Below are 115,343 nucleotides of genomic sequence, written 5' to 3'. Positions count from 1 at the left end.
CCCGATTGTTATCGGGAAAGCCTCATTCGCAATTAACGGAAGAGCATTGGCATTGAGGGAAACCGAAGGCTTCGTCAAAATTGTCGCAGACCCAATTTCAGGAATCGTGATGGGTGCACAAATCGTTGGAGTGGAGGCATCCACACTCATATCGGAGCTTGCCCTTGCAATTGAGATGGGGGCAACCGTAGAAGACTTGGCGATGACGATTCATCCCCATCCTACATTGGGAGAAGTCATTATGGAGGCTGCTGAAAACGCGGTCAGAAAAATGATGTTGAAAAGTAAATAAGAACAGCAGATTTAACAGCATATAGAGAATGGAAATGGGAGAGATAGAACAATGAAGATAAAAGCAGGTTTTTATATGGGGATTGCGATTGTGCTAATCGCTGGAGGTGTACTTCTTGCTATGAAAGGAAAGGATGCTGTCAGTCAGGCGGAGAGCAGGAAGCAAGGTGTGCTTGAGGCAGAGCAAACGACCCTCTTATATCAGAAGAGTCCAGGGACGATTGTAAAGATTAGTGCGGCTGCAGGCGACTCTGTGAAACAGGGAGATGTGCTCCTTAAGGTTAAATCAGCTGACGAAGGGGAAATGGATGTACTGGCGCCGGATGACGGAGTGATTAACAAAATTACTGTAAAGCCGGGGGAACAGCTGGCGCAAGGAATGCCGATTGCGATTTTGCAAAAGAAAACCTTCTATACGGACTTCTACATTCAGGAAAGTGAAATAGACAAGCTTGAGGTGAATAAAAGGGTTGATGTTCATTTTCCATATTTGGCTCGTGAGGTTCAGATTGATGGTGTTGTGACTTCGATTGCAGCCGCCCCTCAATTTGCCAACCTACGTATGACACGTGAGAGAGGGCAAGCCGATTTAAGCATGTTCCTTGTTCGAATCTCTATGGAATCGAATGCGGATTTGCTTCCTGGCATGACAGCGGAGGTGAGACTTGATGAATTCGCTGATTGACGAGTGGAAGCATGTGGCCGCCAGCAAGTATGCTCGCTTGATCTTTATCGGACCGATTATCGCGGCCATCTTTTTTGGATTGATGTTCTCGCAGAACCAAATTAGCGAATCACCTGTTGTTGTCATTGATGAGGATCACAGCTCGTATTCCCGGGAGCTAATTTCCAAAATAAATGCTTCCCCTTACATGAATGTCACAAGCGTATATTCCAGCCGTATGGCCTCAGAAACATTGCTAGCAAATGAGCAGGCTGTAGCGGTTATTATGCTTCCGAAGCAGTTGGAGCAACGTCAACAGCAGGGATTATCAACGAATATTGGCATTTTAATGGATAACACGATGCCCTCGGGACTGACAGGCATTCGGACCGCGATTCAGGAGGTTATCGTAACGGAAAATACGACCCTTTCCATGACCCGTCTGCTTGAAAAAGGGATAGATGCCGAAGCATCCAAAGGGCTTGTTTCACCGTTGTCCCTTCAGCAGCGGATGCTGTTTAATCCGACCACAAGTTATGTCGGCTTTATGGTGCTTGGCTTTGTGAATATTGTGGTTTTGATGATTACAACAAGCGCAGCGGGCTCGATTGTACCTCGTCTGCGTCAGGAGGGGAAGCTATTTACCCACGAAAATTCGCCACTTCAGCTATGGATACGTAGTGTGCCTTACGCTGTTCTGAGCTCCCTTTCGCTGCTCCTGTGCTATGGATTATTAAAGCAGGTAGGTGCAATGCGGTTTGAAGCGGAGCCCTATGTTTTTATCATCCCATTGCTTGTTTATACCTTTGCCTTGTCCCTTATGGGAATGCTGATCGGCTATTCTGCCAAAGACCTATCCAAAGTCAACTTACGAACGAGCTTCGTATTGTACCCATCGTTTCTTGCTACGGGAATCCAACTGACTCCGCTTGCGTTTCCAGAGCCTTTTCAAATTTTTGCATGGGCCTTGCCTATGAACTGGCTTAACCGTCTCATTCGCGGGATGGCTTTTCGCGAGGGGACGCTAACTGCCTACAGTCAGGAATTGGGGGCTCTGCTCATCATTATTGGAGGGGTGTCCTTATTAATTGGATTATTAGTACTAAGGGAGGTTGGGAAGGCTGATTCCAGCCGGGAACCGATTGTTAATCCGGGTGTTCTGCCAAGCAGTAGTTAATTAAATAGGGAAGCATGGCTCTTGCTATTTTCTCAAGCACCTGATGAAATTGAATTGACTGGCTGGTATACATGGACAGACGATGAAGACCCGAAACAATCCGGCTATTACGATAAATGGTCATTTAGCAAAATAGAGCTTCTTGATACGCTAAGTAAGTTGATTGAGTTCGCGAAACAGGTCGAAGCAGAAGAATATAAGATTCTTTACTGTGGTATTTAACGGTTATGAATTTAGGCGTGGAAAATGTGGCGTTATACGCGCAGTGGAAGGTTGAGCCAGCAACTTCAAGCACTATGAAAAATAACCACTACCGCTGATTTGGATCAGTGGGAGTGGTTATTCGATGTCCGATCCTATTAATTGAAAGTAATGGAGTAATAAACGGAAGGAAAAGCAGTCGTCGATCCTGGAACGCGCTCTACTACTGTAATCAGAGTGCCAGGGCTGTAGTAGCCCGAGCCGCCATTGTAATTTGTGCTGTTAACGATGGATGTGCCAAGATCCTGTATTGTATTGTTGTAGCTCCAGTAGTAATGCAGTTGAATGGCATTTGCTGCCGTTGCCGTTACCTTAACGCTTGAACCAGACGTTTTAGCATTAGGGAGAATGTAGGTATAGCTTTGACCAGCTGTGAGCGTATAGGAATTGGTAATTCCATAGGCTACAATAGTAGGGTTGGCCGATGCCGTCATGCTGAACATAAGAGACATGGCCAAAACAAGTACGAATAATTTTGCGCTTCTTTTTTTCATAAATGATCCGTCCTCTCAAAAAATGGATTGTTAACTTATGCGATTAACTGAAAGTAATGGAGTAAGATACGGAAGGTAAAGGAGTCGTCGATCCTGGAACACGCTCTACTAGTGTAGTCAAAGTGCCAGGGCTGTAGTAGGCCGCACCGCCAGTGTAATTTGTGCTGTTTACGACGTATGTGCCAAGGTCCAATGTTGTATTGTTGTAGGTCCAGTAGTAATGCAGTTGAATGGTATTTGCCGCACTTGCCGTAACCTTAACGGTTGTACCAGTCGTTTTAGCATTAGAAAGAAAATAGGCGGAGGTTTGCCCAGCTGTGAGCGTATCGGAATAGGTAATTCCATAGGTTACTGTATGAGCACTGGCCGATGCCGTCATGCTGAACATAAGAGACATTGCCAAAACAAGTACGAATAATTTTGCGCTTAATTTTTTCATAAATAGTCCGTCCTCTCAAAAATGGATTTTTATAAAGCTAAACTAAATACAAACTAAAAGCCTTTCGAAACAGGCCGCATCATTCCCTTCTCACTAAATGTTAGCGCTAACATTTCTAACCATTTCAATATATCTTATTGAAATACAGTTGTAAATGGTAGAGAAGAAGGAGCAAATGACGAGTTTTGTCGAGTGATAGGAATGAAAATATCCAAATTTATGCTATGATAAATTTAGTTTGTCTACATTCATTAGGGACTTGCCCCAAGGAGGAGCGCTATGAATATTACAGAAGATTTTAGAGATGAACGATTCAAAACATATATTTTAGAAAATTATTGTGAAAATCGCGAATGGATTCAGACGAGCGATGTGGAACAAATCGTATCGTTGCAGCTAGCAAGCCAAAAATATTCAAGTTTGAAAGGCATTGAACATTTTACGTCACTTGAAGAGCTGGATTGCTCGTATAATAACCTGATGGAGCTAGATACAAGCCGCAATATAAACCTGAAAAAGCTTAACTGCAACAAAAACGAGATTCATGCCTTGAATTTGACGAACAATAGGAAGCTGGAAGCACTGGATTGCGGGTTCAACCGAATTCAGAAGCTGGATGTCAGTCACAACGCCATGCTCGTCAAGCTGGACTGCTATTGGAACATCCTTGCGGAATTGCAAGTGGAACACAACACGAATTTAGAGCAATTCAACTGCGGCTACAATGCCCTATTTAATTTAAATTTGGATCAAAATAAACAGCTTTCCCGTCTGGATTGCGGAAACAATTATTTAATAGCCTTGAACGTAAAGGAATGTTTGAGCCTGCTTGAAATTCGCTGCAACAACAATCATCTTACGGAATTGGACGTAACGCGCAATTCAGCCCTGCAAAGCTTAAGATGCTTCAATAATCATATTAAAGGCCTGGACATCAGCCATAATGTGTTTTTAGAAGAGCTTTATTGCTCAGAAAATAAAATTTCTAAGCTGGACATAAGCCATAATCCAAAGCTTGCGCAGGTAGATTATTCGAGCAATCTCATTGTCGAGCCTAATCATACGATCAAAGGGGTCGGAACCTTTGTATACGATGTCTCTCTTTCATCCTACTCCACCACGCTTCAATATAGGGAAAAAGAGCTTGCCGCAAGTGTGGCTGTCGCGACCAAAGCTGATATGAAACGGCTGTCGCCTATTATAAAAAAAATGTGGGAGCACTTTGACGAGCTATGCGAAAGCGCGCTGACTCTGATTAACAGCATACATCCTGATGAGGATGTAAACGAGCTCGTTTTGGCTGGGTTGGAGTTTTTCGGAGACCGCACTTTTCGATTAGGCTACGATGCTGGCGACAGTCCAGCGGGGCAGCTATACATTTACGCGGCTTTTAATCATAAGCTTGAAATGGACAGCGAGCTTATTTATGAAACGTATTAATGACTATATTCGGTATTCAATTTAAATTCCATACTGAAACCAAACCAGACGCTCCGGGACCTCAGCCTAGAGCGTCTTTATTTTGCCTATTCATGAGATTTTCAGATTAGGGTCTTATAATGCTTCTATACTGAGGCGGTAAGGAGGTTGTCCATGGTTAAGGGCATTCAAAAAATATTGTATGTGTTGCTTGCTGGCTTTATGGGGCTATTCATCGCGTCGTCATTTTTTGTGAGGGCGGAATATCATTTTTACGAATACGGCGATACCCCACACTTGGGAAAGCAGCAGCTGGTTTTATTTATTTTAATCGTAGGGACAGTCCTCGCGTTAAGCATCTTTCTATACAAGCTTTGCTTGAAGCTGAACAAATACAGCTGGAAAATCGTTATTCCGGCCACGCTGCTATTCTCGTGTGCGCTCCAAATCGCGCTTATTTTCCTGTTTCCCCGCCTGCCGACGGATGATTCCGAAACGGTGCTTTCTCTGGCGATGAATATGCTGTATCAAAAGGATTATTCCACCTTCCACACGGGCGGATATCTTTATATGTTTCCGTTTAACTTTTCCATCGTTCTATACTTAAAAACGCTGCTGCAGCTATTTCCCGATAATTATTTGGTCATCAAAATCTTCAATATTGTATTTACGCTCGTTACTACACTAATGATTTATTTGCTCTATAGAGAGCTGAATAGCAAGTCCAAGGAAAATGACTATGGCGTTTTAGTGTTTGGAGCAACCTATATTCCTGCGCTGTTTATGAGCAATTTTATTTATAACGATGTGATTGCTACCGCTTTTCTGACCAGTGCTTTATATTTCTCTCTGAGGTTTATCCGAACAAGATCGATTAAGATGATGATCCTCGCTGCGATTTTGCTGGCCATCGGCAACTATTTCAGAAGCATCGGCGTCATTTTTCTGATTGCTGTGCTGCTCAGCATTATTTTCAATATAAGGAAAATTGGAGTGAAAAAGGCCGTGGCCTCGTTAATCCTAATGGCGGCGTTGTTTAATGTTCCGGGCTGGACGCAGAACGAGGTTCTGCAGGCCACGAATGTCGTAGAGGAATCGGTCAATGATAATTCTGCGCCTGTCTATATGTGGCTGAATATGGGCATCAACCTGAATACGTTTGGGTTTTGGGACAGCAGGCAAAGCTACAATATTTATCAAAGAGATGCGGGCTATAATAAGGCGGACAGTGTAGAGCTGTTTAAGGAGTCGATCAGCAATAAGCTGTCTGAGGCGAGTGCAGGCGATTTAGCGGAAATGTATTTTAAAAAGCTCATCTGGACGTGGACGGAAGGAACGTATCAGGTGGAGAGGTACGGCATGGGTAACGATGGCTCCTCCGATACAGGGGGGAGAAGGAGCTTTAACCTGGAGCGGTACAGCTATACAACGTGGGCCACAGATTTATTCAAGGCCGATTCAAATTATAGAAGCGGACTGCTCTGGGTGCTGTATGTGATGAGCTTCCTGATGTATGTCGGCATTCTCATTCGTTTAATTAGTGGCATTAGAGCCAAACGATTCGAAGAAACCTCTTTAATTTTGGTCATTTTAGGTTTTATCGCCTTTTATCTGCTATGGGAAATCAAGTCCCGCTATATCTACCCGGTGTATCCATTGCTGATTGTGTTATCCTACATGGGCTTTAAGGATTTTTATGAGTGTGTATGGAAAAGAAAGAGGTGAGCTAAAGATGCGCAGTAAAAGATATGGCTTTATTTTAATTATCGTGATGCTCAGCTGCTCCTTGGTGCTTGCCTCATGTGAGGCCATTACCGCTCAAGCGATAACCCAGTCGGACGCCAGCTCAAGGGGAAATGGCGGAGCGGATATGAACAGAGGGCCGGGCAGTAGAAGATGAGTATATTGAGGTTAGAGTAGAGACATTATTTGAGGTCCTGGGAAGCGCCAATCATAAAATATCCCTCATTAAACAAAAACCGCGAAGGCTCAGTACTGTGCGGTTTTTTTAATTTTTTCCCTAAATTCCTTTATTAATCTTTTATTGGATATTAATATAATTCTATTAATAATGGCGGGATGAAGGCCTATATACCGACCAAGGTCAAGAAGAGTGAAGGAATGAATACAGAATACATAATATAGGGGATTAAGCCTATAATTTATCATGTTGTATTGTAATCGCTTACATTTTATAATTATCTAGAAAGGAGGCGGCAATCAGAAGCTCATGGATGATAAATATTTTCATACCTCTCAAGCCCCTAAAATGAGTTCTAAGTCTAGTTTACTTAACATAGTAACCTAGATGAAGAATGAATGGAGGGTTTTTTTTATGCAACGGAGACGAAATATCTTACTTTTATTCTGATTACATCAAACCGAATAAATGCGCTCTTAGATAGGGGTGAGGTTATGTGGAACGTACTTTTGGTTGATGATGAACCAGGGGTTCTAGAAGGGCTGAAAATGATGATTGATTGGGAAAGCCATGGCTTTCAAGTCTGCGGAGAAGCATTAAACGGTCCGGATGCGTTGAGGCTTATTAAGGAGCTGCGTCCCGAGTTGGTCTTTACGGATATCCGGATGCCGGTGATCAACGGTTTGGAGTTGATTGAGAAGACGAATCGGATGCTTTCCCATCCTCCTAAATTTATTATTTTAAGCGGCTATGATGATTTTCAATATGCCCTCACGGCAACACGTCAACGGGTAGCGGAGTATTTGCTTAAACCAATTGATGATGAGGAGATCGAGACATTATTGGTCAAGCTTAACCAACATTTACAGGAGAAGGAAGCAGATGAGAAAAATCGCATGAAACAGCATTATTTCGCCTTCAACCATATGGTTAACCGTCTCATTCAAGGTGAATATAATACGGATTTAGAGCAGCAGGTTCGTCTTTCGTTACAGCTTCAAGAAAAGCCTGGGGAGTTAAGGTGTATCTTGTTTGACACGCTCTCGTTCTCTGTCGATTTGAGACATCAGGTGGGAGATTTTTTTTCACAGGATATCGCTTGTTCCTTCCAAGACAGCATTGGAAGAACGGGGCTGCTCATTGAATCTTCTTCGAATGCAGACGGAAAGCTTCAGGAAAAGGCCCTTCTGCTGCAAACGAATTTGGTGATTAAGCTGGGGCAACCTGTCATTATAGCTATCAGTGATAGAGGGGAAGGGATCCGGGCAATACGAGCGTTATATTTGCAAGCGCTGCAAGTTTGGAAGCAGAAGCGAACCCAAGGCAAAAGCGGAGTGTTTTATTTTCACGAGGTTGAGAAGAGAAACCAGCAGCATGTCGTGTCCAAGCTCAAATTCAGACAGCTGCCGGAGATTGTGGCCGAGGGAAGCTTCGCAGCCATCGAAAGCTGCGTAGAAGAGGCATTCGATTCGATTGCTGCTGGCGATCTGCCGGATATCGAGGTGGCTAGGGCCTATGCAGCCGATCTGGAATTGACGATATGCAGGCTTCTGGCCGAAAAAAATGGAAACCCGGATACGTTTATGATGGGGATGGAAAGAGAACACGGCAGCCTGAGTGGCAAGGAGGATTATCCCGCTCTGAAGGGCTATGTTCGCTGCCTATGCTTGGAGACTGCTAACGTTCTGCATGCGTTAAACCAGCAAAATGAGAATAACACGATATTTCATATGATCCAGTATGTGGACCGTGAGTATCGAAACAAGCTGCAACTGCATGATTTGGCAAAGCATTTTCATATGAATTCAGCGTACTTAGGGCAATTGTTCAAAAAGCATACGGGGAAATCGTTCAACGTGTATTTGAATGAGAAGCGGATTGAGGAAGCTATGCGGCTATTAAAGCGAACCCAGATGAAAATATCCGATGTGGCGCAGCAGGTCGGATATCCAAAGGTGGATTATTTTATCAATAAATTTAAAATGCACACTGGGGTTTTGCCGTCGGTATTTAAAACGGATTTCGAAAACAGGAAGCGTTAGCGGCAGGGATGGTGTACAAATGAGGGGAAGAAGATTCAGATTCGGTACAATTGTGAACGATATTCCTTTAAATTACAAGTTTCTTCTTATTTTTTTCGTAGGCATTCTTCTGCCGATTATCGTCATTAATCTGCTGTTTATGGACCGGATGGCTGACTTGATCAAGTCGCGCGATGAGCAGAATGTTGAAATATCGCTGGAGCGGGCGAGAAAGGATATTGATGATTATATAAACGGCGGGGTGGCTGTCAGCCATGCCTTGTACACCGATAAGACGTTGTATGAAATGCTGGACCGTACCTATGAAAATCAGGCCGATTTCTATGAAGCGTTCGATGAACAGCTTCGAAACCGGGTGAATAGTTATATACCGGTCAATAATCAAATTTCACGCATCAGTATTTTTACAGACAATCAATCGGTTGTGTCGGGAGGCAACTACCACAAGATCAATGATAATGTGCTGAAAAGCGAATGGTACAAACAGTGGGAGAAGGCGACCGATCCGGTAATCGTTTCAGCATACCGCGCAGCTGGAGTGAATGATATGGTTTCAACTGTCCCCTATTTCAGCATCATCGAACGTATGAACTACTATGATTCCTACAATAAGTATGACAAGCTGCTTCGAATCGATATCGACCTTAGTAAAATTTACGATGTAATCATGCGGGAAGAAGATTATTTGAATTTGTTTTTGGTCAATGATCATAATCAAATTATTATGTCTGCCCAAAGCGGCTATCAGAGGGGGAATATCGAGGATGCTTATCCTGTATTTAAGCTGCCAGAGTCATACAAGCAAGAAAGTATCCATGAGATAGCAATCGGCAGGGCCAAATATGTGAAGGGATGGCGTTTGATCGGGCTTCCACAAGGGACTCAGGTTTCGAATGCTATGCTGGATATGCGGCTGTTTGTAGCGATTTCGGCTGCAGTGGTCAGCTTGATCGCATCCATATTCATCTATGTCATGCTCAGATCATACAATTACCGGGTGAAGCGGCTGTCCCGGCATATGCAGAAGGTGACGAACGAGAAGTTTGAACTCATTCATATGGATGAGGGCCACGATGAAATCGGCGGCTTGATTCAAAATTTCAACTTGATGACAGCTAGAATCAACTCGCTGATCAACAACGTGTATAAGCTGGAGATTCAGAAAAAAAGCTTGGAGATGGAGCGGGTACAGGCCGAGTTGAATTTTTTGCAAAGCCAGATGAATCCTCATTTTCTTTTTAATACGTTAAACGCTATTCTTGTTGCATGCACCAAGCACAACTACGCAGACGTGACGGATATTATTAAAAGCTTGTCCAAGCTGCTTCGACGATTATTGAGCTGGAAGGAGGATATCGTTTCGCTTCAGGAAGAAATGATGTTTATTGAGATGTACCTTAAAATCGAAAAATTTCGTTTTAGAGACAAGTTTGAATTCAAATTCGATATCGATAAGGAAGCGCTGCGCTATAAAATTCCAAAGATGAGCATACAGCCGCTTGTTGAAAATGCCTGCAAGCATGGCATACAAGCCTTATACGGGCTGGGAACGGTTAAAATCAGTGCTTCAGTTAATCATCAGCGGCTCCGGGTCGTGATCACTGATAATGGAATAGGTATTGAGCCTGACAAGCTAAAGGAAATAATGATAGCTATCCGCAATGAAAGCTCGCCCGATATGAGTATCGGCATTCGAAATGTGTATCGCAGACTGGAGCTTTATTATAACGAACTGGTGATTTTCAATATTGTGAGTGAGCCGAATGAGGAGACGAAAGTATCTTTTGAAATTCCAATAAAGCTGCTCCATCAGCTAGACAACTTTGACGAAGGAAAGAGCATAACACATGACCTATAAAGTACTGTTAATTGATGATGAGCCGGGAGCTCTGGAAGGCATGCAGCTGTGGATTGATTGGAATAAACTGGGATTTGAGGTTTGTGGAACGTGCAGCAACGGGTTAGAAGGCTTACAGCAAATCCAAGAGCAGCTGCCAGATTTGGTCGTGACGGATGTCAATATGCCGATAATGGACGGGCTTGAAATGATCGCCGCCTGGCGGCAGCGCCATTCGAAAAAAGTTAGTTTTATGATCGTGAGCGGGTACAGCGATTTTGAATATGCACAGCGGGCGATGCGGTATGGCATCAATCATTATTTGCTGAAGCCTATCATTCAGGAAGAGGCTGAAATAGAAATTGAAGGTATTCACCGAGAGCTGATGCAGGAGGGTGAAAAGCAAAGCTTTGACCAGATTGCTACATACGAAGAAACGGTTGCATTGATCAAAGAATTGTTGACGGAGCAGTCGATGTCGAAGGAGCCCGTCCTGTCAATGCCGCTCATAACGCTATCTGTCAAAAGGGAAAAATGGAATTTCTATCTCGTTCAAGCTGATGCTTTCATGATCGCTGAATTGAGAGAGACGGCCGTATCGCTGCTGGCCCCAGAGCCGTTTATGTTTCTGATTGACTTGGAGGAGAACAGCTTTGGCATCGTTTATGGATATACAATCGAAACGGTTGATGAGGACAGAGCTTGCCTTGTCATCGACGAGCTGATGCGTCGGTATGCGGGCCGGCGTTTATTTGTGGCAGCCGGTATGGAAGAGTCGTCCTTACTCAGCATAGGCAGATGCTTGCAAACAGCGAAGCAAGCGATCGCATATCTCTTTTACAGAACGGACTACAATGAAGTTGTTTATTATAGCGATATCCGGGATAAGCCCTTTCATTATCACTATGACATTCATCTCATGGACGGTATGCTGGGGGCGATTGAGCTGCTTCACAAATCAAGCTTTCAGGAAGCTGTGCATTCAGCAGCAAGCAGCTTCCGAGAGAGGCTTATTGCTCCCGATATCGTAAAAAAAATCGTCATTCACCTCTTGTATAGAATAATCGAGTATGTACGGGAGACTATCGATACTCCAGCCGAAGCCATGCTCGGAAAATACAGCATTCAGGAAATATCTGGATCTGTGCTTCATCTCAATGATCTTTTAAGTCGGCTCTTAGTATGCGGCGAAGAGAGCATAGAGCTCCTATTAAAGGAGCAGACGCGAAAATCGCAGGGTATTGTGCAGAAAATCAACGGCTATATACAAGAGCATTTTCGCGAAAATCTTACAATCAAGAAGCTAGGGGAAGTTTTTTATTTGAATCCGGTTTATTTGGGTCAGCTGCTGATGAAGAAGAATGGACTTGGCTTTAATGAATCGGTCCATGACCTTCGGATCGCTGAGGCGGTAAGTCTCCTTGAGCATAATAAGCTGAAAAACTGCGAAATCGCGGAGCTTGTTGGTTACAGCAATTACAGTCATTTTTTGAAGGAGTTTGAAAAAAGGCTGGGGATGTCTCCGAATAAGTATAAAAGCAATAAGTTATAAAGTTTTTAGGGTTAAAACTATAATTAAGCAATAGTTGAATAATGAAAGCGCTTTTATAATGTAGAGAGGTTACATGCAAGAATTGGTATTTCATGTAGCTAAAATTAGATGGAGGTGCTTTACATGGGGGGCAAGTCCAAACCGCTGTTTAGGCTCAGTATGGTTATGCTGTTGTCGCTTAGCGTGGTTCTGTCGGGATGCAGCGGAAATAATAATACAAACACCGGCAAAAACAACAACTCTTCAACATCGGCAGCAGGCGGAGATGGAACGGCAAAAGTGGAGCCGTTTGAAATTAGTTTCTATATCGGGGAAGCCGGCCAGCAGCCGACACCTGATAACAAGGTGTATAAGAAGATCAAAGATGAATTGGGAGCAACACTTAATTTTGAATTTCTCGCTGGTGATAGTGAGCAAAAACTCGGCGTAATGATTGCAGGCTCAGATTTTCCAGATGTAATGACCTCCAATACGAAGCTGGTTACGGCAGGTGCCCTTATTCCGCTTGAGGATCTCATCGAACAGCATGCTCCTAATCTTAAGGCGCATTATGCAGATTTCTGGAACATGATGAAGGATCCTACCGACGGACATATTTATACTTTGCCGAACTATGGCGTATATAACGGGAAAGTAAACAGTACATGGTACTCAGGGCCTGCATTCTGGATACAGAAGGAAGTATTGAAGGAATTCAATTATCCGAAGGTCAAAACACTGGACGAGTATTTCGATTTGATTGCCAAATATAAAGAGAAATACCCGACGATTGACGGCAGTCCGACCATCGGGTTCGAGATTTTGAACAGCGATTGGAGAAACTGGGGCTTGTTCAACGCTCCGCAGCATTTAATCGGGCACCCGAACGATGGCGGAGTTGTTGTAAAGGATGGAGTAGCGGAAATATTCTCGAATAAAGATTTTTCCAAAAAGTATTACCAAAAGCTTAATGAAATCAATAGCCTTGGACTTCTTGATAAAGAGACTTTCACACAAAACTATGATCAGTACATGGCTAAATTGTCAAGCGGCACGGTTCTGGGGATGTTTGATCAGCACTGGAATTTCCAAGCGGCAGAGGACTCCTTGACTACCCAAGGAAAAGACAATAGAACTTATGTAGGCTTGCCTTTGGTTTACGATGCGAGCATTAAAGATTATTATCGTGACCTTGGTCCGCTTAATTTAAACAATGGCTTCGGTATTACCGTTAATGCCAAGAATCCAGAAAGAATTATTAAATTCCTGGATGCTCTTATGACGGAGGATTGGCAAAAAACGCTCTCATGGGGCTTTGTCGAAGAAGACTACATCGTCAATGAGAATGGTCGATTCATGAAGACACAAGAGCAGCGTGATAAATTCTCAGATGCAACTTGGAAATTAGCAAATAAAGCGGATACCTTATTTAAGTTTTTGCCTAAGACTGAAGGCAGCTTCAGCGACGGCAACTCTACGGATGGGGCAGCTCAGCCTGAGGAATATCAAGCAGGTCTGAAGGACTTCGACAAAGAGGTACTAGCAGCTTACGGCTTTAACAGCTATGTGGACTTCTTCAGCGAGCCGCCAGCAAACCCGATTTATTATCCGGCTTGGAGCATCGATTTAGTGGATGGCTCAGATGCCAAAATCGCAAATACGAAGTTGAATGAACTATCTTCCAAATTCCTTCCAAAAGCTATTTTGGCAAAACCGGCCGATTTTGAGCAGGTCTGGAACGATTATACCGCTGAGATTGGTAACACCAATGTTAAGGCTTATGAAGATCGAATCAATACAATCATTCAGCAAAGAATTAAGGATTGGAGCAAATAAGACATTCGTTTGAGAATCAGCAAGAGGTAAGGCATTAATCATGCCTTCCTCTCTTTCTGAAATTAAGGCTTGTGGGGAGAGCGGGAATGAATGGATGAGACTTTATTGGAGAAGAAAGCCGTCCGGAATGCTAAAAAAGGAATAAAACAACGAATGAACTGGAACGTCATTAAAGGTCAGAAACAACTCATTTTTATGTCTGTTCCACTCATGCTTTATATCATTTTGTTTTCTTATGTTCCCATATGGGGTTGGACGATGGCTTTTCAAGACTATAAGCCAGCGCGTGATTTTAGCCAGCAGAAGTGGGTTGGCTTTAAGCATTTCGAATTTTTATTTAGCGATGATCGTTTTTGGCGCGTATTACGCAATACGCTCGGGATGAGTCTGATTAACCTGGTGCTTGGCTTTGCCACCGCTATTATATTGGCATTGCTATTAAACGAAATAAAAAAAGTATTGTGGAAAAGAATGGTCCAGACGATTTCTTATTTGCCTCACTTTTTGTCTTGGGTTATTGTGACCGGGATTGTAGCCACCTCGCTGGCATCCGACGGGATCATTAATGATGTGCTGATGAGGCTGCATTTGATTAATGAGCCGATCCTATGGCTAAGCAAGGGAGAGTATTTCTGGGGAGTCGTTGGTGCATCACATATATGGAAAGAGGTCGGCTGGAGCACGATTATTTATTTGGCCGCTCTGGCTTCAATTGATCCTGCGCTGTATGAAGCAGCTGAAATTGATGGCGCAAACCGCTACAGGAAGATGCTCAATGTGACCCTGCCGGGTATGAAATCGACCATTGTCATTTTGTTGATTATGTCGATCGGACATATTATGGATGCCGGATTTGAAGTGCAGTATTTGCTTGGAAACGGCCTAGTTGTCGACTGGTCAGAAACGATAGATATTTTTGTTTTAAAATACGGGATCGCTCAAGGCAATTACTCGCTCGCTACCGCTGGCGGCATTTTCAAAACAGTTGTTAGCATAACGATGCTGCTGCTCGCGAACTGGACAGCTAAACGACTCGGGGAAGAGAGGCTGTTATAGATATGGAAAATCAACCAATCAGTCGAAAAAAAGCTTCAGGCCGATCGCTGAGCAGAGGCTTGGGTACTTCCGGAATGGAACCGATTCTTTTTAACACATTTAATACCATTTTCATGCTGATTCTGGTAGTCGTTACGTTATATCCTTTTCTGAATACGATCGCCGTTTCCTTAAATGTAGGGAATGATACGATTCGCGGCGGTATCTATTTGTGGCCGAGGGAATGGACTTTGCAAAACTACAAGGCGGTTTTTGTTTCGGGGACGATATACAACGCCTTTTGGGTTTCGGTGGCGAGGACGGTTCTTTCTACCGTACTGAACATTTTTCTAACGACGATGCTCGCTTATACGTTAAGTCGACGGGAATTTGTTTTCCGCAAACCGATTACCCTTGTCTTTATTTTGACCATGTATTTCAGCGCTGGCTTGATCCCAGGATATTTTCTAATCAAGGACTTGCATTTGCTGAACAGCTTCTGGGTTTACATTATTCCTTCGATGCTTAGCGCGTTCAACATGATTGTAATAAGAACTTACATTGGAACGCTTCCTGAAAGTCTTGTAGAGTCCGCACGAATTGACGGGGCGGGAGATTTCAAAATCTTCATCCAAATTATTTTCCCGCTGTGTAAGCCAGTCTTGGCTACCATAGCTCTGTTTGTAGCTGTAGGGGCTTGGAATTCCTGGTTCGATGCGTTTCTATACACGTCCTCAAGACAAGAGCTAAGCACATTGCAATACGAGCTGATGAAGCTTTTATCCTCGACGATGAATTCCAATAGCAACCCTTCCGTGGCGAATGGAGCAGGGGCGACGAAGGATTCGATTTCAATGGTAACGCCATTATCGATTCGTGCTGCGGTTACAGTGGTCGCAGCGGTGCCGATTCTCCTTGTATATCCGTTCCTCCAGAAGTACTTTGTGGTGGGATTGAACGTAGGCAGTGTAAAGGAATAGTGCAATGAGTCGATAAGCGCCAATAATAAAATATTACTCCTTTAACAAAAACCGCGAAAGCCCAGTGCTCCGCGGTTTTTCGCATTTTATCCCTAAATTCTTTTATTATTCTTTTATTGGATCTTAGTATAATCATATTGATACGCTAAGGCGTCGCTATTAAGATGCTGATTCCTTGGCGTCCTTTAATAAGCAGGAGAAAGAAAGCAATCGGGGGGCCAAAATAATGGATAAAAAAGTGTGGAATAGAGCGACCGCTATGCTTATTGTCATCAGTATGATTGCAAGCATGTTCGCTGTGGGGATGCCCCAAGCGGCGCATGCGGCTGAAGATACGGTGAATTTCTCAGGGGGAGACGGTACGCTTGCGAATCCCTATAAAGTATCAAGCGCGGTGGAATTAAGCAACGTCAATATTCCGGGAGCGGGAGCTTATTTTCAGCAGACAGGTGATATTCACTTGACGGGCAATTGGACGCCGCTCGGGGCCTTTCGCGGTATTTATGACGGCAATGGTTTTGGCATTTATAATCTAAATATGGATTCAGCGGATTACTTTGTGGGCTTGTTTTCAGAATTAAGTGGCGGGGCTGTACTGAAAAATATGACGCTGGCTGATTTTAATATTACGGCTACAGGAAATACGGCGCATGTCGGAGGTTTGGTCGGCTACACCGCATCGAATGCAACCGTTACGGATAGCAAGGGCAACGGTCTCATTTCTTTCACGGACCCTACCTCGGTAGGGGGGCTGGTTGGTAATAACGCAGGGACGATCACCAATAGCTCAAGCAACAGCATAATTACGAGTGGCGCTGATAACTTTTATGCGGGCGGCCTGGTCGGTGTGAATGCTGGAACGATCATGGGCAGCAGCAGTGGCGGCTCTGTAAATACGAATAATGTTCAGGTTTATGCTGGCGGTCTTGCTGGCATGAACGAGGGAACCGTTAGCGATAGCGAAAGCAGCAGTACGGTGACGACGGGAGATGCATCATCAGCGGGCGGTCTGATTGGCTCCAATTCATCAAGCGGAACCATTAATAACAGCTTTGGTTCCGGTAATGCCAGTGGCAAAAATAGCTCGGTTGTCGGGGGGCTAGTCGGCAGAAATGCAGGCAATATCAACGAAAGCTACAGTACAGGCAATACAGACGCCGATACAGATGGAATGGCCGGTGGTTTGGTTGGCTATAAGTCAGGTGGATCGATTAACAATAGCTACAGCACAGGAAGTGCCAGCGGCGATAACTCTGTTTTTGTAGGCGGACTCATTGGGATGAATATGGGAGATGTCAGCAACAGCTACAGCACGGGTATTGCAAGTGGCGGAAGGGATGCCAATGGCGGTCTGATTGGCTACAATCCTAGCGGTAATGTCACAAACAGCTATTACTATCATTTAAGTGCTGCTGCATCGGCCGCAGGCTCAGCTAAAAATGACGCAGAGCTTATGCAGCAGGCGACCTACTCCACGTGGGACTTTAACAATGTATGGAGAGTTGTGGAAGGGTACACGTATCCTTCTCTCCAGTGGCAGTCCTATACGCCGAAAGAATCTACAGCTTTGGATTATATGAATTTAACCTGGGATTCGATCAAGGGAACGAACAGCTCAGAAAATGATGTAACGGCGGATCTAATTCTTCCGTCAAATGGCGCAGCAGGCTCAACCATAATATGGAGCGCATCGGTGAGCGGACTCATTAATCCAAGCACAGGCCAAGTGACAAGGGCAACTGATGATGATCATGCCGTTGCTTTGACAGCTACAATCAGCAAATCTGGAGGGCAAACCCGGACAAAGCTATTTAACTTGACGGTTATAGAAGCGCCTAACAACAAGCCTAATCGCAAGGCGGATGTAAATGCGACGGACACTGCCAAAGTAATGCTAAACACGCCTTATACGATTGATCTCTCCACAATCTTTGAAGATGCGGACAGCGACCCGCTAAGCTATAACGTAGCGGTGAACGGCGCAGCAGCAATAGCAGCAAGCACAGCTTACTCCTACACGCCAAATACGGTAGCTCCAGTAACGCTTGTTTTCACGGCTAGTGATGGGGAAGATATTTCGGACGATTCGTATACGATCGAGTTGACGGTGAATCAAACGCCTGTTCGGAAGGCGGCAGTAGCTGCAACGACAACTGCGACTGTATCGTTAAACACAGCGTACACGCTGGATCTAGCCACTATTTTTGAAGATGCAGACGCAGATGCATTAACCTACAAGGTATCCATAGATGGCGCTGCGGCAGCAGCAGCTTCAGAAAATTATACGTATACGCCTGCAGCAGCAGGCCATGCAACGTTCGTCTTTACCGCTAACGATGGAATGACCGATTCATCGGACACGTATACGGTAGAGCTTGCGGTGAACACGCTGCCTGTCCGCCAGCCGGATAAGGATGCGACAGTCGAAGCGACGGTGACGGTCAACACGCCGTATACGCTGGATCTAGCCACTATTTTTGCAGATGCAGACGGAAATGGCTTGACGTACAAGGTTTCCATAGATGGGGCAGCCGCTGTTGCTGCAACGGAAAGTTATACGTACACGCCGACAACAGCAGGCCAAGTAACGCTTCTCTTTACAGCGAACGATGGAACGATAGATTCGGCAGACACCTACACGGTGAAGCTCACGGCTAACACGGTGCCTGTCCGCCAAGCAGATGTGGATGCAACGACAGCCGCCATTGTGACGGTGAATACACCGTATACACTTGATCTTGCCAGCATTTTTGAAGATGCAGATGGCGATGGCTTGACGTACAAGGTGTCGGTAGATGGTGCGGCAGCAGTAGCTGCGACCGAAAATTACACGTACACGCCTACAGCGGCGGGCGAATACACGCTTGTTTTTACGGCGAACGACGGAGTGAAAGATTCAGTAGACACCTACACGGTGGAGCTTACAGCTAATACGATGCCAGTACGTCAGTCGAACGTAGGAGCGACGTCTAATGCTGTTATAACGCTGAACGAGTCCTATACGCTCGATCTAGCCGCTATATTCGAAGATGCGGACGGCGATGGACTAACGTACAAGGTTTCCATAGATGGGGCAGCCGCTGTTGCTGCAACGGAAAGTTATACGTACATGCCGACAACAGCAGGCCAAGCAACGCTTGTCTTTACAGCGAACGATGGAACGATAGATTCGGCAGACACCTACACGGTGAAGCTCACGGCTAACACGGTGCCTGTCCGCCAGGCAGATGTGGATGCAACGACAGCCGCCATTGTGACGGTGAATACACTGTATACACTTGATCTAGCCAGCATTTTTGAAGATACAGATGGCGATGGCTTGACGTATAAGGTGTCGGTGGATGGTGCGGTGGCAGTAGCTGCGACCGAGAATTACACGTACACACCAACATTGGCAGGGACTGTGACACTGGTCTTCACAGCCAACGATGGATTTACAGACTCAACGGACACTTACACCGTGACATTGACGGTAAACCAACCAAGCAATGGCGGTGGCGGTAATAGTGGCAATGGTAACAGCGGAGGAAGTGGGAGTGGTGGAAGCAGTACGGTTACACCGCAATACTCTGTAACCGTTACAGGAAGCGGGGGAACGACGCTTCCAACGCTGCCGGTCAAGGTTGATACAACAGCGGGGCGCGCAATCATTTCCATTGGCGAGCTGGCGGCAAAAATATTCACTGGCAGCGAGACAACGGTTATCACGGTACCTAATATCCCTGCTATACAATTCTACACGCTTGAAGTGCCAGCAGAATCGCTGTCTGGGGCGTCAGGAAGCAGTGAACTGATTTTCATTACCCGCGCAGGACGTATAGCCATTCCAGCTAACATGCTGCATGGCATCGCAGGAACGAATGGGAAAATCGCAAGCATTACGATTGGCGTAGGCGATAAGAAGGAACTGTCCGCTGAAACGTCTGAAGCAGTAGGCGGTCGCCCGCTGATTGAGCTTACACTGGGACTGAATGGCGTAACGGCGCCGTGGAACAATCCAGCTGCGCCAGTTAAAATCGCTATCCCTTACGTACCAACTGCTGAGGAACTGAAAAATCCAGAGCATATCGTCATTTGGTATATAGACGGCAGCGGCAGCGTCATCTCTGTTCCAAACGGACGTTATGATACAGTGAGCGGAACGGTGACCTTTGAAACGTCGCATTTCAGCTCCTACGCAGTGGCTTACGTGCACAAAACCTTTACAGATTTAGGCAGCGTAGAATGGGCTAGACCCGCTATTGAAGTGCTGGCCTCCAAAGGGATTATCAGCGGAAGCTCGGTGGAATCCTTCTCTCCGACAGCGCCAATCACACGTGCCGATTACCTTGTCCTGCTGGTGAAGACATTAGAACTGACAGCCGAGTTTAAAGAAAACTTCGCTGATGTGGATTCGGATGCCTACTATTATGAAGCACTGGGCATTGCCAAGCAGCTAGGTCTGGCAACAGGAACAGGCAGCAATGAATTCCATCCGAAGGAAAGCATCTCACGGCAGGAAATGATGGTATTGACGGCCCGTGCGCTGGATAAATTCAAAGGAATTGGCGCTGCACAAAATCTCACCGCACTGGAATCCTATAGTGACAAAGAGGATATCGCCGCTTATGCGGAATCGAGCCTCATGCTTCTTGTGGAGGAAGGTCTAATCTCCGGTTCTGGAAATAAGCTTAATCCCCGGGCGCTAACAACCCGAGCGGAAGCAGCCGTATTCTTGTATCGGATATATAGCCAGTACTAATGTGTGGCTTTAGCAATCCGCTTGGTTTATAGCAACTAAAAAATTTATTGAAAAGAACAAAAACCGTTAAAGCTAAATGCTTTGCGGTTTTTGTTCTTTAAGGAATAGTCTTTATGATGCATTAGCAGCTTTAACGTCAATACTGCATGCGCTGTTTATTGCTTCTTCAAATCAATTTTAAAGCTATCCCCGGCTTTACCGCCGAAAACGATCAGTCCGTCTGCTGGCAGCGTCACCGATTTTTCAAGGCTGGCAATCGAAAAGTTGATGATCATGCCCGCTGCATCATATACGGCAAAGCCGCCGCCTGCTGGCACATCAACGGTCAATCGTTTATTTGCCGATTTCTTATCAATTTTATACCATACGGCATGGCCGCTCGGTGGTATCGTGCTAACCGACGATTTTCCGCTGAAAAGAGGCTCGATTGCATCTTCACGGATAAAGGAGGAGCCGTCGATCATCAAATACTCTTTCTTTTTCAACGTGTAGAAATGGAGGTCAAAGGCATCTCTTCCGTCCATCACGGGAATTTCAGCAGCGTTGACTGCTGTATTTTCATCCACAATTTTAGTGCCTGATGCGTATCCATATTCGGTATTCACAGCTATCTTCTTTACAAAATACGGCTGCAATAAATAAAAAATAGAAGTGATTTTTTCATTCAAAGGGTAGTAGCTTTTGCCGTTTCTAGTTTCCCAAGCCTGTTTCGTTGCCTGTGTTAGAGGGTTAGGGTCCAGCTTTTGATAGCTATAACCAACCATGAGCGTTTGGCCGATGCCAGGGAATTCCAAATAGGAGCTAAGCTTTAAATAGGTTTTGCCATTGCTTTGCTCATCAAAGCTTACCGTTATGCTGCCTTTCTTGTTTTTAAATTGTCCATTGCCTGTATATACGTATTTTTGTTCAGGTACAAATCCTCCCAATAAATCGGGTAAAGCAAGCTCTCCGTCCTCAATCGCAATATCCATCGTTGATCCCACTGTGCCGTAAAATCCAGAATAAGCAAGCAGATCTGCTGGCATATCGACTTTCACGGAAGGCTCAAAGGTTTTATCTGGCAGGATGTCTGGAATGATGTTCTCTGCTTTTAAATATTCTAACAACACATTGGTTGCAAAAACGCTATTGAAAAGGGAGCTTCCTCCCGAGGACAGCACGGCGATGGAAATATGGTGCTCAGGCAGCGCAATAAGAGCAGCGTGATACATCATCGTATCTCCGCCTTTAGAAAGGGCTGTTATGCCATATTCATCAAAAGGGGCCAAGCTAACGGCATCCCAGCCTAGCCCATAGTTAGTGGTATTGGACTCTTCCGTTACCCAGACGCCTTTTCTATACTCATGGCTTTGCATGGCTTTGGCCGACTGTGCGGATAAAATATCGGGATGATCGCCGATTAATACTTCAGCAAACTTACTTAACTCTTCCGCCGTTGAGTAAATGCCTCCTGTCCCAATAACATTGGCGTTCTCGACGGGCATAGCTTGATCCATCGTAGGGAAATATGTTTTTGCCAGCCGCGTGCGATCGAAGGAATCGAGTGGTGTTTTCGTAGCGCTTAAATTCAAAGGCGTGGCTATACGCTGCTCAACGAATTCGGTATAGCTTAAACCGCTCACTCGTTCAACCAACTGCTCAAGCAGCTGAAAACTATCGTTGCTATATACCGAATATTCGCCGGGAGCAGATTTTAAACGCTCGGTTTGCAATCTGAGTAATAATTTATCATGACTGCTTGTATCATTGTCATCAAACAGCATGCTGCTCTCATAGTGGGAGCCATATAGTCCTGCTGAATGATTCATGAGCATGCGGGGTGTTATTTGCTTATAGCGCTCATCGGCCATTTTAAAATCCTTAATATATGTCGTGAGCGGCTTGTCGATATCGATTTGCTTAGCATCAGCGAGCATCATCGCTGCCGCCGTAACGTACATTTTGCTAACCGAGCCTATTCCGAGCATCGTGTCCTTCGTAATGGGCGCCTTGGTCGCTTTATCATATACCCCCGCGCTACCCGACAGGGCAACGGCCCCCTCATCCAGAATCGCATATTGCAGCCCGCTGACACCGTAATGGGATACGATCCCCGAAGCGAGCTGCTGCGCCTTTTCCTTAACCGTGTCTTGAGCCGCAACCTTATTTGCCTGAGCAAAGCTCTGGGTTACGGGGATAATGAACAGCGCAGCAGCCATTAATCCAGCAATCATTTTTTTCATTTTGTAAATCCTCCTCTTAAGTCCCTTGCCAAATTTTACTTCCTGTTTGTATGTTACAAGGAGGGAGGAGCTTATGGAGCGAATGACCCTGAAACGAAAAAAACAATCCCTAAACAACAAGATTGTTTAAGGATTGTTCATTCAAAAGGGCAGCATAACCATATTATGAAATCGCTTCGGCTTCGTCTCAATCGTCATATGACCACCATATTTATCGCATATTCTAGCGATGTTGGTTAAGCCAATGCCATGGTATTCCGGGTTCGGCTTCTGGCTGTGCAGCGAGGCGGCCTCCATTTCCATATCATTAAGGATATGGATGAACAGTGCGGATTCATTGGCATGGATGTGAATGAGAATGAAGCGATCCTCGGCGATTCGCACCTGTTTTGAAGCTTCGATTGCATTATCCAGCATATTTCCAAGGACGACACAGAGGTCATACCGGTCAATCGTTACTTCCTGGGCATTCAGATTAAGCTTCGTATCGATTCGTATGCCATTCGCCTGGCCAATCGTCAGCGTATTCGTAACAAGTGCATCGATGACGAGATTCCCGGTATTTACCCGCTGATAGGCGTCTTCGACTTTGTTTAACGTTGTCTTGATATGCTCTATCGCTGCTGCCAGCTCATTTCGTTTAATACATTCCTCGATGTACAAAAACTGCTGGTTCGTATCATGAATGATTCTTTTAATCGATTTGAAGCTATGAACGGTTTTTTCATAATTGGCATCCTGATAGTCCATCTGCTGCTGCAATTGGGCATTCTCATGCATAAATTGAAATTTTTCAATAATCATATCAAAAATATAAATGATCAACACATTGATGAAAAGAAACCCGATGACCGATATGAAATAATGAATGTTCTTTTCACTATAACTCGTCAGCACATGAAGCTGGTATAGGCTGATTACAGGGATGCTCATAATGAGTAAATAGTAGCGATAATGCAAGGAGAAGCTTCGGCGCTTGGCGAATAGCCGAATCATTTGAATGACGGCAAACATGATGATGCAGGTGAGTAGAGTAGCTTTCGTGTAAGCAAGCTGATCCTGATCATTGCTGCTATTAAAGCTGCTAAATTCGAAGGAACCCAGCGTATAAAAAATGTAAAGCGAGATTGGATTAACGATGGTCATTAACACGCTATAAAGGATTGTAAAAATGATTTTGGCTTTTAACTCGACTTGGTAAGCTTGGGCCAAGCTAAAGATGACAAGCAGCGCAAAAGCCGAGGATACAACAGGCGAAATATAAAAAAATAAATACAGAGAATCCAGTACGATAAACACAATGAAATAAAGGAGGCGACGAGGCTTCCTGGTAGACTTGCCAAAAACCGAGTCGAAGAAAAGAGAGACTTGGACGCACATCACAAGCGCAATGCTTAATACAATGAACAGGTTATCTTGAATCATATTCATTAACCCTCATAATCATAAATTTAGTATAAAAATCCTTCACTTCTTTAATTTTAGAACGTCCGATGGGCAGCTCCAAGCCACTAGACATGAGAACGATCCCGCTCGCAAACTTCTTCACATGGAGCAGATTAATAATAATGGATCGATGGATTTGCAAGAAGTTGCTGTCCTTCAAGGCTGAGGCATAATCGGCAAGAATGCCTTTGCTTTCATAAGTTCCATGTGTGGTCATAAAATTCAGCTTGCTCTTTACGCTTAAGCTTTTGGCCGCCTCGATGCCAATGATGTCATCATATTTTAAAACGACCTCATCATAGGCTGACTTGATGACCAGAAATTTTTTGTGAAGCGCTTGAAAGTATTGGCATAGCTTTATTATTTTTTCCTCAAGGATCGCAGGGGCTACCGGCTTTAATAAATATTGAAAGGTCATGACGTCAAAGCTTTCGACCATATATTCCGGGTAGCTTGTCAGAAAGACAATTTGCTCATCAAGGCGATTGAGCCCTCTTATTTTTCGAGCGGTTTGAATGCCGTTCAGTCCATTCATTTCAATATCCAGAATTAAAATATGGAAGGGCGTTTCTTCCCGCTCATAATGAGACAGGAGCTGCTCTCCCGAGCCAAATAATACGATTTCAAATTCGATATTGGACTTGATCGACAAAGCAATCAGCATGCTTCGGACGAGCTCTCTCTGCTGCTCCTCGTCCTCACAAATCGCTACTCTATACATAAAGGATACCTCCCCAAGTTCCATTTGCGTCATTGTACAACGATATCTAAACATCATACAATTTTTTGGCCTGAGATAAACAGCTTTTGGATGAAAGGCATATTTGAATCCTTCAAATGGCGTGAATAGGTAATATTCGTTAATTTGGGCAGCTTATAGTGTGATGTCCGCACATCGTTAAGAAAAAATTAAACCATTCATAAGTATTGAGGTCCTTGTTGTTAAACAGTTTCCTTCATAATGTAGGGAGGGTAAACTGTAGGGAACGAGGCAAGGGTGCTTTTGGAGGAAAGGGGAAACGTAATGGCTGCTGCAACGATATTAATGGTTGATGATGAAAAAGAAATATTGAAGCTGATTGAAATCTATTTGCTGAATGAAGGCTATCAGCTGCTGCAGGCGTCGAACGGATTGGAGGCGCTGGAGCTGCTAAGCAAAAATAGCGTTGATCTCATCATTCTTGATGTGATGATGCCGAAGATGGACGGGCTGGAAGCGTGCATGAAAATTCGAGAGGATCATAACATCCCGATTATTATGTTGTCAGCGAAGACGCAGGATATCGATAAAATTGCCGGTCTTAGCATCGGGGCCGACGAATATGTGTCCAAGCCGTTCAGTCCGCTTGTGCTCGTCGCACGTATTAAGTCCCATTTGCGCCGCTATAATCGGTTGAGTGCTCAGAAGTTGGAGCCGAGCAGCGACCAGCAAATTGTAATCGACGATCTGATCATTAATATTGATGCCCATACCGTTACCGTTGATCGGCAAGAGGTAAAGCTGACGCCACGTGAATTCGCTGTGCTGGAGCTGTTAGCTATTAATCGGGGAATTGTTCTGAGTACGGAGCGAATTTACGAGGTAGCTTGGAATGAGCCGTTCATGGAATCGAAAAATACGGTCATGGTGCATATCCGTAAAATCCGCGAGAAGATTGAGAAAGATCCACAGCATCCGAAGTTTATTAAAACGGTATGGGGCATCGGCTACAAAATGGAGGCGCTATGAGCAGTGAGCAAATGAAACGCCTTATCTTTACTACACTGGGCAGCTTCGTCATTACGTTAATCGGATTGTTTGTCGCCTATGGGCTCTCGGCTAATTTGCTCATGAATTTTGGGCCCTTCCGCGAAACCGTAAGAGGGCTGCAAAATATTGTAGGGACGTTACCGCTTGTTATATTTGCGGCTTTGCTTTTGTTTAGCCTCTGTTTAATCTTCTTCTACAGTCGGGAGACGAATACGGCAAAGGCTAGTTATCTTGGAAGCATTGCAGCCTTTGGAACGGGAAGCTGGCTGTTTCGAACGATTCGCTGGAAGCTCGTATTCGGGTTTATAATAAGCCTCGTGATCAGCTTTATTTTATTTGTTTTACTTTATTTTGTGGTCGTATTGCTTGCAGATATAGCACCGTTAGGAGAGCTCATAAGTGGCATTGTTAGAACGATAGGGCGTTTGCCGCTTATTATCGCCACCTGCTTTTTTCTCTTCTTGGTCGTGTTTTTCCTGATCAGCAATCAAACCATTCGGTATTTAAAGGAAATCACATTCGGTGTCCAGCAGATTGCGAATGGGAATCTGAGCTACGAGATTGCGGTGAAATCCTCGGATGAATTGGGGGAAGTGGCTTATAACATCAATCAAATGGGCCACAAGCTGAACATGTTAATGGAAGAGGAGCGCAGGGCGGAAAAGACGAAAAATGATTTAATTACAGGCGTATCTCATGATCTGCGCACGCCCTTGACCTCCATTCTCGGCTTTTTGGAGCTGATTGAAAATGATCGATATAAAGATGAGGTGGAGCTTCGGTATTACATTGGCATTGCTTACGAAAAGTCGTTAAGCTTAAAAAAGCTAATTGATGATTTATTCGAATTTACGCGAGTCAATAACGGCATGCCTTTGGAAAAGCTCGAATTAGATTTGAACGGTTTTATCCAGCAGCTGCTAGAGGAGTTCGTTCCGAATTTGGAAGCAGCGGGGATGAAGGGGCGTGTCTTCCCGTACGCTGCTCCGCTCAAAATTAAGGCCGATGGCGACCGGCTGGTCAGAGCGTTTGAAAATTTGGTCATGAATGCGATTCAATACGGACAGGATGGCGGGTATGTTGATGTCCGTTTGCGGCAGGAGCACGGTTATGCTGTAGTGGAGGTCGTCAATTATGGCGAGGCGATTCCGGAAAAATATTTGCCTTATTTATTTGAACGCTTCTATCGTGGAGACCAATCCAGATCACAGCAGACTGGCGGGACGGGACTTGGGCTTTCGATTGCGAAGAGCATAGTGGAGCTGCATGATGGAACAATTGCGGTAAAAAGTCGGCGAGGCGAGACGGTATTTGAAACGCGATTCCCTTTATATTAATAAAGAAAACACAATTTCCTAAAGCAAGAGGGATTGTGTTTTTTGTTTTTGCTAAACAAATGTTAAGAAAGGTTAAGAAATGATAAGCAAATGTTTTGATTCTACTAAGCTTACGGTTATAGGCTCATAAGAGAAGCCCACTATGATAGGTTCATACACCTGATAGGGGGATAAATGAGAAGATGAATAAAATACGAGTGGGCGTATTGTTCGGCGGCTGTTCTACGGAATATGAGGTGTCGTTATCCTCAGCGGCTGCTGTCTTGGAGCATTTGAATCAAGAAAAATATGAGGTCATCATGATCGGTATTACGAGAGACGGATGCTGGTATAGATATAACGGTGAAATAAAGGATATTCGTGAGAATCGCTGGAGTGGCCAGACCGCCAAGTGCATCCCGGCCCTTCTTTCACCGAGTAAAGAAACGAAAGGACTGATTGAGCTTATTCATACGGAATTTCACATCACAGCTTTAGATGTCGTCTTCCCGGTTTTGCATGGTAAAAATGGCGAGGATGGCACCGTGCAGGGGCTGCTGGAGCTTTCGGGTTTGCCATTCGTAGGCTGCGGAACATTGTCCTCTGCCATCTGTATGGATAAAGCGGTGGCCAAAAATGTAGTCCAAGCTGCTGGGATGGAGGTTCCACCTTCGATTACCGTCTTGGCTGGCGATTCCATTGCCGAAGCGGTGGGGGTGTCTGCGAAGATGGGCTTCCCGCTTTATGTGAAGCCCTCTAGATCGGGCTCCTCTATCGGGATAACGAAAGCTTATACGGAGCAAGAGCTGATAAGCGGCATCGAGGATGCCTTTACCCATGATGAGAAAATCGTAATCGAGCAGCATGTGAATGGCTTTGAGGTGGGCTGCGCTATACTTGGCGATGCCCTGCAGCCAATAATCGGCGAAATCGATGAAATTGCGCTGACGGGCGAGTTTTTTGACCATGAAGAAAAGTATTCGCTTGGCACAGCGGCTATTCATCTGCCTGCCCGCATCCATCAGGATATTGCGGACAAAGTGAAGGAAATGGCGCTGCGGATTTATAAAGTGCTGGGCTGCAAAGGACTCGCAAGAGTTGATTTATTTTATACGAGCGATGGGCGGCTTTTATTTAATGAAGTCAACACACTGCCTGGCTTCACGGCGCACAGCAGGTACCCGAATATGATGAAGTATGTGGGCATTTCCTTCCCTGAGCTGCTTGACCGTCTCATTGAGCTGGAGACAGCAAAGGTGGCATTATGATGGAAGTAATAAGCATAAACCGCAAGCCCAGTGGGTGGAAGCATGAAAGGCAGTTGGATAGACAGCATGAAAGCCGTATACAGGTGAGCAGAGACGACGTGCATAAAGGCAGCTTAATTCTAGTGAATCAGGAAAATCCGGTGAAACAGATTGTGCCCAGCCTCAGATCGTTGCCTGCAGGTATACGTCAGGCCAGCCATGTGGAGGAGCAGCGGATCATGCTGGATAAAATGTGCATTCAGCCATTGTCTGCGCTCTTGGAGGCGTGCCAGGGGGAGGACGATATTGCCGCAGTTAGCGGTTACCGTTCAAGAGAAGCGCAAGCGAAGATATATGCGGCTTCGCTAGAGGAGAGTGGGGCTGCTTTTACAGCAAGTTATGTGGCCATTCCGGGTGCAAGCGAGCACCAAACGGGGCTTGCTGTAGACGTAGGGCTGTGCAAGGGCGATATCGATTATATACGTCCATCGTTTCCTGATGATGGCGCCAGCCGCAGATTCAAAGCGCTTGCGGCAGAGTACGGTTTTATCCAAAGATATCAGGAAAGCAAGGAAGGGATTACGGGCATCGCTTGCGAGCCATGGCATTATCGTTACGTGGGCTATCCGCATTCCATGCTTATGAAGCAGCTAGATTTGTGCTTGGAGGAGTACACGGCGTATATTCAGAGCTTCTCCTATCACCATGAGCATCTTTATGTGGAGGCGCCTTCGGCCTTCGCCCAAATCTATTATGTGGAAGCGGAAGAACAGGTAACAACGGTGCCTATTATAAGTGGAGATAGCTATCAACTATCCGGCAATAATCAGGACGGTTTTGTAGTGACGGTATTTCATCGGAAAGGCGATGGGAGCTGTGAGTAAATTTGGCTATGGCGGTGTGGACTATTTCAAGCTAGCTGCCGCGACTCGGAAACCCGCCATGCATCGAGCATGGGCAGAAATAAATTTGGATCACTTAGAGCATAATCTCAAGCAATTTAAAAAGATTACACGAGCAGGCACCCAAATAATGGCGGTTGTCAAAGCAGATGCATACGGTCATGGGAGCGTCCCGATCTCAAGGAGGCTTAATGAGGCGGGCGTTCGTTCCTTCGCAGTCGCGGAGATTGATGAAGGCATAGCCTTGCGTAAAAAAGGAATCAAAGGCGACATCCTCATTTTAGGCTATACGCCCTTAAATCGACTTCAAGAGCTGCGCCGCTACAAGCTTGCCCAGACCGTTATTAATGCAGATGATGCGGAGCGCCTTCAAGCGTTTGGTAAAAAGATCAAGGTGCATATTAAAATCAATACGGGCATGAATCGACTAGGTGAACATTACAATGACATGGAGCGTATACGTTCGATGTATAAGCATAAAAATTTGCAGGTTATGGGCACATTCAGCCATCTCACGTCTGCGGAAAGCCATCGCAAGGAGGATGTGGATTTTACGAGGCTTCAGCTAGAGCGATTCGACAGCGTGGTCGATCAGCTTACCGCCGAAGGCATCGAGCCCGGGATAACCCATATCCAGAGCAGCTACGGCATTTTAAATTATCCGGAACAGCGTTATGGAAGCGTAAGGCCGGGCATCGCCCTATATGGCATACTGAGCCAGGATAACGACCATGTGCATGCTAACGTCGAGCTGCGTCCGGTGTTAGCTCTAAAAGCGACCGTCACATTGGTAAAGGACATTCATGCAGGCGAGCCCGTCGGATACAATGGCTGCTATACGCCATCACGAGATAGCAAAATTGCAACGGTATCAATTGGCTATGCAGACGGTATCCCGCGAGAGCTGTCCCAAAATGGAGGCTGCGTACTCATACACGGCCAGCGGGCTTTAATAGTAGGGAAGATCTGTATGGATCAGCTGATGGTCGATGTTACGGCAATTGCTGAGGTTCGTCAAGGAGATACGGCAACCCTGATCGGACAAGATGGCAATGAGAGTATTACAGCTGGAGAAATCGCCCAGCGAGTAGGAACGATTACGAATGAAGTGGTTAGCGCACTCGGCAGCAGAGTCGAAAATGTATATCTTACTCATGCAGCAGAAGCGGTAAGGGCTAGAGCATACGCGCAAATAAAGGGAAAAACAAAGCTGCTTTATTAAACGTTGAAGGACTGTTCACAAGGAGCAGTCTATTTTTTGTTTTTCCAAAATAGGGAATGATATAATCGTTATAAAATTCGGGGAAAGTCCGTGACTATAGAGGCTCCAATGCTATAATGATAGAAGATATTTACAATCTTCTAATTAGGCGTGCTTTTTATTTCAACAATTGAAAGAGAGGTTCAGTAATGATTAGAGCAACGGATAACAATGAATATTATGAGCTGACCAGTCCGACAAGCCTTCCTAAGGCATCGGGATTTCTCTGGAATGAAAAAATGATGATTCATATGAATTGCCGCGGTTATGCTGTCGCCCAATTTATGCAGCCCGAGCCGGCGAAATATTCGTATGCCCCGAATTTGGAGGCGAAAACGTTTATGCAGCCGGAGCAGCCGTATTATGCTCATCACCCTGGACGTTTTGTTTATATTAAAGATGAAGAGAGCGGGGAGATTTTCTCTGCTCCCTATGAGCCGGTACGGAAATTAGCGGATAGCTATACGTTTGCAGTGGGCAAGCACGATATTCGCTGGACCATTGAAAGCGATGAGCTTTCCATTGAGATGAGCCTGCGACTGCCTAAAGCCGATGCCTTGGAGCTATGGCGCATGAAGGTCACCAATCGGTCGCAAAAGCAACGCAAAATCAGCATCTACCCTTATTTTACGGTAGGCTATATGTCGTGGATGAATCAATCTGGTGCTTACGTAGAGGACCTGCAAGGCATTGTCTGCTCAGCGGTCACGCCGTATCAGAAGTATCAGGATTACAGTAAAATAAAAACCTACAGAGACAAGACCTTTTTGCTTGCTGATCACAAGCCTGCTGCTTGGGAAGTGAATCATGAAAGCTTTGAAGGCGAAGGCGGACTTCACTCGCCATCCGCGCTTCAAGGGGAAACCCTTTCGGGCGGAGATGCGCGTTATGAAACGCCAGTGTGCGCGCTTCAATACAGATTGGAGCTGGAAGCAGGGGCTGAGCAGGATTACCGGTTTATTTTTGGCCCGGCTTTTGATGAAGCGGAGATTGAACAATTCCGCCAGCATTATTTTGTAAAGCGCAATGCCGCAGGGCAGGATGGATTCACCGCCGCTGAACAGGAGTATGCAGCCTATGTCGCCGAAGGACAAGGCAATATTCAAATTCAGACACCGGATGCCGGATTGGACAACTTCGTCAATCACTGGCTGCCGCGCCAAATGTATTATCACGGCAAAACGAACCGTCTGACGACAGATCCACAGACACGCAATTATTTGCAGGATAATATGGGCATGAGCTATATTCAGCCGCAAATTGCCAGAGACGCCTTCTTGACGGCGCTGTCGCAGCAGCATGCAAGCGGAGCGATGCCGGACGGCATTATTTTGCACCCGGATGCTGAGCTTAAATATATTAACCAGGTGCCGCATACGGACCACTGCGTCTGGCTGCCCGTATGTATGAGCACTTATCTGGATGAAACGAATGATTACAGCATTTTGGAGGAGCAGGTTGCTTTCTCAGACGATGCAAGGACGGCATCTGTGCTGGAGCATATGAACCGCGCTATGAAGTGGCTCATGCATGACCGGGATGAGCGCGGGCTCAACTACATCAATCAAGGAGATTGGTGTGACCCGATGAACATGGTAGGCTATAAAGGCAAAGGCGTGTCGGGGTGGCTTACGATTGCGACCGCTTATGCGTTCAAAGTATGGGCCGACATTTGTGAGCAGGGCGGACATGCCGCCATTGCCGCAGAGTTCAGACAAGCAGCAGATACGACGAACGCTGTAGCAAATGAGTATTTGTGGGATGGCGATTGGTACGCCCGCGGCATTACAGATGACAATGTCGTGTTTGGGATCAGCGAAGATCAGGAAGGTCGGATTTTTATTAATCCTCAAGGCTGGGCCTTGATGAGCGGAGCTGCTGATGCGGACAAGCAGGAGCGTTTGATTCGGTCGGTTCAGGAACAGCTGGAGACGCCTTACGGCGTGGAGAAGCTGGCACCGTCCTTTACCGCGATGCGGGAAGATGTAGGCCGGGTTACGCAGAAGCATCCGGGCAGTGCCGAGAACGGCGCGGTGTATAACCATGCCGCTGCTTTTTACATCTACGCTTTGTATTTGGTGGGGGAGAAAGAGAATGCTTACCGACTGCTGCGAAAAATGATTCCTGGACCCGATTCCGAGGACATCCTCAGACGGGGCCAGCTGCCTGTCTTCATTCCAAATTATTATCGGGGTGCGTATAAACAGTTTCCGCGGACGGCAGGACGCTCGAGCCATCTGTTCAATACCGGGACGGTTCCGTGGGTATATCGCTGCTTAATTGACGGGCTATTCGGCTTACAAGGCCACGCGCAAGGGCTTCAGGTGCGTCCGCAATTGCCTGCCGATTGGAACGAGGCTAGTGTGACGAGGTTATTCCGCGGAGCGGAGCTGCAGGTAAGCATGAAGCGGGATGCATCCGTTAATGGCGTAGAGGTATATGTAAATGGTGACTTAATTGAAGGAGACGTCATTAAGGATGTGCAAGCCGGAGCGAAATACGAAGTGCTGGTGAAGCTGCCGCAACAGCCTTAAGCCGACGGTATGAAGGCGTCTATAGGCGTCTATATAGAATTAGATATTTTATCTTTGATTTAGATAGAGGGGATGCCATCTATGATGAGGACTTGTACAAAATGCAATGGCACTGGTAAAGTAAGAGGCTTTTTCGGCCAAAAAATGTGTATGAACTGCAAGGGGGCAGGGCGGATAGGAAACAGCATCTTCAGTCCAACTAGCTCCTCTTCAGATGAACAGGGACAAGCAAGCTCAGAAGAGATGGAAGATGAAATCTACGTTGAATATGGCTATCAAAGCCCTGTAAGCAACCAAGGCAACAACCATAACGGTAACCAAAGCAGCAACCACAGCAGCCATAGCAGTCATGTGGAGCCGACAACTCCAAGATCCTATACGAGCTCATACGAGGATAACCATACATCTTCAAGCAGTAGCAGTAATTATGAAGAGTCGGTACCGAGAAGGTCGTATGATAGTTCTGCCAGTTCGGATAGATCCGAATCCTACGATAACTCGAATGACAACTCCTCCTCAGGCAGTAGCAGCAGCGACGATTGATTAGGCCTTGTCTGAATCAACCATAATATCTGGCATCTTTAACAGCGAATCGGCGTTGTTGAAGATGCTTTTTTACTTTCTTTATCGGGCTTTCGCCATGAAGAGCTATCATTTCTAATGGCTAGCTCTGGCAAATCATGCGTTTCATTGTTATACTGAGTCTGCATCTGTCTATTCCATTGGTTGCACAGCAGGTCTGTCAATTAATACAGGCGTAGGAGATGTTTTTTCATTTTCAGCAGGATTAGACAGCAAGCAACGGTCTCGATTTTGAGCCAACCATAAAGGAGTGATTTTTTGAGCAAGGCGAAGGGCAAGGGTGGAACAGGCAGGGGAACGGACAAGAAGGGCTGGAATCGGTGGCAGGCTAGTGCCAATAAAGCCAAAAACGCGCCTAAGCCTTATAAAAGCAAAGGGACTAAAAATCAGGATGGAGCCGCTGCTTCAGGTACTCAAAAAAGCGAGAAACCCAGCGTTTAGTCCAAAAATAAAAAACTTAAACGTTCCATATATTAACGCATAGCATGAATAATGATATTATAGAAGTAACTGAAATCTTGGGCAGCATGAAGCAGCGCTTTCCAGAAGGTTTTTTTTGAAAATATAAGCCTTTATAGGTTTCACCCTTATAAATGGACTTATATTCCACCTGCGAAACGGAAGTCTTGCCGCCAAAGGATGGCTTCAGCCGTTTACGCTTGAATGTTTAAAAGGTTTTTAAAAAGATCAGACTCCATGTATAAGGAATTTGCATGGGCCTGGAGTCGATCGCACAAATTGAAGGAGTGGTAATCTGAGAAAGCAAAAACCAATGTCATTTGACGACCTGTTGAAGGAATTGCAGGGACAGAAAACAAACCAGGAAGATCCGAACGAGGTATCATTACAGGAGTTGTTTAATGATGCATTTATGAGCAAGCATTCCAGCAGCAGCAGCTTTGGGCAGTTTTTGGAGAAAGGCAACTTTCAAGCAGAGACGCATGAGGAGATCGACAACATTCCTGATGAGCTTTTTGATCGCCATGTTGCACGTGAGACCGAGTTTGCGGATTGGAAATCCATGCTCGATACAGCCACGAAAACTTACAAAGGCAAGGCATAAGCATCAATATGAAATAGGCTGCTAATGGATAGATGAGATGAACCCACACGCCATGCTTGGTGAGTTCGTCTCATTAATTTGGCCTATGCTATGGTGCAACAGAGCGGGCAAGGCGAAAGCCAAGATCGTCGATGCAAAAGGATGGATGACTGCGACGCCTGCACGTAGCCCCACACCCCCGGGCTTCTTCAGCCCAACTGCCACCACGAAAAATACGGTACGGTCCATAAACTTTCGCATCATATAAATCCCAGCACCATTCCCACGTATTTCCGAGCATATCGTAAAGTCCCCAAGCGTTAGGTACCTTCTGTCCAACCCTATGAGTGACACCATCTGAGTTTTCATTATACCAAGCAATTTGATCGAGCTCTCCATATCTATAGCCCGAAGTATCTGCTTTACAGGCGTATTGCCACTCTGCTTCTGAAGGCAGGCGATAGCCAGTGGCATTCCAGTCGCAGCTCACCTCATTGCCATCCTCACTGATCGAATAACATTCCTGTAGACCAGCTTGCTGAGACAGCAAATTACATATATAAATCGTTTCATTCCAGGAAATGCTTACAACCGGTTTTTGAGCATGGTCAATAGCAAGCAAAGACTTGCCTGTTATTTCACAGTACAGCTCCACCGTTACAGGATGAGCTGCGAGCAGGAATGGTTTTATTTCCGCTTTCCATTCCCTTTTCGTTCGATCATCCCTTAAATCGATATCACCCGCTTGTATTTGGACCATGGGATAATCCATAAAACGCTTTATTTTCTCAGGCACATTCCATCACTCCCCTCTAAATCCCCTGTATTTTCAATGCCTCAAGAAATGGTGCCCTTTCTGTAGGCACGAGGTGTACAGCCAATTTCCCGTTTAAACATGCTGCAAAATTGCGCATCATTGGCAAAGCCTGCATCGGCGGCAATTTCAGAAATGTGCATCTGCGTGCTTTTGAGCAGCGATTTTGCATATTCTAGACGTTTTAGCAAAATATATTGTAGAGGCGCGATGTTGTAGCGTTCCTTAAAAAGATGGCGGAAGCGGTCATAGCTGTAACCAGACATGCCAGCTAGCAGCTCAACGGTGAGCTTCTGTTTATAATGATCATCCATATATTGCAGGACATATTTGACCCGGTCTTCTGACGGATGGGGTGTTTTTCGGTTTCCAAAAATTTGCTGAAGTGGTGGAAGCAGCTCATTAAGGAGTACATTCAACGGTTCGCTGTCGGTTCTCGGGCGGATGAAAAACTCCTCTTTGATGCGCCATAAAAGCTTTAAAATCGTATGGTTTGCATCGTCGTCATAAATGCCGCTTAATCCTTTTAGCTCCGCTTCAGGCGCATTAAAACCAATAAACAGCACCTCACCCTCCAGCTCATGAATCTCGCTATGAATATGCCGAGGGGCGATGAGGGCAATCGTATGGTCTTTAAAGCGATATTTCCGTCCTGCAATTACGGCGGGACCCGTACCGCGAATATAATAAACAAGCTCATAGCATTCATGCTGATGAGGAGGGATGTTAGTATTTCTCTCATGTATGTCATTTGCCAAATACAATAATCGATTCATAACAGCCCTCCTTCGCGTGTTTGTAGCCGAATCGTATAAAAAGTTGACCGAATCGAGATAATTATTTGATTTCGAATTTGTTATGATCGTATCATCCCGAACAAGCTATTCGTAAAAGCGTACCTTTATTATAACCTATTTATTTTCTACATTACACTTGGGGTAAGCATTCTTTTCAGGACAGCAAGCGCGGGCGGCTGGTTTCAAAGTGAACACGTCTTTTAATCGACAGAGAGTGGGGGAACAGAGAATGAAGAAAAATGTGATGGCATTACTCATGGTTTCGGTTCTATTGGTGCTGGCAGCTTGTGGTGGAGGAAATACGGGTACAAGCAGCGGCAATTCAGCAGGCTCAGGTAATACAGGCGGGGATAAGAAGCTGAAGGTTGTTCTGCTCATACCGGGCACACTCGGCGACAAATCCTTCTTTGATGCAGCGAACAAGGGATTGACGCTTGTTAAATCCGAATTGGGCGCCGACACGAAAGTGATTGAAATGGGAACAGACAAAACGAAGTGGGAACCTACTTACCAAGATATAGCTGCACAGGACTGGGATATTGTTATCTCCGGCGGCTCTGAAATTACCGAGATATTTAATGCAACCGCAGAAACGTATCCGGACAAAAAATTCATCAACTACGACACGGATATTGAAGAAACACCAGCTAACGTGTATGCGATGTCTTACGCAACGAACGAGGTTTCCTTCCTTGCTGGCGCAGTAGCTGCGATTGCAACGAAATCCGATATTCCGAATGCGAACAAGGATAATGTGATTGGCTTTGTTGGCGGCATGGATATTCCCGGCATTAATGCATTCTTGGTTGGTTATATCCAAGGCGCACAATACGTCGATCCTGCCATTAAAGTAGCGGTTTCCTATGCGGGTGATTTCGTTAACCCGGCGAAAGGCAAGGAGCTGTCGCTGATCCAGTACAATTCCGGTGTTGACGTTATTTTCAACGTGGCTGGCGCTACGGGCCTAGGCATCTTCGATGCAGCGAAAGACAAGAAGCGTTACGCGATTGGTGTTGACTCTGACCAAGGTTCCCTGCTTAAGGAAACGGATAAAGAAAAAGCGGATCTGATCGTAACGTCTGCTATCAAAAAAATCGACACCGCTATTCTTGGCGCAGTGAAGAAAACACAAGATGGCACGCTCGAATATGGACAACGCCAAGTGCTCAGCTTTGATCAAGATGGCGTAGGCATTGCTGAAAATGACATATACAAATCCATCTTCACAGCGGATATGCAGAAGCAAGTGGAAGACATTAAGCAAAAGCTGGCTAAACAAGAAATTAAAGTAGACAATGCGATGGGCATGGAAACTTCGCAAATCGAAGCGATCCGCAATGCCGTTAAACCATAATAACGATAAGCAAGGTTTAGTGCAGTTGGTCATTCTTCTCTTTCCATCAGGAAGAAGGCCAGCTGCCTCTTTATAATGACCTCCGAAAGGTAAAGGGGTTTTACGATGATGCCGAATCAGCTGCTCGAAATGAAAAATATTACGAAGGTTTATCCGAACGGGGTTGTCGCCAACCAGAACGTACAGTTTTCGCTGGCTGAGGGCGAGATTCACGCGATTGTCGGTGAAAATGGTGCTGGCAAATCCACGCTGATGAAAATGATGTTCGGCATGGAAGAGCCGAGCGAAGGCGAAATCCTTCTTCGAGGCAAGCAGGTATTGCTCGCTTCGCCACAGGATGCGATAGACCATGGCATCGGCATGGTCCATCAGCATTTTATGCTGGTGCCTTCGTTCACCGTCGCGGAAAATATGGTGCTGGGCATGGAGCCGAAGAAAGGTGTCAGCATTAATTACAATGAAGCGGTGCGGATGACAGAAGAGATGAGTAAAAAGTATAATCTGCTCGTTAATCCGAAGGCGAAGGTCGAGGACCTCAGCGTCGGCATGAAGCAGAAGGTCGAAATTTTGAAGGCACTGCTGCGTGGCGCCGAAATTCTTATTCTCGATGAGCCAACCGCCGTATTGACACCGCAGGAAACCGAGGAGCTGTTTCGCGAGCTGACGCAGCTTAAGCAGCAGGGGCATACGATTGTGTTTATTTCCCATAAGCTGAAGGAAGTTAAAGCGATCTGTGACCGGATTACGATTATGCGCGCGGGCAAAAGCGAAGGTGTTTTTTGGACGAAGGATGTTACTGAGCAGGAAATTTCCAAGCTGATGGTCGGCCGTGACGTTGTGCTGAGGTATGACAAGGAGAAGAAGCCTTACGGGGCGCCGATTCTGTCTGTTACTGATTTTTCATTGGCGGATGAAACGGGCAAGGCGCTGCTGGACAAGGTAGCCTTCAAGGTGCGCGGCGGTGAAATCGTTGGCATCGCTGGAGTCGAGGGCAATGGGCAAACCCAACTCGTTGAAGCGTTAACGGGCAGTTTATCTGTGCGCGGCGGAAATGTGGCTGTTAAGGGCACGGATATTCAAGGCTATGATATTCGCAAAATTCGCTCGCTCGGCGTTTCCTATATTCCGGAGGATCGCATGCGTCAAGGCGCAGCCAAGGATGCGAGCATTTCTGATAATTTAATTTCTACGCAATACAATACGAAAGCGATGAACAATGGCCTCTTTTTGAAAAGTAAAAAAATAGCCAAGCTTGCGACCACTCTCATTGAAGAGTTCCGCGTGCGCTGCTCGGGCCCGAATCAGCCGATAGGCATGCTTTCAGGCGGCAATATGCAGAAGGTCGTCGTCGCTCGGGAATGCTCGACAGCGCCGGATTTGCTCATTGCCGAGCAGCCGACACGCGGCGTCGATATCGGGGCAGCCCAATTTATTCATCAGAAGCTGATTGAGCTTCGGGATGGCGGCAGCGGTGTGCTGCTTATTTCCGCAGATTTGAATGAAATATTGGAGCTGAGCGACAGCCTGCTCGTTATGTATGAAGGACAAATTGTCGCTTATTTGGAAGAGCCGTCAGCGGTAAGCGAGGAAGAGCTCGGACTGTACATGCTGGGCCTTAAGCGCCAGGACGAGCAGCAAATCAGGAGGGCCGTGGAAGCATGAAGGTAAAATATTTTGAAGTCATCCGTACAACAGCGGTCATTCTGATTGCGCTTGTTCTCGCTTTTATTATTATCTCTATTGTCAGCGAGCAGCCGCTGGAGAGCATTCGCATCTTCCTATGGGAGCCGCTGAATACGAAGGGGCATATCGGCAACATCATTGAAATGGCGATTCCGCTCATGTTCACAGGACTTGCGGTATCGCTGCTGTTTAAAGCGAATTTATTCAATCTCGGAGCGGAAGGGCTGTTTTATTTTTCCGGGGTAGTTGCAGCGTCGCTGGCGATTCATCTTAGTCTAAACAGCTTTGTGCATCCGATTGTGGCCATCCTTGCTGGGTCGCTCGTCGGTGCGGTGTTATCGGCTATTCCGGGTATTCTCAAGGCGAAATGGAATGTAAATGAGCTCGTCAGCTCGCTGATGTTCAACAATATTTTGTTTGGCATTGGGCTTTATATTTTGAACTATAAGCTGCGCGATGCCCAGGCCTTCGCAGCTGTATCCTTCAAGTTTGAGAAAACAGCCATGCTTACCAAGCTGATACCAGGCACGCGTATTCATACGGGACTGATTATCGTGCTTATGCTGATCGTGGCGGCGCATTATTTTCTGTACAAAACCAAATGGGGCTATGAGCTGAGAATGACGGGGGCCAATCGCGAATTTGCGGGCTACTCCGGCATGAAGACGGCCAAGGTCATCATTATCGTACATTTAATTGCTGGCTTTATTGCGGGCATGGGCGGTTCGGTCGAGGTGCTGGGCATGTACAATCGCTTCCAGTGGTCGTCGCTGCCGGGCTACGGTCTTGATGGTGCTCTTGTAGCGATGCTGGCGAAAAACAATCCGTTATCGGTCATCGGCGCAGCGCTCTTCCTCGCTTATATTCGAATTGGAGCCGACCAGATGGCGCGTTTCTCCGATGTGCCTGCGGAAATGATTTCGATTGTGCAGGCGATTATTATTTTGCTGATTTCGGCAGAGCAGTTTTTGAAGTTCTGGAAAAATCGGATGCTGCTCAAGGAGGCACAGCGTAATGTCTAGTTTGTTTGATGTCATTTTTACGACTGAATTTGCGTTTTCTGTCCTCCGGGTAACAACTCCGATTTTGTTCGCGGCATTAGGAGCACTCATTTCCAACCGTGCAGGTATTATCAATATCGGGCTTGAGGGCATTATGCTGGTGGCCGCCCTTTCAGGCGTAGTGGTCAGCGCTTATACAGGCAGCTCATGGGTTGGGCTGATGGGTGCCGTAATGGCGGGTACGCTGATTTCTGGCATATTGGCTTTTTTCACCCTGCACTTCAAAACGCATATTATTCTCGGCGGGGTAGCGATCAATATGTTCGCCTCTGGGGGAACTGTATTTATTTTGTATTTGCTCAGCGGTGACAAAGGCTCCTCGACCTCGCTTCCGAGCAAGGTGCTCCCTAGCGTGGACATTCCGCTGCTTAAGGATATTCCGGTGCTGGGACCGATTTTCTCGGGCCATAATGTATTGACCTATATGTCGATCCTTGCTGTTTTTGTTGTGTATTACATGCTGAAAAGAACACCGCTCGGCCTGCGCATTCGTTCAGTAGGCGAAAATCCGCAGGCTGCCCAGTCCGTTGGGGTCAGCGTAGTGAAGGTGCAGTATACGGCGCTGCTGCTGAGCGGCTTTTTCGCAGGACTTGGCGGCGCTTATATGTCGATGGGCTACCTCTCGCTGTTCACGCGGGATATGACCGCTGGCCGGGGCTGGATTGCGATTGCCGCGGAGTCGATGGGGCGCAGCACAACGGTCGGCACGACGCTGACGTCGCTATTGTTTGGCGCGGCGGATGCGCTAGCCAATGCGCTTCAGGTGCTTAAAATTCCGGCAGAGCTGATCGGCACACTCCCTTACGTCACAACCGTTATCGGTCTCGTCGTATACGCGGTCAGCGAATCCCGTAAAAGAAATAGGAAGCTTAAAAGATTGGAGAAAAAGTCGTAGTGGAGTAGAAAGGGCCGATTGGAGAAACGAAAGTGTTCGCTTAAGCTTTCCGTAGGAAAGCAGCATCGTAAGCATCTTCTTTTGTCCTTGAAATTCTACCTTAGAGGTTAATTCATAGAAATTCAAGGGCAATGGCGATCGGAAACGGTCCTTTATACGCAACATAGACTCTTTTTCACCAAAATTTTAAACGAAAGTGAAAGGATGATGAATACGATGGCTAGACCGATTATTATCGATTGTGATCCTGGGCATGATGATGCGATTGCGATTTTGCTCGCGCTTGCGAGTCCGCAGCAGTTGGAGGTAAAAGCGATTACAACGGTTGGCGGCAATCAAGTGCTGGAGAAAATTACGAACAACGCGCTGAAGCTGCTCAGCTTTATAGATAAAGATATTCCGGTTGCGAAAGGCGCGCCCGGACCGCTTCTAGGCAAGCTCGTAACTGGAGAAGAGGCGCATGGCGATTCCGGTATGGACGGCCCAGATTTGCCGCCTTCCCGTTTCAAGCCGGTCAATAAACATGCGATTGAGCTGATGGTTGAGGTGATCCGTTCCTCGGAGCAGAAGGTCACGCTCGTGCCAATCGGCCCGCTGACGAATATTGCGTTGCTGCTGAAAGGTTTCCCCGATGTAAGGGAGAAAATCGAGCAGATCTCCCTTATGGGCGGAGGTATCAGCTACGGTAATGTGACGTCAACGGCTGAGTTCAACATTTACGTTGACCCTGAGGCTGCAAGAATCGTGTTCGAATCGGGCGTCCCGATTACGATGAGCGGACTGGATGTGACCGATAAGGCAGCTATTTATCAGGAGGATATTGAAGCGCTGAAGCAGCGCGGCGAGGTATCCCATATGGTGGGCGAGCTGCTGGACTTCTATTCCATCTACAGCCGCAAGCTGGGCTTTGAGGGCAGCTCGCTGCATGATCCGTGCGCGATTGCTTGGCTGCTTCACCCTGAGCTGTTCCAAAGTGAAAGCTATTACGTCTCGATTGAGACGGACGGCAGGGTGACGAGAGGCATGACTGTGGCAGACCGCCGTAAAAAAACGGATGAAACGGCGAATGTGCAGGTGCTGATGGATGTGGACCGTGAAGCTTTTATTAAGCTGATTTTTGACGCTCTTGCTGTGCATGATGAGAACGCCAAAGCTCGGAAAGGGCAGGCTTAATTATGGCAGGCTGGGATAAGCTTCAGGAAATTGTCCGGTTTGAAATTATTCAGCGCGGGGAAGAAGGCTGCAACGTAGACGGCTTCGCGGAAAAGCTGGCCGCAGCGGGTGAAAGCCATGACGCGCTTATGAAGATTTATAACGAGCTGTCGGCACTGGACGTGAGCGTGGATTTTCCTTATGAGGAGCCCTCCGATTTGGAGGCGATCCGTAGGCTGCGCCCCGAAGGGCCAAGAACGCTGGCATCGAATTTGACCGATGAGCAGTGGCTGGACAAGTTTTACGGGGCTTGGCTCGGACGCAGTGTTGGCTGCGCGCTCGGCAAGCCAGTGGAGTTTTGGGATTATTTATATGGAAAAGACGGTCGTCCGGGCTGGGAAAATATTGAGCTGTGGTTCCGCGGCGCTGACGCTTGGCCGATTAAAGGCTATACGCCGGGCGAATCGACAGCAAGAGAGCAGTATGGGCTGGGGCTGAATGATTGGTCGCCTATGAGCACAAGCGAGACGATTCAGTATATGGAAAGCGATGATGATATTCGCTATACGGTACTAGGACTTTTGCTGCTGGAGCAAAAAGGTCTGGCTTTCGACTCTTGGGACATCGGCAAGCTTTGGCACAAAAACCTGACCTACAGCCAGGTTTGCACAGCAGAGACGCAGTCTTATTTGAATTTTGCCCATGAGACCTCTCATCTAAATGGGGACAAGCCTGACGATTGGGCTGATCGCCTAGAGCGAGTGCGGATGCATATGAATCCTTATAGAGAGTGGATCGGCGCACAAATTCGTGCAGACGGGCTGGCTTACGGCGTAGCCGGAAAGCCGGAGCTCGCGGCAGAGCTTGGCTGGCGCGATGCTTCCTTCTCACATGTGAAGAACGGCATTTATGGCGAAATGTTCGTCGCTGCGATGATCGCCGCTGCTTTCGTTGAGAAAGACAACAAGCGTATTGTCGAGATTGGACTCAGCGAAATCCCGGCCACGAGCAGACTTGCTTATGATGTGCGCAAAGCGGTAGCCATTGCCGAGGAGGCAAGCAGCGACCGCGAGCTGGTGAGCCGCATTTGGGAAGCGTTCAGCCATTATGATGCTGTGCATACGAATAATAATGCAGCGCTGGTAGCTGCGGTGCTCGTGTATGCAGGCGATGATTTCGAGAAGGCTGTAACGACGGCCGTGTATGGCGGCATGGACACCGACTGCAACGGTGCGACGGTCGGCTCGATTATGGGCGCAAAGCATGGCGCAGCGGCGCTGCCGAAGTCATGGATTGAGCCGCTGAATGATACGCTGTATGCGGAGCTGAGCGGCTTTCATCCGATTGCGATCTCCGAGGTTGCGCGGCGGAGCTATGAGGTTTTTCGAAAAATTGAGGCGGAATTGAATCATTCATAAATATAGCGAAAAAGGCATTGGAGGGCGTTGTCCTACCAATGTTTTTTTATGGAAAGGGCAGCATAATAGAAATTATATTGACAGTGAAATCTTGGAAATGATAGAATTCATATTAATCCCGTTTGATAACTTTGTTTTCGGAAGTTCAAACAACAACGTTGTATTAATCTTGCCAATTGACAGCATCAAATAGGAGTGGGATAATAGCTTCGACTCTACCAATATTGGGTGATTTATACAATGTGAATAAGGGAGATATGTTTCAATGAAAATTCATCTGCCGCTAGCTGATTCACCTATTTATGGCTATTTGCACCACGCGTATTTGTTCGGTATTATTGGACATTCCGAAAGCTTCCAACCGTGGCTGCACAGCTATTACACCCAATTATTTTGTGCAAAAGATTTCGTAGAGCTAGCCTGTCCGGTGAATTTCTATCAATTGGACAATTGCCCGCTGCGGGAGACCCAGGCGATATCCCGTTCACTCCTCATTTCCTTAACGGACATCCACCGTTTTATTCACACGAGTCTTGAACAAGGCTATCATGTTCTCTCTTTCATCAATGAGTATTATATGCCCTACAGTGATTTTTTTGGCGTGAGGAATTTTACGCATGATCTGTTGATTAGCGGTTACGATAGCGAGGCGCAGAGCTATCTGGTGACTAATTTCGTAGACGGCAAATATCAGACGTTCTCCGTTTCCTATGATGATTATGAGAACGCATTCAACAATGCGGCCTTTTATGACGAATACGGCAATTACGAAGAATACAAGACACGAATTTGCCTATACCGTGCCACCGATCACAAGTATGTGTTCTCGGCAGACGCCGTTATCTATTTTCTTGAAGATTATCTCAGCGCTACGAATCGTCTGAAAACCATGTTCCACACCGAAAGCAATCTGGCGTTCGGCATGGATGTATACCGATACATTGCGGAGGAGCAAGTAAAGGTAACCGAAGGAACCCGTGCGCCCGATGGCCGGCCGCTGCATATTTTGTGGGAGCATAAGAAGTGCATGCGTGCTAAAATCGAATATATGCTGGTTCAAGGCTACATCAAGGACGAAACGCTGTTAGCTGGCTATGAGCCAATCGAGCGGGACGTTAATCTTGGGCGGGTAGCCTTTATGAAATATAGACAGACCAGCAACCATGATATTATTCATTCCATTAACAATAATCTGAACCGGATTAAAGAGCAGGAACAAGAGGTTCTGAACCGCCTGCATGATGAAATGCTAGCTTGCAGGAGCTATTTTCCAAAAGCAGATTGGGTGCGAGTTTAGAATGGATGAGGAACGGAATTAAAATGGACTGAAAATATTTTCTACATAAGGAGACTTAACGATGGCTAATGTTCAAACGTTTAAGGCAACAGCGCATTTACAGGATGGGGTTAAAGTCAAAGCGACAGCGAGACAGTTCGAATTGACGATAGATGAGCCGAAGAGTCTCGGAGGAACGGATACGGGGATGAATCCTGTAGAAGCGCTGCTTGCCTCATTAGGCGCATGCCAGTCTATTGTGGCCCGGGTTTATGCTCCCAAGTTTGATGTAAAGCTTGACGATTTCCAAGTTGAGGTTGAAGGCGACCTGGATCTCGATGGTTTTTTCAATAAAAGCGAGGTTCGCCCGGGCTATTCCGACATCCGTTATACGTTTAAAATCAAAACGGATTCGCCTAAGGAGAAGGTGGATGCCTTCGTTCGATTTTTGGAGAGCAAATGCCCAGTAGGGGATACGATTGCTAACCCGGTTCATATGAAATTAGAACAGATTATTATTGAAAATACCGAGTCGGCTGCGCTGTAAGCTGTTTACGCTGTTTTTGTGAAAAGAATAAAGCCCGTGGTCTCTTATGAGATCGCGGTTTTTTTCTAGGCTGTGTGCAAGCCGGAGCCAGATCGCTGCTAATTGCCTAGCGCTTATTCTAGACCAATCTCGTCTAATGATCCGAGGTTTGAGAAACGCAGCATGCGATAGCGACTGGAAACAATTTTACTGTGGCTGCTGTGAGTACGTTTGCTGTGCGTGCTGTTGTTGCGAGTACTGTGGCTGAAAGCACGCAGCTCTGAAGGCACCCTCCTATTTTTGAAGGACACAGATTCCGCTATTCAGGCTTTTTCCCGGATTTCAGGTCGCACGCGGACAGGAAATCCGCTATTGTCCTCCTCAACCTGTCAAAATGGCTAATATCAGCGCATTAGCGTCTCCTGAGTCCGCAGCCTGTGCCATAACCCGTGATTCTATCGAAATAACGGTTGCTGTGTCCACCAAGTATATGCTTGTACAGGGAGCACCCTCCTGAAACGAAGAGCATGAATTTAGCTCACATACATATGGACCTATGTCCCTGTTTAAGGTCTAATTGCTGATGAAAAAAATGATTTTAATAGTATAATTTATTGTATACGTATATCCATTGCAACAACAAAGCGATCCCTTTAGTACCTTCCTTGTAAATTGAACGGATTTTTGAATTAATGAATGGAAAGGAGCTTAATTATGGACGATAAGCAAACGACTTTTGAAACCATCGATGAATATATCGCGGGTCATTCGCAAGAAATTCAAGCGCTGCTGCAGGAGATGAGGAAGGTCATCAAAGAGGCGGCACCGGAAGCGACGGAGAAAATCAGCTACCAAATGCCGACGTTTGCGCTGCATGGCAATTTGGTGCATTTTGCGGCGTACAAAAACCATATTGGGTTTTATCCTGCTCCGAGAGGCATTGAAGCTTTCAAAGAGGAATTGTCCGTGTATAAAGGGGCAAAGGGCTCTGTTCAGTTTCCTTTGGACAAGCCACTTCCTTATGAACTAATCGGCAGAATCGTTGCATTTAGAGTGGCTGAGAATATCAAAAAAGCACAAGAGAAGCACAGCAAGAAAAAATAAATGGCTGAACGCCGAAAAATCGGGGGCAACTAACGAGATGGATCTTTCACAGCAGCTATCGGACATTCATGATATTGAACAATCGCTAAAGCTTACTTTTCCAGCAGCGTATAAGGCTTTTCTGACAACGGATGAGAGGCAAGCCGCTAATCCTAATACAGAATATGACCTCGTCGATTTTAACGGCTATACGGCTTGGGGCATTCGTTTTATTAAGCTGGATGCCTCCTATCCTGAAAATCTCGAAGCGATCGCAGAGGTTGTTCTTCAGCCGCGCAAATTAATTCCATTCGCTTGGAGCATCAGCAGCGGAGACTGGCTTGTTTTTGATTATCGCGAGTCCGATGAGAATCCTGCCCTTTTATATATCGATCATGAAATGGCTCTTTGTTTAGAGGATGCGGAGTCGGAGGCGCAAAGCGAGAACATAACGGTCGAAGAAGTGATGGAAGGTAATCTATCCGTCTTGTGTGAAAATTTCGAGATGTTTCATGCTGCGTTGAAGCTTGAGGTTTAAAGATATATCCGATAGCGATCTCCTATATAACCACCGATTAAATCGAGAACAGGAATGGATTCCACAGGGCAGGCTTTATATTTATGCGCCGGATGCGGGTGAAGCTTATTTTTTGATATGACGGCTTAGGACGGGGAGAACGAAGGCGAGGTCATGCGCGAGGACTGCCACGGTGGAGATGTCGAAGTCTACGCGCAATCGTTCGCCCCGTTTCTTGAGAAGCTAATCGACGAGCGCTCCTAACCTATCTGTAACAGCAGCTATTAGTTTTTTAAAATATAAGCGGAGTATAAGTTTCCCCCTTATACTGCGCTTATATTTCACCGCGAAACGTTAGCTTTACCGCCAGAGGACGGCTATCGGCCGTTTACGCTTGTTCAGCGAAGGATTGTCCTTTGGCGGCGAGAGCTTCCCGGATGATCCTTATTGCTTTAGGTCCTACCCCGTGCAGCTTCAGCACCTCGGCCTCGGTAAGTTTAGTGAATTGCTCCAGCTGCAAGTATCCTGCTGCGGTGAATGCGCGTGTTGCAGGTTTACCGACATTGGGCAAATCGCTTGCCTTCTCTTGATCAGGCAACAGATTGGATGATTCCACGTAGATCACTCCTTATAAAATGTAGGCTTTCCTTGATACCTAACATTCGGGAAAGCCTTTAAGATTTCCTCCCTTCCGATGAGCCATTCGTACGATTTCACAATCAACCATTGTATATGAGAATCATTATCACTTATAATAGAAGGACAAGAACAATCGATGTGGATCGACATGGGTGCATACTAGCAGCATGAGGAAAGGAAGGATAGGGCACGGTGAATCAGAGTGAGCATATATTGCTGTGGAACCAGGCCTCCATTCGCGTGATGGACGTGCGGCATACGATGATGGAGCGAGGAGAGGAGCTGCGTTCTTATCGTCTTCCGGCGAGCGCTTTTCTGTACACGACTCGTGGAAATGCTGAAGTGCGGCTGGATGGCAAGACGGTGCTGGTGGAGCGTTTTCATGTGCTGCATGGCGGGAAAGGCATGTGTCTGGACATTGTGCCAGATGATTTGTTGGAATATTACCTGATTTTGTACAAAGCGGTTCTGCCGCTGCCGAGCCGTCAGGAGCTAGTTCAGCTGATGGAGCAGCATAATCCGTTTCAGCTGCAATACAGCTTTGTTTCCCGTCAGCCCATTGCTTTGCTCGATAAAATACAACGCATGGAGCGGGAATGGCAGCATCCGAACGTGCTGGATCAACTATATATTAAGACGCTGTTTTACCAATTTATCCATGAATTATTTCAGCAGCTTTCCAATCAAGACATCCATGTGCAAAAAGCGGACTACGTCTCGCAAGCCATTCGCTACATGCAGGAGCATTACGCGAAGCGCATAGCTCTGGATGAGCTTGCTGAGCTGCTGGATTGCAGCGTCAGCTATTTGTCCCGCAAGTTCAAGCAGGCGATTGGACAAAGTCCGATCGACTATTTGATTGCGCTGCGCATCGGCAAGGCGAAGGAGCTGCTGCTTGGAACGGAGGCGACGCTGCAGGAAATAGCCGAAAGCGTCGGCTTTCCGGACGACAGCTATTTTAATCGCATTTTCAAAAAGCATACCGGCATGTCGCTGGGGCAATACAAAGCGAAGGTTCAAAATAATCCTGTACCCGGTTCAAGATATGCCCTTGTCCCGCGGAGGCTCAAACGGTATAGTGAGTATGGTTATGAAAATCATTCTCACTACAAGGAAGAGGGGCCTTTATTTATGTACAGAGAATCAAAAATATCCATGATGGCAGCGGTGCTTATTTGCTTTACACTGCTGCTTAGCGCTTGCGGAGCAGGCACATCCAGCACGAACGCGACGACAAATACGAGTTCGGCTTCACCAAGCAGCAATGCGGCAGCTTCGACGCCAGCCGCTACCGATACGGCTACAGCAGATGCTTCCCGCGTCATCAAGCATGCGATGGGCGAAGTGACCTTGACGGGAACGCCGGAGCGCGTCGTTATTTTGACGAATGAAGGAACAGAGGCGCTGCTTGCGGTAGGCATTAAGCCGGTGGGCGCGGTTCAATCGTGGGTCGGCGATCCGTGGTACAAGCATATTAAAGATGAAATGGCGGATGTGACGGTTGTAGGCGATGAATTGCAGCCGAACATCGAGCTGATTGCCAGCCTGAAGCCGGATTTAATTATCGGGAACAAGGTAAGACAAGAGAAAATTTATGAGCAGCTGAACCAGATTGCACCTACAGTATTTGCCGAGGATCTGGCTGGCGATTGGAAAATTAACTTCAAGCTGTATATTCAAGCGGTGAATAAACAGGATGAAGGCGACAAAGCGATGGAGGAATTTGATAAGCGCGTCGCTGAGGTAAAAGCGAAAATTGGCGATAAAGCGGCAACGAAAGTGTCCGTGGCCCGCTTCTCGGCTTCCCAAGTGCGCATTTACCAGAAGCAGACGTTCTCTGGTGTGCTTCTTGAACAGCTCGGCTTTGCTCGTCCAGAATCACAGGATGTGGATTCCTTTATTGAAGTGATGTCCAAAGAAAGCATTCCGAAGATGGACGGGGACGTATTGTTCTACTTTGTAACAGAAGCGGCAGGAAAGACGGATGCGGCTAAAGTAGTGGAAGAGTGGATGAATGATCCGCTGTTCAAAAACCTTGATGTAGTGAAAAATAACAAAGTCGTTCAAGTAGATGAGGCGATTTGGAATACAGCCGGAGGCTTCAAGGCGGCTAATCTACTGCTGGATGAAATTGTAAAATATTTCGACATTCAATAAAGAGACTGAAACAAATGAGCAGGCTGACGTCATTTTTATTGGCGTCGGCTTCTTTTATTGAGGAAAGACAGGAGGAAAAGCGATGTCTAAGTGGATGGAGAGACCAGGCAGCAAGCTTGCTGTTCTCGCAGCAGGAGTCGTTATTTTGCTTATTTGCATGCTAGCGAGCGTACTGTTTGGGCTCCAGCAATTTGGCTTAAAAGAATTGTGGCTCGCCTACAGCCAGTTCGATGGCTCGAACGAGCATCTAATTTTGACTCATACCCGCGTGCCTCGTACGCTTATTGCGGCGGTAGTAGGAGCGAGCCTTGCGGTGGCTGGCGCTATTATGCAGGTGCTGACGCGCAATCCGCTTGCGTCGCCGTCGATTTTCGGCATTAATTCCGGTGCGGTGCTGTTTATTGTTGTTGGGCTTGCCTTGTTCGGCTCGTCGCTGACGATGAACCATATGATTGGACTTGCTTTTATAGGAGCGGCGGTCACAGCTGTGTTCGTCTATGCGCTTGGCATGCAGGGAAGAGGAGGCTTTGAGCCGATTCGGCTCACCTTAGCGGGAGCTTGTGTAGCGGCATTTGCGAGCTCGGTTACCTCGGGCCTTATTTTAATCAATAAGCAGTCGCTTGAATCGGCGTTGTTCTGGATGATCGGCTCGGTGTCAGGAAGGGAGCTGAACCATCTTGTGATGGTGCTACCGTACATAATCGCCGGGCTGCTGCTCGCGTTCCTGCTCTCGGGCTCCTTGAATGTGATGGCACTCGGAGACGATAATGCGAAGGGGCTCGGGCAGCGTCTGATGCTGATCCGCCTTCTGTGCACGGTGGCTGTCGTGCTGCTTGCCGGCAGTGCCGTTTCTGCTGCGGGGCCGATTGCTTTCATCGGTCTGGTTATTCCTCATTTATGCCGGGCGCTGGTTGGAAATGATCACCGCTGGCTGCTTCCCTACTGTGCAGTCGCCGGGGCTTTGCTGCTGGTGGCGGCCGATCTGCTGTCCAGATTCGTGCTCCTGCCGAAGGAGGTTCCAGTAGGCGTTGCAACGGCGCTTATTGGCGTGCCGTTCCTGATTCATGTGGCGAGGAGGAAGAAATATGCCTAAGCAGCGCACAGGGAAAAATATTTTGATTTTGCTTACGTTAAGCCTCATTCTCGTTGGTTTAAGTATTTTATGCTTATCGCTGGGCAGCGTCGCTATTCCGGTTAAAGAAGTGCTGCTGTCGCTGCTGGGCCGCAATACGGAGGACAGCGATTTAATTATTATGCAGTTTCGATTGCCTCGCATTTTAGCCGCCTTGCTCATTGGTGCAGCGTTAGCGGTAGCAGGCTCCTTGCTACAAGGCGTCATTCGCAATTCGCTGGCATCGCCGGATTTGCTTGGCGTAACGGGCGGGGCCTCTGTTGCAGTGGTCGGCTTTATGACGTTGTTCACCGGCTACAGCATCCACTTCGTTCCGGTTATTGCGATTTTGGGCGCTTTTGTGGCGGCGGCTCTGAACTACGGTTTGGCCTGGAAAAAAGGCGTCTCCACGCTGCGGCTCGTGCTGATCGGCATCGGCATATCGACGGCGATGAGCGCTCTTACGATGTTTCTGCTCATTAGCGGTCCCGCTTATTTGGCGGCGCAGGTGCTGAACTGGATGACGGGCAGTATTTACGGGACGAACTGGTCGTATATTAAAGCGCTATGGCCGTGGGTCGTTGTGTTTATTCCTTTGGCGCTGCTTTTTGCCAAGGAATTGAATGTGCAAGCCTTGGGCGAGGACGTCGCGCGCGGCTTGGGAAGCCGGCTTCAGCTAAGCCGCTTGCTGCTGCTGTTCTTTAGTGTGGCTCTGGCCGGGGCGGCTGTCGGCATTGCCGGAACGATCTCTTTTATCGGGCTGCTTGCGCCTCATATGGCTAGGAGACTTGCGGGGCATTCGTATGCAATGGTCATCCCGGTGTCTGCGCTGCTGGGCGCTATTGTTTTGCTGCTTGCCGATTTGGCAGGGCGCATGCTGTTTATGCCGCTTGATATTCCCGCAGGGGTATTCACGGCAGGAGTCGGGGCTCCGTTTTTTATGTATTTGCTGTTTAAGCGCAAGGCTGGTGTTTAGCCATCCGGATAAGATTGTCATGCAGGCACTTGAGCACCGAAAGGCAGCTTCGGGCCTGGCATTTTGCCGGACACAGGAGCCGCTAGTCTAACCGAAGCATGGGTTATCGTATTGGCCGCGGACTCAGGAGACGTTAATGCGCTGCACAATGCTATTCTGACAGGTGGATGAAGGTGATAACGGCTTTCCTGTCCGCTTATGCCCTGAAATGGGCTCAAAAACCAGCATAGCGGAACCTCAGTCCTTCAAAAAAATCAGCAACTGGAACGGCCTGCTTTCACTTTCAGATTCAACTAGCTTCGAGGCAGCTTGCGCTTTTTTGGCTGCGGGGCTATGCTGAATTTAAAGATTTGTATCAGGGAGATGAAGCAATGCTGACGTTGCAATGTACGAAAAAGCTCGAGAGCGAGCTTGGAATGATGGATTTTGTGGCAGTGCCGACGGCGGGAGATCCGCTATTTGGCTGGCATGCTCATCTGTTTTTGCTGAATCGCAAGAAATGCGTGTTGGTTATGAATAATGAGACCCGATATAACTTTGTGCTGCATGGCTTGAAAAAGCAGGATTTCAAACGATTCCATGAGCTTGTAGTCGAGAGCATCACTGAAAATTTGCTTGCTGATAAAGCGGACAAGCAGGTTATAGAACGCTATATGCAAAGTACTGATGCATTCAGCTTTACGAAGACGAGTGACCGCAGCATTATTAGTCAAATAAACGACATGATCCTGATCATCAAGCATATGCACCAGTATCAAATGGATGAAACGGGAGAATTACCTGCCCAGTGGTTCAACAAATTGAACCGCAGAATTAACAAAGTGCCTATGTTGAAATTGCCCTTGGCTTATTCGGGTGAAACGATGCTGGCGGCGCTGAATAGTCGAAAGCTCTAGATTTTTAATGAGGATTTGTAAATTGCATATTTTTTGGAACAGAAGGCCACTCCTTTAGGGGTGGTCTTCTTGCGTGAAAAAGAAAGAAAATGATCTATTTTATACGAAACTTAAATGGAAATGAAGGAATATGTTGGATGTTGTCGAATGTACGTTCTATGACTTTCTACCCTATTTTGGGTGATGAATGGGTATTCAAATCTAGTTCGGGAGGCGCTATGGACTATATTGCACATATTCGTGAAAAAGACGGCAAAATTCAAACGGTCAAAGACCATTTGAAGGAAGTAAAGGAAGGCTGCGAGCAGCTTGGAGGCAAGATTGGAGCCAGTCATCTGGCGGGACTGGCAGGTTGGCTTCATGACCTAGGTAAAAATACGACTGCCTTTAAAAATTATATCCAGCTTGCAGTAGCGGCGGCGAAGGATGAGGATGCGAGGGCGCCGAAAAGAGGCTCTGTCGATCATTCGTCTGCGGGCGGAAGACTGGTCTATCGCAGGTACCATAAGAAAAGCACGAAAAATACGGATAAAATGGCGGCAGAATGGATCGCCAACTGTATTATTTCCCATCATCAGGGACTGCGGGATTTTATTGATCCGAGCAAAACGTCTCCATTCCTCAAAAGAGTGGATGAGAAGAAGGAAGTAGATATCGAGCAGGGCTATGAGCAAGCCAATGCGGTTTTTTTCGAGCAGCACACCGAGGCTGAACTGGATTCGTATTTTGCCAAGGCTGCTGCCGAGCTTGAACAGCTCATTGCGGTTATGCGGAGATATAAGCTGCCCAGGATTACCTGTTCGCTGCTAATCAAATATATTTTCAGCTGCCTGATTGAGGCGGACCGGACCAATTCGCGGCAGTTTGAAGAGGAGGAAGCTACGGAGCAAGCAGAGGATTATGGTCCATTTTTTAAGAGAAGCTACGACGCTTTAATGAGGAAGCTTGGCGAAATGGACGAAGCGGAGGACGCCGACCATCCGATTAACCGACTGAGACGGGAAATGTCGCTGCAATGTGATGCTTTTGCGCTGCGCCCGTCAGGTATTTATACGTTGTCGATTCCTACAGGAGGCGGCAAGACGCTGGCGAGCCTGCGTTACGCGCTAAAGCACGCGATCGAGACAGGGAAGCAGCGAATTATCTATATTGTTCCATACACGACCATAATTGAGCAGAACGCGCAAGAAATTAGGGATATTTTGCAGGAGAACGATATGATTTTGGAGCATCATTCGAATGTCATTGAGGAGCCTGATCCGCCTGAAAATCCAGCTGAAGCCGAGGCCTATGATGTCCGGCGCAAGAAAATCAAGCTGGCGAAAGATACGTGGGATCGCCCGATTATTTTTACAACGATGGTCCAGTTTCTGAATACGTTTTATGCGAAGGGCACGCGGAATGTACGGAGGCTGCATCACCTTACGAATGCGGTCATTATTTTCGACGAGGTGCAGTCTGTACCGATTAAGTGTATTTCTTTGTTTAACGCGGCATTGAATTTTCTACATGCATTTGGACGCTCCAGCCTGCTGCTTTGTACGGCGACGCAGCCTGCTCTGGATGGAGTGAAGCATCGGCTACATTTGCAAGAAGATGCTGAAATGATCGAAAATCTGGATGAAGTAGGTCGGAGCTTTAAGCGGGTGGAGGTTGTAGATCGAACGACTCCGAGCGGCTGGAAGGCGGAGGAGCTGGCGGATTTTGTGCTGGACAGGATGGATGAGATCGACAGTACGCTGGTGATTTTGAATACGAAGTCGGCAGTACGCAAGCTGTTCGCTGAGCTGGAGGAGCGTCAGAGGTCAGGGGACTGTGATGCCAGGCTGTTTCATCTCAGCACGAATATGTGCGCTGCGCATCGCAAGGATGTGCTTGAAAAGCTGGTGAAAGCACTCGCTTCGAAAAAAAAGGAACGGGTCATTTGCGTCAGCACGCAGCTTATTGAAGCAGGCGTCAACATTAGCTTTGAATGTGTCGTTCGTTCCCTTGCAGGGCTTGACTCCATTGCACAAGCAGCGGGTAGATGCAATCGTCATGGGAAGGATGCCATACGGAATGTGTATATTATTAAGTCTGCGGATGAGGTGCTGACGCATTTGAAGGAAATTAGCATCGGTGCGGAGCAGACACAGCGCATATTGGACGATATGAAGGAAGATCCGAATAAGTATGGTGGAGAGCTGCTGTCGAAGGCGGCGATGCAGGCTTATTTTAAATACTACTATGACTTAATTGAAAATAAGATGCAGTACCACGTAGAGAAGCTTGATGAAAATATTTTTGAGCTGCTGGAGCAAAACGATAAATTTGCTGCTGGATATAAAGGGAAGCATGGGAAGCTACCTGAGTTGATTAGCTTCTCGGCTCTAGCTACGGCTGAGCAATATTTTGAAGTCATTAGCCAGGTGGCAAGAACGGTGCTGGTTCCTTATAACGAAGAAGCCAGAGAGCTGATTCTTGACTTGAACGGCGAGCTGAAGGCAGGAGAACTGGGCGTGCTACTGCGTAAGCTTCAGCCTTATGTTGTCAATATTTATGAGAATGAGTTTAGGCAGCTTGAAAAAAATGGTGATGTTCAATATCTGCTGCATGGCGAGGTGCTGGCATTGAGGGAAACAGCCTATTCTGAGCAGTTTGGTGTGGAGACGGGTGGCGAAGGGGAATGGTCGTCAGCGATCATTGGATGAAAAGTGAAAAACCCACCTACGGGTGGGTTTTCAAATACAAATACAAATACAAAAACATAAATTTCAATCCACACTTTTAAAAGTGACAACTTCCAACTGCTAAAGCGGTTATTTTCAAAGATGTAATTGTAGTGTAGCACAGGATACTTTTTGCAAACAATCATATGAAAAAATATTGATTAACATGGTAATTTGAGGTAATATTTAAGTGTGTTTTCCATTCAAATTATAAAACCATAAGAAGGTGTTTAAGGGTAATGGTTTAAGCCGACTTTTCGTCCAATGAGGAGGTGAGTAAATATAGCAGATAATCGCAGAAGAGAACTGCCAGGGCTACAACAAAGAGAAGGAGTCTTAATATCAAATTCTCTAGTTGATGCTGAAACTTCCATTTTTCGCGAAATACTTACCGTAGTAATGGAGACAGCATTTTTAAATGATGCCAGGCTTACCCGTTATAGTTCTGCAACTGGATATAGGGTTAGCGGGATTAAAGCATGGCGAAAAGTCTACGAACAAGTCTGTGGAGAAAGCTTATCGGCAAGAAATTAAGTAAGCGTTGTTAATAGTAGTAAGGCGTAACTTGTGAATTTCTGTCATTAATTAAATGAACTCGAGGCTTCGTGAAGGCTGCGGGCGGTTGAAACAGGTCTTCACGAAGCTAAGATTTTTTACTATATATAATAATTGGTAACTTTTTTAAAGCTATCAGAAAGGAGAGTACAAGATGCGTAACCAAATTGAATTCGAAGTATCCGGCAACTACGCGCTTTTCACAGACCCGTTGACCAAAATCGGAGGAGAGAAGTTCAGCTATCAGGTTCCTACTTATCAAGCTCTGAAAGGGATTGTGGAATCGATATACTGGAAGCCTACAATTATTTGGTACATCCACGAGGTTCGTATCATGAACGTCATTCAGACGGAGTCCAAGGGTATTCGTCCCATTGAGTATAATGGCGGCAATACGCTTGCTTATTATACTTACTTGAAGGATGTCAAATATCGGGTTCGCGCCTATTTCGATTTTAATCCTCATCGGGAGGATCTCGTCTATGACCGCAACGAAAATAAGCATCACAATATCGCCAAACGATCGGTTCAGGCGGGAGGGCGCAGGGATATTTTTCTCGGGGTGCGTGAATGCCAGGGGTATGTGGAGCCTTGCGATTTTAACGAAGGCAAGGGCTTTTATGACGAGGTGCCAGAAGTAGACTTTGGTCATATGGTGCATGGCATCAGCTATCCAGATGAAACAGGCAGGCCGGAGAGGGAGACAAGGCTGTGGCCAGTCAAGATGGAGCACGGCATTATCCGCTTCATTCGTCCAGAAGCTTGCGAACTGACTCGCAAAACAGGCGAAGGTGTTGCAAAAGTTTTCGGCTCCGAAAATATGGAGTCTGTCGACCACCTGCATGAAGAGCTATTTGCAGAGGGGGAGAAGGCATGAGCTGGCTCGCAAATTTGAGCAAAACCTATGATAACCATACGGATGCGATAGGGAATTTTGAGAAGAAAAGAAATGGCCGTGAATATGCGCTTATCCCGATTTCACATACGACACAAAGTGCGCATATTGAGGTGATTTTGAATGGGAAGGGCGAATTTTTAAGAGCGAAGGTGATTGAGAAGGAAGAAGGAAGCACGATCATTCCTTGCACCGAGGCTGCGGCAAGCCGGACAAGCGCACCCGTTCCCTATCCGTTGTTCGATAAGCTTATGTATGTTGCTGGCGACTATGAGCAATATGTTGGCGAAGTGAAGAAGCATACGCCACATGCAGATTATTTGGAACAGCTGCGTGCATGGTGTACATCTGCTTATTCCAATCGCAAGGTGGAAAGTGTTTATCAATATTTGCAGAAAGGCACGCTGATAGCGGATTTAGTAGAGTATAAGGTGCTATGGACAGACATGCAAGGCAAGCTGCTGGATAAATGGGTGCAGGAGGAAGGCGATGAGAGCAAGGAGAAGCCAGCTATTTTCAAAGTGATTGCCTCTGATCAAAGCTCGGCTTTTGTGCGATTCGCTGTACAGATTCCGGGAGATACCGAGCCAAGGCTATGGCGGGATCGGGAAATTCAGCAGTCCTTTATTGATTTTTATAATGAGCAGCTTGCAGAGACGGACTTATGTTATGTGACAGGCGAGCAGCTTCCTTATGCGGACAAGCATGCTTCGCGTATTCGTAACTCTGGTGATAAAACGAAGCTGATTTCAGCCAATGACTCAAGTGGCTTCACGTTTCGTGGTCGGTTTCGGACGAGTCGGGATGCGGCCTCCGTCAGCTACGAGGTATCGCAGAAGGCGCATAATGCGCTGAAATGGCTGATTGATCGGCAATCCTTCACCCTCGACGGCAAAGTGTTTCTCGTATGGGGAACAGATCGGCTTGAGGTGCCAGACCCTGCGGAGGATTTGTTTGACTATCTGAAGGAGGAAGAGGACGATTCGTCGGCTGGAGATATGGCGCATCGGGAACATGCTCTTGAGGTAAGAAAGGCGCTCAGCGGCTTCCGTTACGATGGCGAATATAAATCAAATGTCGTTATTATGACGCTTGATGCGGCAACCCCAGGACGGCTGTCGATTGTCTATTACCGAGATATGAACCGCGAGCTGTTCATGAATCAATTGCAGTATTGGCATGAAACCTGCTTTTGGCGTCATAGGTACCGCAAAAACGAAGAGGAGAAATATAGAGCTTTTACAGGAGCGCCAGCGACAAAGGATATTGCTTTTGCCGCTTATGGGTCGCGGGCAAGTGACAAAGTGGTGAAAGGGCTGCTGGAGCGAATGCTGCCCTGCATCGTAGATGGTCGTCCAATCCCAATAGATATTGTTCGAAGTGCGATTAGTCGAGCTTCCAATCCGGTAGGCATGGAGCCATGGGAATGGGAGAAAACGCTAAGCATCGCCTGTGCGCTGGTCAACAAGACAAAAGAGAAGGAGGGCTTCCGAGTGAGCCTGAATAAACAATTGGATGATCGAAATTATCTGTTCGGCAGAATGCTGGCGATTGCCGACGTGCTGGAGAGACGTGCATTAGGAAGAGAAGAGAAACGGGCAACGAATGCAGTCCGATATATGAACGCTTTTGCCCAGCGTCCGGGACGTACATGGAGTATTATTCAGTCCAATCTACAGCCCTATCAGGCGCGTATGGGGACGGATGCGAGATATTACAATGGTCTGCTCGATGAGGTGGGCTCGATGCTGAAGCCTGAGGAGTTTACGGATGCTCCGCTTAGCGGGCTGTATCTGCTTGGTTTTTACAGCCAGCGTCATGACCTGTATACGAAAAAAGATAAAGGCGACACAACGCAGGGGCAAGACAGCGAGCAAGATAACGATCAGGACAGCGAGCAAGACGATGCAGAGGAATAGCCAAGTCTAGCAATCTACGAGTCTACTAATAAACATATAGGGAGAGATTTAAATGAGCGTACTTGACCATAAAATTGATTTTGCCGTTATTCTGTCCGTCCGAAATGCCAATCCGAATGGCGACCCATTGAACGGCAATCGTCCAAGACAAACCTATGAAGGACTTGGCGAGATTTCTGATGTGTGCCTAAAGCGCAAAATCCGCAACAGGCTGCAAGACATGGGAGAAGCGATTCTCGTCCAGTCGGATGAGCGCCGTGACGATGGGTACCGCAGCATTAAAGAACGTGTAGATGCGAATGCCGATGTTCAAGAGTATGCTAAGGGAAAAAAGCAAAACAATGAGCTATACGCACAGGCGGCCTGCAAGACATGGGTTGATGTGCGCAGCTTCGGCCAGGTGTTTGCCTTTAGCGGCGGGGCGGATGCGTCATCGGGTGTATCCGTGGGCGTTCGCGGGCCTGTCTCGATTCATACAGCGCTTAGCGTCGAGCCGATTGCCATTACAAGCACGCAAATTACGAAAAGCGTCAATTCGGTGACGGGTAAGGATCCGAACAAGAAGGGTTCCGATACGATGGGGATGAAGCATAGGGTGGATTTTGGAGTGTATGTTGTTTATGGCAGCATCAATACACAATTGGCGGAGAAAACTGGCTTTACGAAGGACGATGCGGAGAAGATTAGACAAGCCCTTATTTCTCTTTTTGAAAATGACACCTCATCCGCGCGCCCGGACGGCAGCATGGAAGTTCATAATCTTTTCTGGTGGAAGCACCAGTCCAAGCTTGGACAATATTCCTCAGCGAAGGTACATCGCTCCTTGAAAATTAAATTAAAAGAGGGAGTAGTCGAAGGGAAATCCATCGACGACTACACTTGGACAATTGAGCCGCTTGAGGGCTTGGAGCCCCTAAGATATGTGGGACAATAACGAAGAAGATTTTCTAATGCTCTCTGGCATTCAGCATTTCAACTTTTGCCGGAGGCAATGGGCACTTATCCATATTGAGCAGCAATGGGAAGAAAATGTCCGCACCGTTGAAGGGGCGCATTTGCACCGCAAAGCCGATCAGCCCATGCTGCGGGAGAAACGCGGGGACAAGCTCATTGTTCGCGCGCTTCCCGTACAATCACGGCGGCTGGGCATTTCAGGCATATGCGATGTCGTAGAGTTTATACGAGATAACTCAGGAGTTCCACTGGCGGGAGAGGAAGGGTTATACCTTCCGTATCCCGTGGAATACAAACGCGGCAAGCCGAAGCGGAATGATTCTGACCGTTCGCAATTAGTGGCTCAGCTCATGTGTTTGGAAGAGATGTTAATGTGCGAGCTGTCGATGGGCTATCTCTATTATGATGAAACGAAGCATCGGGTGGAGGTGCCAGTCTCCGAAGCGGACAAAGCCAAGGTCAAGCAAAGTTTGGACGAGATGCGCCACTACTATGAGCGGAATCATACGCCAAGGGCGAAGACGGGACCGCATTGTCAGAGCTGCTCTTTGAACGTCGTTTGTTTGCCAGAAATGCTGGAGCGAAAACCCGTTTCAAGCTTTATCGAAAGCAGGTTATATGAATGAAAAAGCTGCTGAACACACTGTTTGTGACGATGCCGGATACGTATTTATCGCTCGATGGCGAAAATATAGTTATAAAGCGGGACGACGAAATTGCCGGACGCTACCCGCTGCATAATTTGGAGGGAGTCTGTACCTTTGGTTATGCGGGAGTCAGTCCAGCGCTTATGGGGAAATGCGCAGAAAATAACATCGGACTGACCTTTATGACTCGCAATGGTCGATTTTTGGCACGGGTCGTCGGTGAGGATAAAGGGAACGTTGTGCTCCGCAAGGAGCAGTACCGTATTTCCGATGATGAGCGGCGAAGCGCTATTTTTGCCCGAAATATGATTTTGGGAAAAGTGTATAACAGCAAGTGGGTGGTTGAACGAGCCTTGCGGGATCATGCCCTCCGTATGGATATCGAGCGAATGAAGCAGGTCAGTGCTTCGCTATCGGAGACGATGAAGCTTATTCGCGGCGTGGAGCAGCTGGATATTTTGCGCGGGCTGGAAGGGTCGGCTGCTGTGCAATACAACTCGGTGTTTGACCAGTTGATTTTGCAGCAAAAGGAACAGTTCTTTTTCCATGGGCGAAATAAGCGTCCTCCGCTGGATAATGTCAATGCGTTGCTTTCTTTCACTTATTCTCTGCTTGCGAAGGATGTGACAGCCGCGCTGGAGTCCGTGGGACTGGACGCTTACGTCGGTTTTCTGCATCGGGATCGCCCGGGGCGAGCCTCGCTTGCGCTGGATATGATGGAGGAACTGCGGAGCGTGTATGCTGACCGTATGGTGCTGTATCTAATCAACAAGAAGGTTGTTAACGACAGCGGCTTCGTGAAAAAAGAAAATGGAGCCGTCATCATGGACGATGACACTAGGAAAGCGGTGCTCAAGGCATGGCAAGAACGCAAGCAAGAGAAGATTATGCACCCCTATTTGAACGAAAAGATAGCTTGGGGGCTTGTTCCTTACGCCCAGGCCTTATTGCTTGCGAGGCATATTCGTGGTGATTTGGACGAATACCCGCCATTTTTCTGGAAGTAGGTGTTCATATGCTCGTATTAATAACGTATGATGTGAGTACATCAAGCAAGGAAGGGCGCAGAAGGCTCTCCCGAGTAGCGAAAACCTGTCTGAATTACGGCCAGCGGGTGCAGAACTCCGTATTTGAATGTATTGTAGATGCGACGAAGTTTCGCCAATTGAAGTATGAATTAGAGGAGCTCATTGATAAGCAGACGGATAGCCTGCGCTTCTACAATTTGGGTGATAATCACAAAAGCAAGGTAGAGCACATCGGTGCAAAAGAAGCCTATGATATGGAAGCACCGCTTATTCTATAAACGAAAATTTTTTTGCGGATTCATGGTGCGAATGTGAAGCTCCCATAAAAACCCTAGGGGATTCGCACCTCAGAAATTGTGGAAATTTGTCGAATTTGAGTTGTTTCAAGAAAAGTCAAGGTTTGATCTAGATTTTTTTAGTCTTATATTTATTGAAAAATGGGGTGATTGATGCCATGATGGGATCAATCACTTGTATTTTCGCTGTCGCACTCCGTATGGAGTGCGTGGATTGAAACTAAGGGGTAGAAATGCGAAACTGCCCAGCGGTAGTCGCACTCCGTATGGAGTGCGTGGATTGAAACTGCTAAGATGATATAGGGGCAGGTGAATGAAATTGTCGCACTCCGTATGGAGTGCGTGGATTGAAACTGCTAAGATGATATAGGGGCAGGTGAATGAAATTGTCGCACTCCGTATGGAGTGCGTGGATTGAAACTTTTTTCTGGGAGATCGGCTTTAGTTTTTCGCCGTCGCACTCCGTATGGAGTGCGTGGATTGAAACAGGAGCCGGTGAAGCCCGGCGCGCAGCTGCCGGCAGTCGCACTCCGTATGGAGTGCGTGGATTGAAACTTTTCGGCTCTCAGCTTCTTTTAAAACGTTTTTGTCGCACTCCGTATGGAGTGCGTGGATTGAAACGCCATATTGATACGCATACTGCTTATGTTAGCCTCGTCGCACTCCGTATGGAGTGCGTGGATTGAAACCGCTTCACAGGTAATAAAGTTTTATCGCGATGAAGTCGCACTCCGTATGGAGTGCGTGGATTGAAACGAAGTTGATGCTCTCCACGTGCTCAGGCTGGATCGTCGCACTCCGTATGGAGTGCGTGGATTGAAACAAATAAGGTAATAATCAAGACATTAAAGCGCACTTGTCGCACTCCGTATGGAGTGCGTGGATTGAAACGTTTGCTGTAATAGCAGCCTTTTGGGATGCTGTCGCAGGTCGCACTCCGTATGGAGTGCGTGGATTGAAACTTGGCTGTAATAGACCAGATTACTGCTCATCTGAGTCGCACTCCGTATGGAGTGCGTGGATTGAAACATACAGTCCATTTGTATAGTCGATAAGGGCTTCAAAGTCGTACTCCGTACGGAGTGCGTGGATTGAAACATCCTAAACCCTTCGATGGCGGGAACCATTGAGGGTCGCACTCCGTACGGAGTGCGTGGATTGAAACTTCTTGGTCCAAAAGTAACACGAACAAAAGTTCTCGTCGCACTCCGTACGGAGTGCGTGGATTGAAACAATTAACGGGTTTTCCCACAATTTATCGAGTGGAGTCGCACTCCGTACGGAGTGCGTGGATTGAAACCTAGTCTGATCAATGATAACGGCCAGTTCCGTTTGTCGCACTCCGTATGGAGTGCGTGGATTGAAACATGGCTAGAGAAGACTTGTTTCCAAGCATGCCGAGGTCGCACTCCGTATGGAGTGCGTGGATTGAAACAATAGAGCGTAAGCTCGGGAGACTCCTGCTGTAGTCGCACTCCGTATGGAGTGCGTGGATTGAAACTTTCGCGGCTTTGCCCACAAGCTCTCCACCACGGTCGCACTCCGTACGGAGTGCGTGGATTGAAACACTGACGAGGATAACCTGGTCAGCCTCAGTAAGGTCGCACTCCGTACGGAGCGGATGAAACGACTACCTAGCCATAAGTAGGTCGGAAGAAAGTGCACGGACTCTTCATAAGAAAGAAGGCTAAAGGGCAGACAGATGATATTTGAATTTTTATACATAAATTACTAAATGATCAAAGCTATCTTTAAGGGGCGTTCGACCTTTTGAATTTCGAACATAGAATCTATTTTCTGAATATTATAATTAGCTGTAGTAATCAGTACAATATTCAACTAGAAAAGTCCCGATGGATTTAATCGGGACTTTTCTGTATTAAGGGGGCAAATGATGATCTCAACAATGGGGGAAGGTATTCGTACAGTTAGAAAATCAAAGAAACTCAGTCAAGTTAAGTTTACTAACATGGTTAGTTGAAGCAAGATAAGTATAAACTTAGAGTATTTATTGCCGGTTTGCTACTACTTTAAATAGCTGATCCATTTTTTGTTGGTCTGAGATATATTTCCCGATAAATTCCTTTAAATCATTGGTAGATTCAAATTCCACAAGAACGTGACCATCATACCATTTCTGGAGAAACTCACGGTGGATAACATATGTCTTTTCCTCCACAGTAAACGTTATTCGGTCTACATTTGGAATCAGGGCGAAAATAAAAGAGGCATTGTAGACAATCGTTTGCTCCAAATCGTCAGGGGAGAGCGGATTATTGTCATTTTTATAAATTAAGGAAAGGCCATACGGTTCTTGTTCAGTTTCAAGCATCATCTTGTCTAATTTATCGTTTGCAGGCAACTGATGAACAATTTGTCCCACAGCACTGTTACTGCCAATAAGTGTATTCTTAAACTTAAATAAATCCTCATCAGAATCCGGAACCTTGTTAGTTGAATTGCACGCGACCAACGTAAGCATCATTACCATCATAATAATAAGAAATTTATAATCCTTCTCAAAAAATTTCATGCTTCACCTCTCTAGTTCAATCTACTTCCACATTTTAGCGTATTAACCATACCATAGGTTTTGAGGGAAGTTCAAGTTAGTCTCCTATACGTGTCCCCAGATGTGCTGTCCCACTCTTACAGAAAATATCCCTTGCTAATGAAAATGTCTAAATAGTTACAATATTTTGATAAAATTGTAATTGGTATTATCAAATTGGAAATTATATGCTATCATTCTATGTGTTAGATAAGTGTGTAAGATATGGGCGAACGGTGTTTTGAAGAGCTGGCCAGCTTTCAAATAAAAACTTATTTTCATATGGAGGTTAAGTAATGACATTTAATCTTAAGAAAACCTGTGCAACTCTTTTATCTGTGCCTATTTTAAGTCTTTCTTTGTTTGCCGGAATTTCATTTGCCAGTACCCAAGCAAAACAACTGACCATACCATCCAGTCAAGGTACTTTAACCTCTAATGTTTGGAGAGCTACGGTCGCGACAAGCTCCGGAAATACGCTTCAATGGGATTGGCAGGTATCTGCCGTTTATAGCGGTACCAAAACAGTATCGTCCATTAGGACTTCATGGAGCAGCACAGCCTCTTTGAGAAACTCCGCAAATATTTCCATGGGCGTTGCCGCTGACGGCGTAAGCGCTGGGGGCGGTTCCGCATGGGCGAGTACGACAACGGTTCTGAAGTTTTGGGAGAATGCCAATGGATCAAAATCGTCGGATTGGCGTTCAAACATCGTTATCGGACCGAGCACCGACTATAGAAGTGGAACGATTGTTACAACAAACACCGCTAAAGTAAAGCTTTCGAGCGACCCTAAGTATTACGAAATTAGCGCAGGCGTTTAATTTGCAAAACTGAAGAAGATAACAAGTAAAGAATCGACCGTGTATGCGGCTGATTCTTTACCTGTCGTTTACTATCTTTCATGATCGATATGGGGGGCAAATGAAGAAATTCGTCTTGATGTTGCTTATTGTTCAACTCGCGCTAGCAGGTTGTAGTCGGCAAAGTGACGTACAGCCAGGCGGTGGGACGGTGAATAATGTTGAACTGCCTAAATGCAGTGAAGAGGGCCAATGTATGTATCTAATCAATCGGTATTCTCAAAAGCTACTCACTTATAATGAGAAGACAAAGTCCATCGAAGAACAACAGGATATTCCAAATTATATTTACTATGAATTTAATACCATCAGCCCATACTTTACGGTTGGAAACAGCCTTACAAATGGTTTCTCGATATTAAGAATCGACAAGGATAACGTTACGGAAAGCGTACTATTGAAAGATAGAAAAAACGAAGCCATTTTTCCTTTGGCAACAAATGGTGAGCGTTATTTTTTTATTCATTCCTATTATGATGACAGTGGGAAGGAAACGAAACGTACGATTGCAGAGTTAATTCAAGATAGCACGAAAGATATTCCTAATGTATCGGCACTTGTGTCATACGGGGCGATCGTTAAAGATAAGCTTTACTATACGGTTTATGACGAAGCTTCAAATTCTTTTCATTTACAATCCTTGTTAATGAACAATTTAGATGCAGCACCAAGGATTGAAGCGGATAATCTCGAAACGGGGGAGTTATATAGTGCAAATGGAGAATTGCTAACTTCCAGCAATGAATTGATATTTAATGATCGAATACAATTTGAGAAAAAAACGTTGAATTACATAGACGATAAACATGGACTTCTTATTCAAATTTATCCTAACGAACAAGCAGATCTTGTGCTGGATGTTATTGATATTGCATCTAAGAAACAAATAGGAAGTGTTTCAGGCGTCATTGACTTTTCAGTCGATGATCAAGTGATTACTGTTTATTGCGAAGCATACATTAAGCAAATTAATATTCCATAACAGTAGATAAGAGGGGAACATGAAGACATTAAAATTGGTGGGTTTGACCAAAAGGTTCGGTGATAAGGATATTCTTAATCGTGTCGATTTTGAATTTCATAGTCCAAACCGTTATATCATTCATGGGCAAAGCGGCTCCGGGAAGACAACGTTGCTCAATTTAATAGCAGGTTATGATAACCCGGATAGCGGTCATGTAGAGGGGGAGGGCTCTTTAAATATTGGGTATTTATTCCAGGATGAAATGCTCTTCTCAAATTTAACGGTCAGAGAAAATTTATTCATTAAGTATGCTTCTTTTTCGCCTAATCACCATGCTGATTCACAGTTTGAAGCGCTAATCGTGGAAACATTGAGCAACTTTAATATTCTTGATCTAAAAGAAAGAAAAGTATCGATGCTTTCCGGCGGAGAGAAACAACGTGTCCAGTTAGCATCCATTCTTATCTCTGAACCGGATATCGTTCTGATGGACGAGCCGACCTCAAAACTTGACACAAAAAACAAAGAACAGATTATTAAGACCATTGAAAATGTTTTTAAAAACAAGTTGATTATTGTGGTTAGTCATGAAAGCAACCTTCTATTAAAGGGTGGGATGGACCTGAGACTGGAGAACGGGAGATTATATCATGAATAAAGCTAAGAACACGCCTGTTATATCCCGTTTAATTCTTAAAAAATCAAATTCATATCTACGAATTTCAATTTTGCTTTTCATCTTTTCTCTAGTATTGATTGCGAGCTCTGCCGTGTATTTTATTAATCAATATCTCCAAGTAGATAAAGATTTTCTCTCCAATGATAATACGCATATCATTGAAATTACGACCTCGCGAGGCAATGCCATGCATGCTCAATCTCTGAAATACGAGGATGAAACGACCATTCGTGAAGAGATTGAAAAAGAGTACCCCGATACAAGCTATAAGGTCTTTAAGGAGTATCAGTTTAACTTCGGGATTCAAGATGCAAAGGGAGGTACTCATTTTATTTATGGCCTCGATGAGGCAGGAGGCAAATATTTAGGAAGCTGTGACTTGGAAATAAGAAAAGCTTGCGGAAAGATGGACTTAGATCCGGTGCTAACCTTGCAACTCCCAATTGTCAAAGTCCATGAAGACGGGCTGAGCAGCAGCGAGATCGTCGATTATCCGATGAACTATCAGTTAGGAGTATCAGATAAAAACCCTTTTTCCCTTTATAACGATGAACAATTAGAAACTATTTATATAGGTAGCCAAACATATAAAGAAATGATCGAAAAAACTTATTTGATTCAATGGGACCAATTCGTCAAGGAATATGATAGTCATAATCCGTTCGGTATTCAATCCTTGAGGAAGATATATGTCTACGTCGACGCATTATCTCAAGTGGAAGGAATTGCAGAACTGGCCAATGATAAAGGATATAATACAAATTATACGTTTAAAGCATTTGATAATTTTGATGTGTCCATGAAAAATACGGTAGTATTGTCCCTGGCCTTAGGGTTTCTCATTCTGATGATAACGGCCGCGCATGTGATATTGTCGTTTAATTCTTATCTTAAAGTACAGCAAAAGGATATGGGAATTTTAAAACAACTGGGGTACAACCAAACAACCATTAATCAGATATACTCACGGAATATTAATGCAATCTTCTTTTTCACTGCCGTGGGGATAACGCTATACACCGTGCTAGTAAGTGCTATTTTCATTGGTGAAAATGTATATTTATTCACATTATCCATTCTAGTATTGATAATCTTAATTCTTCTCACAATTAATCGTATCATTATTTTATGGATCCTACGGCAATATTCAAAGAAGAATATACTCACGCTCCTTAAGACAAACAAAGAATTCGAATAAGTGCAATTTTTTGGAGGCTCCTAGCATGCAACGTAAAGTTAAGAACATAGTAAGTGCAGCTATTGTGATAATGGTATTCATGATAACCTTAGTAGGTTGTACTTCTAGTCCATCCGAAAACGATGATGCGAACAGCGTATTGCTGCGGATCGCAACTACATACGGTGAGTCTGAAAACAACCTGCTTAGACAACAGTACGCCGAGATTTATGAGTTTACTCATCCGAACGTCACAATAGAATTTATCCCTGTTATGACGGATGGTGAGCAGGATCAGAGTCCATTGGAGCAATTAAAGACAACATTATTGGATTCAAGTAAAGCTGATCTTGTTCTGGTTGATTACCAAAGCTTGTGGAGACTGATTGATGAGAATCTGTTGATGAATCTAGATCCCTTAATAAAAGAAAGTCAGATTGAAACTGGTGAGCTAGCCGCGCCAGTTAATAATACGTTGTCCATGATAGGTAATGGCAGTACATATGGTCTCTCACCAACGTTTTCAACCACAGCCCTCTTTTATAATAAAACGATCTTTGAGAGGCAGGAAGTTCCATTCCCTCGCGATGGGATGACCTGGGATGATTTAATTCAGTTGGCAGGGCGCCTTCATCTAGGAGAAGGGAAATTATCGCATGGATTTACTTTCAACAGTTTCTCTTCGGATGTGTTTTACGATATGTTGAGTTATGCGTCTCCGCTTCAAACCATGATTTTTAACGAAAAGGAACGTAAAATGACGGTTGATACGGACAGTTGGGAGCGGATCTGGACGGACTTTATTAATTTGGCTCGCCAAGCAAAGCTTCCACTGCCTGATGATGAGAACAAAAATGCTTCTGAAGCAAGCAATGACATGATGAATCCCTATTCTAACGATTACTTTCTATCGGGACAAACGGCTATGACAATTGCTTCGTACAATTACGTCAATCAGATAATGGACGCGAATCTGAATGCGCCACAAATTCAGGGAATGGAACAGATTGAATGGGATGTGGTAACCCTGCCCATCCATGCTGAACAGCCCGGCATAGGCGGGAGCATTACAATTAACAATGCAATGGGAATAGCTGCAAATGCGCAGAACAAAAAGGAGGCTTGGGAATTTATTAAGTTTATCAATAGCAAGGAATGGGCAAATACGAAATCGCGCAGCAATAACAACGATTTGTTCACCTATGTTAAATCAAACAAGCCGCAGAGCAATCTGAATTACAACCTAGATGCTTTTTTCAGTCTAGTGCCTGCCCCCTATCAGATTAGACTCGGACGCATGCTGGATGAGAAGCCAGACCTGTACCAAGTGTTGGACATCGGGCGTAATAAATTAAATGAAGTGCTTATCGGGGATAAAGAGGTTCGTCAGGCTTTGAGAGAGTGGGAAATGGAAGGGAATATTGAACTTCAGAAAATTCTTTAACAGCACCTGAGATAATTGTTTTATGAATGGACAGTTGAACATTTGTTTAATTTGAAAAAATAGGCTGCTTCCGCGTCGTATCATCTACGGGGAAGCAGCCTATTTTCCAATGATCTTCTCTACTCATTTATTGTGATTGTCTTTGTTTTTATAATAGGCCTTTCTGCGGACATAGACAAAATGGGCTAGATTCAGAACACCCGTCACGATGGCTAGAATAGAGGGCAGTATTTGAAGTAAGGTTGGAAATGCAACTCCGTTTCCAACAGGACCCGTTCTCGGCTGCAAGGCTTCCCAATAACCAAAAAGAAGGGCGCTTAAGCTGAAAAAAATTAAAAATAGCGACAGCACAAGAACCAATTTTTCGTTTCTCATCGCAAATTCCCCCGATACAAGGATTACCCTGCAAAAGCGAGTAACAGCATTTTATATACACTTTATTACGAAAATGCCACCTAAAATGTTACAATTTACAAAGCAGCTGTCTTTTAGACTATTGTGCACGCACGGGATATTCTGGATTTTTAAGGAAAGGCTGAATCATAATGAATCAAATCGACTACGAGGCTTTTTATAATGAGGTTGGAGCAAGCAATGGCTGGGATTTCAGCAGGCTGAAGTGTATTTCGGAGGAAGCGAAGTGGGACTTGTATCAGGAGGTCGTCAAGCTAAGCCGAAAATCCGATCTTCTGCTCGATATTGGCACGGGCGGCGGGGAAGCTATTTTATCAATTGCGGACTGTGCCCTGCTGCTGGTGGGGATTGATTTATCTACAAGCATGGTCAATACCGCTATGAAAAATATAACGATAGCCGAACGCAGCAACGTTCGCGTACTGCCAATGAATGCGGACAAGCTGGATTTTCCAGACCGCTTCTTTCAAATCGTTTCCTGCAGGCACTCGGCCTTCCATGCACAGGAGGTAGCCCGGGTGCTGGAGCATGGCGGCACCTTCCTGACGCAGCAAGTGAGCGAGAACGATAAGCTGAATCTCAAGCAGGCGTTCGGAAGAGGGCAAGCCTACGGGGAGAAGCCAGGCTCGCTCAAGGAGAGGCATATAGCAGAGCTGACGGAAGCTGGCTTTACGAAGATTGAGGTTATGGAGTGGAATGTCGCGGAGTTTTATGAGACAGCGGAGGATTTGATTTTTCTGCTTAAGCATACGCCGATTATTCCGAATTTTGGGCAGCAGCCGGAAGATTTTGGGCGATTAGAAGCCTTCATTAAGGATAATAAGTCGGAAAGAGGCATCAAGGCGTTCGCAGAGCGGTTTATGATTAAGGCACAAAGGTAGAAGCAGGGGGAACAAATGTGAGAGAACAGCAGCTGATTAACAGTCAGAAAAGACCGATTACGATAAACGACATCGTAAAGGATTTGCGAAGATTAGGCGTTCGAGAGGGCGATGCGGTGCTGGTGCACGCCTCCTTGTCGCGCTTGGGCTGGGTATGCGGCGGGCCGCAGGCTATGGTGCAGGCGCTTATGCAAGCGGTCGGGGACGAGGGCACGTTAATTATGCCTGCGCAAACCGGGGATTGGAGCGATCCCGCCGAGTGGGGGAATCCTCCGGTTCCAGAGGAGTGGTATGAGACAATTTATCGGGAGCTTCCGGCCTTCGATCCAGCTTTATCACCCACGCGGGGAATGGGTCGTATTGCGGAGCTGTTCCGAACGTTTCCAGCGACGGTGCGCTCAACGCACCCGCAGGTTTCTTTTTGCGCCAATGGCAAGTATGCGGAGCTTATCACATCCGAGCATATGCTAAGCCCGCAATTCGGCATGGCGTCGCCACTCGGGAAGCTGTACGGTTTGGGCGCCAAGGTGCTGATGCTGGGGACGGGGTATGAATCTTGTACAAGCTTTCATCTGGCTGAAGCGATGAGTGAGCGTCTGCCGACGAAGCAGCTGGGAACAGCTATTTATGAAGGGGACGAGCGAGTATGGAAATGGTTTACGGATTTCGCTTATGATTCGGAAGATTTTGGCCGGATTGGGCAGTTCTACGATCATGAGGGCTCTGTGCAAAAGGGTGCGGTAGGCAGCGCCGAGTCTCGGCTTTTTGATCTGAAAGAAGCGGTCGATTTTGCCAAGCAGTGGCTGATGATCCATCGTCCTATGGAGTGAAAATAGGCTATGCCCATACAGGTGCGAATGGGAAGCTCACATAAAAACCCTAGGGGATTCGCACCTCAAAATTTGTCGAATAATGACGAAAATCAAGAGCTTGGGGAAAAGTCAATATTTCATTTAGATTTTGTTTATATGGATGATCTTGAAAATATATGCAGTTGATGCCATGATGGAATCAATTGTATGTATTTTCGCTGTCGCACTCCGTATGGAGTGCGTGGATTGAAACCTCTTTTTCAAAGTAATACCAAGTGCCAAGAGAGTCGCACTCCGTATGGAGTGCGTGGATTGAAACCTTAAAAAGCTGCCTGACTCGCATGCGATATCTTGTCGCACTCCGTATGGAGTGCGTGAATTGAAACAAGTAGCGCACTGCTTTGCGCTCCGCCACTCACTGTCGCACTCCGTATGGAGTGTGTGAATTGAAACTTCCCTGTCTTGTGATATCTTTAAATTTTATTGGTCGCAGTCCGTATGGAGTGTGTGAATTGAAACGCACGGCCTATGTAATTGTCAAAGTGCAACAAAGTCGCACTCCGTATGGAGTGTGTGGATTGAAACAGTCGGATAACCGAATCCTGTATTTGTTTGAAAAAGTCGCACTCCGTATGGAGTGCGTGGATTGAAACTGCCCAATAGCGGCGAAGAAGTTGGACAGCAGCCCGTCGCACTCCGTATGGAGTGCGTGGATTGAAAAACGAACACATCCACTATCATGTTTTCATCGTAAGCGTCAAACAGCCCCCACCAAATTGTGTCACTGGACCACATCTCCTTCGAAGGATGCGTAACATTGTCGGTTCTTTTCTAAACAATCATATTCGGGCAAGAGGATACAAGTGTGAGTGACAGTACCCATTTTTCAACATTAAATAAGGTAATTGAACGGTAAAGATACTCTCAATCCGAAGAAGGGTAAGGGTTAATTACAGCTATTTTTAAGGTCATTTTGAATTTTTCTTTTATAGATTAAACCTAGTAGCGAAAAGGCTATGGTATATAATAATGTTAATAGTTAGTTGCGTTTATTAATTTTCAAGATAAGAGCATTCATATTACATACTAATAAAGAACGGAAGGAAGCGTTGCAACCATGTTACATTCAAGACATATGAACCTTTTCAGAAGAGGGGTTCTAATCGTAATTGGTACTCTATTGATTGCCTTCGCAATATCAGAATCGATCCAAGCGTCATCCGTTGATCCAATTGATCAAACATCGGATACAGCAAATACGATCCCGAATTCGCAAGGCGGATCAAAGGGAGTAGGACAAAGCTTTACTGCCGGTAAAACAGGGTGGATGTACGATATTGATGTATTTTTGTGGAAATCGGCAGCTACTGAGCGAGAGATAAGCTTGACGATTCATGAAGATGTAGATATTAATGGGACAGTACTAGGCGTAGCGAAGGTAAGCAGTAGTATTGTACCTGATTTTCCGGGAGGATGGGTTCGGTTTAGTTTTAACGAAGGGATTTCTGTGGAGTCTAACAAGAAATATAGCATGATGATGGAGACAACCAACAATGAACCAAGTCAAGTGAACCAAGTCACTTGGAGAATATACAATCCTAGCGCATATACCGGCGGTACACCGTATTATTTTGAATCTTGGGATAATTTTAATTTTGATTTTGCATTCAGGACGTATGTAGCTTCTCAGCAGAGGGACTATTCGACTTCTTTGCAGTTAGACCAGCTTACAACAACTTATGGTGATACTGAGGAGATCAGAGCTACATTGCTGGATGTTGAAAATCAGGCAGTACCGAATAAAAGAGTCACATTTTCTCTGGATGGAAACGTTCTTGGTTCATCTAATACGAATGGAAATGGTGAAGCAATATTCAGCTATTCGGTTAACACGGCAATAGGTAATCATACACTTACAGCGGAATTCGCAGGAGACCCTACCCATCTTACTTCGAATGATTCTGTTACGATGAGGGTGGATAAGAGGCCTCTTGCAGTAACCGCAGACGATGCGACGCGTGAATACGGAATGAGCAATCCGGTATTCACAGGAACGGTCTCAGGCGGTTTATCGTCAGATGGGATTACAGCAACTTATGCTACGAGTGCCGATCAGGCAAGTGATGTAGGGAGCTATGCAATTGAAGCAACACTAAATGACCCGAATAACAAGCTGGGGAATTACGAGGTAACCAAAACCTCGGGTAGTCTGAGTGTTACGAAAGCGTCACTATCGGTAACCGCAGACGATGCGACGCGTGAATACGGAATGAGCAATCCGGTATTCACAGGAACGATAGTGGGCGGTTTGTCATCAGATGGAATTACAGCAACGTATGCTACGAGTGCCGATCAGGCAAGTGATGTAGGGAGCTATGCAATTGAAGCAACACTGAATGACCCGAATAACAAGCTGGGGAATTACGAAGTAACGAAAGCTGCAGGTAGTCTGAGTGTTACGAAAGCGTCACTTACAGTAACCGCAGATGATGCGACTCGTGAATACGGAACGAACAATTCGGTATTCACAGGGACAATAACTGGCGGTTTGTCATCAGATGGAATTACAGCAACGTATGCTACGAGTGCCGATCAGGCAAGTGATGTAGGGGGTTATGCGATCGAAGCAGCACTGGTTGACCCGAATAATAAGCTCGGAAATTACGAAGTAACCAAAACCGCAGGCAGTCTATCTGTTACAAAAGCGTCACTTACAGTAACCGCAGACGATGCGACTCGTGAATATGGTACGAACAATCCGGTATTCACAGGAACGATAGTGGGCGGTTTATCGTCAGATGGAATTACAGCAACGTACGCAACTGGCGCCGATCAGGCAAGTGATGTAGGGGGTTATGCGATCGAAGCAGCACTGGTTGACCCGAATAACAAGCTAGGAAATTACGAAGTAACGAAAACCGCAGGTAGTCTAACCGTTACGAGAGCGCCGATTACAGTAACGCCTCACTCCATATCGCGTTGGGTAAACAATGCGAATCCCTTCCTAGACGGTGTTGTAACAGGTGTGCTGAACAACGATGATATATCCGTGAAGTATGTGACGCTTGCAGAGCAAAGCAGCCCAGTTGGCAATTATACGATAGAGACTGAAATCATTGATCCTAATCAACGTTTAGGTAACTATGAAGTTACGAGCAATACTGCGAAGCTCAACGTGTATGATGTTCCGAAATTAACTTATGCTACTAACGATACCGCTTCATCAGTTATTGGACCTCTCAGTCTTCCAGCAACCGATGATGAAGGTAGAAGCATTCAATGGTTTTCCTCGAATAATCAATTTGTAGATGGTGCGACAGGTAATGTACAACGTCCGTCCTATACAGAGGGGAATAAGAGCATAACACTTAAAGCGACGATAACAGCTGATGGTGCTACTTATGAAGCCATTTATCCGCTAATCATTATTGCAAACAGTAACACTAGTTCTGGAAGTAACTCTAGTTCTGGGAGTAACACTAGTTCTGGAGTATCCAATTACATTGAGGTTATGTCAGCTAATGGAAAACATCGAGTTGAACTAAAACTTGATGATTTGAAAAAAGGATTTGTTACAATCAAATCAGATAGTGAAGTCGCAGAGTTTATGATTAGTAAAGCGACATTAACGCAGTTAATGGCCATTTCACCATCCATGAAACTGCAATTCATTACAGTAAAAGATGAAATTACTATACCCATTCAAGAGATGGCGATTGCAGGGGATAATCATGATCTAACCATTAAAATAGGCAGAGCAGATACGACAACAGAATTTGTTGAAGTTAAGAAGAGTCTTGGCGCAAATGTTTGGGCAGGGCCAGTTGTGTTCAACATTAATGGACTAGATGATCAAGGTAGAAGCTCTGAGATCTCAGCGTTCACAGCCTATGTTGAAAGAAAGATTGAGCTTGATGGCCAAGAGTCCGATTTTGCTACAGTCGTATTTTGGGATGAAGAGAAGCAAGCGTTCACCTTTGTTCCTGCACAATTCATAAATGAGAATGGTAAAGTCACAGCAATTGTGAAGAGTATGCGGAACGGCTACTTTTTCATAATTGATCGTCGAGTTAGCTTTGTAGATTTGCAGAATCATTGGGCAAAGTCGGATATAGAGTTACTTGCAGCTAAGTTCATCGTTCAGGGGCGTAGCGAAATGAATTTTGATCCGAATGGTATGCTTACCCGAGCAGAAACGGCTGCATTACTTGTACGTGCAATAGGGATTCCGTTGAATAACACTGAATTTAGCTTTTCTGATGTGGATGGGAAATGGTATGAAGCAGATGTTATCGCAGCTGAGCAAGCGGGATTAATCAAGGGATATAGTGACGGGACTTTCCGTCCGAACAACCATGTGACACGTGAGGAGTTGGCGGTTATGCTTACCCGAGCTATTGCTTATGCTAATCCTTCTTTGCAGACAGATAATAGGGTGTTAGCTTTAGAAGATGTGGAATCCATTTCATCTTGGGCGGAGGATTCTATTTATCAAGCGCTTAGTTTAGGTATCATTAAAGGCGATCAGCAAGGTAATTTCAAGCCGCAAGCAGAAGCAACTCGGGCAGAAATGGTTACATTTCTCTCGCGTATGCTGAAACTATTAAATTTTATATAGGATTGGATTTTGGTTCGAACGGAATAATAGCTGTAATTTGTTCTAAAAGCCACGTTCCACCATGCGAATCCACAACCGAAATAATCTGCATCCCACTTGTTAGATGGTGTCTAGTAAAGGGAGGTGTTGTTTAAAAAAGGTTGTGGATTTTTTATTTTTTTGACTCCATCTAATGATCAACCAGACGATGTAAGGCGACCAGTTCTTCTCAAATAATGAGCTATTCCACTAGAAAGAAGGTTAGTATTTTCAAGGTACAGATATGAATTTTTCAAGTACTGAAGGAATAGTTACGATCTTTGATACGTTTGTTGAGTTTCTTGCTGAATCCATTTATAAGCATGCACCTATAAATTGGCATGATTGAACTAAAAGGGAAAGATAGCTGAATAACAAATCAGTTGGTCAAAGAGTAAGCGTGTGGAGTGAGCGGATCAAAATCACAACAAGCACAAGCATTCAAGGAGGAGATCCATGAAATTTTGCACAAAAGAATGGTATGAAGAAATGCAGATTGCCGGGATAATGTGCATATATGAGACAGAAGAGGAATGGGAGGAGTACCTCGCCTATTTTCGCTCAGAAGGCAAAGACCCTCTACAATCGCAGCGCGAACTGCTAGAAGAAAAGAAAAATCATCTATTAAAATACCTCCCAGAAGCCTTTCACCCCTATATACACGATGGTACGTTGAATACGATCTACCCGCCTCCTGAATTGAAGGAAATGGCGAAGCAGTGGAAGCAAGACTATGATAATCGCATGCGTAAAGTGGCCGAGACGTATAACGGCTATTATAAATCGATTCAAAACGAGCTTCCGCCCAATGCGATCAAGCTATTCGAAAATACCCTTCACGATGCCAAATTCACCTCCTATGATCGTCCTGATGAAGCAACGTTTATTCTATATTTGGACTGTCGCGGCTCTTATTCTTATTTTACGGATATTAAAATTACGTTTCACGGAGTCAAGCAGTTGGAGCTTCCGGATCTTCCTGAAAATACGTGGTGGCTGTACGATGAAATTTACACGATTGACGGTGGCTTTGAGCTCAGAGTGCTGCTGGATTCACTAGAAGCGTTCATTATTTCCGCTGTCGATGTAGAGATTGAAGTATTAGGCGAACTGCAAAGCCAATAGCCAAGAGAGCCCATTTAATATCCCAAAAAGGATCGTGAGCGCATGAACACGATATATCTAGTCCGTCATTGCCAAGCAGAAGGCCAAGAGCCTGACGCTCCATTAACCGAAGCGGGGATAGAGCAAGCGCAGCGATTAGCTGTATTTTTGGCGAACAAGAAAATAGAAGGAATCATTTCGAGCCCATATGAGCGGGCTTACCGAACAATCTCTCCATTAGCTGACGCCACTGGCCTGCCCATAAAGCGGGATGAGCGGTTAACCGAGCGCATTTTAGCGGGTCAAAATCATCCCGACTGGCGCGAAATGCTTCGCCGAACCTATGAGGACATGGATTTATGCTACGAGGGCGGGGAATCCAGCCATACCGCTACCAGTCGGGCCGTTCAAGTCGTTAATGAGGCACTGAATAGCGCCTGGAAAAATACCGTAATCGTCTCACATGGCAACCTCATTTCGCTGCTGCTCAAGAATCTGGATCAGGCAGTCGGATTTCATGAATGGGAAGCCCTGTCCAATCCCGACGTTTACGAGCTATCCTTCACCGATGCGGCGTCCAGCTTCAATCGAATTTGGAGGCCATAGCAAGACAAGCTCAGGGCTGTTTCTGCTACTACCTTCCATCCTATATTCGGTTCAATATTAAATTCAGAGAGGAGCAGCGCCATTATGGATCAAAATATGAAACAAGCGATAGTCAGGGGGGAAACCTCGCTTGGCATCGAATTTGGCTCTACACGAATCAAGGCTGTACTGGTTGATTACCATTTTCAAACCATCGGTTCCAGCAGCTATGAGTGGGAAAATCAATTGATCGACGGTTATTGGACCTACGATCTCAATGAAATGATTAACGGGCTGCAAGAAACCTATCGCAAGTTAAAGCAAGAGGTTGAGAATAATTATGGCGTAACCCTGCAAAAACTCGGATCAATCGGATGTTCTGCCATGATGCAGGGCTATATTGCACTTAATCACGCAGGGGAGCTATTGGTTCCGTTTCGTACATGGCGCAATGCCACAACGGGTACAGCTGCATCGGAGCTAACCGAGAAATTCCAGTTTAAAATTCCAGAGCGCTGGAGCATCGCACATTTGTATCAAGCGATTTTGAACGAGGAAGAGCATGTCACTAACCTAGCTTATATGACGACTTTGTCGGGTTACATACATTGGCTGTTGACTGGCAGCAAGGCTCTTGGTATCGGGGATGCCTCTGGTATGTTCCCAATCGATGAATCTGCAAAGCAATATAATGAAGCTATGGTGAAGCAGTTTGCCGATTTAATTGCCGATAAAGACTACCCGTGGAAGCTTAAAGATATTTTACCTAAAGTTCATACTGCAGGTGAACACGCTGGATATCTAAGTGGAGCTGGTGCAAGGCTATTAGATCCAACTGGCAGCCTGCAAGCAGGTATTCCGCTATGTCCTCCAGAAGGCGATGCCGGAACAGGCATGGTCGCTACGAATAGTGTCAAAAAGCGTACCGGCAACATTTCCGTAGGTACGTCGATTTTTGCCATGATTGTACTGGAGAAAGGTTTATCCACGGTGTATCCTGAGATTGACATCGTGACTACACCTAATGGCAGTCCTGTCGGCATGGTTCTTGCCAACAACTGCTCCAGCGATATTAATGCATGGCTCGGCTTGTTCCGTGAATTTTATGAGGCAATGGGGCAGAAGCCCGATATGAACCAGTTATTCAGCGTCCTGTTGGGCAAAGCGCTGGAAGCAGATGCTGATGGCGGCGGCTTGCTGAGCTACGGCTACTATTCAGGAGAGAACATTACCGGGCTTGCAAAAGGTCGTCCGCTGTTCGTTCGTTCTCCAGAAAGCCGCTTCAATCTGGCTAACTTTATGAGGGTACATCTGTTTAGCGCGTTTGCTGCCCTAAGGCTCGGGATGGATATTTTGACACAGAAGGAGCATATAGTGGTTGACCATATTTTGGCGCATGGCGGATTGTTCATAACACCGCTAGTCGGTCAAAAGATGTGTGCCGCAGCACTAAATGTTCCTGTTTCGGTCATGTCTACGGCTGGTGAGGGCGGCGCATGGGGGATGGCCATTTTGGCATCCTATATGGTTAATAAGGAGCAGAATGAGGGCTTGGCTGATTACCTTACCACTAAAGTGTTCAAGGATGCAGAAGGACAAGAGGTTTATCCTGACAGCGCAGATGTGAATGGCTTTGCTTTGTTTATGGAGCGTTACATGGAAGGGCTGGCAATTGAGCAGGCAGCGGTAGATCATTTTGTGGAAAATGGAAAGAAATAAGAAGCGTGAAATACGAAATGGAATAACGGGCGGGGATATATATGAAATTGGAGCGTTTGATCTCTATGATCTACAAGCTGCTTAACCACGAGATTTTGTCTGCCTCCATGCTAGCTGAAGAGTTCAAAGTTTCTCAAAGAACGATTTATCGGGATATCGATGTCCTATGTGCTGCGGGCTTCCCGATCATATCGCATCAGGGGAGTAAAGGCGGATATGGCATCATGGACGGGTACAAAATGGATAAAAGCTTGCTCCGTTCTTACGATGTCGCTTCCTTGATCACCGTGCTTAGAAGCTTCTCTACCGTGTTTAAAGATGAGCGTGTTCAGGGAACCATTGAACGGCTGCAAACGATCTCACCCGAGCATCAGACCCCGAGTCTATCCGTGGACTTTGAAACGCTCAGGATGGAGCCTGACGCCCTTCGTCATTTACGCATGGGCATTACGAAGCGAAAGATTGTCCGCTTTGATTATATCAATGTCAATAATGAACGTACGACCCGTGACATAGAACCGATGTGGCTGCATTTCAAATATAGCAATTGGTATGTGCATGGATTTTGCCGAACACGGCGGGACTATCGGGAGTTTCGACTATCGCGGATGATGAATTTGTTTTTGACACAGGAAGACTTTCAGCCGCATCACATAGTGCCGAAAGAGGCTGCTTTCTTAGACAAGGAAGGCTCCGATCAGTTGAAGGATGTGGTGATTCGAGTAGGGCCGAAGGCTTTGGCGGAAGCGATGGATCAGTTTCACCAGGCTGATAAGCAATTTCATGACGATGGAAGCATGACGATGCGTATTCCAGTCTATAAACCATTAGAAGCACGATGGCTTTGGGCCATGCTGCTGAGTTTTGGCAGCGGCGTCGAAGTCCTCAAGCCTATTGCCCTGCGAGGCGTCCTAAAAGAACAGCTTCAAAACACACTCCAGCTTTATGAAGAAGTATGACGAACTATTGTCATACTTCTTTTTTTATAATAACAACAGTAACAAAATCAAATTCATGATCATTTAAAAGGAGACGTTACGAATGTCAAAACATCCGGTACAAATGTTTGAATACCACACATGGGCGAGCCAAGCTATCCTGGGGAGAATCAAGGAGCTCCCGTCCTCTGTGCTGAGTCAAGAAGTGAACAGCTCCTTTCCCACCATCGCCCATGCCCTTACTCATATCTATGCGGTTGATAAGATGTGGTATATGGTTTTGACAGGCACAGGTATGCCAGAGGCGCTGCAAGCATGTATGCTGCTAAATGCAGAGATTCTGAGTTCTGTAGATGAATACGCCAATGTCTTTGCCCTGTTATCGGAGCAATACAGAGAATGGTTCCGAAGCCAAGCTGATTTGGAGCAAACCATTCTGCTTGAAAATCCATTTGCCGGAATACGCCAAACAAGCTTAGCGGAAATTGTGCTGCATTTGGTTAATCACGGAACCTATCACAGGGGCAATGTTTCTACTATGCTGCGTCAGCTTGGCCATGCATCCACCATGAATGACTATTTCCTTTTTTGGTATCAGGAAGCCGTAAAGTAAAACGAACAGCCAGCTCCCCTTTTATTGTTGGTTCGACGAAAAACGACTCTCCATAAATAGAAAGGAGCTTGTATTTGATCTATGGAAATTGAAAATCTAATTACAGTAAAATCGAGAGAAGATTTGAGAATGTGGCTTGAGGAAAATGGTGCGACTAAAAAATCTTGTTGGGCAGTCGTTAGTATGACGCCGAATCCAGACATGCTGTTATATTTGGACGCGGTCGAAGAAGCCTTGTGCTTTGGATGGATTGATGGAGTCAAAAAGAAAATATCTGAAACGGAGTTGGCGCAGAGACTGTCTCCTAGAAGCAAAAGAAGTTCATGGACGGAATTGAATAAAGAACGTGTCCGCCGCCTCGAAAAGCTGGGGTTAATGAGTGACGAAGGAAGAAAGGTACTTCCTGCTATGGATGATGATTCTTTTAAAATAGACAGGGTTATAGAACAGAGGTTGCAAGAGGAAAGACAGGTATATGAGAATTTTATGGCATTTCCAGCGCTTTATAGAAGGGTTCGGATCGACACGATCCAAAGCAATAAAAATCAACCGGAAATATTTAACAGGAGATTAAATAAATTTATAACAAATACGAAAGAAAATAAAATGTACGGCCAATGGCATGATAATGGACGACTTCTTAATGATTAATAACTGATTTTTAATAGCCAAAAATCCCCTGAGCACAAACAAGTGCTTCAAGGGATTTTCTCGTTTAAAGCGGGCTAGACCTGCTGTGCTAAGGTCAGCGTGCAGCCGCCTTATTTTTTCGCGTAAAAGCTTACGGTTCCCGTGCTCTCATCCGCGCTGACGAACAAGCTGCGCCCTTGTACGCGGTGAATGCCTTCCGGCGATTCTCCAGCTGTTGGTATCAAGCCGAGGTAGACGGGGCTGGCAGCATTAGCGACATCGAAAAATAAAATCGCATCCGCGCGTTCCGACGCTACTGCCGCAAGTGCTGTTCCGTCCACTGTCGCGACGGTCAGATTTTCCACCTCGCTGCCTTTGTTCGGGCTGCGGTCATCGGGATACAAGCCGACCTTCGCTGTCGCCTCGTCAATCAGGTTCGCGCTGTCGTATACCCGCTTGCCCTCCAAATCCCATACGGCGATGTTGCGGCCACCGGCCTTCACGCCGTCTTTGAATTCATTTTTGCCCAAATCGCCTTCATTGGCGGTCAGCACATATTTGCCATCCGGCGAAAAAGCAATGCCATCCGGTTCATAACGAGCGGTCAAATCCTCCGTAAATCGCACATTCCCATCGTCCTCCAGATCGGCTTTATGCTGCGTCGTGCCGAGCGAGAAAATTTGAATGAGCTTCTTCGTCTTTAAATCGACAAGCGCAATGGCGTTGTTTTCCTGCATCGTTACGGCTGCTGTTGCGCTGTCTGGGCTGATTGCCACGTATTCTGGCTGTGGATCATGCGGATAAATGGCTCCCTCTACGCCTTCCAAAGGAGTAGCAATGTCCACAACCTCGCCCTTCAGCGGATCACCGCCTGCAAAAGAAACGATCATAATGCTGCCAGGACGCTTCGCGTTCGCATAATCGATTTCATCCGCGGCTTTATCCAGCTCCTCATCCTCAATCGCGATCACAGCATTCAGCCCGTCTGGCGAAAGCGCGATGGAGTCGGGGCCGATGCCAAGCTCATACGTTTTTACCGTTTGGTAGGTAGCTAAATCGACTACGGCCAGCAGCCCTTTGCTCGCTTTGTTCACATCATCGCCCGCGCGGATGACCGCAAGCCCGTAGCGACCGTCCTTGGATACGGTGACGCTGGTCACTTCCGCCTCTGGGGAAAGGTCGTGGAAGCTGACGGTTTTAAGCACGCTGACTTTGTTGATGTCTGCGATGTCGAGCACGGAAATGCTGCCGTTGTCGGCTTCGGTAACGAGCAGGCGTTTGCCGTCTGGTGTGGAAGCGGCGATTTCGGCTTTTTCGCTTGGCATTTGGAAGGAGGCGGCAAGCTCAAAGCCGCTTTTATTTTGCTGCTGGACGAGCTGCGCTTTCAGGCTGTCCAGCGCTTTTTTGGAAACATAGGTTGTGCTTTTCGTCAAAAGGGAAGGGCTTCCAATCTCGGCTGCAGCACCGTTAATCGTAGCGGACGAAGAGCCGATCGGGAACGATGCTTTTAAACCGCTTACCGTAATTTCAGCGCTGCGGCTGGCGGCGTTCCATGTTACTTCGCCTTGCATATTTTCGATAGCCTGGCGCAGCTTCACATAATCGCCAGCAGGCGCATCAGCAGCGAGAGCGGCAGGAGCGAAAGCGCCTGTACCGGCAGCGAGCATCGTTGCGACTGACATCATTTGAACAAGTTGCTTGACCGTTTTCATAAGCTTGCAAATCCCCTTTATCCTTTTTTAAGATCGTATGAAGAATCGTTCTAAGTATATAAATAGATTGTTAAAGGCAGATCAAGGGACAGAGCTAGTTTTGTAAAAACGACGAAAGATCAGCTTCCAAATAAGGGAAGAAACGATATAATAGAAAGACTTAAAGAGCGAAGGGGCGCGGGCAGCAGGATGGGAAAAGCGTTATCGAATAAGCACAAGATAAGAGGCTGGAAGCGCAGAGTCCGGCAAATAGAGAAGTGGAAGCAGCGCTATGTGCGGCTGGATATGGAGTATCTCTCCCATCATCAGCGGGATTATGTGAAGCTTTGGATCGACCCTTTCTATAGATTGGTTCGCCGTAATCCGCCTGTCTGGTTTTCACGGCTGCTGCTGGCCGCGCTGATTGATATTTATGAAGCGTGGCATCAGCAATTGGAGCAGCGAAACGAAGCTTTTTATTTGAAAATATGGCTGTTTGAGCCGGATTTCATCTCCTCGCAGGTGGTGGCGGCGATTGGCGAGCAGCTTCATTTTTATGATCATACGTTTGAGCAAAATACGATGATGCAGGCTAAAGCAGACGAACGTCTCGCTAAGCTTCCGCTGCTGCACAAAATCAAAGGCGTGGAGCGTTTTGTTTGGCAGCTTCATATCGATGCGGAGTTTCATTATGAATCAGAGCTAGCGGATGATCTGGCAGCAGGATTCCGAACGGAGCGGGAAGTTAAACGGATCAAGAGCAGAGCTTATGATGTGGAGATGCAGCAATGGGGCGGACAAGCAGACACTGTATACAAGCTGCAAGCTGGTGACGTATGGGTGGGAGGAAAATGAACGAGGCGAATGCCAACCATAAGTTGACATTACAAATTCATATATGGTATATAAAAATTAGGATTAGCACTCAGGCGTGAAGAGTGCTAAACTAGACGTAGCCTTACGCAGCCTAATAATGATGATTATTGAAGGGAGATTTATTCGTGGCCAAGAAACAGTTTAAAGCGGAATCGAAGAGATTGCTGGAAATGATGATTAACTCCATCTATACGCAGAAGGAAATCTTTTTACGCGAGCTGATCTCCAATGCTAGTGACGCAATTGATAAAATCTACTACAAAGCATTATCCGATGATCAATTGGTATTCAATCAGGCGGATTATTATATTAAAGTAACGGCGGATCAAGAAGCGCGCACGCTGACGATTGCCGATACAGGTATCGGAATGACCAAGGAGGACCTGGAGAACAATCTCGGCATTATTGCCAAGAGCGGCTCGCTGGCCTTCAAGAACGAGAATGAAGCGAAGGACGGCCATAACATCATCGGCCAGTTCGGCGTTGGTTTTTATGCGGCGTTTATGGTGGCGGACGTTGTAACGGTAACAAGCCGTGCCCTCGGCAGCGAGGAAGCGTTCAAATGGAAATCCGAAGGCGCAGATGGCTACACCATTGTGCCGGCTACGAAGGATACTGTCGGAACCGAAATCGTGCTGAAAATCAAAGACAATGCGGAAGAAGTCAGCTACGACGAGTTTCTGGAGCAATATCGCCTGCGTGCGATCATTAAGAAATATTCCGATTTCATTCGCTACCCAATCAAGATGGATGTAGCCGGACAACGTCCGAAAGAGGACACCGAAGGCGAATTCGAAGAGTATTCCGAAGAGCAGACGATCAACAGCATGGTGCCGATCTGGCGCAAAAATAAAAACGAGTTGACGCAGGAAGACTACGACAACTTCTATATGGAGAAGCGCTATGGCTTCGACAAGCCGCTTAAGCATATCCATATCAGTGCGGATGGTGCGGTTGTGTACAACGCTATTCTGTACATTCCAGAGCATACGCCATTCGATTATTACACGAAGGAATTTGAAAAAGGCCTTGAGCTGTATTCTAATGGCGTGCTCATTATGGACAAGTGCTCCGACCTGCTGCCGGATTATTTTGGCTTCGTGAAAGGGATGGTTGATTCCGAGGATCTGTCGCTGAACATTTCCCGCGAGCTGCTCCAGCATGACCGCCAACTGAGCCTCATTGCCAAAAACATCAAAAACAAAATTAAAAGCCAGCTGATCAGCCTGCTCAAAGACGAGCGCGACAGCTATGAGAAATTCTACAAAGCTTTCGGCAGACAGCTGAAATTTGGCGTTTACAACGATTACGGCGCAAACAAGGATACGCTGCAGGACTTGCTGCTGTTCAGCTCCTCCAAGGAGAAAACGCTCGTATCGCTCGATGAGTACGTAGAGCGCATGCCGGAAGATCAGAAGTACATCTATTATGCTTCGGGCGCATCTATCGACCGCATTGAGAAGCTGCCGCAAACGGAAATGGTATTGGACAAAGGGTATGAAATCTTGTACTTCACGGACGATATCGACGAATTTGCGATTAAAGTGATTTTGAAATACAAGGATAAAGAGTTTAAATCCGTGTCCAGCGGCGATCTTGGCATTGAAGCGGACCCGAGCGAGGAGCCGACAGAGGCGGAAGCGACTGACAACAAGGAGCTGTTCGAGAAGATGCAGGGCATCCTCGCGGGCAAAGTATCCGGTGTTCGCGCCTCGAAGCGCTTGAAATCGCATCCGGTATGCTTGTCCTCCGAAGGAGAAGTGTCGATCGAGATGGAGAAAATTCTTCAAGCGATGCCGGACAGCCAAAATGTGAAAGCGGACAAGGTGCTCGAAATCAACGTCAACCACGAGATTTTGCAGTCGCTCAAAACTGCTTTCGCCAGCGATGAAGAGAAGCTCGGCCTGTACACGAACCTGCTTTACAACCAAGCGCTGCTCATTGAAGGTTTGCCAATTCAGGATCCGGTTGAATTTACGAACGCAATGTGCAAAATCATGGTGTAACAGCAACAAGCATGCTTAAGAGGGCTTTTCCTAGAGCAGCGTCAAGCTGCTTTAGAGAAAGCCCTCTTTTTGATAGAACCGTTGCCTAATCTCAAGTATTCCGTTATAGTTAAACTAATTTCATACGAAATGCGGGTGCTGGATAAAGTCTGGCTGAGATAGGGAACTTGTTTTCCTGACCGTTAATCTGATCCAGGTAATGCTGGCGTAGAGAACATAACGAAACCTAGCCATTCGTGTATTCTCGAATGGTTTTTTTGTATTTCTCCGCTTAAAAAAGTGGTTTTGTCTAGGGCGAGATTTTAGATGAGCTGCGAGCATTGCTTTCCTTCAGGAAAGGGGAGAAAGTAAATGACAGAAGCGTGGATTGAGGCATTGCAGCAGCAGGTGGATGAGCGGCAGGATGAGCTGTTTGCGCTGCTAGCCGAGCTAGTGGCCTATCCGACCGTCAGCCCTCCAGCACGCAATACGCTGGAAGCGCAGCAGTTTTTGGAGAAGCAGCTGCAAGCGAGCGGTTTTGCAACGGAGCTGTGGGAGGTTTACCCGGGTGATCCGAACGTGACGGCGGTAAAACGGGGCACCGATAGCAAGCACTATCGCAGCCTGCTGCTCAATGGGCATATGGATGTCGCCGAGGTGGGCGACAGCGGTGGCTGGAAGCATGATCCGTTCAAGCTGGTGCTGGAGGATGGACGCGCCTATGGACGTGGAACCGCCGATATGAAAGGCGGGCTTGCGGCATTGCTTTTTGCAAACAAGCTGCTGACCGAAGCCGGTGTGGAGCTGAAAGGGGATTTGCTGTTCCAAGCCGTTATTGGCGAGGAAGCGGGCGAGGCCGGCACTCGCGCTTGTATGGAGCGCGGCTGTGAAGCGGATTTTGCCATCGTCGCTGATACGAGCGGGCTGGCGATTCAAGGACAGGGCGGGGTTATAACCGGCTGGGTCACTTTGCAAAGCCCGGAGACGTTCCATGATGGCATGCGTTCGCGCATGATTCATGCCGGGGGCGGCGTTCAAGGAGCCAGCACAATTGAAAAAATGGCCAAGCTGATCGCCGGGCTTCAAGATTTGGAGCGCCACTGGGCAGTGAGCAAATCTTATCAAGGTTTTCCTCCCGGCTCGAATACGATAAACCCTGCGGTCATTGAGGGCGGGCGTCATGCCGCTTTTATCGCAGACCGCTGCTCGCTTTGGATCACGGTTCATTTTTACCCGAATGAAGATTATGAAGCGATTGCTTTGGAGATTGAAGAGCATTTGCTTGGCGTGGCGCAGGGCGATCCTTGGATGCGCAAGCATCCGCCAACCTTCCGCTGGGGAGGGCGCTCGATGATTGAGGAGCGAGGCGAGATTTTCCCTTCGCAGGAGCTTCAGCCCGAGTGGTCGGGGCTGAAGGCGTTGGAGCAAAGCCATCAGCAAGTGCTTGGCGTGCTGCCTGCGGTTGGCATGAGCCCAAGCGTAACCGATGCGGGCTGGATTGGCAGGGAAGGCATCCCGACGGTCATTTATGGTCCAGGGCAGCTGGAGCATGCCCATGCGGTGGACGAGAGCGTCGACATCAACGAGCTGATTTATTATATAAAAGTTATACTGGGCTTCATCGCCGACTGGTGCAACCGTCCGAAAGAGGAAGCAGAGGGCGGCGAGCAGGGCTCAGGCATTAGCGATTTACGAGTAACGAGTAGTGAATAGCGAGTAGTGAGTAACGAGTAACGAGTGGTTGTCGAGCGGACAGAGAAGCCGTTAATTTGCGAAAATCAACGATTTTGCCTTGTTCGCGGACTCAGATGCAGTTATTGGCAGCAAAAAGCCTATAAAGTCCCCATTAATCACGGAATAGCGGATTTACTGTCCGCGAACACGATTAAAGTGGCCAAATCGCTGAAATAGCGGATCTCCTGTCCGCTGGCACGACCAAATCGTCGATCAAATCGACCAAATCATCCAAATCAACCAATCGCGGATATAGAGGAACGTCAATCCTCGAACATAAGTCGGATTAATGAGAGTAATGTTAAAGTAGCGTTAAAGCAGCAGCTTTTATTAAACATAGAAGTATTTGAATAAACGAGCTGAGCATATAAGAGAGAGCGAATCACTCTCTGTTAAATAAAAAGCCGGATGAAAAAGGGCTTCGCTGCGTGAAAGGTTTGAGCTGGAGAAGCGCACCAGCCCTTTTTCATCCGGCGTCCGGAGGACACGATGAGCAAATTTAGCGATAGATTATATCAAGCAAGCCGCGAAGTATGGCAGAAAAGCCATGAGCATCCGTTTCTCGTGGAAATGCGCGAAGGAACGCTGGATTCGCAGCGCTTCATCTATTATCTCAAACAGGACTACGTCTATTTAATCGACTATGCGAAGCTGTTCGCCTACGGCAGTATAAAAGCTGGCGATATGGCAACAATGGTCAAATTCGCCGGGCTGTATCATTCCACGCTGCATGTGGAAATGGAGCTGCACCGCCAGTATGCCGACCGTTTTGGCGTTACGCGCGAGCAGCTTGAAGGCACGCAGCCGGCGCCAAGCAATATCGCCTATACAAAATATATGCTCGACGTCGCGGCGAATGGCTCGCTCGCAGAGGTTGTAGCAGCGCTGCTGCCGTGCATGTGGAGCTACCGCGAAATCGGCGTAACCTTCGCCGAATATCCGGGTGCGCTGGATCATCCGCTGTATAAGGAATGGATTCTTATGTACAGCTCGGAGGAGTTCGGCGAGCTGACCAACTGGTGCATTGGCCTGATGGACCAACTAGCAGAAGGGCTTCCGGAGCGGGAGCTTGCGAAGCTGGAGGAGCATTTTGTCATAACATCGAAGATGGAATATTTATTTTGGGATATGGCATATCGCATGGAGGAGTGGCCAGTGTGAGCATAAATAAAGGTCTGCCGGGAGAGCGGGGGCTTGAACGGGCGGCGGGGGCAAGCAAGTCAGCAGCAGAAGCAGCGGCAACGACCACTTCTGCACATAGCGAAAACAACGAGCCAGCAGGCCTTAGCGTCAGCGGACTGACGTATGCTTTTCCCGGCGGGCCGCCGCTGATTGAAGGGCTTGACCTGCATATTAGGCCGGGCGAGTTCGTCAGTGTGCTGGCGGCGAGCGGCATGGGCAAGACGACGCTGTTTCGGCTGCTGGCCGGACTGCTGGAGCCGCAAGCCGGCACGATTACGATCGGCGGCGTTAATCGCCAGCAGCAGGCGGCGAAGCTTGGCTATATGCCGCAGAAGGATTGCCTGATGCCGTGGCGGACAGTGCTGGATAATGCCGCGCTCGGCATGGAGCTGGCAGGAACACCGAAGAAGGAAGCGCGCCAGCGCGTGCGGGAGCTGCTGCCGGATTTCGGCCTCGCCGGAACCGAGGCGAAATATCCGCATGAGCTGTCGGGCGGCATGCGCCAGCGGGTATCGTTTCTTCGCTCGCTGCTGGGCGGCGGCGAGCTCTTTTTACTCGATGAGCCGTTCAGCGCCCTTGATGCGATGACGAGAGTCAGCATGCAGGAATGGCTGCTGCAAATATGGGAGCAGCATCGCAAAACGATTGTTTTTATTACCCATGACATAGATGAAGCGCTGCTTCTATCGGACCGGGTGCTGGTTGCTGCAAAGGCGCCGGTTGCCGAATTGGTGGAATATCCGGTGGGACTTGCGCGTCCGCGCACCTACGAGACGATACTGAGCGAGCCTTTTGTGGCGTTAAAACGCCAGCTGCTGGGGCATTTCGGGCATGCACATACAGCGGCCAGCCTAGAGGGGGGAAGCCGATGAAGCGTTTTTTCAAGAAGCATATGCCTGCCCAGCTGTTCATCCTTCTGCTGGCTGTATTGTGGGAAGTGGGAACGCGAATATTCCAAATTCCCCATTATATTATCCCGCGGCTGTCTGATGTGCTCGTCTCCATGGCGGAGAACAGCGGGCTGCTGGCGCGGCATTTCGTCATCACGTTAGGCGAGGCGCTGCTTGGGCTGGCGATTTCAATCGTGCTCGGCACGTTGTCGGCGATCTGGATCGACAGCTCATCATTGGCGCGCAAGACGCTGTACCCGCTCGTTGTCGCCTCGCAGACGATTCCGATTATTGCGCTGTCGCCGATTATGGTCATGTGGTTTGGCTATGAAATCGGCAGCAAAATCGCCGTTGTCATGCTGTTCACCTTTTTCCCCATTGCGATGAATACGGCGGACGGCTTCCGCTCGGCGGACCCGGATATCGGGGAGCTGCTGCGGACGATGGGAGCAAGCAAGCGTGAGCTGTTCCTCAAGTGGAAAATCCCTTCGGCGCTGCCGGAGTTTTTCACGGGGCTGAAAATGGCAGCGGCGATCAGCGTCGGCGGCGCTACGCTTGGCGAATGGCTAGGCGGCGAAGCGGGCCTGGGCATGTACACAAAGCGGGCGGCGAATATGCTGCGCGGCGAAAGTGTTTTTTCCGGGGTGCTGCTGCTGTCAGCGATGGGCATTATGTTATTTTTAGCCGTATTGGCGCTTGAGCGAATCTGCTTATCCTATCGGAGAGAATCGAAGGTAGGCCAGTAAGGGGGCACCAAGGCGGAGTGCCGCTCAAGCTTTATCGCAATTTATATACTATAATAGAACAAGAAAGAGGTAAGTTGTCTATGTATAAGGAGAATGAAGGAAATCATCATTATACGAAAAATAAAACTTCCAAATGGAAACGCAGCTCATGGATCGCAGCCTGCCTGGCTTTAACGCTCGTTATTATGGCGGGCTGCTCCTCGGATAACAAGAAAGCGGGGAGTGAGGCTGAAGGCACGCAGGAGCTGACGGTGCTGCTCGATTGGTATCCGAATGCGGTGCACACCTTCTTGTATGCGGCGGAGGAGCAGGGCTACTTCAAGGAAGCGGGCCTCAATGTAAAGCTGCAGGTGCCGGCGGATACGAATGATGCGCTTAAGCTGGTTGCAACCGGCAAAGCGGATCTGGCGATCAGCTATCAAATGCAGGTAGCCGTTGCCCGCGCAGAGGAAATTCCGATTGTATCGGTTGCTTCGCTTGTGCGCCACCCGCTGAATCAGCTGTTCGTGCTGGAATCGTCGGGCGTGAAGACACCAAAGGATTTGGTCGGCAAAAAAATCGGCTATCCGTCGATTCCGCTGGATGAAGCGTACGTGAACACAATGGTGAAAACCGATGGCGGCGATCCGTCAGGGCTGAACTACGTCGATGTGGGCTGGGACCTGATTCCGGCCATGACAACGAAGAAGGTCGATGCCATTATCGGAGGTTATGTGAACCACGAGAAGCTGCTGCTGGAGAAGGAAGGCGAGAAGCTGATTGCGCTTAACCCTGCCGACTATGGCGTACCGGATTATTACGAGCTTGTGATGACAGCAAGCGAGGATGGCGTTGCCAGCAAAAGCGAAGTATTCAAGAAGTTTATCGATGCGGCGGCCAAAGGTCAGGAATATACGGCGAGCCATCCGGATGAGGCCTTGCAGGTGCTGCTCGACAAGCAAAATGCAGATTACCCGCTTGATGCCGAGATAGAGAAGCAAAGCTTGCAGGTACTGCTGCCGCTCATGGATGCCGGCTCCGAAGCTTTTGGAAGTCAATCGGTGGAGTCGTGGAGCAATGTCATTTCATGGTTGCAGGAGCATGGCCAACTCACGAAAGAAATCAAGGCTGAGGATGCATTCCGCAACCTATAATAGTGGAGGGAATACGGCGTATGGACGAACGCTATTCAAGACAGATGTTGTTTACGCCAATTGGTGAAACAGGGCAGCGCAAGCTAAGCGAGAGCGCTGTGCTTATTATAGGAATGGGAGCGCTCGGCACCGTTCTGGCCAATCATATGGTCAGAGCGGGGGTCGGGCTCGTCCGTTTCGTTGATCGTGATTATGTGGAGCGCAGCAATCTCCAGCGGCAGATGCTTTACGACGAAGAGGATGTCGAGCATGGCTATCCGAAGGCGGTCGCCGCCGAGAGGAAGCTGCGCAAAATCAATTCCGATATCAAGATCGAAGCGATCGTTGCTGACGTCACCGTTCAAAATATCGACGCGCTGCTGATGGATATCGACCTCGTGCTCGATGGGACGGATAATTTTCAGACGCGTTTTCTGCTTAATGATGCTTGCTTCCGCAGCGGTATTCCGTTTACCTATGGCGGGGCGGTCAGCTCGCGGGGCATGAGCGCTATTCTTGTGCCGGGCGCTACGCCGTGTCTGCGCTGCTTTATTCAATCAGCCGATGCGGGCGGACAGACCTGCGATATGATCGGCGTTATTTCGCCAGTCGTGGATATTGTCGCTTCCTACCAAGCGGTAGAGGCGCTTAAATATTTGGTTGGAGCTGCGGATAAAAGAAGAAACAGCCTGATGACCTTTGACTTATGGCAAAATCATTCGTTCGAGATGAAGCTGGGCGAGCCTGCGAAGCAATGCCCTTGCTGCCAGCTGAAGAAGTATCCGGCTTTACAGGTGGCAGAGCAGGACGCGGCAGTCTCGCTATGCGGACGCAGCACCGTGCAAATCTCTGGCGGCGCTCCGCTTAATCTGGAGCAGTGGCGTCAAAGGCTGGAACCGATTGCTGTGGAGCTTACGCATAACGCTTATTTGCTGAAAGCCGAGCTGCCGGAAGGTGAGCGGCTCGTGCTGTTCCCCGATGGGCGTGTGCTTGTGCAGGGGACGGAAGATATGGTCCGTGCCAAAACCTTATATGCCCGTTATATCGGAAACTAACAGCCAACAGCGAAGGGATTGTGTGAATATGAAGGATTTTCGTTTATATGCGATTACAGGCGAGGAATTTCATCCGGGCCGCGATTTGATCGAGGTGATGGAGGAAGCGATTTACGGCGGCGTTGATATTATTCAGCTGCGCGACAAGTCGGGCGACAAGCCTGCCATTTTGGAAAAAGCACGGGCGCTCCGCGAGCTGACCCGGAAGCATGGCGTAACCTTTATCGTCAATGACTACATTGATATTGCGCTGGAAGTGGATGCGGACGGCATTCATTTGGGCCAGGGCGATGTGCCGCTCGTGGAAGCACGCAAGCTGGTGGGCGATAAAATCATCGGCATTTCCACGCACGCCATTGAAGAGGCGCTGCTTGCCGAGGAGCAAGGTGCCGACTACATCGGCGTCGGTCCAGTATTTCCAACCAAGACGAAGGTCGACGTTGTTGATCCGGTAACGGTTGAATACGTGCGCGAGGTAGCGGATAAGGTGAAAATTCCATTTGTCGCAATCGGCGGCATTAAGCTGCGCAATGTGGATGAAGTGATTGCAGCTGGCGCGACGCGCATTTGTGCGGTTAGCGAAATTGTTGGCAGCAGCGATATTTCCGGCACCTGCCGCTCTTTTCTAGACAAGCTGGATAAATGGGGAGAGTCGTAATGGAACTAGTCATTAACGGCGTGAAGCAGGAGCTGGCAGCGAAGACGATTGAAGAGGTCATTGCCCATTTTGGCCTCGCGAGCAAGCCGGTTGTCGTTGAAGCTGACGGAGCGGTGCTGACCCAGGAGCAATGGGGAGCAACCGAGGTTCGCGAAGGCATGAAAATCGAGCTTGTACATTTTGTAGGAGGAGGCTAAAGCGAATGAAACCGGATGTATGGCATATTGGCAACCATGAACTAACGTCCCGATTTTTTATCGGCACCGGGCTTTTCCCAAGCCCTTATGTACAGAGGGAGGCGATTGAGGCGTCAGGCGCCGAGGTGCTGACGTTCGCTATTCGCCGCATTAACTTGGAGGCGACCGAGGACGATTCAATTCTTCAGCATTTGCAAGGAAAGTCGTATCAATATTTGCCGAATACTTCAGGGGCAAGCACGGCGGAGGAAGCGGTGCGGATTGCACGTCTTGCGCGGGCTTCGGGTCTCAGCGACTGGATTAAGGTCGAAATTAGCGCCAATGAGCGCACGCTGCTGCCTGATCCGATTGAAACGCTGAAGGCGACGGAAATTCTCGTAAAAGAGGGCTTCACCGTCCTTCCATATACGTCGGATGATCCTGTCATTTGCAAGCGGCTGGAGGAAGCGGGCGCTGCGGCTGTTATGCCGGGAGCGGCTCCGATTGGGACGGGCCTTGGCATTTTGAACCCTTATAATTTGGGCCTTATTGTAGAGGAAGCGAAGGTTCCGATTATCGTCGATGCCGGGCTTGGCTCGGTCAGCGATGTGACCCAGGCGATGGAGCTTGGCGTGGCGGGCGTGCTGATGAATACACCGGTTGCGAAGGCGAAGGATCCGGCAGGTATGGCGCGGGCCATGAGGCTCGGCATCGAAGCTGGCCGTCTGGCTTATTTGTCCGGCCGCATTTCGAAGAAGCGTTATGCTTCAGCAAGCAGCGGTTACGAGGAGTTTAAGCTGAAATAACAGCATCATTCAACAAGGAAAGCTGGTTAGGACATGGGAGAACGAATTGTAATCATGGGCGGCGGCATTATTGGCTTATCCTGTGCGTTCGAGCTGCGCAGCCGCGGCCATCAGGTGACGGTGCTGGAAATTGGCAGCTGCGGGGGACAAGCTTCTGGAGCGGCTGCGGGGATGCTGGCTCCTTTTTCGGAAAATGTAGAGGGACCGGATGATTTTTTTCGCTTATGTACGCAGAGCTTGCGGCTGTATCCTTCCTTTACAGATCGCGTGAAGCAGGTTTCCGACCTGCCATTCGAATATACCGAATCTGGAAGCATGTATATCGCTTACCATGATGCGGATATTTTGGCGCTTGAAGGCAGGCTGCGCTGGCAGCGGGAGTATGGTTCATCGGGCAGCCTGCTTGAGGGGGGCGACGTATTTCGGCTAGAGCCGAAGCTGTCAGGCAAGGTGCGGGCAGCGCTGTATACGCCGGAGGAAAGCCATCTGTATGCGCCGCATTATGTTAAAGCGCTGGAGGATGCCTGCCGCTTGATGGATGTTCACATTCATGAGCATTTGGAGCAGGTTGCGATTAAGGACTGGCAGAGCTCGGTCGTGCTGGAATCGGCAGACGGGCGTGTTTTTGAAGGGGACCGGCTCGTTGTATGCTCGGGAGCTTGGGCGCAGCAGCTGGAAGCTGCATTTGGCCTTCGCATTCCGGTCTATCCGATTCGCGGACAAATTTGCGCCTATATGGCGGAGGAAAAGCCCGTTCATCATATGGTGTTTTGCAATCAAGGCTATCTCGTAGCGAAGGAAAATAATACGCTCGTATGCGGCGCTTCTGAGGATGTAGCTGGATTCGAGACGACCGTTACGGAGAAGGGTATTGAGCGCCTGCGAAAATGGAACAAGCAAGCTTTCCCGTTTCTCGAAACGTGGACGCCGTTCCACACCTGGGCAGGCCTTCGCCCATCCACGCAGGATGGTTTTCCGCTGCTTGGTGCGCTCGCGCAATCGGGCCGCGTCGTGATGGCGGTAGGGCATTACCGCAATGGGATTTTGCTCAGTCCGGTTACAGCACAGCTCGTGGCTGATAGCGTAGAAGGCAAGAAGCTGCCGGACTTCATGCGGGCATTCGCTCCTGAGCGTTTCAGCTAGGCAGAGATAGGTACAGCGAGCTGGAGCTGGAAGTGGAAATCTGCGAAACCGAGAATCGGTGGACAAGCGTTTGATCTAAAATATAAGCATTTATAAGTTTCCTACTTATCATTAGGCTTATATTTCTCGGAGTGAAACGCGCCGCGCCGCCGAAGGGCGGCGACAGCCGTTTCACCTTGGTTCTGTATTTGATGAAGAGAGGGACGTGAGCAAAACATGAGCGTACATGAGAATGGGCAGGCACCACGCAGCGTCCCGACTGCTTTGACGATTGCGGGCTCGGACAGCGGCGGCGGGGCGGGCATTCAAGCGGATCTGAAAACCTTTCAGGAGCTTGGCATATTCGGCATGTCCGCGGTGACCGCGATTACTGCGCAAAATACACTTGGTGTGCAGGGTGTATTTCCGCTCAGCGTGGAAGCCGTTGTGCAGCAAATGCATTCGGTCGGTTCGGATATTGGCGTCGATGCGCTGAAGACGGGCATGCTGTTCAATAGCGAGATCATTACGGCTGTTGCCGCAACGATTGCCGAGCTTGGCTGGAAAAATGTTGTCGTAGACCCGGTTATGATCGCCAAAGGTGGAGCCTCGCTGCTGCAAGAGGAAGCTATCCGGGCGATGACGGACAAGCTGCTGCCTGTAACGACGGTGATTACGCCGAACATACCGGAAGCGGAGAAGCTGACGGGCATTACGATTGTCACGGCGGACGATAAGCGGGAAGCGGCGAAACGGCTCGCTGGATATGGAGCGGGCTACGTTATTATTAAAGGCGGCCACGATACGGGCGAGGAAGCTATCGATCTGCTGTATGACGGCAGCGGCTTTACCGAGCTGGCAGGCAAACGCGTTGCAACGGCCCGCACGCATGGCACGGGCTGTACCTTTTCGGCGGCGCTTGCGGCAGGACTTGCCGAAGGAGCGGATATGGAAGCGGCGATGCGCCAAGCGAAAGCGTTTATTCAAGCAGCCATCGAGGACGGCATTCAAATTGGCGGCGGGCATGGACCGACGAACCACTGGGCGTACCAGCGCAGCAAGCGGGCAATGAAAGCTCCCCTATAGTAGAAAAAGCTATGCGGCTTCCGGTTGTGTTCAAACCGAAGGTTGCATAGCTTTTTTTACGTACTTGCTGCCTATCTGTTGTTTAGCTGCGTCTACCGGCTAAGTCCAGCCCCAGAAAAAACCTTCACGGTCCCAGGCTGCCTTGCCGCCATGGCCTTTTTTGAACGCTTTTTTTACTTCCTTGTCGATCGACGTATTCCCTTGCTCATTCACGTATATGAACTGCTCTCCAAAATGCTCTGTAATATGGGCAACGGCCTTCTCCTGATGAAGAATGCCGGCAAACTTCAGCTCTCCGAGCATCCAATCGGCTACATCCTGTGCGGTATGGCTCAACATATCTCTTCCTCTCTATTTCACAGCTCTCGCCCACTATTATAATCAACGGCAGCGCATATGCCAAATTTACTTCAGGCTTACTTCAAAAGCATCCACATAAACGGCGGTGCCGGTCACTTCGATGAGCCGTTCATCCAACTGCTGTTAGCATCATGTCAGAAGCTAAGTTTTAAAAAAATTAATTTTTTCTGTCATCATAAAAGACTGCCGACAGTTGCCGACAGTCCATGCAAATGGTTAAACCGTTTGAAGCAGACGTATTATTTCACCATCTATTACTTCTTCACTAACTTTTTTAAACCCTAAAGATTCATATAACTTTCCCGCAATTCGATTATCTGGTCGATGTCCAATCATTATTCTTATACCATGTGAAATACTCATAAATTGAATCAAAGCTTCCATTGCTGCCTTACCATAACCTTTGCCTTGATGCGTTTCGTCAATCATTATGGCAGGAATCCAATAGTTATCATCCTTATCTGGTTTCGTACAAAACACGAGAAATCCGACTAAGACTTCTTCTGAGTAAATAGCACGCAATTCAAAATCATCCACATATTTTGATTCTGCAATCCAATAAACCACAGGTGCAGGAAAGACAATAAGCTGCTCTGGCTTAACTTTAAGCTGGGTACATTCATACCAATTCTCAATAGACACTGGCTTTAATACAACTGCCATACGAAATTCCTCCCAAATTTTACTCCGCAGAGGAATTCCACCTCTACGATTATTTCGTAACCTTCCTTAAAAAAATAGCAACATGGCTATGGTTCATACCACATCACTCCTCTCGAAATTAAAAACTCTAACGTAGGCTATTCGTTTCTTATTTAAGATATCCTTTTTTATTAAGGAAGTTAAAGCTAGGCATAACAATCGGATGTCACAGGTTAACACTTTATCCCATTGATTCCTTGTCTGATGTAAGCCTTGCATCAACATTTGTCAAAATGAGGGAGGAATCTCCACCCACTGCGACTTTTCCTTAAGTTTTACTAAACATTTGACCGTCTATAACCGATATTTCTATTCATGAATAGTAATTAAATAAATAGGCGGGTGGGTCTCATGTTTTTTAAATTATTAAGTCCTTTCACAGCTATTATGTCCAAGTTGAAGTATGCACAGAAGTTCATGGTCGTTAGTGCTCTGTTTATGATCCCGCTGGTCTTGCTGCTTGTTCTATGGGTTAGCGAGCAGCAAGGAAACATTGAGTATATTCAAAAAGAACATGACGGCGTGGCTTATATTAAAGATATAATGCCGCTTATGCTCCAAGTGCAGCAGCACCGTGGGCTATCATCCGGCTTTTTGAATGGAAATCCTGATGCCAAGGCAGATGTAGATGCCAAATCACAGGAAATTGCGGGCTTGATTCAAACGATAGACCCAGCGATAAAAGCGTCAAATATGGCTGGGGCGCAGGAGCTGTGGGAGACCTGGAAGCAGCAGTGGACACAGTTGGATTCGAGCAACGCTACGATGAAGGCTGATGACAGTTTTGACAACCATTCCACGCTTGTTTTAGATTTAACTAATATTATGATTAAGCTCTCTGATGAATCGGGCCTGTCCCTTGATACGCAGATGGATTCTTATTATTTGGGTTCAATGTTCGTGCAGCAAATTCCTGCGCTCATGGAGCATGCGGCGATTATTCGCGGCAAAGGCAATGGTGTGCTTACCAGCAAAGCAATGGGGGATGACGAAGAAATCAAGCTTCGTTTGGAAGCGGAAATGATTAATTATTCTCTGACGAATATGAATAAGTCGCTGAGCAGCGCTTTAGGCTGGAACGAGACACTGATACCGTCATTGGAGAAAAGTGGCGCGATGACGGCTACATCGCTCAAAAGCTTTGTGGCACTACTTAATACAGGTGTCCTTAACGGCTCTAACTTGACCATGGATGGGGCGGAGTTTTTCAAGTCGGGAACGGCGTCGATTGGTGTTTTAAACGACTTTTATGTCCAGGTGAATACAGAGCTTGAGCAGGTGCTCCAGCAGCGCATCGATGAGCTGACGGCGACTCGAAATATGCTGCTTGGCTTGACGGTTCTGTCCCTGCTGCTCGTGGCTATTTTCTACGTGGCTTTCTACCGTAATGTGATGGTAACGGTGGCCGCACTCCGTAATCGTGCGGATGCAATGGCGAAAGGCGACTTTTCCAAAGAACTCAATTTGGAAACGCGGGATGAGCTGCGTCAGGTCGGCCTGTCATTTAATGAAATGATTCGCTCCTTGAATGGGCTGTTGCGGAGAAACCAGATCGTATCTGAGCAGGCAGCGGCTTCGTCGGAGGAGCTTACAGCCATTTCACATGAATCGACGCTGGCGATGAAGCAAATTGCCGAGTCGATTCAGGGGGTATCGGAAGGAACGGACGTACAGCGCGTATCGGCGGATGAAACGTCGAAAGCGATGAATGAAATGGCGGTTGGCATTACTCGCATCGCCGAAGCAGCTTCAGAAGTGGCGGACGCTGCGGTCAAGGTGACGGGCAACGCTCAAGTAGGCGAAGAGCAGCTTGGACAGACGGTACGCCAAATGAACAGTATTCAAGCATCGGCTGTTCGTTCGGGCGAGGTCGTCTCCAAGCTGGATGAGCATTCGGCGCAAATTGGCCAAATCGTGCAAGCGGTAATGGCAATAGCCAAGCAGACGCAGCTTTTGTCGCTGAATGCGAATATCGAAGCAGCGAGAGCTGGCGAGCATGGCCGGGGCTTTAGCGTCGTAGCCTCCGAAGTGGGCAAGCTGGCCGAGCAGACGAGCGAGTCGGTGCAGACGATATCTGAGCTGGTCAGAGATATTCGGACGCTGGTGAGCGAGAATGTGAAGGCGATGAGCGACATGAAATCGGAGACGGCTTCTGGTCTTGCCTCTATTGAGCAGGCAAATACGACGATTGGCGATATTTTGCATGAGGTTCGCTCGATGAGCGATCAAATTCAGGAAGTGTCGGCAGCCGCCGAGGAAATTTCCGCAGGCATGGAAGAGGTCACGGCATCGGTTGGCGAGGTAGCGAACATCTCGAATAAAACGTCGGATGAGGCGGAAACGATGGCCGCAGCTACGGAGGAGCAGCTTGCGTCGATGGAGGAAATTCAAGCATCGGCGGAAGCGCTGCGCGATATGGCCCAGCAGCTGCAGGATGATCTCAGCCATTTCGTACTGAGCAGCGAGGACACACAGCAAACGAAGGCTGGATAGCGCGGAATCATGGATAATGCTCGGGCTGTGCAGACAGTATGAGCATTATCCTTTTTTTGTATTTTGCTAGAGTAGGATGGTAGAATTGGAGCAGCCTTGAAAAGGACATAAAGGGGAGCAAGCAATGAGATTTGTGAAAAGAACATTGATTTATATAGTGGTCGCGATTCCGCTCATTTTTCTATTGAATTATTTAAAGTTTGATGGGCCAGCAGCGATTGTCATTATATTTTTAACGTTTTTGGCTGTCACACTGGGCCCGTTATTTTATACGATTTTAGGGACGAGAAACTTGGTGAAAATCGAGAGGTTTCTGCTCGCGAACCGCAGCATACCCAGTTATTATATCAACTACACGGTAGCCAATCGTTTGGATGACGAGTTTGAAGAGACGATGGCGAAGCTGCTCAAGCAGTACAAGCAAAAAAATAAACAGGCGCTGTTCAAGACGCTCCAAGCTCACTATAACAAAGATATTCAAAATGTTTCACACGAAATTGAGTGGATTCAGCCGGTGGAATATAGGCATTATTATCAAGCTTATTATGACATCGAGCGAAGAGAGTTCGCTGAGGCACACAATCATATAAACCGAATCTCTAAAGCATGGATGAAGCAGTCTCTGCTATCTTACATGGAGTATAAACAGGGCAATCGGCCAAGGGCAATTGAGCTGGCGGAGGAAGCGATGCGGGCGGCAAGGGGGCTCCAGCTGTATGTAATGGTGAAAACATTCGAACGGGAGTATCCCGAGTTAAGGCAGCAGATGGAGAAGTGACGCTCGTTATGGTCGCGGGGCATTCTAGACAGATCGTATAGAAACGAATGAGCCGTAAAGGGGAAAAGATGCAGAACAGGCCGTTGCTAAAGCAGCAACGATGTCCGTTCTGCATTTTTTTTCGCTGGCAAAAGCGTTCGCGCGATTATAGATTTTTATAATCGACTAATAGATTATTTCTGGGCTGATGCCGATTGACGATTAGCTAGGGGTAACCTATACTTGCCTAAATACAAGTAAACAACTATGAATAATGAGTATAAAGTGCTGTGTGTGTGTGTGTGCAGCTGATTACAAACAAGGGGGCCCGCAAACAAATGGTACAAGTAAAAGCACCAAATCAATATGTAAACGAGCCGAATGCATGGGCAGAAGGTGGAGCGAAAATTGCAGAAATCGGCAGCAAGCTCTTTATAATCGGCGGGGAAAAAGCGCTTGAAGCAGCGGCTCCGCTGCTTGCCAGTCTAAATGCGGTCGATGTCACTTATCAGGTGCATCGTTTTTCCGGCCAGGTAACAACGGAGCAGATCGCAGCCTACTCGGAGCTGGCAGCGAGCCAGGATATCAACGTGCTGGTTGGAATTGGCGGCGGTCGGGTGCTGGATTTGACGAAGGCGGTTGCGCAGCGGATTAATGTGCCGAGCGTGACGGTGCCGACGATTGCGGCAACCTGCGCGGCATGGTCAGCGCTCACCGTATTGTACGACGAGGAGGGGCGCTCGGCAGGCTACTTGCCGCTGAAGCAATCCCCGCAGCTGGTGCTTGCGGATACGGCGGCGCTTGCTGCTGCACCTAAGCGCTACCTCGCTTCGGGCATAGGCGATACGTATGTGAAATGGAACGAGACGGTCGTCAATGTGAAAAAGGTTCCGGCCGACCTTGATGTACGGCTTGGCGTCAAAACGTCGGAGCTTGCGGTTGAGGTGCTGGACCGCTATGCGCAGCAGGCGTATGCGAACGCGGGCGACGGCATCGTGACACCCGCATTCCATGAGGTGAGTCACGCGATTGTCTGGCTGGCCGGACAAGTGAACACCGTATCGGCAGGAGGCGCACGCGGCGCTTTGGCCCATGCCATCCACGACAGCCTGACGCAGTTTGCGCAAACGCATGGCTCGCTGCATGGCGAGAAGGTCGCGTTTGGGCTCGTTGCCCACACGCTGCTGCAAGGGCAAACGGCCGCGGAGACGGAGCGGCTTGCTGCGAAGCTGGATGCGCTCGGCCTGCCGGTTACGCTGGCGCAGCTCGGATTTGAAGAAAACGCGGATAAAATCGCTTATGACATTGCAGGTAAAGTGCCGCTTGCTGGAGCGAAAGCTGCCGAGTTGCCTTTCGCCGTTCATCCGGCGGCAATCGCTGAGGCGATTATTGCAGCGGACCAGCTGGGGCAGCGCATTAGAAGCAAGGCAGCTGCTGCTTCGCAATAAAAGGCACGCAATAAGGGGAAACCTTACACACGAGATCTAGAGAGGCGGAAACAACCGTGAAGAACAGAAAGAGACAGTGGCTAGGCTTAAGCATAGCAATCATCTTAGCGAGCCTGCTCGCAGCATGCGGCAATACAGGGGGGACGACGAACACAGGAGCAGCATCGGCGAGCCCAGCAGCAGCTTCTGAAAGCAGCAGCCCGGCAGCGGAAGGCGGGCCGGATTTGAGCAAAGTCACGCTGAACATCGGTCAGACGGGCTGGGAAAATCTAAAGATTGGCTTCAAGGAAGCTGGACTCGATGCTACGCCTTACAAAATCGAATTCAGCGTCTTCCAAGGCGGCAATTTGCAGCTGGAGGCCATGGCAGGCGGACATTTGGATGTCGCCTTGACGAGCGAAATCCCGCCCTTGTTTGCAGCACAGGCCGCAAACGGCGGCAATTTTAAAATTATTGCCATTCAAAAATCCAGCACGCTCCAGCAGGAGCTGCTTATTCCAAAAGGCTCGACGGTGAAATCCGTAGCCGATTTGAAGGGCAAAAAGGTAGCTTACGTCAGCAGCACAACCGCGCATTATTTTCTGCTTAAAATGCTTGAAGAAGCGGGGCTTAGCTGGACGGACATTGAGCCTGTAGCGCTGTCGACCTCCGATGGGCTCAGCGCATTGATCGGCGGCAGCGTGGATGCATTGGCTAGCTACGGCAACGCGGTCATATCGGCACGCCAAAATGGCGCAACGACGCTGGCGTCTGCCCAGAATATTTTATCCGGCAACTTCCCGATTGAAGCAAATCCGGCAGCGATTGAAGATCCGGGCAAGCATGCAGCGATTGCGGATTTCCTGAACAGGCTCAATCAGTACAATGAATGGATTCGTGCGAATCAGGAGAAATGGGCAGGCATTGTAGCTGAAAATACAAAGCAGCCTGTGGAGCAGGCGCTCCAAACGCTGAAGGACGGAGAAGCGCAGCAGCCGACGACGATTTTGCCGCCATCGGATGAAGCGATTGCTTCCCAGCAGGACATTGCCGATACGCTGCAAAAGGTCGATTTGCTTAAAAATCCGGTTGATGTGAAGACGATCTGGAGCGACGCTTTTGCGGACGCACTGAAATAATTCGGGTCCTGAAAGGAGAGCTATATTTTGCGAAAACCATCCTACAGCTTCTGGACATCCTCCTTCACGCCATGGCTGCTGCCGATTCTGCTGCTAATCGCCTGGCATGTGCTGACGGTTACGGGCATTATCGCCGCTAACGTTTTGCCGCAGCCGCTGCAGGTCATTGAGGAGCTGATCACTTCCATCAAGAGCGGCCAGTTGGCTGAAAATATTGCAATCAGCGCCCGTCGTGCCATACTGGGCTTTCTCATTGGCGGCGGAATCGGTTTCCTGCTGGGCCTTATTAACGGTTTTTCCTCAAGAGCGGAAATCGTGATGGATTCGTCGATTCAAATGCTGCGTAATGTGCCGCATTTGGCACTCATTCCGCTCGTTATTATTTGGTTCGGCATTGGCGAAGAGGTGAAGCTGCTGCTGGTCGCGCTGGGCGTCTTTTTCCCCATCTATCTCAACACCTTTCATGGCATTCGCTCGATTGACCGCGGTCTGATTGAGATGGCGAAGGTGTATGGGCTGCGGGGCTTCGACTTGTATAAAGAAGTGATTTTGCCGGGAGCGCTGCCTTCGGTACTGGTCGGCGTCCGTTATTCGCTCGGCATTATGTGGCTGACGCTCATCGTAGCGGAGACGGTAGCAGCGAATTCCGGCATCGGCTACATGGCGATGAATGCCCGCGAGTTTATGCAGCTGGATGTGACGGTGCTGAGCATCATCATTTATGCGCTGCTTGGCAAGCTGTCCGACAGCATTGCGAAAATACTTGAGAGGCGGCTGCTCCAGTGGAATCCGAATTACAGCCGTGCGAAAGCATAGGAGGGGATGACATGACCGATAGCCGCAAAGGGGCACAGCTCCAGTTAAGCCGGGTACGCAAGGAGTTTGCGGGCAAGGAGGTGCTAAAGGGCGTTGATCTGAAAATAGACCGTGGCGAATTTGTCGCCATCGTCGGCCGCAGCGGCTGTGGCAAAAGCACGCTGTTGCGGCTGATCGCCGGGCTGGATTTGCCGACGGAGGGCACGCTGCTGCTCGGTAGCGGCGAACAGCAAAGCGTAGGGACAGATATTCGCGTACTGTTTCAGGAGGCGCGCTTGCTGCCCTGGAAGAGTGTGCTGGACAATGTGCGGATCGGCACGCCCGGCAAGGATAAGGCGAAGGCAACGGAAGCGCTGGCGCAAGTTGGGCTTGCGGACCGCGCAGGCGAATGGCCGCATGTGCTTTCCGGCGGGCAGAAGCAGCGGGTTGCGCTGGCCCGGGGGCTGGCAAGCAAGCCTCGCCTGCTGCTGCTGGATGAGCCGCTGGGCGCGCTCGATGCGTTGACGCGCATTGAAATGCAGCAGCTGATTGAACGGCTGTGGCTGGAGCAGGGCTTCACGGTCGTTCTCGTCACGCATGATGTGAGCGAGGCCGTTGCGCTGGCAGACAGGGTTATTTTGATTGAGGAAGGCATCATCTCCCTCGACAAGCGAATTACGCTAGACCGGCCGCGCAACCGGGACAGCGGATTTATATATTTTGAAAACCTTATTCTAAATAAGGTGCTTGGCAAAGAGGAAATACCGCTGCAGAAGAAGGTCAGCTATACGATATAAACAGCGGTCAACGGACTGCTGCAACCTAAGGACAAAGACTTAGTTCATATGAACTAAGTCTTTGTCCTTTTTTATATTCATTTCAAAGGTTTTACAGCCGATAAAGGAAGAAGAAGGAAAATGAAAGGATTTCATAGGAGGCAGGAGTAGGATGAGTAGCATTCGTATTCGCATCATGCTGGCAATTATTATTTTTGCAGTGTTGTCTGGAACGATTGTAGGGTTTACGGGTTTGTATACTAGCAATAATATTCTGGAGCGCTACTCGCGAGATAATGCAGAGCTGACGGTCGACAGCGCCGCTGGCGAGCTGGATTCCAAAATCAATGCCATTCAAAATTCAGTCGATGGCTTGGCGATAACCGCTGTATCCCTGCTGAATGATTTGGAGCGCTTCAAGACAGATGGCGAGTACGTTACAGAGTATGAGGAGACGCTGCGCCCGATTGCTGCACAGTTTGCGGAAGAGACGGAAGGAGCAATGTCCTTCTATATTCGATTTAATCCTGCGTTTACTGCTCCGACCTCCGGCATTTTTCATGCGGACTCGGATGACAGCGGCAAGATGCAGCAGCTGACGCCAACCGATTTCAGCCAATACGATCCTAGCGATACCGCCCATGTAGGCTGGTATTATCTCCCTGTCCAGTCGGGCAAGGCGATGTGGCTTGACCCATACCGCAATGAGAATATTGGCGTCGATATGATTAGCTATACGGTGCCATTGTTTAAAAATGGAGAATCCGTCGGCATTGTGGGGATGGATATTCGTTTTGACCTTTTTCAAAGCTTTCTAGGCGACATTCGTACGTTTGATGATACCTATGCGGTTCTGGTTAATGCCAGCCAGAAGCTGCTTATTGATCCTGTCCATACAGAGGCTGCTGTGCTGAAAGATGTGGATGAGGCCTTTTCGCAAAAGGTAGGGCAGGAGCCCAGAGGTGTCATGCTTACACAGTGGGGCGGAGAAGAGACGCTCGTTGCCTATGCGAATTTGTCGAATGACTATACGTTAATTGTGGCATCTCCCACCCATGATATTTATCAGGAGGTTAACCATCAGACGTGGCTCATTCTTTATTTGCTGCTGGGCGTCATTGTGCTGGCTGTGTTGACCGCGCTCATCGTAGGCACGCGCATGGTGCGTCCGCTGAAACGAATTGTGGCGGATATGGAGCTGGTCAGCGCCGGACAGCTGGATGTGCAGTCTCGCTATACAGGAAAGGATGAGATTGGACGAATTGGCAGCGGGTTCAATCATATGGTGCAGCAGCTGCGCCGCTTGACGGGCAGCATTAAAGAAACGACCGTGGAAATCGGCCAGTCGTCGCATACGCTGCTGGCCGTATCGCAGCAGACGACGGCTGCAGCGCAGGAAATGACCGCATCGGTGGCCGAAATTGCCGAGGGCAATCGGTCGCAATCGGCGATGCTGGCTGCCTGTGCGGATACCGCCACAGAGCTTGCGGATAAAGCTTCCGCGCTGCGCGAGCAGACGGAGGAGGTATGGCAGGGCATCGTGCAGATGAATGAGGGCAATGAGCAGGGGCTTGCCTTGATGCAGGAGCTGGCAAGGCGCAATGACAGCAGCAATGAGGCGACGCAGCAAATCGGCGAAATCATTAGCGATTTGCGGAGCAAGGCGGAAAGCGTGAATCAAATTTTGACGACGATTAGCGGCATTGCCAAGCAGACAGGCATTTTGGCGCTGAACGCTTCGATTGAAGCTTCCAGAGCGGGAGAGTCGGGTCGCAGCTTCGCTGTCGTAGCGGAGGAAGTGCGCAAGCTTGCCCAGCAGTCGCGCGAGGCGACGGAAGAAACGGTGGCGCTCATTTCAGGTGTACAGCAGGATATCGGGAAAACCGTCGTCTCTATGGCGGAGGTGAGGGAGCAAAGCAGCAGGCAATCCGAGGTAGTGAAGCAGATGGATGAAGCGCTGCGCGACATCTCCCTTTCAGTATCAGGCAGCACGCGCCAAATCAAGGAGAGCAGCGAGCATATTGCTAAGCTTAGCATCGGTGTCGGCCAAGTGCATGAGCAGCTCGGCAGCCTTGCGGTTATTGCGGCGCAGAGCAGCGATTTGTCCAATCAGGTGGCCGAGGCGGTGGAGGAGCAGACGGACGGCTTCGAGCAGGTGACCGCTGCTGCCGAGCAGCTTGGCGAATTAGTGGAGCGGCTGGACAGTGCCGTTCAAGCTTTTCATGCAGAGGGTAGCGGATTGGCGGGGAGCGAGCGGGAAGGAAGCGCTGTGTAAGCTGATTGCATCGTATTAGCAGCTGGTACTAAGAGAAGATGGTACTATTTATTCCAGCGAAAACAGGTAAGATAAGGCTATCAAACAAATAACCGCAAGGTTATACGGGAGGACGCCTATCATGGAAAATCAAATGCCTGTTCGCAAATCAATGAACTTTTACCGTCGCCGGAATACACCAACTTATACGTTTATGGCTTGGGGAGCTTTTGTACTCGCATTCGCCTTTGAATTTATCGGCATTTATACGCTCAATCAGCCGCTTTCGGTTCAGGGCTACTACGCCGTAACAGGAATTTTGCTCGTCATTACTTCTTTTACGCTCCAGAAGCTTGCCCGCGACAATGATGAGGATAAATTTCTGAAGGAACAAAATCCTTCCTATCGCAATCGCAACACGCCAGCCTTTACATTCATGGCTTGGATCGGCTTTATCATTGCTGTGCTTGCGCAATACATCGGCTTGTACACGCTGGAGGAGCCATTCTATGTAAAAGGCTACTATGCAATCGCCGGAGCTTTCCTGATTGTAGCTTGCCTCGTGCTTCAGAAAACGGTTCGCGATAATGAAGAGGATAAAGTGCATTTGGGTCCGGAAGAGGAGTAAGACCAGCGCATTCTAGGGCATGTACGCAAATGTATGCAAATAGCATGCAAATGTAAGCGAGCCAGCTCATGATCCTATTATTTGGCGGACCCAGCAGCCGCTATTTCAACGGAATTACGAGATAAGGAACAGGCTCCGGACCCAGAAGCCGCTAATGCGCTGCTGTTAGCCATTTTGACGGGTAAATGAGGGTGATAACGGCTTTCCTGTCCGCCTACGGCCGGAATTTGGATTAAAAGCCAGAATAGCGGAACCTCAGTCCGTCGAAAAAAGAGGGAGCGTCGCGAGCTGTATTTCTTCAGCAAGGCTCGGATGCTGCGGTTCTCAAGTGGGCAGGCTGCAGGTAAATGAAAAGTGCACTTCTCAGAATTAGGTATTGGAAAAGCCCGCGTAAGCTGGCGCTAATCCAAAATCATTCTGGGAGTTGCACTTTTATTTTTTTGTTACCCGTTAATAATTTCCCCGCCGTTGACGTGCATCATCTGTCCGGTGACATAGCTGGAGTCATCCGATGCGAGATAGACGTAGGCGGCGGCAAGCTCGGCAGGCTGACCGGGACGTTTCATCGGCGTATCACCTCCGAAGGTGGCGACCTTCTGTGCGTCGAAGCTGGACGGAATAAGCGGCGTCCAGATGGGGCCCGGCGCGACGCCATTGACCCGAATGCCTTGGCCTGCCAAATTGGCGGATAGGGCGCGGGTGAAGGAGACGATCGCGCCTTTGGTGGCCGAATAGTCGATCAGCGTCTCATTGCCGCGATAGGCGGTAATCGATGCCGTATTAATAATGGATGCGCCTTGCTTCAAATGGGCGAGCGCCGCTTTCGTCAAATAAAACATCGCGAATACGTTGGTGCGGAACGTAGCGGTAAGCTGCTCCGCCGTAATATCCTCAAGGCGCTGCTGCACATGCTGCTCTGCAGCGTTATTGACGATGATGTCGAGCTTGCCGAATGCCTGAACCGTCTGCTCGACCGCTTGTTGACAGAAGGCTTCATCGCCGATATCGCCAGAAATCAGCAGGCAGCATCTGCCAAGCTGCTCAATCTCCTGTTTTACAACCTTCGCGTCGGAGTCCTCTTCCAAATAAACGATGCTGACATCGCAGCCCTCCATTGCAAAAGCGATCGCTGCGGCACGTCCAATTCCGCTGTCCCCTCCGGTAATAATCGCCGCTTTGCCCATCAGCTTTCCAGCAGCCTTATAAGTTGCGGATTTATAGACAGGCTGCGGATGCATAACGGATTCCAGTCCAGGCTGCTGATCCTGATGCTGGGGCGGCAGCGTCTGGGCTGGCGCTTGTGTTGTAGATGGACTCATCCTATAACCTCCTTGTAATGGCGCGGCATGCGCCTATAACAAAACGTTCTTATTGTGGAATAAACGTGCAGAGGTTATACATGGTTTTCCGTCATTTTACAGCATGCTGGCGATACCAGTCATTTGCTTCCTGTAGTACCTCCGTTCCGCCCGCCTTCATAAACTCATGGACGAAACGATCAAAGTCTTCTAGCGGCTTCTCGCCGGTAATAAAGGCGACATAGGCTTTGTTTTTTAACTTGATTAATTCAGCTCCGTTATGGATTAAGGAGGGAGTCGCAACCTCCAAAGCGTTGTAGATGCCATCTTGATCAAGGTTTAAGGTTGAGGCCCATCGCTCTCTTCGTTCTTTAGGGACCAAGGGTACCGTCATGCCTAGATTGGCGCCGATTGTATTTTGATAGTTGAACATGGTGTCATAAGGAGGCAGCACAATGACATCCTCCTTCACGTTTCCTGCCCATGTCCAGTGTGTGCCCTTGATCCCATATTTCATTGAGGCATATTCATCCGGGTCGGGACTCGCGCTCACATAGTCAAGTATTTGGAGGATCGTCTCCATCTTGCCTGGATCAACGGCTGCGTCAGCTCCGATAGCGGTGAAGCTCATCAGCATATCATAGGCTTTGGAGCCCCGTTTTCCTTCCGGCCCACGAAAGGGCTGGCCGAACACAATTCGGGCCTGAGGATTGCCCGCCGTTAGTTCCTTTGCGTTAAATGTAGCTTCTACCGGAATCTCCGCGCCATTCGCGCCGCCCTCATCCTCTAAGGCTAAATAATCGCCAGCTTGAATCCAGTGATAGTAATTGCCCATGGAGGTCATGCCGATTTTTCCATTGATAAAGGCATGGGACAGATGCTTGTAGCCGCCTTTATTTTCGCCGGTAATAAACTCGGGATCGATGATGCCATCAGCGTACCACTTACGAAGATAGTGCAGCGCCTCCTGCATTTCCGGCTCCAATGCGCCGATGATGAGCTTTTCATTTTTCACCCCGAAGTAAAGCTGGTCCGCGAAGACGATTTGCCCGAAAGCGCCGAAAACAACATTCATTCCTTCTCTGGACAAGCCGTACGTATCTTTCTTGCCATTGCCATCCGGATCTTCATTCGCAAATGCATAGATGACCTTCTCAAAATCAGCTAGCGTCTCAGGCACCGTCAGACCTAGCTTATCGAGCCAATCCTCTCTATATATAACAGGTATGCGATAAATGTTTGTGGGATTGACGACAGGAATGCCATAATATTTGCCGTCGATTTTGCCATAATCCTGATAGGCGGGCGCATTTTCTCGAATGGCCTTCATAATGTTTGGAGCGTACTGATTAAGCATTTCCTCGGGAATTTCGGCCAGCAAGCCTTGCTGTTGATATTTCAGGAGATCCTGAGTCTGTCTGATTCTGAATAAATCGGGAATTTCGCCCTGCGCCAGCATCATATCCAGAAGCGCTTCATATTTGTTATTTTCTAAATTCCAGACGTCCAAATTGACATTGAATTTATTTTCAAGGAGGCGCACCATCTCCGCATTTTCTGGAACAGGCAGATTGAGATGCATCGTCCAGGAAATGCTGTGCTGCGGGCTGTCAGAAGCTATCGGGGTTTGCAAATCCTTGGCAGCAGACAGGTGCACAGAGCTTGTTTCGCACCCGCTGACCAAGCTTAGACATGCGACGGCTATTAGGGCGGCGATACGCTGTATTTCCTTCATTTTCATGATGAAACCTTCCTTGAATCGTATTTCTGCATGCACGCTATGGCTGAAGCGGCAGCTTTGCCGCCAAAGGACGGCGACAGCCGTTTACGCTTGCTTAACGGTATGGCGCAAATAATTGCCCGGCGTACACCCATGCCGTTCCTTAAATTTCTTAATAAAATAAGCCGCAGTCCTATAGCCGACTGTACTGGCAATTTGCTCAACAGACATATTATTGTTCACGATTAAAGCGGTCGCTTTTTCCATTCGCTGGCTGGTGACATAGTCGGTATAGGTGATGCCGCTCTCTTCCTTAAAGAGCTTGCTCAAATACTTGGGACTAATAAACACCTGGGCAGCCACCGTCTCAAGCGACAGATCCTCCGATAAATGGTTGCGAATATATTGCTTGGCAGCGTCAATGCTGGAGACAGCTCGATCGTTATTCCGTTTTTCCATTTGCTCAAGGCATGTCGATAGGGAGCTAACCAGCCATTCCTGAAAATGATAGATATTACGTGTCTCGTTAAACTGATTGTATAAATCCAGATGGCCTTGATCGTGCTGCTGGTATCGAACGCTTTTCAAATAATCGGAGTAGACGTATACGGTGTTCGCCAAAACAAAGCGGCAATAATCGGCAGAGTACATGCCTTCCCGCATCGTCACAACCAATTGCTCAACCGCTGCCGCAATTTCGGGGGCTTGACGGGCATGCAATTTATCTCTGAACCTCATAAGCATCGCTTGCGGGATTTCTTCAAGGCTATGCTCGCGATCGAGTAGAGTACGATCATTCAAAATGGATCTATCCGGCAGGAAATAGCCGTATTTTATTAAGCTTTGGGCTTCCATATAGCTTTGGTGAACCTCAATGATATCCTCTACCCAGCACCCCTGTGAAATTTGAAAATCCAGCTGAAACTGCTGCTTGGCTTCCGCTAATACAAAACGGGACAGCTGCTCTAAAAATACGTCGCAGGTTTCGCTCGCGCAAACAAGGATAACGATCGTCTTGTCCGGCAGCTCCTCGGCAATGATATGTGCCTCCGGCACAGAGGCCCCCTCCAACTGGCTGATCATTCGGTACACGACATACTGCATATCTCTGGAGCTTAAATGGGCATAGGCTTGGCCCGTATTTACAATCATGCTGCAATAATGACTGTAGGCCTGAGAGATGCCGAGAAAGGGGAGCTCTTCCGCCAATTTTTCTCTTGTATTGCTATTGTGGAGCAGGTTCAGCAATACATTATGCCTGATAACCGAGCTATTGGCCTGAAGCGTCTCTTCCAGATTGCTGACCTTATCGTTCAGCCTAATGAAAGCGGTATCAATAAGCTTGAATTCATTCGTCACATTTTCAGGCGCATGCCCGGATAAGTCCTTTATTCTTCCCGCCAATCGCTTAATTGGGCTGTAACTTACTCTAGCAAAAATCCCGGATAATACGATTCCTATCAATAGGGCAGCTACACAGATGACAAGTACAAGCTTTTGCACGAAAATCAACTTTTGATAGAAGAAGCTGGCAGGCATGGCGCTGTATATTTTCCAGCCGGTCGATGGCAGCGTTTGGTAGGAAACCGCATAAGGGGCATCATTAATCGTGTCTTTAAAGCGGCCAGACTCCGCCTTGGACTGCAAGGTCTCGGTGATGCTGGAGTCGGTAGCGTTGTGCAAACCTAGGCTTTCATAGTCTGAACCCGTGATCAGGCTCCCGGAACGATCTAATATAAACGTGCTTTCATATTGCGCGGGCATCATATTCCGAATAACCCCGCTAATCGCACTTTCCTTCAAGTCAATCGCAATCAGCAGATCACTGTTTTCGCCAGAGGCTTGAAAGGGATAGCTATGCGTGTAGGTAATCAAGGCTTCGCTTTTGCTATTCGGCAGGCTGGAATAAATATCTTGTGGAATCAATCGGGTTGTTGTCCAGAGCTGGTTTTGCTTATTACCTCGCATCCCATTCATCCAATCGGCAAAAAATACGGCGCTGCTGCCTTGGTCGGCATTGAATTTCAGCCCATAATTGGAGGAGAGCATGACATTTTGCTCCGGATAATACAAATGCGCCGCATAGATGAGGTCTGAATGGGCAGCTACTTGTGACTGGAGCAATTCCTGCAGATCAATGGCTTTGCTAAGGTTGTTTTTATAGGAGGAATCGGCAAATAAACGAATATCTGCGGTTTTATCGAGAGATAGATTCAGATAGATTTGCTGCACGCTCTGAAGCACCGTAGCTTCAATCGTTTGGGCTGTGTTGTCTATGATCAGCTGATTTTTGGAGTGCAGCTCCTCTTCATAGCTTTTTGAGAAATAAATATAGAAGACGGAGCAGAGCAAGAGAACAATGACCAGCACGATGGAAATATAAGATACAGCCAGATTAGCAAATACAGAGTTCCACTTTTTCACGGTCTACGCCTCCTCACCGCCTCGATTATACACCACCGGATGGACGAACTTATACCCATTAATCAAATCTTAACATTATTCGGCTTGAGGAAGATATGCAGCAAAAGACTCTATAGCATAGAACCTATTTCTCATCCTTTCTCCAGCCAGAACAGGGGGGAAAGCATGAATTTGAGAGGATAGGATACGATTTTTATACATTTCAGAAATTGTTATATTGAGGAGCAGCAGGGCCAAATGTTACGCTCGAAATCGATTCGGAAAACAAAAAAACGAAACGATGGGAGTAGACTCAACTTGAAAAAGAATTCTACCAAAAAGGTTATATCTGTTGCATTGGGCCTCTTACTGCTTTCCAATTCCGTAGTGGGGAATGCTGCAACCGCAGCATCAAACGGAGCTTCAATTGAACTGCCGCCAGCTCCGGCATGGGGACATTTTGTAGACAACTACAAAAACAGTATTTCTGCTAATCAGTCGGTATATTCCAATCCGGTCATCGGCGTGCTTTCCGGGTTTCAGGAGCTCTGGGAGCCTGGTACTTCGTGGAACAATGGCACAAAGCGCAACAGTAGCGTGCTGGACTACAACATTCAATATGTAGCAAACATTGCTGCCACTCGTACGGCGGAAGATGAACAATTGGCTTATTTCGTTGACCGGACAAATCAATCGTATGGAGCGACTGAAGGTCTTGGCGCTCTGGCAGATGTGTATCGCGACAAAACAGGAACCTTCACGACGATTACGAGCATCCCTGATGATGCCACTACGGTCAAATACAACGACGGCAATGGCTCCAATAAAGCGGGCGACTCGAATTCCGAGCTTGGCAAAATGGTAGACTTGATCGGGACGCTGCGAGGCAATTACGCATCCAGCAATCCTTCTAAAAACTTCTACAGCTATATGCGTCCATACCGCTGGGCTAATGATACAAATATGATTGTGCCGACGCTGGTTCCTGCAATCAGCACAACGCCGGCTACGGATGGCGGCTTCCCAAGCGGTCATACAAATGCTTCGTATCTTGCTTCTTATGCACTGGCTTATGCTGTGCCTGAGCGCTTCCAAGAGCTGCTGACCCGTGCTTCGGAAATGGGGAACAGCCGGA

The 115,343-nt window shown here is 47.5% G+C and carries 96 protein-coding genes, 1 pseudogene and 1 CRISPR repeat array (2 of these 98 only partly in view); of the genes and pseudogenes, 81 read left to right on the top strand and 16 right to left on the bottom strand.

Annotation, left to right across the window (positions count from 1 at the left end; translation table 11 throughout):
* The 4 genes in view from lpdA to AC50YG_RS07220 are tightly spaced (at most 51 nt apart) and all read left to right on the top strand, a layout consistent with a single transcriptional unit that may run on beyond the window.
* Positions 1–292 carry the end of a dihydrolipoyl dehydrogenase gene (gene lpdA, locus AC50YG_RS07235; RefSeq protein ID WP_494825794.1) on the top strand. Its footprint begins 1,097 nt before the window's first position, so 292 of the gene's 1,389 nt are visible here — the last part of the coding sequence; its start codon lies beyond the left edge, outside the window; its stop codon occupies positions 290–292.
* A 51-nt stretch (positions 293–343) separates the two neighbouring features.
* The gene (locus tag AC50YG_RS07230) at positions 344–976 is read left to right on the top strand and encodes a biotin/lipoyl-containing protein (RefSeq protein WP_494825793.1); all 633 of its coding nucleotides are present in this window, start codon (positions 344–346) and stop codon (positions 974–976) included.
* Positions 960–2,132, top strand: coding sequence for an ABC transporter permease (locus AC50YG_RS07225; protein WP_494825791.1), 1,173 nt, complete (start codon positions 960–962; stop codon positions 2,130–2,132). The genes AC50YG_RS07230 and AC50YG_RS07225 overlap by 17 nt, the downstream gene beginning before the upstream one ends.
* Before the next feature lie 21 nt (positions 2,133–2,153).
* A complete protein-coding gene (locus AC50YG_RS07220) occupies positions 2,154–2,354 on the top strand; it encodes a hypothetical protein (RefSeq protein WP_494825789.1) in 201 nt (66 codons plus the stop codon).
* Between the two features lie 137 nt (positions 2,355–2,491).
* On the opposite strand, the gene AC50YG_RS07215 is transcribed toward AC50YG_RS07220, so the two are convergent.
* Both AC50YG_RS07215 and AC50YG_RS07210 read right to left on the bottom strand, forming a co-directional pair.
* Positions 2,492–2,887 (bottom strand): hypothetical protein, encoded by a 396-nt coding sequence (locus AC50YG_RS07215; protein WP_473759028.1) that lies wholly within the window; start codon positions 2,885–2,887, stop codon positions 2,492–2,494.
* 43 nt (positions 2,888–2,930) lie between these two features.
* On the bottom strand, positions 2,931–3,326 hold the full coding sequence (locus AC50YG_RS07210) for a hypothetical protein (RefSeq protein WP_473759027.1): 396 nt from the start codon (positions 3,324–3,326) through the stop codon (positions 2,931–2,933).
* 279 nt (positions 3,327–3,605) lie between these two features.
* On the opposite strand from AC50YG_RS07210, the gene AC50YG_RS07205 reads away from it, so the two are divergent.
* The 10 genes from AC50YG_RS07205 to AC50YG_RS07160 all read left to right on the top strand — a co-directional run bounded on the left by AC50YG_RS07205 (position 3,606) and on the right by AC50YG_RS07160 (position 20,668).
* Positions 3,606–4,766, top strand: coding sequence for a leucine-rich repeat domain-containing protein (locus AC50YG_RS07205; protein ID WP_494825788.1), 1,161 nt, complete (start codon positions 3,606–3,608; stop codon positions 4,764–4,766).
* A gap of 153 nt (positions 4,767–4,919) precedes the next feature.
* Positions 4,920–6,470: an ArnT family glycosyltransferase gene (locus AC50YG_RS07200; protein ID WP_494825786.1), complete on the top strand. Its 1,551-nt coding sequence runs from the start codon at positions 4,920–4,922 to the stop codon at positions 6,468–6,470.
* A 7-nt stretch (positions 6,471–6,477) separates the two neighbouring features.
* Positions 6,478–6,645, top strand: a complete 168-nt coding sequence (locus tag AC50YG_RS07195; RefSeq protein WP_341281169.1) for a hypothetical protein — start codon at positions 6,478–6,480, stop codon at positions 6,643–6,645.
* A gap of 515 nt (positions 6,646–7,160) precedes the next feature.
* On the top strand, positions 7,161–8,708 hold the full coding sequence (locus tag AC50YG_RS07190) for a response regulator transcription factor (protein WP_494825784.1): 1,548 nt from the start codon (positions 7,161–7,163) through the stop codon (positions 8,706–8,708).
* A 19-nt stretch (positions 8,709–8,727) separates the two neighbouring features.
* The gene (locus tag AC50YG_RS07185) at positions 8,728–10,566 is read left to right on the top strand and encodes a cache domain-containing sensor histidine kinase (RefSeq protein WP_494825782.1); all 1,839 of its coding nucleotides are present in this window, start codon (positions 8,728–8,730) and stop codon (positions 10,564–10,566) included.
* A complete protein-coding gene (locus AC50YG_RS07180; RefSeq protein WP_494825780.1) occupies positions 10,556–12,097 on the top strand; it encodes a response regulator transcription factor in 1,542 nt (513 codons plus the stop codon). The genes AC50YG_RS07185 and AC50YG_RS07180 overlap by 11 nt, the downstream gene beginning before the upstream one ends.
* A gap of 123 nt (positions 12,098–12,220) precedes the next feature.
* The gene (locus AC50YG_RS07175) at positions 12,221–13,912 is read left to right on the top strand and encodes an extracellular solute-binding protein (RefSeq protein ID WP_494825778.1); all 1,692 of its coding nucleotides are present in this window, start codon (positions 12,221–12,223) and stop codon (positions 13,910–13,912) included.
* A gap of 90 nt (positions 13,913–14,002) precedes the next feature.
* Positions 14,003–14,968, top strand: coding sequence for an ABC transporter permease (locus AC50YG_RS07170; protein ID WP_341281175.1), 966 nt, complete (start codon positions 14,003–14,005; stop codon positions 14,966–14,968).
* A 2-nt stretch (positions 14,969–14,970) separates the two neighbouring features.
* A complete protein-coding gene (locus AC50YG_RS07165) occupies positions 14,971–15,927 on the top strand; it encodes a carbohydrate ABC transporter permease (protein ID WP_494825776.1) in 957 nt (318 codons plus the stop codon).
* A 226-nt stretch (positions 15,928–16,153) separates the two neighbouring features.
* Positions 16,154–20,668, top strand: coding sequence for an S-layer homology domain-containing protein (locus AC50YG_RS07160; RefSeq protein WP_494825774.1), 4,515 nt, complete (start codon positions 16,154–16,156; stop codon positions 20,666–20,668).
* A 155-nt stretch (positions 20,669–20,823) separates the two neighbouring features.
* On the opposite strand, the gene AC50YG_RS07155 is transcribed toward AC50YG_RS07160, so the two are convergent.
* The 3 genes from AC50YG_RS07155 to AC50YG_RS07145 form a co-directional block, all read right to left on the bottom strand.
* Entirely contained in the window at positions 20,824–22,890 is a 2,067-nt protein-coding gene (locus tag AC50YG_RS07155; protein WP_494825773.1) for a serine hydrolase domain-containing protein, read from the bottom strand.
* A gap of 141 nt (positions 22,891–23,031) precedes the next feature.
* The gene (locus tag AC50YG_RS07150) at positions 23,032–24,315 is read right to left on the bottom strand and encodes a GHKL domain-containing protein (protein ID WP_494825772.1); all 1,284 of its coding nucleotides are present in this window, start codon (positions 24,313–24,315) and stop codon (positions 23,032–23,034) included.
* Positions 24,302–25,057: a LytR/AlgR family response regulator transcription factor gene (locus AC50YG_RS07145; protein WP_494825771.1), complete on the bottom strand. Its 756-nt coding sequence runs from the start codon at positions 25,055–25,057 to the stop codon at positions 24,302–24,304. The genes AC50YG_RS07150 and AC50YG_RS07145 overlap by 14 nt, the downstream gene beginning before the upstream one ends.
* A 303-nt stretch (positions 25,058–25,360) precedes the next feature.
* Between AC50YG_RS07145 and AC50YG_RS07140 the strand changes: the two genes are divergently transcribed.
* The 9 genes from AC50YG_RS07140 to AC50YG_RS07100 all read left to right on the top strand — a co-directional run bounded on the left by AC50YG_RS07140 (position 25,361) and on the right by AC50YG_RS07100 (position 34,991).
* Positions 25,361–26,065, top strand: coding sequence for a response regulator transcription factor (locus AC50YG_RS07140; protein WP_473759011.1), 705 nt, complete (start codon positions 25,361–25,363; stop codon positions 26,063–26,065).
* Entirely contained in the window at positions 26,062–27,423 is a 1,362-nt protein-coding gene (locus tag AC50YG_RS07135; RefSeq protein WP_494825770.1) for a sensor histidine kinase, read from the top strand. The genes AC50YG_RS07140 and AC50YG_RS07135 overlap by 4 nt, the downstream gene beginning before the upstream one ends.
* Before the next feature lie 182 nt (positions 27,424–27,605).
* Positions 27,606–28,670 carry a D-alanine--D-serine ligase VanG gene (gene vanG / locus AC50YG_RS07130; RefSeq protein WP_494825768.1) on the top strand — a complete coding sequence of 355 codons (1,065 nt, stop codon included), beginning with the start codon at positions 27,606–27,608 and terminating at the stop codon, positions 28,668–28,670.
* Positions 28,670–29,533, top strand: coding sequence for a D-alanyl-D-alanine carboxypeptidase family protein (locus tag AC50YG_RS07125; RefSeq protein WP_494825767.1), 864 nt, complete (start codon positions 28,670–28,672; stop codon positions 29,531–29,533). The genes vanG and AC50YG_RS07125 overlap by 1 nt, the downstream gene beginning before the upstream one ends.
* A complete protein-coding gene (gene vanT / locus AC50YG_RS07120) occupies positions 29,526–30,773 on the top strand; it encodes a serine racemase VanT catalytic subunit (protein WP_494825765.1) in 1,248 nt (415 codons plus the stop codon). The genes AC50YG_RS07125 and vanT overlap by 8 nt, the downstream gene beginning before the upstream one ends.
* 188 nt (positions 30,774–30,961) lie before the next feature.
* Positions 30,962–33,346: a GH36-type glycosyl hydrolase domain-containing protein gene (locus AC50YG_RS07115; RefSeq protein ID WP_494825763.1), complete on the top strand. Its 2,385-nt coding sequence runs from the start codon at positions 30,962–30,964 to the stop codon at positions 33,344–33,346.
* Positions 33,347–33,427: 81 nt separating this feature from the next.
* Positions 33,428–33,889: a hypothetical protein gene (locus AC50YG_RS07110; RefSeq protein WP_494825761.1), complete on the top strand. Its 462-nt coding sequence runs from the start codon at positions 33,428–33,430 to the stop codon at positions 33,887–33,889.
* A gap of 297 nt (positions 33,890–34,186) precedes the next feature.
* Positions 34,187–34,369 carry a DUF3934 family protein gene (locus AC50YG_RS07105; RefSeq protein ID WP_494825759.1) on the top strand — a complete coding sequence of 61 codons (183 nt, stop codon included), beginning with the start codon at positions 34,187–34,189 and terminating at the stop codon, positions 34,367–34,369.
* A 331-nt stretch (positions 34,370–34,700) separates the two neighbouring features.
* The gene (locus AC50YG_RS07100; RefSeq protein WP_341281188.1) at positions 34,701–34,991 is read left to right on the top strand and encodes a hypothetical protein; all 291 of its coding nucleotides are present in this window, start codon (positions 34,701–34,703) and stop codon (positions 34,989–34,991) included.
* Positions 34,992–35,079: 88 nt separating this feature from the next.
* On the opposite strand, the gene AC50YG_RS07095 is transcribed toward AC50YG_RS07100, so the two are convergent.
* Both AC50YG_RS07095 and AC50YG_RS07090 read right to left on the bottom strand, forming a co-directional pair.
* Entirely contained in the window at positions 35,080–35,742 is a 663-nt protein-coding gene (locus AC50YG_RS07095; RefSeq protein ID WP_494826353.1) for a formylglycine-generating enzyme family protein, read from the bottom strand.
* Between the two features lie 65 nt (positions 35,743–35,807).
* Complete coding sequence (locus AC50YG_RS07090; protein ID WP_494825757.1) at positions 35,808–36,560, bottom strand: helix-turn-helix domain-containing protein; 753 nt, start codon at positions 36,558–36,560, stop codon at positions 35,808–35,810.
* Positions 36,561–36,810: 250 nt separating this feature from the next.
* On the opposite strand from AC50YG_RS07090, the gene AC50YG_RS07085 reads away from it, so the two are divergent.
* The 10 genes from AC50YG_RS07085 to AC50YG_RS07040 all read left to right on the top strand — a co-directional run bounded on the left by AC50YG_RS07085 (position 36,811) and on the right by AC50YG_RS07040 (position 47,567).
* Positions 36,811–37,935: a BMP family ABC transporter substrate-binding protein gene (locus AC50YG_RS07085; protein ID WP_494825755.1), complete on the top strand. Its 1,125-nt coding sequence runs from the start codon at positions 36,811–36,813 to the stop codon at positions 37,933–37,935.
* Between the two features lie 105 nt (positions 37,936–38,040).
* Positions 38,041–39,597 (top strand): ABC transporter ATP-binding protein, encoded by a 1,557-nt coding sequence (locus AC50YG_RS07080; RefSeq protein ID WP_494825754.1) that lies wholly within the window; start codon positions 38,041–38,043, stop codon positions 39,595–39,597.
* Complete coding sequence (locus AC50YG_RS07075; protein ID WP_494825752.1) at positions 39,594–40,640, top strand: ABC transporter permease; 1,047 nt, start codon at positions 39,594–39,596, stop codon at positions 40,638–40,640. Before AC50YG_RS07080 ends, AC50YG_RS07075 begins: the two co-directional genes overlap by 4 nt.
* A complete protein-coding gene (locus AC50YG_RS07070; RefSeq protein ID WP_494825751.1) occupies positions 40,633–41,574 on the top strand; it encodes an ABC transporter permease in 942 nt (313 codons plus the stop codon). Before AC50YG_RS07075 ends, AC50YG_RS07070 begins: the two co-directional genes overlap by 8 nt.
* Positions 41,575–41,790: 216 nt before the next feature.
* On the top strand, positions 41,791–42,747 hold the full coding sequence (locus AC50YG_RS07065; protein ID WP_494825749.1) for a nucleoside hydrolase: 957 nt from the start codon (positions 41,791–41,793) through the stop codon (positions 42,745–42,747).
* 2 nt (positions 42,748–42,749) lie between these two features.
* Positions 42,750–44,144, top strand: a complete 1,395-nt coding sequence (locus tag AC50YG_RS07060; RefSeq protein WP_494825748.1) for an ADP-ribosylglycohydrolase family protein — start codon at positions 42,750–42,752, stop codon at positions 44,142–44,144.
* A gap of 265 nt (positions 44,145–44,409) precedes the next feature.
* Positions 44,410–45,441 carry a hypothetical protein gene (locus tag AC50YG_RS07055; protein WP_494825746.1) on the top strand — a complete coding sequence of 344 codons (1,032 nt, stop codon included), beginning with the start codon at positions 44,410–44,412 and terminating at the stop codon, positions 45,439–45,441.
* 61 nt (positions 45,442–45,502) lie between these two features.
* Entirely contained in the window at positions 45,503–45,967 is a 465-nt protein-coding gene (locus AC50YG_RS07050) for an OsmC family protein (RefSeq protein ID WP_473758985.1), read from the top strand.
* 693 nt (positions 45,968–46,660) lie between these two features.
* Positions 46,661–47,050 (top strand): iron chaperone, encoded by a 390-nt coding sequence (locus tag AC50YG_RS07045; RefSeq protein WP_494825744.1) that lies wholly within the window; start codon positions 46,661–46,663, stop codon positions 47,048–47,050.
* Positions 47,051–47,087: 37 nt separating this feature from the next.
* Positions 47,088–47,567 (top strand): SMI1/KNR4 family protein, encoded by a 480-nt coding sequence (locus tag AC50YG_RS07040; protein ID WP_494825743.1) that lies wholly within the window; start codon positions 47,088–47,090, stop codon positions 47,565–47,567.
* Positions 47,568–47,934: 367 nt separating this feature from the next.
* Here AC50YG_RS07040 and AC50YG_RS07035 read toward each other — a convergent pair whose 3' ends face one another.
* The gene (locus tag AC50YG_RS07035) at positions 47,935–48,162 is read right to left on the bottom strand and encodes a helix-hairpin-helix domain-containing protein (RefSeq protein ID WP_494825742.1); all 228 of its coding nucleotides are present in this window, start codon (positions 48,160–48,162) and stop codon (positions 47,935–47,937) included.
* A gap of 215 nt (positions 48,163–48,377) precedes the next feature.
* Here AC50YG_RS07035 and AC50YG_RS07030 point away from each other — a divergent pair, with 215 nt between their 5' ends.
* The 11 genes from AC50YG_RS07030 (at position 48,378) to cas2 (ending at position 62,309) form a co-directional block, all read left to right on the top strand.
* On the top strand, positions 48,378–50,342 hold the full coding sequence (locus AC50YG_RS07030) for an ABC transporter substrate-binding protein (RefSeq protein ID WP_494825741.1): 1,965 nt from the start codon (positions 48,378–48,380) through the stop codon (positions 50,340–50,342).
* An 82-nt stretch (positions 50,343–50,424) separates the two neighbouring features.
* Positions 50,425–51,435: a FecCD family ABC transporter permease gene (locus AC50YG_RS07025; protein WP_494825740.1), complete on the top strand. Its 1,011-nt coding sequence runs from the start codon at positions 50,425–50,427 to the stop codon at positions 51,433–51,435.
* Entirely contained in the window at positions 51,428–52,429 is a 1,002-nt protein-coding gene (locus tag AC50YG_RS07020) for a FecCD family ABC transporter permease (RefSeq protein ID WP_473758975.1), read from the top strand. Before AC50YG_RS07025 ends, AC50YG_RS07020 begins: the two co-directional genes overlap by 8 nt.
* Positions 52,430–52,800: 371 nt before the next feature.
* Positions 52,801–53,325 carry a DUF6933 domain-containing protein gene (locus AC50YG_RS07015; protein ID WP_494825739.1) on the top strand — a complete coding sequence of 175 codons (525 nt, stop codon included), beginning with the start codon at positions 52,801–52,803 and terminating at the stop codon, positions 53,323–53,325.
* 218 nt (positions 53,326–53,543) lie between these two features.
* A complete protein-coding gene (gene cas3, locus AC50YG_RS07010) occupies positions 53,544–56,015 on the top strand; it encodes a CRISPR-associated helicase Cas3' (protein ID WP_494825738.1) in 2,472 nt (823 codons plus the stop codon).
* A 727-nt stretch (positions 56,016–56,742) separates the two neighbouring features.
* Entirely contained in the window at positions 56,743–57,465 is a 723-nt protein-coding gene (gene cas5c, locus AC50YG_RS07005; RefSeq protein WP_494825737.1) for a type I-C CRISPR-associated protein Cas5c, read from the top strand.
* Positions 57,462–59,402, top strand: a complete 1,941-nt coding sequence (gene cas8c, locus AC50YG_RS07000) for a type I-C CRISPR-associated protein Cas8c/Csd1 (protein WP_494825735.1) — start codon at positions 57,462–57,464, stop codon at positions 59,400–59,402. Before cas5c ends, cas8c begins: the two co-directional genes overlap by 4 nt.
* Positions 59,403–59,454: 52 nt before the next feature.
* Positions 59,455–60,336: a type I-C CRISPR-associated protein Cas7/Csd2 gene (gene cas7c / locus AC50YG_RS06995; protein WP_494825734.1), complete on the top strand. Its 882-nt coding sequence runs from the start codon at positions 59,455–59,457 to the stop codon at positions 60,334–60,336.
* Complete coding sequence (gene cas4, locus AC50YG_RS06990) at positions 60,323–60,982, top strand: CRISPR-associated protein Cas4 (RefSeq protein WP_473758968.1); 660 nt, start codon at positions 60,323–60,325, stop codon at positions 60,980–60,982. Before cas7c ends, cas4 begins: the two co-directional genes overlap by 14 nt.
* A complete protein-coding gene (gene cas1c / locus AC50YG_RS06985) occupies positions 60,979–62,010 on the top strand; it encodes a type I-C CRISPR-associated endonuclease Cas1c (protein ID WP_494825732.1) in 1,032 nt (343 codons plus the stop codon). The genes cas4 and cas1c overlap by 4 nt, the downstream gene beginning before the upstream one ends.
* An 8-nt stretch (positions 62,011–62,018) precedes the next feature.
* Positions 62,019–62,309 (top strand): CRISPR-associated endonuclease Cas2, encoded by a 291-nt coding sequence (gene cas2 / locus AC50YG_RS06980; protein WP_056034675.1) that lies wholly within the window; start codon positions 62,019–62,021, stop codon positions 62,307–62,309.
* 206 nt (positions 62,310–62,515) lie between these two features.
* A CRISPR array of direct repeats spans positions 62,516–63,894; the repeat unit is 33 nt; unit sequence GTCGCACTCCGTATGGAGTGCGTGGATTGAAAC.
* Between the two features lie 441 nt (positions 63,895–64,335).
* On the opposite strand, the gene AC50YG_RS06975 is transcribed toward cas2, so the two are convergent.
* On the bottom strand, positions 64,336–64,860 hold the full coding sequence (locus AC50YG_RS06975) for a DUF4825 domain-containing protein (RefSeq protein WP_494825730.1): 525 nt from the start codon (positions 64,858–64,860) through the stop codon (positions 64,336–64,338).
* Between the two features lie 314 nt (positions 64,861–65,174).
* On the opposite strand from AC50YG_RS06975, the gene AC50YG_RS06970 reads away from it, so the two are divergent.
* The 5 genes from AC50YG_RS06970 (at position 65,175) to AC50YG_RS06950 (ending at position 70,005) form a co-directional block, all read left to right on the top strand.
* Positions 65,175–65,702 (top strand): hypothetical protein, encoded by a 528-nt coding sequence (locus AC50YG_RS06970; RefSeq protein ID WP_473758965.1) that lies wholly within the window; start codon positions 65,175–65,177, stop codon positions 65,700–65,702.
* Positions 65,703–65,802: 100 nt separating this feature from the next.
* Positions 65,803–66,723 carry a hypothetical protein gene (locus AC50YG_RS06965; protein ID WP_494825728.1) on the top strand — a complete coding sequence of 307 codons (921 nt, stop codon included), beginning with the start codon at positions 65,803–65,805 and terminating at the stop codon, positions 66,721–66,723.
* Positions 66,724–66,742: 19 nt separating this feature from the next.
* Positions 66,743–67,363 carry an ATP-binding cassette domain-containing protein gene (locus AC50YG_RS06960; RefSeq protein ID WP_473758963.1) on the top strand — a complete coding sequence of 207 codons (621 nt, stop codon included), beginning with the start codon at positions 66,743–66,745 and terminating at the stop codon, positions 67,361–67,363.
* Positions 67,356–68,582 carry a hypothetical protein gene (locus AC50YG_RS06955; RefSeq protein WP_494825726.1) on the top strand — a complete coding sequence of 409 codons (1,227 nt, stop codon included), beginning with the start codon at positions 67,356–67,358 and terminating at the stop codon, positions 68,580–68,582. The genes AC50YG_RS06960 and AC50YG_RS06955 overlap by 8 nt, the downstream gene beginning before the upstream one ends.
* A gap of 25 nt (positions 68,583–68,607) precedes the next feature.
* Positions 68,608–70,005, top strand: a complete 1,398-nt coding sequence (locus AC50YG_RS06950) for an ABC transporter substrate-binding protein (RefSeq protein WP_494825724.1) — start codon at positions 68,608–68,610, stop codon at positions 70,003–70,005.
* A 123-nt stretch (positions 70,006–70,128) separates the two neighbouring features.
* Here the strand turns inward: AC50YG_RS06950 and AC50YG_RS06945 are convergent, their stop codons facing one another.
* Positions 70,129–70,380 (bottom strand): hypothetical protein, encoded by a 252-nt coding sequence (locus AC50YG_RS06945; RefSeq protein ID WP_494825722.1) that lies wholly within the window; start codon positions 70,378–70,380, stop codon positions 70,129–70,131.
* A 170-nt stretch (positions 70,381–70,550) separates the two neighbouring features.
* Between AC50YG_RS06945 and AC50YG_RS06940 the strand changes: the two genes are divergently transcribed.
* From AC50YG_RS06940 to AC50YG_RS06900, 9 genes are all read left to right on the top strand, one after another.
* Positions 70,551–71,300, top strand: coding sequence for a class I SAM-dependent methyltransferase (locus tag AC50YG_RS06940; RefSeq protein WP_494825720.1), 750 nt, complete (start codon positions 70,551–70,553; stop codon positions 71,298–71,300).
* Positions 71,301–71,317: 17 nt separating this feature from the next.
* The gene (locus AC50YG_RS06935) at positions 71,318–72,130 is read left to right on the top strand and encodes an AAC(3) family N-acetyltransferase (protein WP_494825719.1); all 813 of its coding nucleotides are present in this window, start codon (positions 71,318–71,320) and stop codon (positions 72,128–72,130) included.
* A 1,099-nt stretch (positions 72,131–73,229) separates the two neighbouring features.
* Positions 73,230–76,730, top strand: a complete 3,501-nt coding sequence (locus AC50YG_RS06930; protein WP_494825718.1) for an MBG domain-containing protein — start codon at positions 73,230–73,232, stop codon at positions 76,728–76,730.
* Between the two features lie 474 nt (positions 76,731–77,204).
* A complete protein-coding gene (locus AC50YG_RS06925) occupies positions 77,205–77,873 on the top strand; it encodes a DUF4085 family protein (protein WP_473758029.1) in 669 nt (222 codons plus the stop codon).
* 42 nt (positions 77,874–77,915) lie between these two features.
* Positions 77,916–78,458, top strand: coding sequence for a histidine phosphatase family protein (locus AC50YG_RS06920; protein WP_494825716.1), 543 nt, complete (start codon positions 77,916–77,918; stop codon positions 78,456–78,458).
* Positions 78,459–78,542: 84 nt separating this feature from the next.
* Complete coding sequence (locus AC50YG_RS06915; protein WP_494825714.1) at positions 78,543–80,156, top strand: xylulokinase; 1,614 nt, start codon at positions 78,543–78,545, stop codon at positions 80,154–80,156.
* A 41-nt stretch (positions 80,157–80,197) separates the two neighbouring features.
* Entirely contained in the window at positions 80,198–81,115 is a 918-nt protein-coding gene (locus tag AC50YG_RS06910) for a helix-turn-helix transcriptional regulator (protein WP_494825712.1), read from the top strand.
* 82 nt (positions 81,116–81,197) lie between these two features.
* Positions 81,198–81,707 carry a DinB family protein gene (locus AC50YG_RS06905; protein WP_494825710.1) on the top strand — a complete coding sequence of 170 codons (510 nt, stop codon included), beginning with the start codon at positions 81,198–81,200 and terminating at the stop codon, positions 81,705–81,707.
* An 81-nt stretch (positions 81,708–81,788) separates the two neighbouring features.
* Positions 81,789–82,358, top strand: coding sequence for a YdeI/OmpD-associated family protein (locus AC50YG_RS06900; protein WP_494825708.1), 570 nt, complete (start codon positions 81,789–81,791; stop codon positions 82,356–82,358).
* Positions 82,359–82,468: 110 nt separating this feature from the next.
* On the opposite strand, the gene AC50YG_RS06895 is transcribed toward AC50YG_RS06900, so the two are convergent.
* Positions 82,469–84,049, bottom strand: a complete 1,581-nt coding sequence (locus AC50YG_RS06895; RefSeq protein WP_494825707.1) for a choice-of-anchor I domain-containing protein — start codon at positions 84,047–84,049, stop codon at positions 82,469–82,471.
* Positions 84,050–84,238: 189 nt separating this feature from the next.
* Here AC50YG_RS06895 and AC50YG_RS06890 point away from each other — a divergent pair, with 189 nt between their 5' ends.
* From AC50YG_RS06890 to thiD, 13 genes are all read left to right on the top strand, one after another.
* Complete coding sequence (locus AC50YG_RS06890; RefSeq protein WP_494825705.1) at positions 84,239–84,883, top strand: hypothetical protein; 645 nt, start codon at positions 84,239–84,241, stop codon at positions 84,881–84,883.
* Between the two features lie 146 nt (positions 84,884–85,029).
* Positions 85,030–86,910, top strand: coding sequence for a molecular chaperone HtpG (gene htpG / locus AC50YG_RS06885; RefSeq protein WP_473758038.1), 1,881 nt, complete (start codon positions 85,030–85,032; stop codon positions 86,908–86,910).
* Between the two features lie 351 nt (positions 86,911–87,261).
* Positions 87,262–88,602, top strand: a complete 1,341-nt coding sequence (locus AC50YG_RS06880; protein WP_494825703.1) for an acetylornithine deacetylase — start codon at positions 87,262–87,264, stop codon at positions 88,600–88,602.
* 510 nt (positions 88,603–89,112) lie between these two features.
* Positions 89,113–89,784, top strand: a complete 672-nt coding sequence (tenA, locus tag AC50YG_RS06875; protein WP_494825701.1) for a thiaminase II — start codon at positions 89,113–89,115, stop codon at positions 89,782–89,784.
* Positions 89,781–90,677: an ABC transporter ATP-binding protein gene (locus AC50YG_RS06870; protein ID WP_494825699.1), complete on the top strand. Its 897-nt coding sequence runs from the start codon at positions 89,781–89,783 to the stop codon at positions 90,675–90,677. Before tenA ends, AC50YG_RS06870 begins: the two co-directional genes overlap by 4 nt.
* Positions 90,674–91,441: an ABC transporter permease gene (locus AC50YG_RS06865; RefSeq protein ID WP_494825697.1), complete on the top strand. Its 768-nt coding sequence runs from the start codon at positions 90,674–90,676 to the stop codon at positions 91,439–91,441. The genes AC50YG_RS06870 and AC50YG_RS06865 overlap by 4 nt, the downstream gene beginning before the upstream one ends.
* A gap of 80 nt (positions 91,442–91,521) precedes the next feature.
* Positions 91,522–92,574: an ABC transporter substrate-binding protein gene (locus AC50YG_RS06860; protein WP_494825695.1), complete on the top strand. Its 1,053-nt coding sequence runs from the start codon at positions 91,522–91,524 to the stop codon at positions 92,572–92,574.
* A 20-nt stretch (positions 92,575–92,594) separates the two neighbouring features.
* On the top strand, positions 92,595–93,608 hold the full coding sequence (locus AC50YG_RS06855; RefSeq protein ID WP_494825693.1) for a ThiF family adenylyltransferase: 1,014 nt from the start codon (positions 92,595–92,597) through the stop codon (positions 93,606–93,608).
* A gap of 28 nt (positions 93,609–93,636) precedes the next feature.
* Positions 93,637–94,266 (top strand): thiamine phosphate synthase, encoded by a 630-nt coding sequence (gene thiE, locus AC50YG_RS06850; RefSeq protein WP_341281231.1) that lies wholly within the window; start codon positions 93,637–93,639, stop codon positions 94,264–94,266.
* The gene (thiS, locus tag AC50YG_RS06845) at positions 94,266–94,463 is read left to right on the top strand and encodes a sulfur carrier protein ThiS (protein ID WP_494825691.1); all 198 of its coding nucleotides are present in this window, start codon (positions 94,266–94,268) and stop codon (positions 94,461–94,463) included. The genes thiE and thiS overlap by 1 nt, the downstream gene beginning before the upstream one ends.
* Before the next feature lie 5 nt (positions 94,464–94,468).
* On the top strand, positions 94,469–95,248 hold the full coding sequence (locus AC50YG_RS06840; protein WP_341281233.1) for a thiazole synthase: 780 nt from the start codon (positions 94,469–94,471) through the stop codon (positions 95,246–95,248).
* 33 nt (positions 95,249–95,281) lie between these two features.
* Positions 95,282–96,391, top strand: coding sequence for a glycine oxidase ThiO (thiO, locus tag AC50YG_RS06835; RefSeq protein ID WP_494825689.1), 1,110 nt, complete (start codon positions 95,282–95,284; stop codon positions 96,389–96,391).
* A 216-nt stretch (positions 96,392–96,607) separates the two neighbouring features.
* Positions 96,608–97,456, top strand: a complete 849-nt coding sequence (gene thiD / locus AC50YG_RS06830; RefSeq protein WP_494825687.1) for a bifunctional hydroxymethylpyrimidine kinase/phosphomethylpyrimidine kinase — start codon at positions 96,608–96,610, stop codon at positions 97,454–97,456.
* A gap of 99 nt (positions 97,457–97,555) precedes the next feature.
* Here the strand turns inward: thiD and AC50YG_RS06825 are convergent, their stop codons facing one another.
* A complete protein-coding gene (locus AC50YG_RS06825) occupies positions 97,556–97,795 on the bottom strand; it encodes a DUF6953 family protein (protein ID WP_445933793.1) in 240 nt (79 codons plus the stop codon).
* Between the two features lie 237 nt (positions 97,796–98,032).
* On the bottom strand, positions 98,033–98,479 hold the full coding sequence (locus tag AC50YG_RS06820; protein ID WP_494825684.1) for a GNAT family N-acetyltransferase: 447 nt from the start codon (positions 98,477–98,479) through the stop codon (positions 98,033–98,035).
* A 390-nt stretch (positions 98,480–98,869) separates the two neighbouring features.
* Here AC50YG_RS06820 and AC50YG_RS06815 point away from each other — a divergent pair, with 390 nt between their 5' ends.
* From AC50YG_RS06815 to AC50YG_RS06775, 9 genes and pseudogenes are all read left to right on the top strand, one after another.
* Entirely contained in the window at positions 98,870–101,011 is a 2,142-nt protein-coding gene (locus AC50YG_RS06815) for a methyl-accepting chemotaxis protein (protein WP_494825683.1), read from the top strand.
* 124 nt (positions 101,012–101,135) lie between these two features.
* Positions 101,136–101,789, top strand: coding sequence for a hypothetical protein (locus AC50YG_RS06810; protein ID WP_494825681.1), 654 nt, complete (start codon positions 101,136–101,138; stop codon positions 101,787–101,789).
* 317 nt (positions 101,790–102,106) lie between these two features.
* On the top strand, positions 102,107–103,216 hold the full coding sequence (locus AC50YG_RS06805) for an iron-containing alcohol dehydrogenase family protein (RefSeq protein WP_494825680.1): 1,110 nt from the start codon (positions 102,107–102,109) through the stop codon (positions 103,214–103,216).
* Positions 103,217–103,272: 56 nt separating this feature from the next.
* On the top strand, positions 103,273–104,334 hold the full coding sequence (locus AC50YG_RS06800; RefSeq protein ID WP_494825678.1) for an ABC transporter substrate-binding protein: 1,062 nt from the start codon (positions 103,273–103,275) through the stop codon (positions 104,332–104,334).
* A 27-nt stretch (positions 104,335–104,361) separates the two neighbouring features.
* Positions 104,362–105,150, top strand: coding sequence for an ABC transporter permease subunit (locus AC50YG_RS06795; RefSeq protein ID WP_056035890.1), 789 nt, complete (start codon positions 104,362–104,364; stop codon positions 105,148–105,150).
* An 11-nt stretch (positions 105,151–105,161) separates the two neighbouring features.
* The gene (locus AC50YG_RS06790; RefSeq protein WP_494825675.1) at positions 105,162–105,926 is read left to right on the top strand and encodes an ATP-binding cassette domain-containing protein; all 765 of its coding nucleotides are present in this window, start codon (positions 105,162–105,164) and stop codon (positions 105,924–105,926) included.
* Between the two features lie 151 nt (positions 105,927–106,077).
* Positions 106,078–108,180 (top strand): methyl-accepting chemotaxis protein, encoded by a 2,103-nt coding sequence (locus tag AC50YG_RS06785; protein WP_494825673.1) that lies wholly within the window; start codon positions 106,078–106,080, stop codon positions 108,178–108,180.
* A gap of 121 nt (positions 108,181–108,301) precedes the next feature.
* Positions 108,302–108,511, top strand: a pseudogene (locus AC50YG_RS06780) (YiaA/YiaB family inner membrane protein); the annotation flags it as partial.
* An 84-nt stretch (positions 108,512–108,595) separates the two neighbouring features.
* Positions 108,596–108,787, top strand: coding sequence for a YiaA/YiaB family inner membrane protein (locus tag AC50YG_RS06775; protein ID WP_052737008.1), 192 nt, complete (start codon positions 108,596–108,598; stop codon positions 108,785–108,787).
* 443 nt (positions 108,788–109,230) lie between these two features.
* Here AC50YG_RS06775 and AC50YG_RS06770 read toward each other — a convergent pair whose 3' ends face one another.
* The 3 genes from AC50YG_RS06770 to AC50YG_RS06760 form a co-directional block, all read right to left on the bottom strand.
* On the bottom strand, positions 109,231–110,106 hold the full coding sequence (locus AC50YG_RS06770) for an SDR family oxidoreductase (RefSeq protein ID WP_494825671.1): 876 nt from the start codon (positions 110,104–110,106) through the stop codon (positions 109,231–109,233).
* A 91-nt stretch (positions 110,107–110,197) separates the two neighbouring features.
* Positions 110,198–111,826, bottom strand: coding sequence for an extracellular solute-binding protein (locus tag AC50YG_RS06765; protein ID WP_494825669.1), 1,629 nt, complete (start codon positions 111,824–111,826; stop codon positions 110,198–110,200).
* Positions 111,827–111,910: 84 nt separating this feature from the next.
* The gene (locus tag AC50YG_RS06760; protein ID WP_494825667.1) at positions 111,911–114,229 is read right to left on the bottom strand and encodes a helix-turn-helix domain-containing protein; all 2,319 of its coding nucleotides are present in this window, start codon (positions 114,227–114,229) and stop codon (positions 111,911–111,913) included.
* Between the two features lie 297 nt (positions 114,230–114,526).
* On the opposite strand from AC50YG_RS06760, the gene AC50YG_RS06755 reads away from it, so the two are divergent.
* A protein-coding gene (locus AC50YG_RS06755) for an S-layer homology domain-containing protein (protein ID WP_494825665.1) crosses the window boundary here: on the top strand, positions 114,527–115,343 show its 5' portion. Its footprint extends 2,246 nt past the window's final position; only the first 817 of its 3,063 coding nucleotides appear in the window; it begins with the start codon at positions 114,527–114,529; the stop codon falls past the right edge of the window.

The organism is Paenibacillus sp. J31R34 (genome assembly GCF_059383715.1).
This window is presented reverse-complemented; position numbering and strand designations above follow the sequence as displayed.

What these genes read in the sequence shown, in the direction of transcription:
- AC50YG_RS07230 (WP_494825793.1), top strand. Translation starts at nt 344, where the DNA reads ATGAAGATAAAAGCAGGTTTTTATATGGGGATTGCGATTGTGCTAATC.
- AC50YG_RS07225 (WP_494825791.1), top strand. Translation starts at nt 960, where the DNA reads ATGAATTCGCTGATTGACGAGTGGAAGCATGTGGCCGCCAGCAAGTAT.
- AC50YG_RS07215 (WP_473759028.1), bottom strand. Translation starts at nt 2,887, where the DNA reads ATGAAAAAAAGAAGCGCAAAATTATTCGTACTTGTTTTGGCCATGTCT.
- AC50YG_RS07210 (WP_473759027.1), bottom strand. Translation starts at nt 3,326, where the DNA reads ATGAAAAAATTAAGCGCAAAATTATTCGTACTTGTTTTGGCAATGTCT.
- AC50YG_RS07205 (WP_494825788.1), top strand. Translation starts at nt 3,606, where the DNA reads ATGAATATTACAGAAGATTTTAGAGATGAACGATTCAAAACATATATT.
- AC50YG_RS07200 (WP_494825786.1), top strand. Translation starts at nt 4,920, where the DNA reads ATGGTTAAGGGCATTCAAAAAATATTGTATGTGTTGCTTGCTGGCTTT.
- AC50YG_RS07195 (WP_341281169.1), top strand. Translation starts at nt 6,478, where the DNA reads ATGCGCAGTAAAAGATATGGCTTTATTTTAATTATCGTGATGCTCAGC.
- AC50YG_RS07190 (WP_494825784.1), top strand. Translation starts at nt 7,161, where the DNA reads ATGTGGAACGTACTTTTGGTTGATGATGAACCAGGGGTTCTAGAAGGG.
- AC50YG_RS07185 (WP_494825782.1), top strand. Translation starts at nt 8,728, where the DNA reads ATGAGGGGAAGAAGATTCAGATTCGGTACAATTGTGAACGATATTCCT.
- AC50YG_RS07180 (WP_494825780.1), top strand. Translation starts at nt 10,556, where the DNA reads ATGACCTATAAAGTACTGTTAATTGATGATGAGCCGGGAGCTCTGGAA.
- AC50YG_RS07175 (WP_494825778.1), top strand. Translation starts at nt 12,221, where the DNA reads ATGGGGGGCAAGTCCAAACCGCTGTTTAGGCTCAGTATGGTTATGCTG.
- AC50YG_RS07170 (WP_341281175.1), top strand. Translation starts at nt 14,003, where the DNA reads ATGGATGAGACTTTATTGGAGAAGAAAGCCGTCCGGAATGCTAAAAAA.
- AC50YG_RS07165 (WP_494825776.1), top strand. Translation starts at nt 14,971, where the DNA reads ATGGAAAATCAACCAATCAGTCGAAAAAAAGCTTCAGGCCGATCGCTG.
- AC50YG_RS07160 (WP_494825774.1), top strand. Translation starts at nt 16,154, where the DNA reads ATGGATAAAAAAGTGTGGAATAGAGCGACCGCTATGCTTATTGTCATC.
- AC50YG_RS07155 (WP_494825773.1), bottom strand. Translation starts at nt 22,890, where the DNA reads ATGAAAAAAATGATTGCTGGATTAATGGCTGCTGCGCTGTTCATTATC.
- AC50YG_RS07150 (WP_494825772.1), bottom strand. Translation starts at nt 24,315, where the DNA reads ATGATTCAAGATAACCTGTTCATTGTATTAAGCATTGCGCTTGTGATG.
- AC50YG_RS07145 (WP_494825771.1), bottom strand. Translation starts at nt 25,057, where the DNA reads ATGTATAGAGTAGCGATTTGTGAGGACGAGGAGCAGCAGAGAGAGCTC.
- AC50YG_RS07140 (WP_473759011.1), top strand. Translation starts at nt 25,361, where the DNA reads ATGGCTGCTGCAACGATATTAATGGTTGATGATGAAAAAGAAATATTG.
- AC50YG_RS07135 (WP_494825770.1), top strand. Translation starts at nt 26,062, where the DNA reads ATGAGCAGTGAGCAAATGAAACGCCTTATCTTTACTACACTGGGCAGC.
- vanG (WP_494825768.1), top strand. Translation starts at nt 27,606, where the DNA reads ATGAATAAAATACGAGTGGGCGTATTGTTCGGCGGCTGTTCTACGGAA.
- AC50YG_RS07125 (WP_494825767.1), top strand. Translation starts at nt 28,670, where the DNA reads ATGGAAGTAATAAGCATAAACCGCAAGCCCAGTGGGTGGAAGCATGAA.
- AC50YG_RS07115 (WP_494825763.1), top strand. Translation starts at nt 30,962, where the DNA reads ATGATTAGAGCAACGGATAACAATGAATATTATGAGCTGACCAGTCCG.
- AC50YG_RS07110 (WP_494825761.1), top strand. Translation starts at nt 33,428, where the DNA reads ATGATGAGGACTTGTACAAAATGCAATGGCACTGGTAAAGTAAGAGGC.
- AC50YG_RS07100 (WP_341281188.1), top strand. Translation starts at nt 34,701, where the DNA reads ATGTCATTTGACGACCTGTTGAAGGAATTGCAGGGACAGAAAACAAAC.
- AC50YG_RS07095 (WP_494826353.1), bottom strand. Translation starts at nt 35,742, where the DNA reads ATGGATTATCCCATGGTCCAAATACAAGCGGGTGATATCGATTTAAGG.
- AC50YG_RS07090 (WP_494825757.1), bottom strand. Translation starts at nt 36,560, where the DNA reads ATGAATCGATTATTGTATTTGGCAAATGACATACATGAGAGAAATACT.
- AC50YG_RS07085 (WP_494825755.1), top strand. Translation starts at nt 36,811, where the DNA reads ATGAAGAAAAATGTGATGGCATTACTCATGGTTTCGGTTCTATTGGTG.
- AC50YG_RS07080 (WP_494825754.1), top strand. Translation starts at nt 38,041, where the DNA reads ATGATGCCGAATCAGCTGCTCGAAATGAAAAATATTACGAAGGTTTAT.
- AC50YG_RS07075 (WP_494825752.1), top strand. Translation starts at nt 39,594, where the DNA reads ATGAAGGTAAAATATTTTGAAGTCATCCGTACAACAGCGGTCATTCTG.
- AC50YG_RS07070 (WP_494825751.1), top strand. Translation starts at nt 40,633, where the DNA reads ATGTCTAGTTTGTTTGATGTCATTTTTACGACTGAATTTGCGTTTTCT.
- AC50YG_RS07065 (WP_494825749.1), top strand. Translation starts at nt 41,791, where the DNA reads ATGGCTAGACCGATTATTATCGATTGTGATCCTGGGCATGATGATGCG.
- AC50YG_RS07060 (WP_494825748.1), top strand. Translation starts at nt 42,750, where the DNA reads ATGGCAGGCTGGGATAAGCTTCAGGAAATTGTCCGGTTTGAAATTATT.
- AC50YG_RS07055 (WP_494825746.1), top strand. Translation starts at nt 44,410, where the DNA reads ATGAAAATTCATCTGCCGCTAGCTGATTCACCTATTTATGGCTATTTG.
- AC50YG_RS07050 (WP_473758985.1), top strand. Translation starts at nt 45,503, where the DNA reads ATGGCTAATGTTCAAACGTTTAAGGCAACAGCGCATTTACAGGATGGG.
- AC50YG_RS07045 (WP_494825744.1), top strand. Translation starts at nt 46,661, where the DNA reads ATGGACGATAAGCAAACGACTTTTGAAACCATCGATGAATATATCGCG.
- AC50YG_RS07040 (WP_494825743.1), top strand. Translation starts at nt 47,088, where the DNA reads ATGGATCTTTCACAGCAGCTATCGGACATTCATGATATTGAACAATCG.
- AC50YG_RS07025 (WP_494825740.1), top strand. Translation starts at nt 50,425, where the DNA reads ATGTCTAAGTGGATGGAGAGACCAGGCAGCAAGCTTGCTGTTCTCGCA.
- AC50YG_RS07020 (WP_473758975.1), top strand. Translation starts at nt 51,428, where the DNA reads ATGCCTAAGCAGCGCACAGGGAAAAATATTTTGATTTTGCTTACGTTA.
- AC50YG_RS07015 (WP_494825739.1), top strand. Translation starts at nt 52,801, where the DNA reads ATGCTGACGTTGCAATGTACGAAAAAGCTCGAGAGCGAGCTTGGAATG.
- cas3 (WP_494825738.1), top strand. Translation starts at nt 53,544, where the DNA reads ATGGACTATATTGCACATATTCGTGAAAAAGACGGCAAAATTCAAACG.
- cas5c (WP_494825737.1), top strand. Translation starts at nt 56,743, where the DNA reads ATGCGTAACCAAATTGAATTCGAAGTATCCGGCAACTACGCGCTTTTC.
- cas8c (WP_494825735.1), top strand. Translation starts at nt 57,462, where the DNA reads ATGAGCTGGCTCGCAAATTTGAGCAAAACCTATGATAACCATACGGAT.
- cas7c (WP_494825734.1), top strand. Translation starts at nt 59,455, where the DNA reads ATGAGCGTACTTGACCATAAAATTGATTTTGCCGTTATTCTGTCCGTC.
- cas4 (WP_473758968.1), top strand. Translation starts at nt 60,323, where the DNA reads ATGTGGGACAATAACGAAGAAGATTTTCTAATGCTCTCTGGCATTCAG.
- cas1c (WP_494825732.1), top strand. Translation starts at nt 60,979, where the DNA reads ATGAAAAAGCTGCTGAACACACTGTTTGTGACGATGCCGGATACGTAT.
- cas2 (WP_056034675.1), top strand. Translation starts at nt 62,019, where the DNA reads ATGCTCGTATTAATAACGTATGATGTGAGTACATCAAGCAAGGAAGGG.
- AC50YG_RS06975 (WP_494825730.1), bottom strand. Translation starts at nt 64,860, where the DNA reads ATGAAATTTTTTGAGAAGGATTATAAATTTCTTATTATTATGATGGTA.
- AC50YG_RS06970 (WP_473758965.1), top strand. Translation starts at nt 65,175, where the DNA reads ATGACATTTAATCTTAAGAAAACCTGTGCAACTCTTTTATCTGTGCCT.
- AC50YG_RS06965 (WP_494825728.1), top strand. Translation starts at nt 65,803, where the DNA reads ATGAAGAAATTCGTCTTGATGTTGCTTATTGTTCAACTCGCGCTAGCA.
- AC50YG_RS06960 (WP_473758963.1), top strand. Translation starts at nt 66,743, where the DNA reads ATGAAGACATTAAAATTGGTGGGTTTGACCAAAAGGTTCGGTGATAAG.
- AC50YG_RS06955 (WP_494825726.1), top strand. Translation starts at nt 67,356, where the DNA reads ATGAATAAAGCTAAGAACACGCCTGTTATATCCCGTTTAATTCTTAAA.
- AC50YG_RS06950 (WP_494825724.1), top strand. Translation starts at nt 68,608, where the DNA reads ATGCAACGTAAAGTTAAGAACATAGTAAGTGCAGCTATTGTGATAATG.
- AC50YG_RS06945 (WP_494825722.1), bottom strand. Translation starts at nt 70,380, where the DNA reads ATGAGAAACGAAAAATTGGTTCTTGTGCTGTCGCTATTTTTAATTTTT.
- AC50YG_RS06940 (WP_494825720.1), top strand. Translation starts at nt 70,551, where the DNA reads ATGAATCAAATCGACTACGAGGCTTTTTATAATGAGGTTGGAGCAAGC.
- AC50YG_RS06930 (WP_494825718.1), top strand. Translation starts at nt 73,230, where the DNA reads ATGTTACATTCAAGACATATGAACCTTTTCAGAAGAGGGGTTCTAATC.
- AC50YG_RS06925 (WP_473758029.1), top strand. Translation starts at nt 77,205, where the DNA reads ATGAAATTTTGCACAAAAGAATGGTATGAAGAAATGCAGATTGCCGGG.
- AC50YG_RS06920 (WP_494825716.1), top strand. Translation starts at nt 77,916, where the DNA reads ATGAACACGATATATCTAGTCCGTCATTGCCAAGCAGAAGGCCAAGAG.
- AC50YG_RS06915 (WP_494825714.1), top strand. Translation starts at nt 78,543, where the DNA reads ATGGATCAAAATATGAAACAAGCGATAGTCAGGGGGGAAACCTCGCTT.
- AC50YG_RS06910 (WP_494825712.1), top strand. Translation starts at nt 80,198, where the DNA reads ATGAAATTGGAGCGTTTGATCTCTATGATCTACAAGCTGCTTAACCAC.
- AC50YG_RS06905 (WP_494825710.1), top strand. Translation starts at nt 81,198, where the DNA reads ATGTCAAAACATCCGGTACAAATGTTTGAATACCACACATGGGCGAGC.
- AC50YG_RS06900 (WP_494825708.1), top strand. Translation starts at nt 81,789, where the DNA reads ATGGAAATTGAAAATCTAATTACAGTAAAATCGAGAGAAGATTTGAGA.
- AC50YG_RS06895 (WP_494825707.1), bottom strand. Translation starts at nt 84,049, where the DNA reads ATGAAAACGGTCAAGCAACTTGTTCAAATGATGTCAGTCGCAACGATG.
- AC50YG_RS06890 (WP_494825705.1), top strand. Translation starts at nt 84,239, where the DNA reads ATGGGAAAAGCGTTATCGAATAAGCACAAGATAAGAGGCTGGAAGCGC.
- AC50YG_RS06880 (WP_494825703.1), top strand. Translation starts at nt 87,262, where the DNA reads ATGACAGAAGCGTGGATTGAGGCATTGCAGCAGCAGGTGGATGAGCGG.
- tenA (WP_494825701.1), top strand. Translation starts at nt 89,113, where the DNA reads ATGAGCAAATTTAGCGATAGATTATATCAAGCAAGCCGCGAAGTATGG.
- AC50YG_RS06865 (WP_494825697.1), top strand. Translation starts at nt 90,674, where the DNA reads ATGAAGCGTTTTTTCAAGAAGCATATGCCTGCCCAGCTGTTCATCCTT.
- AC50YG_RS06860 (WP_494825695.1), top strand. Translation starts at nt 91,522, where the DNA reads ATGTATAAGGAGAATGAAGGAAATCATCATTATACGAAAAATAAAACT.
- AC50YG_RS06855 (WP_494825693.1), top strand. Translation starts at nt 92,595, where the DNA reads ATGGACGAACGCTATTCAAGACAGATGTTGTTTACGCCAATTGGTGAA.
- thiE (WP_341281231.1), top strand. Translation starts at nt 93,637, where the DNA reads ATGAAGGATTTTCGTTTATATGCGATTACAGGCGAGGAATTTCATCCG.
- thiS (WP_494825691.1), top strand. Translation starts at nt 94,266, where the DNA reads ATGGAACTAGTCATTAACGGCGTGAAGCAGGAGCTGGCAGCGAAGACG.
- AC50YG_RS06840 (WP_341281233.1), top strand. Translation starts at nt 94,469, where the DNA reads ATGAAACCGGATGTATGGCATATTGGCAACCATGAACTAACGTCCCGA.
- thiO (WP_494825689.1), top strand. Translation starts at nt 95,282, where the DNA reads ATGGGAGAACGAATTGTAATCATGGGCGGCGGCATTATTGGCTTATCC.
- thiD (WP_494825687.1), top strand. Translation starts at nt 96,608, where the DNA reads ATGAGCGTACATGAGAATGGGCAGGCACCACGCAGCGTCCCGACTGCT.
- AC50YG_RS06825 (WP_445933793.1), bottom strand. Translation starts at nt 97,795, where the DNA reads ATGTTGAGCCATACCGCACAGGATGTAGCCGATTGGATGCTCGGAGAG.
- AC50YG_RS06820 (WP_494825684.1), bottom strand. Translation starts at nt 98,479, where the DNA reads ATGGCAGTTGTATTAAAGCCAGTGTCTATTGAGAATTGGTATGAATGT.
- AC50YG_RS06815 (WP_494825683.1), top strand. Translation starts at nt 98,870, where the DNA reads ATGTTTTTTAAATTATTAAGTCCTTTCACAGCTATTATGTCCAAGTTG.
- AC50YG_RS06810 (WP_494825681.1), top strand. Translation starts at nt 101,136, where the DNA reads ATGAGATTTGTGAAAAGAACATTGATTTATATAGTGGTCGCGATTCCG.
- AC50YG_RS06805 (WP_494825680.1), top strand. Translation starts at nt 102,107, where the DNA reads ATGGTACAAGTAAAAGCACCAAATCAATATGTAAACGAGCCGAATGCA.
- AC50YG_RS06790 (WP_494825675.1), top strand. Translation starts at nt 105,162, where the DNA reads ATGACCGATAGCCGCAAAGGGGCACAGCTCCAGTTAAGCCGGGTACGC.
- AC50YG_RS06785 (WP_494825673.1), top strand. Translation starts at nt 106,078, where the DNA reads ATGAGTAGCATTCGTATTCGCATCATGCTGGCAATTATTATTTTTGCA.
- AC50YG_RS06775 (WP_052737008.1), top strand. Translation starts at nt 108,596, where the DNA reads ATGGCTTGGATCGGCTTTATCATTGCTGTGCTTGCGCAATACATCGGC.
- AC50YG_RS06770 (WP_494825671.1), bottom strand. Translation starts at nt 110,106, where the DNA reads ATGAGTCCATCTACAACACAAGCGCCAGCCCAGACGCTGCCGCCCCAG.
- AC50YG_RS06765 (WP_494825669.1), bottom strand. Translation starts at nt 111,826, where the DNA reads ATGAAAATGAAGGAAATACAGCGTATCGCCGCCCTAATAGCCGTCGCA.